General features: G+C 72.1%; 115 protein-coding genes, 1 tRNA gene, 1 other RNA gene and 3 pseudogenes (1 of these 120 only partly in view). 71 read left to right on the plus strand and 49 right to left on the minus strand.

Annotated elements, in window-relative coordinates; translation table 11 throughout:
• Nucleotides 1–371 (minus strand): annotated as a pseudogene (locus ACLF3M_RS20820) (hypothetical protein); the annotation flags it as partial.
• 17 nt (nt 372–388) lie between these two features.
• On the opposite strand from ACLF3M_RS20820, the gene ACLF3M_RS20825 reads away from it, so the two are divergent.
• Nucleotides 389–1093: a YggS family pyridoxal phosphate-dependent enzyme gene (locus tag ACLF3M_RS20825; RefSeq protein ID WP_430658899.1), complete on the plus strand. Its 705-nt coding sequence runs from the start codon at nt 389–391 to the stop codon at nt 1091–1093.
• A gap of 184 nt (nt 1094–1277) precedes the next feature.
• Nucleotides 1278–2279: a tryptophan--tRNA ligase gene (gene trpS, locus ACLF3M_RS20830; RefSeq protein WP_430658900.1), complete on the plus strand. Its 1002-nt coding sequence runs from the start codon at nt 1278–1280 to the stop codon at nt 2277–2279.
• A gap of 10 nt (nt 2280–2289) precedes the next feature.
• Here trpS and ACLF3M_RS20835 read toward each other — a convergent pair whose 3' ends face one another.
• The 4 genes from ACLF3M_RS20835 to ACLF3M_RS20850 all read right to left on the minus strand — a co-directional run bounded on the left by ACLF3M_RS20835 (nt 2290) and on the right by ACLF3M_RS20850 (nt 5305).
• Nucleotides 2290–3207, minus strand: a complete 918-nt coding sequence (locus tag ACLF3M_RS20835) for an AEC family transporter (protein ID WP_430658901.1) — start codon at nt 3205–3207, stop codon at nt 2290–2292.
• A 16-nt stretch (nt 3208–3223) separates the two neighbouring features.
• Entirely contained in the window at nt 3224–3745 is a 522-nt protein-coding gene (locus ACLF3M_RS20840) for a hypothetical protein (RefSeq protein ID WP_430658902.1), read from the minus strand.
• A gap of 79 nt (nt 3746–3824) precedes the next feature.
• A complete protein-coding gene (locus ACLF3M_RS20845; protein ID WP_430658903.1) occupies nt 3825–4457 on the minus strand; it encodes a polymer-forming cytoskeletal protein in 633 nt (210 codons plus the stop codon).
• 191 nt (nt 4458–4648) lie between these two features.
• A complete protein-coding gene (locus tag ACLF3M_RS20850) occupies nt 4649–5305 on the minus strand; it encodes an EI24 domain-containing protein (protein ID WP_430658904.1) in 657 nt (218 codons plus the stop codon).
• 79 nt (nt 5306–5384) lie between these two features.
• Here ACLF3M_RS20850 and ACLF3M_RS20855 point away from each other — a divergent pair, with 79 nt between their 5' ends.
• The 10 genes from ACLF3M_RS20855 to ACLF3M_RS20900 all read left to right on the plus strand — a co-directional run bounded on the left by ACLF3M_RS20855 (nt 5385) and on the right by ACLF3M_RS20900 (nt 13292).
• Entirely contained in the window at nt 5385–6359 is a 975-nt protein-coding gene (locus tag ACLF3M_RS20855) for an adenosine kinase (RefSeq protein ID WP_430658905.1), read from the plus strand.
• A 50-nt stretch (nt 6360–6409) separates the two neighbouring features.
• A complete protein-coding gene (locus ACLF3M_RS20860) occupies nt 6410–6967 on the plus strand; it encodes a hypothetical protein (protein ID WP_430658906.1) in 558 nt (185 codons plus the stop codon).
• A gap of 143 nt (nt 6968–7110) precedes the next feature.
• Nucleotides 7111–8940, plus strand: coding sequence for a translational GTPase TypA (typA, locus tag ACLF3M_RS20865; protein ID WP_430658907.1), 1830 nt, complete (start codon nt 7111–7113; stop codon nt 8938–8940).
• Nucleotides 8941–9064: 124 nt separating this feature from the next.
• The gene (locus ACLF3M_RS20870; RefSeq protein WP_430658908.1) at nt 9065–9361 is read left to right on the plus strand and encodes an AbrB/MazE/SpoVT family DNA-binding domain-containing protein; all 297 of its coding nucleotides are present in this window, start codon (nt 9065–9067) and stop codon (nt 9359–9361) included.
• Complete coding sequence (locus ACLF3M_RS20875; protein ID WP_430658909.1) at nt 9358–9759, plus strand: type II toxin-antitoxin system VapC family toxin; 402 nt, start codon at nt 9358–9360, stop codon at nt 9757–9759. Before ACLF3M_RS20870 ends, ACLF3M_RS20875 begins: the two co-directional genes overlap by 4 nt.
• On the plus strand, nt 9759–10169 hold the full coding sequence (locus ACLF3M_RS20880) for a cytidine deaminase (RefSeq protein ID WP_430658910.1): 411 nt from the start codon (nt 9759–9761) through the stop codon (nt 10167–10169). The genes ACLF3M_RS20875 and ACLF3M_RS20880 overlap by 1 nt, the downstream gene beginning before the upstream one ends.
• Nucleotides 10170–10204: 35 nt before the next feature.
• Complete coding sequence (locus tag ACLF3M_RS20885; protein WP_430658911.1) at nt 10205–10579, plus strand: hypothetical protein; 375 nt, start codon at nt 10205–10207, stop codon at nt 10577–10579.
• Nucleotides 10580–10612: 33 nt separating this feature from the next.
• On the plus strand, nt 10613–11575 hold the full coding sequence (locus ACLF3M_RS20890; protein ID WP_430658912.1) for a patatin-like phospholipase family protein: 963 nt from the start codon (nt 10613–10615) through the stop codon (nt 11573–11575).
• A 59-nt stretch (nt 11576–11634) separates the two neighbouring features.
• Nucleotides 11635–12891, plus strand: a complete 1257-nt coding sequence (locus ACLF3M_RS20895; protein WP_430658913.1) for an AmpG family muropeptide MFS transporter — start codon at nt 11635–11637, stop codon at nt 12889–12891.
• A 56-nt stretch (nt 12892–12947) separates the two neighbouring features.
• Entirely contained in the window at nt 12948–13292 is a 345-nt protein-coding gene (locus ACLF3M_RS20900; RefSeq protein WP_430658914.1) for a DMT family protein, read from the plus strand.
• Here ACLF3M_RS20900 and ACLF3M_RS20905 read toward each other — a convergent pair whose 3' ends face one another.
• A complete protein-coding gene (locus ACLF3M_RS20905) occupies nt 13293–13733 on the minus strand; it encodes a cupredoxin domain-containing protein (RefSeq protein WP_430658915.1) in 441 nt (146 codons plus the stop codon).
• A 68-nt stretch (nt 13734–13801) separates the two neighbouring features.
• Here ACLF3M_RS20905 and ACLF3M_RS20910 point away from each other — a divergent pair, with 68 nt between their 5' ends.
• Nucleotides 13802–14050: a GlsB/YeaQ/YmgE family stress response membrane protein gene (locus tag ACLF3M_RS20910; RefSeq protein WP_430658916.1), complete on the plus strand. Its 249-nt coding sequence runs from the start codon at nt 13802–13804 to the stop codon at nt 14048–14050.
• A gap of 22 nt (nt 14051–14072) precedes the next feature.
• On the opposite strand, the gene ACLF3M_RS20915 is transcribed toward ACLF3M_RS20910, so the two are convergent.
• Nucleotides 14073–14885 carry a cyclase family protein gene (locus ACLF3M_RS20915; RefSeq protein WP_430658917.1) on the minus strand — a complete coding sequence of 271 codons (813 nt, stop codon included), beginning with the start codon at nt 14883–14885 and terminating at the stop codon, nt 14073–14075.
• A gap of 93 nt (nt 14886–14978) precedes the next feature.
• On the opposite strand from ACLF3M_RS20915, the gene ald reads away from it, so the two are divergent.
• Both ald and ACLF3M_RS20925 read left to right on the plus strand, forming a co-directional pair.
• The gene (ald, locus tag ACLF3M_RS20920) at nt 14979–16097 is read left to right on the plus strand and encodes an alanine dehydrogenase (RefSeq protein ID WP_430658918.1); all 1119 of its coding nucleotides are present in this window, start codon (nt 14979–14981) and stop codon (nt 16095–16097) included.
• 73 nt (nt 16098–16170) lie between these two features.
• Nucleotides 16171–16428, plus strand: a complete 258-nt coding sequence (locus ACLF3M_RS20925) for a GlsB/YeaQ/YmgE family stress response membrane protein (RefSeq protein WP_430658919.1) — start codon at nt 16171–16173, stop codon at nt 16426–16428.
• Nucleotides 16429–16657: 229 nt separating this feature from the next.
• Here ACLF3M_RS20925 and gshB read toward each other — a convergent pair whose 3' ends face one another.
• The gene (gene gshB, locus ACLF3M_RS20930; protein WP_430658920.1) at nt 16658–17602 is read right to left on the minus strand and encodes a glutathione synthase; all 945 of its coding nucleotides are present in this window, start codon (nt 17600–17602) and stop codon (nt 16658–16660) included.
• Between the two features lie 101 nt (nt 17603–17703).
• Here gshB and ACLF3M_RS20935 point away from each other — a divergent pair, with 101 nt between their 5' ends.
• The 11 genes from ACLF3M_RS20935 to ACLF3M_RS20985 all read left to right on the plus strand — a co-directional run bounded on the left by ACLF3M_RS20935 (nt 17704) and on the right by ACLF3M_RS20985 (nt 26471).
• Nucleotides 17704–18585, plus strand: a complete 882-nt coding sequence (locus ACLF3M_RS20935; RefSeq protein WP_430658921.1) for a shikimate dehydrogenase — start codon at nt 17704–17706, stop codon at nt 18583–18585.
• A gap of 19 nt (nt 18586–18604) precedes the next feature.
• Nucleotides 18605–19204 (plus strand): dephospho-CoA kinase, encoded by a 600-nt coding sequence (gene coaE, locus ACLF3M_RS20940; protein WP_430658922.1) that lies wholly within the window; start codon nt 18605–18607, stop codon nt 19202–19204.
• A complete protein-coding gene (gene dnaQ / locus ACLF3M_RS20945) occupies nt 19205–19921 on the plus strand; it encodes a DNA polymerase III subunit epsilon (RefSeq protein WP_430658923.1) in 717 nt (238 codons plus the stop codon).
• 158 nt (nt 19922–20079) lie between these two features.
• Nucleotides 20080–20850: a (Fe-S)-binding protein gene (locus ACLF3M_RS20950; RefSeq protein WP_430658924.1), complete on the plus strand. Its 771-nt coding sequence runs from the start codon at nt 20080–20082 to the stop codon at nt 20848–20850.
• A 4-nt stretch (nt 20851–20854) separates the two neighbouring features.
• Nucleotides 20855–22276: a LutB/LldF family L-lactate oxidation iron-sulfur protein gene (locus tag ACLF3M_RS20955; protein ID WP_430658925.1), complete on the plus strand. Its 1422-nt coding sequence runs from the start codon at nt 20855–20857 to the stop codon at nt 22274–22276.
• The gene (locus ACLF3M_RS20960) at nt 22273–23037 is read left to right on the plus strand and encodes a LutC/YkgG family protein (RefSeq protein ID WP_430658926.1); all 765 of its coding nucleotides are present in this window, start codon (nt 22273–22275) and stop codon (nt 23035–23037) included. The genes ACLF3M_RS20955 and ACLF3M_RS20960 overlap by 4 nt, the downstream gene beginning before the upstream one ends.
• Nucleotides 23038–23050: 13 nt before the next feature.
• Complete coding sequence (locus ACLF3M_RS20965; protein ID WP_430658927.1) at nt 23051–23593, plus strand: Smr/MutS family protein; 543 nt, start codon at nt 23051–23053, stop codon at nt 23591–23593.
• A 121-nt stretch (nt 23594–23714) separates the two neighbouring features.
• Nucleotides 23715–24110, plus strand: a complete 396-nt coding sequence (locus tag ACLF3M_RS20970) for a helix-turn-helix domain-containing protein (RefSeq protein WP_430658928.1) — start codon at nt 23715–23717, stop codon at nt 24108–24110.
• A 146-nt stretch (nt 24111–24256) separates the two neighbouring features.
• A complete protein-coding gene (locus tag ACLF3M_RS20975) occupies nt 24257–25093 on the plus strand; it encodes an EamA family transporter (RefSeq protein ID WP_430658929.1) in 837 nt (278 codons plus the stop codon).
• An 11-nt stretch (nt 25094–25104) separates the two neighbouring features.
• On the plus strand, nt 25105–26166 hold the full coding sequence (locus ACLF3M_RS20980; protein ID WP_430658930.1) for an NAD/NADP octopine/nopaline dehydrogenase family protein: 1062 nt from the start codon (nt 25105–25107) through the stop codon (nt 26164–26166).
• An 11-nt stretch (nt 26167–26177) separates the two neighbouring features.
• A complete protein-coding gene (locus ACLF3M_RS20985) occupies nt 26178–26471 on the plus strand; it encodes a hypothetical protein (RefSeq protein ID WP_430658931.1) in 294 nt (97 codons plus the stop codon).
• Nucleotides 26472–26695: 224 nt separating this feature from the next.
• On the opposite strand, the gene ACLF3M_RS20990 is transcribed toward ACLF3M_RS20985, so the two are convergent.
• Entirely contained in the window at nt 26696–27676 is a 981-nt protein-coding gene (locus tag ACLF3M_RS20990; RefSeq protein ID WP_430658932.1) for a Bug family tripartite tricarboxylate transporter substrate binding protein, read from the minus strand.
• A 128-nt stretch (nt 27677–27804) separates the two neighbouring features.
• Between ACLF3M_RS20990 and ACLF3M_RS20995 the strand changes: the two genes are divergently transcribed.
• From ACLF3M_RS20995 to ACLF3M_RS21015, 5 genes are all read left to right on the plus strand, one after another.
• Nucleotides 27805–28767, plus strand: coding sequence for a lysophospholipid acyltransferase family protein (locus ACLF3M_RS20995; protein ID WP_430658933.1), 963 nt, complete (start codon nt 27805–27807; stop codon nt 28765–28767).
• Nucleotides 28768–28920: 153 nt separating this feature from the next.
• Nucleotides 28921–30318: a tRNA (N6-isopentenyl adenosine(37)-C2)-methylthiotransferase MiaB gene (gene miaB / locus ACLF3M_RS21000; RefSeq protein WP_430658934.1), complete on the plus strand. Its 1398-nt coding sequence runs from the start codon at nt 28921–28923 to the stop codon at nt 30316–30318.
• Nucleotides 30315–31400: a PhoH family protein gene (locus ACLF3M_RS21005; protein WP_430658935.1), complete on the plus strand. Its 1086-nt coding sequence runs from the start codon at nt 30315–30317 to the stop codon at nt 31398–31400. Before miaB ends, ACLF3M_RS21005 begins: the two co-directional genes overlap by 4 nt.
• A 94-nt stretch (nt 31401–31494) precedes the next feature.
• Nucleotides 31495–31896: an rRNA maturation RNase YbeY gene (gene ybeY / locus ACLF3M_RS21010; protein WP_430658936.1), complete on the plus strand. Its 402-nt coding sequence runs from the start codon at nt 31495–31497 to the stop codon at nt 31894–31896.
• Between the two features lie 112 nt (nt 31897–32008).
• Nucleotides 32009–32938 (plus strand): hemolysin family protein, encoded by a 930-nt coding sequence (locus tag ACLF3M_RS21015; RefSeq protein WP_430658937.1) that lies wholly within the window; start codon nt 32009–32011, stop codon nt 32936–32938.
• Nucleotides 32939–32966: 28 nt separating this feature from the next.
• Here ACLF3M_RS21015 and ACLF3M_RS21020 read toward each other — a convergent pair whose 3' ends face one another.
• A complete protein-coding gene (locus tag ACLF3M_RS21020) occupies nt 32967–34139 on the minus strand; it encodes a hypothetical protein (RefSeq protein WP_430658938.1) in 1173 nt (390 codons plus the stop codon).
• A 245-nt stretch (nt 34140–34384) separates the two neighbouring features.
• Here ACLF3M_RS21020 and ACLF3M_RS21025 point away from each other — a divergent pair, with 245 nt between their 5' ends.
• Nucleotides 34385–34708, plus strand: a complete 324-nt coding sequence (locus tag ACLF3M_RS21025; protein WP_430658939.1) for a WYL domain-containing protein — start codon at nt 34385–34387, stop codon at nt 34706–34708.
• Nucleotides 34709–34711: 3 nt separating this feature from the next.
• Here the strand turns inward: ACLF3M_RS21025 and ACLF3M_RS21030 are convergent, their stop codons facing one another.
• Together ACLF3M_RS21030 and ACLF3M_RS21035 are read right to left on the minus strand one after the other, a co-directional pair.
• Nucleotides 34712–36130 (minus strand): ATP-binding protein, encoded by a 1419-nt coding sequence (locus ACLF3M_RS21030; protein ID WP_430658940.1) that lies wholly within the window; start codon nt 36128–36130, stop codon nt 34712–34714.
• A 7-nt stretch (nt 36131–36137) separates the two neighbouring features.
• The gene (locus ACLF3M_RS21035; RefSeq protein WP_430658941.1) at nt 36138–37292 is read right to left on the minus strand and encodes a penicillin-binding protein activator; all 1155 of its coding nucleotides are present in this window, start codon (nt 37290–37292) and stop codon (nt 36138–36140) included.
• A gap of 77 nt (nt 37293–37369) precedes the next feature.
• Between ACLF3M_RS21035 and rsmI the strand changes: the two genes are divergently transcribed.
• Nucleotides 37370–38194: a 16S rRNA (cytidine(1402)-2'-O)-methyltransferase gene (gene rsmI / locus ACLF3M_RS21040; RefSeq protein ID WP_430658942.1), complete on the plus strand. Its 825-nt coding sequence runs from the start codon at nt 37370–37372 to the stop codon at nt 38192–38194.
• Between the two features lie 33 nt (nt 38195–38227).
• Entirely contained in the window at nt 38228–39658 is a 1431-nt protein-coding gene (locus ACLF3M_RS21045) for a GNAT family N-acetyltransferase (RefSeq protein ID WP_430658943.1), read from the plus strand.
• Nucleotides 39659–39991: 333 nt separating this feature from the next.
• On the opposite strand, the gene ACLF3M_RS21050 is transcribed toward ACLF3M_RS21045, so the two are convergent.
• The 3 genes from ACLF3M_RS21050 to hemW all read right to left on the minus strand — a co-directional run bounded on the left by ACLF3M_RS21050 (nt 39992) and on the right by hemW (nt 43137).
• Nucleotides 39992–40927 carry a hypothetical protein gene (locus ACLF3M_RS21050; protein ID WP_430658944.1) on the minus strand — a complete coding sequence of 312 codons (936 nt, stop codon included), beginning with the start codon at nt 40925–40927 and terminating at the stop codon, nt 39992–39994.
• On the minus strand, nt 40924–41898 hold the full coding sequence (locus tag ACLF3M_RS21055) for a hypothetical protein (protein WP_430658945.1): 975 nt from the start codon (nt 41896–41898) through the stop codon (nt 40924–40926). Before ACLF3M_RS21055 ends, ACLF3M_RS21050 begins: the two co-directional genes overlap by 4 nt.
• A gap of 78 nt (nt 41899–41976) precedes the next feature.
• Nucleotides 41977–43137, minus strand: a complete 1161-nt coding sequence (gene hemW, locus ACLF3M_RS21060) for a radical SAM family heme chaperone HemW (protein WP_430658946.1) — start codon at nt 43135–43137, stop codon at nt 41977–41979.
• Nucleotides 43138–43154: 17 nt separating this feature from the next.
• On the opposite strand from hemW, the gene ACLF3M_RS21065 reads away from it, so the two are divergent.
• The 3 genes from ACLF3M_RS21065 (at nt 43155) to ACLF3M_RS21075 (ending at nt 45080) form a co-directional block, all read left to right on the plus strand.
• The gene (locus ACLF3M_RS21065; RefSeq protein WP_430658947.1) at nt 43155–43628 is read left to right on the plus strand and encodes a YbaK/EbsC family protein; all 474 of its coding nucleotides are present in this window, start codon (nt 43155–43157) and stop codon (nt 43626–43628) included.
• Nucleotides 43628–44017 carry an MAPEG family protein gene (locus ACLF3M_RS21070; RefSeq protein WP_430658948.1) on the plus strand — a complete coding sequence of 130 codons (390 nt, stop codon included), beginning with the start codon at nt 43628–43630 and terminating at the stop codon, nt 44015–44017. Before ACLF3M_RS21065 ends, ACLF3M_RS21070 begins: the two co-directional genes overlap by 1 nt.
• 79 nt (nt 44018–44096) lie before the next feature.
• The gene (locus ACLF3M_RS21075; RefSeq protein ID WP_430658949.1) at nt 44097–45080 is read left to right on the plus strand and encodes a Bug family tripartite tricarboxylate transporter substrate binding protein; all 984 of its coding nucleotides are present in this window, start codon (nt 44097–44099) and stop codon (nt 45078–45080) included.
• Between the two features lie 167 nt (nt 45081–45247).
• Here ACLF3M_RS21075 and ACLF3M_RS21080 read toward each other — a convergent pair whose 3' ends face one another.
• From ACLF3M_RS21080 to ACLF3M_RS21115, 8 genes are all read right to left on the minus strand, one after another.
• Nucleotides 45248–46789 carry a D-aminopeptidase gene (locus ACLF3M_RS21080; protein ID WP_430658950.1) on the minus strand — a complete coding sequence of 514 codons (1542 nt, stop codon included), beginning with the start codon at nt 46787–46789 and terminating at the stop codon, nt 45248–45250.
• Between the two features lie 65 nt (nt 46790–46854).
• The gene (locus tag ACLF3M_RS21085) at nt 46855–47565 is read right to left on the minus strand and encodes a ribonuclease activity regulator RraA (protein WP_430658951.1); all 711 of its coding nucleotides are present in this window, start codon (nt 47563–47565) and stop codon (nt 46855–46857) included.
• Complete coding sequence (locus ACLF3M_RS21090; protein ID WP_430658952.1) at nt 47562–48386, minus strand: NAD-dependent epimerase/dehydratase family protein; 825 nt, start codon at nt 48384–48386, stop codon at nt 47562–47564. The genes ACLF3M_RS21085 and ACLF3M_RS21090 overlap by 4 nt, the downstream gene beginning before the upstream one ends.
• Nucleotides 48383–49582, minus strand: coding sequence for a mandelate racemase/muconate lactonizing enzyme family protein (locus ACLF3M_RS21095; RefSeq protein ID WP_430658953.1), 1200 nt, complete (start codon nt 49580–49582; stop codon nt 48383–48385). The genes ACLF3M_RS21090 and ACLF3M_RS21095 overlap by 4 nt, the downstream gene beginning before the upstream one ends.
• Entirely contained in the window at nt 49579–50556 is a 978-nt protein-coding gene (locus tag ACLF3M_RS21100; protein ID WP_430658954.1) for a Bug family tripartite tricarboxylate transporter substrate binding protein, read from the minus strand. The genes ACLF3M_RS21095 and ACLF3M_RS21100 overlap by 4 nt, the downstream gene beginning before the upstream one ends.
• Entirely contained in the window at nt 50556–50696 is a 141-nt protein-coding gene (locus ACLF3M_RS21105) for a hypothetical protein (protein WP_430658955.1), read from the minus strand. Before ACLF3M_RS21105 ends, ACLF3M_RS21100 begins: the two co-directional genes overlap by 1 nt.
• The gene (locus ACLF3M_RS21110) at nt 50693–51676 is read right to left on the minus strand and encodes a Bug family tripartite tricarboxylate transporter substrate binding protein (RefSeq protein ID WP_430658956.1); all 984 of its coding nucleotides are present in this window, start codon (nt 51674–51676) and stop codon (nt 50693–50695) included. Before ACLF3M_RS21110 ends, ACLF3M_RS21105 begins: the two co-directional genes overlap by 4 nt.
• A 20-nt stretch (nt 51677–51696) precedes the next feature.
• Entirely contained in the window at nt 51697–52344 is a 648-nt protein-coding gene (locus ACLF3M_RS21115; RefSeq protein WP_430658957.1) for a GntR family transcriptional regulator, read from the minus strand.
• Nucleotides 52345–52473: 129 nt separating this feature from the next.
• Here ACLF3M_RS21115 and ACLF3M_RS21120 point away from each other — a divergent pair, with 129 nt between their 5' ends.
• Complete coding sequence (locus ACLF3M_RS21120; protein WP_430658958.1) at nt 52474–53433, plus strand: Bug family tripartite tricarboxylate transporter substrate binding protein; 960 nt, start codon at nt 52474–52476, stop codon at nt 53431–53433.
• On the opposite strand, the gene ACLF3M_RS21125 is transcribed toward ACLF3M_RS21120, so the two are convergent.
• On the minus strand, nt 53430–54554 hold the full coding sequence (locus tag ACLF3M_RS21125; RefSeq protein WP_430658959.1) for a LacI family DNA-binding transcriptional regulator: 1125 nt from the start codon (nt 54552–54554) through the stop codon (nt 53430–53432). The genes ACLF3M_RS21120 and ACLF3M_RS21125 overlap by 4 nt on opposite strands.
• An 89-nt stretch (nt 54555–54643) precedes the next feature.
• Here ACLF3M_RS21125 and ACLF3M_RS21130 point away from each other — a divergent pair, with 89 nt between their 5' ends.
• Genes ACLF3M_RS21130 through ACLF3M_RS21145 form a run of 4 tightly spaced genes read left to right on the plus strand, consistent with a single transcriptional unit; the run spans nt 54644 to nt 58855 of the window.
• Nucleotides 54644–55702, plus strand: a complete 1059-nt coding sequence (locus ACLF3M_RS21130; RefSeq protein WP_430658960.1) for an ADP-ribosylglycohydrolase family protein — start codon at nt 54644–54646, stop codon at nt 55700–55702.
• Nucleotides 55703–55731: 29 nt separating this feature from the next.
• Nucleotides 55732–57099 carry an ABC transporter substrate-binding protein gene (locus ACLF3M_RS21135; protein WP_430658961.1) on the plus strand — a complete coding sequence of 456 codons (1368 nt, stop codon included), beginning with the start codon at nt 55732–55734 and terminating at the stop codon, nt 57097–57099.
• Nucleotides 57096–58022, plus strand: coding sequence for a carbohydrate ABC transporter permease (locus ACLF3M_RS21140; RefSeq protein ID WP_430658962.1), 927 nt, complete (start codon nt 57096–57098; stop codon nt 58020–58022). Before ACLF3M_RS21135 ends, ACLF3M_RS21140 begins: the two co-directional genes overlap by 4 nt.
• Entirely contained in the window at nt 58022–58855 is an 834-nt protein-coding gene (locus ACLF3M_RS21145) for a carbohydrate ABC transporter permease (protein ID WP_430658963.1), read from the plus strand. The genes ACLF3M_RS21140 and ACLF3M_RS21145 overlap by 1 nt, the downstream gene beginning before the upstream one ends.
• A gap of 59 nt (nt 58856–58914) precedes the next feature.
• On the opposite strand, the pseudogene ACLF3M_RS21150 reads toward ACLF3M_RS21145, so the two are convergent.
• Nucleotides 58915–59061: pseudogene (locus ACLF3M_RS21150) on the minus strand (hypothetical protein); the annotation flags it as partial.
• A gap of 129 nt (nt 59062–59190) precedes the next feature.
• Here ACLF3M_RS21150 and ACLF3M_RS21155 point away from each other — a divergent pair.
• On the plus strand, nt 59191–59799 hold the full coding sequence (locus tag ACLF3M_RS21155; protein ID WP_430658964.1) for a class I SAM-dependent methyltransferase: 609 nt from the start codon (nt 59191–59193) through the stop codon (nt 59797–59799).
• Nucleotides 59800–59812: 13 nt separating this feature from the next.
• On the opposite strand, the gene hpxZ is transcribed toward ACLF3M_RS21155, so the two are convergent.
• The 5 genes from hpxZ to ACLF3M_RS21180 all read right to left on the minus strand — a co-directional run bounded on the left by hpxZ (nt 59813) and on the right by ACLF3M_RS21180 (nt 63235).
• Nucleotides 59813–60199 carry an oxalurate catabolism protein HpxZ gene (gene hpxZ, locus ACLF3M_RS21160; protein WP_430658965.1) on the minus strand — a complete coding sequence of 129 codons (387 nt, stop codon included), beginning with the start codon at nt 60197–60199 and terminating at the stop codon, nt 59813–59815.
• A gap of 5 nt (nt 60200–60204) precedes the next feature.
• The gene (locus tag ACLF3M_RS21165) at nt 60205–61602 is read right to left on the minus strand and encodes an AtzE family amidohydrolase (protein ID WP_430658966.1); all 1398 of its coding nucleotides are present in this window, start codon (nt 61600–61602) and stop codon (nt 60205–60207) included.
• Entirely contained in the window at nt 61599–61802 is a 204-nt protein-coding gene (locus tag ACLF3M_RS21170; RefSeq protein WP_430658967.1) for a DUF4089 domain-containing protein, read from the minus strand. The genes ACLF3M_RS21165 and ACLF3M_RS21170 overlap by 4 nt, the downstream gene beginning before the upstream one ends.
• On the minus strand, nt 61799–62137 hold the full coding sequence (locus tag ACLF3M_RS21175) for an oligopeptide/dipeptide ABC transporter ATP-binding protein (RefSeq protein ID WP_430659041.1): 339 nt from the start codon (nt 62135–62137) through the stop codon (nt 61799–61801). Before ACLF3M_RS21175 ends, ACLF3M_RS21170 begins: the two co-directional genes overlap by 4 nt.
• A 219-nt stretch (nt 62138–62356) precedes the next feature.
• On the minus strand, nt 62357–63235 hold the full coding sequence (locus tag ACLF3M_RS21180; RefSeq protein WP_430658968.1) for a diacylglycerol/lipid kinase family protein: 879 nt from the start codon (nt 63233–63235) through the stop codon (nt 62357–62359).
• Between the two features lie 209 nt (nt 63236–63444).
• Between ACLF3M_RS21180 and ACLF3M_RS21185 the strand changes: the two genes are divergently transcribed.
• The 14 genes from ACLF3M_RS21185 to ACLF3M_RS21250 all read left to right on the plus strand — a co-directional run bounded on the left by ACLF3M_RS21185 (nt 63445) and on the right by ACLF3M_RS21250 (nt 74882).
• Nucleotides 63445–64260: a UDP-2,3-diacylglucosamine diphosphatase gene (locus ACLF3M_RS21185; protein WP_430658969.1), complete on the plus strand. Its 816-nt coding sequence runs from the start codon at nt 63445–63447 to the stop codon at nt 64258–64260.
• Between the two features lie 4 nt (nt 64261–64264).
• Nucleotides 64265–65302 carry a glycosyltransferase family 4 protein gene (locus tag ACLF3M_RS21190; RefSeq protein ID WP_430658970.1) on the plus strand — a complete coding sequence of 346 codons (1038 nt, stop codon included), beginning with the start codon at nt 64265–64267 and terminating at the stop codon, nt 65300–65302.
• A 138-nt stretch (nt 65303–65440) separates the two neighbouring features.
• Nucleotides 65441–66505 (plus strand): phosphate ABC transporter substrate-binding protein PstS, encoded by a 1065-nt coding sequence (pstS, locus tag ACLF3M_RS21195; protein WP_430658971.1) that lies wholly within the window; start codon nt 65441–65443, stop codon nt 66503–66505.
• Nucleotides 66506–66564: 59 nt separating this feature from the next.
• Nucleotides 66565–67551 (plus strand): phosphate ABC transporter permease subunit PstC, encoded by a 987-nt coding sequence (gene pstC / locus ACLF3M_RS21200; RefSeq protein WP_430658972.1) that lies wholly within the window; start codon nt 66565–66567, stop codon nt 67549–67551.
• Nucleotides 67552–67556: 5 nt separating this feature from the next.
• Complete coding sequence (gene pstA, locus ACLF3M_RS21205; protein WP_430658973.1) at nt 67557–68468, plus strand: phosphate ABC transporter permease PstA; 912 nt, start codon at nt 67557–67559, stop codon at nt 68466–68468.
• A gap of 71 nt (nt 68469–68539) precedes the next feature.
• The gene (gene pstB / locus ACLF3M_RS21210) at nt 68540–69325 is read left to right on the plus strand and encodes a phosphate ABC transporter ATP-binding protein PstB (protein WP_430659042.1); all 786 of its coding nucleotides are present in this window, start codon (nt 68540–68542) and stop codon (nt 69323–69325) included.
• 12 nt (nt 69326–69337) lie between these two features.
• Nucleotides 69338–70063, plus strand: a complete 726-nt coding sequence (gene phoU, locus ACLF3M_RS21215) for a phosphate signaling complex protein PhoU (protein ID WP_430658974.1) — start codon at nt 69338–69340, stop codon at nt 70061–70063.
• 6 nt (nt 70064–70069) lie between these two features.
• Nucleotides 70070–70780, plus strand: coding sequence for a phosphate regulon transcriptional regulator PhoB (gene phoB, locus ACLF3M_RS21220; protein ID WP_430658975.1), 711 nt, complete (start codon nt 70070–70072; stop codon nt 70778–70780).
• A gap of 22 nt (nt 70781–70802) precedes the next feature.
• Nucleotides 70803–71669 carry a hypothetical protein gene (locus tag ACLF3M_RS21225; RefSeq protein ID WP_430658976.1) on the plus strand — a complete coding sequence of 289 codons (867 nt, stop codon included), beginning with the start codon at nt 70803–70805 and terminating at the stop codon, nt 71667–71669.
• 29 nt (nt 71670–71698) lie between these two features.
• Nucleotides 71699–72040, plus strand: coding sequence for an STAS domain-containing protein (locus ACLF3M_RS21230; RefSeq protein WP_430658977.1), 342 nt, complete (start codon nt 71699–71701; stop codon nt 72038–72040).
• Nucleotides 72030–72470, plus strand: a complete 441-nt coding sequence (locus ACLF3M_RS21235; RefSeq protein ID WP_430658978.1) for an ATP-binding protein — start codon at nt 72030–72032, stop codon at nt 72468–72470. Before ACLF3M_RS21230 ends, ACLF3M_RS21235 begins: the two co-directional genes overlap by 11 nt.
• A gap of 319 nt (nt 72471–72789) precedes the next feature.
• The gene (locus tag ACLF3M_RS21240; RefSeq protein WP_430658979.1) at nt 72790–73260 is read left to right on the plus strand and encodes a hypothetical protein; all 471 of its coding nucleotides are present in this window, start codon (nt 72790–72792) and stop codon (nt 73258–73260) included.
• 24 nt (nt 73261–73284) lie between these two features.
• A complete protein-coding gene (locus tag ACLF3M_RS21245; RefSeq protein ID WP_430658980.1) occupies nt 73285–73647 on the plus strand; it encodes a YciI family protein in 363 nt (120 codons plus the stop codon).
• Nucleotides 73644–74882 (plus strand): RNA polymerase sigma factor, encoded by a 1239-nt coding sequence (locus ACLF3M_RS21250; protein WP_430658981.1) that lies wholly within the window; start codon nt 73644–73646, stop codon nt 74880–74882. The genes ACLF3M_RS21245 and ACLF3M_RS21250 overlap by 4 nt, the downstream gene beginning before the upstream one ends.
• Before the next feature lie 76 nt (nt 74883–74958).
• Here ACLF3M_RS21250 and ACLF3M_RS21255 read toward each other — a convergent pair whose 3' ends face one another.
• Genes ACLF3M_RS21255 through ACLF3M_RS21265 form a run of 3 tightly spaced genes read right to left on the minus strand, consistent with a single transcriptional unit; the run spans nt 74959 to nt 76788 of the window.
• On the minus strand, nt 74959–75213 hold the full coding sequence (locus ACLF3M_RS21255) for a hypothetical protein (RefSeq protein WP_430658982.1): 255 nt from the start codon (nt 75211–75213) through the stop codon (nt 74959–74961).
• On the minus strand, nt 75213–75878 hold the full coding sequence (locus tag ACLF3M_RS21260) for an SOS response-associated peptidase family protein (protein ID WP_430658983.1): 666 nt from the start codon (nt 75876–75878) through the stop codon (nt 75213–75215). Before ACLF3M_RS21260 ends, ACLF3M_RS21255 begins: the two co-directional genes overlap by 1 nt.
• Entirely contained in the window at nt 75853–76788 is a 936-nt protein-coding gene (locus tag ACLF3M_RS21265) for a Ku protein (protein WP_430658984.1), read from the minus strand. Before ACLF3M_RS21265 ends, ACLF3M_RS21260 begins: the two co-directional genes overlap by 26 nt.
• A 297-nt stretch (nt 76789–77085) precedes the next feature.
• Between ACLF3M_RS21265 and ACLF3M_RS21270 the strand changes: the two genes are divergently transcribed.
• Together ACLF3M_RS21270 and ligD are read left to right on the plus strand one after the other, a co-directional pair.
• Nucleotides 77086–77493, plus strand: a complete 408-nt coding sequence (locus ACLF3M_RS21270; RefSeq protein WP_430658985.1) for a hypothetical protein — start codon at nt 77086–77088, stop codon at nt 77491–77493.
• Between the two features lie 53 nt (nt 77494–77546).
• A complete protein-coding gene (ligD, locus tag ACLF3M_RS21275) occupies nt 77547–80066 on the plus strand; it encodes a DNA ligase D (RefSeq protein ID WP_430658986.1) in 2520 nt (839 codons plus the stop codon).
• 502 nt (nt 80067–80568) lie between these two features.
• Here ligD and ACLF3M_RS21280 read toward each other — a convergent pair.
• Nucleotides 80569–80835, minus strand: a pseudogene (locus ACLF3M_RS21280) (hypothetical protein).
• A 49-nt stretch (nt 80836–80884) separates the two neighbouring features.
• Nucleotides 80885–80961: transfer RNA gene (locus ACLF3M_RS21285), tRNA-Arg, on the minus strand.
• A 103-nt stretch (nt 80962–81064) separates the two neighbouring features.
• On the opposite strand from ACLF3M_RS21285, the gene ACLF3M_RS21290 reads away from it, so the two are divergent.
• Entirely contained in the window at nt 81065–81574 is a 510-nt protein-coding gene (locus ACLF3M_RS21290) for a ferritin-like domain-containing protein (protein ID WP_430658987.1), read from the plus strand.
• A gap of 80 nt (nt 81575–81654) precedes the next feature.
• On the opposite strand, the gene recR is transcribed toward ACLF3M_RS21290, so the two are convergent.
• From recR to ffs, 4 genes are all read right to left on the minus strand, one after another.
• Nucleotides 81655–82260, minus strand: coding sequence for a recombination mediator RecR (recR, locus tag ACLF3M_RS21295; RefSeq protein ID WP_430658988.1), 606 nt, complete (start codon nt 82258–82260; stop codon nt 81655–81657).
• A 109-nt stretch (nt 82261–82369) separates the two neighbouring features.
• The gene (locus tag ACLF3M_RS21300; protein WP_430658989.1) at nt 82370–82702 is read right to left on the minus strand and encodes a YbaB/EbfC family nucleoid-associated protein; all 333 of its coding nucleotides are present in this window, start codon (nt 82700–82702) and stop codon (nt 82370–82372) included.
• Between the two features lie 5 nt (nt 82703–82707).
• Nucleotides 82708–84648, minus strand: a complete 1941-nt coding sequence (locus ACLF3M_RS21305) for a DNA polymerase III subunit gamma/tau (RefSeq protein ID WP_430658990.1) — start codon at nt 84646–84648, stop codon at nt 82708–82710.
• Nucleotides 84649–84708: 60 nt separating this feature from the next.
• Nucleotides 84709–84807: signal recognition particle sRNA small type (gene ffs / locus ACLF3M_RS21310), an RNA gene on the minus strand.
• 150 nt (nt 84808–84957) lie between these two features.
• On the opposite strand from ffs, the gene ACLF3M_RS21315 reads away from it, so the two are divergent.
• The 3 genes from ACLF3M_RS21315 (at nt 84958) to ACLF3M_RS21325 (ending at nt 87402) form a co-directional block, all read left to right on the plus strand.
• On the plus strand, nt 84958–86037 hold the full coding sequence (locus ACLF3M_RS21315) for a calcium:proton antiporter (protein ID WP_430658991.1): 1080 nt from the start codon (nt 84958–84960) through the stop codon (nt 86035–86037).
• 133 nt (nt 86038–86170) lie between these two features.
• Nucleotides 86171–87097, plus strand: a complete 927-nt coding sequence (nudC, locus tag ACLF3M_RS21320; protein WP_430658992.1) for an NAD(+) diphosphatase — start codon at nt 86171–86173, stop codon at nt 87095–87097.
• On the plus strand, nt 87097–87402 hold the full coding sequence (locus ACLF3M_RS21325; RefSeq protein ID WP_430658993.1) for a hypothetical protein: 306 nt from the start codon (nt 87097–87099) through the stop codon (nt 87400–87402). Before nudC ends, ACLF3M_RS21325 begins: the two co-directional genes overlap by 1 nt.
• Before the next feature lie 15 nt (nt 87403–87417).
• Here the strand turns inward: ACLF3M_RS21325 and ACLF3M_RS21330 are convergent, their stop codons facing one another.
• The 6 genes from ACLF3M_RS21330 to ACLF3M_RS21355 form a co-directional block, all read right to left on the minus strand.
• Nucleotides 87418–88467, minus strand: a complete 1050-nt coding sequence (locus ACLF3M_RS21330) for a rhamnan synthesis F family protein (RefSeq protein WP_430658994.1) — start codon at nt 88465–88467, stop codon at nt 87418–87420.
• The gene (locus ACLF3M_RS21335; protein WP_430659043.1) at nt 88464–90188 is read right to left on the minus strand and encodes a class I SAM-dependent methyltransferase; all 1725 of its coding nucleotides are present in this window, start codon (nt 90186–90188) and stop codon (nt 88464–88466) included. The genes ACLF3M_RS21330 and ACLF3M_RS21335 overlap by 4 nt, the downstream gene beginning before the upstream one ends.
• Nucleotides 90189–90298: 110 nt before the next feature.
• Nucleotides 90299–91486, minus strand: coding sequence for a trypsin-like peptidase domain-containing protein (locus tag ACLF3M_RS21340; protein ID WP_430658995.1), 1188 nt, complete (start codon nt 91484–91486; stop codon nt 90299–90301).
• A 109-nt stretch (nt 91487–91595) separates the two neighbouring features.
• On the minus strand, nt 91596–92822 hold the full coding sequence (locus tag ACLF3M_RS21345) for a calcium-binding protein (protein ID WP_430658996.1): 1227 nt from the start codon (nt 92820–92822) through the stop codon (nt 91596–91598).
• A 323-nt stretch (nt 92823–93145) separates the two neighbouring features.
• The gene (locus ACLF3M_RS21350; RefSeq protein WP_430658997.1) at nt 93146–94375 is read right to left on the minus strand and encodes a calcium-binding protein; all 1230 of its coding nucleotides are present in this window, start codon (nt 94373–94375) and stop codon (nt 93146–93148) included.
• Between the two features lie 238 nt (nt 94376–94613).
• Nucleotides 94614–95480 carry a prephenate dehydratase gene (locus ACLF3M_RS21355; protein ID WP_430658998.1) on the minus strand — a complete coding sequence of 289 codons (867 nt, stop codon included), beginning with the start codon at nt 95478–95480 and terminating at the stop codon, nt 94614–94616.
• Nucleotides 95481–95649: 169 nt separating this feature from the next.
• On the opposite strand from ACLF3M_RS21355, the gene ACLF3M_RS21360 reads away from it, so the two are divergent.
• The 8 genes from ACLF3M_RS21360 (at nt 95650) to ACLF3M_RS21395 (ending at nt 104524) form a co-directional block, all read left to right on the plus strand.
• The gene (locus ACLF3M_RS21360) at nt 95650–96186 is read left to right on the plus strand and encodes a c-type cytochrome (protein WP_430658999.1); all 537 of its coding nucleotides are present in this window, start codon (nt 95650–95652) and stop codon (nt 96184–96186) included.
• Between the two features lie 164 nt (nt 96187–96350).
• Nucleotides 96351–97136 carry a histidinol-phosphatase gene (gene hisN, locus ACLF3M_RS21365; RefSeq protein ID WP_430659000.1) on the plus strand — a complete coding sequence of 262 codons (786 nt, stop codon included), beginning with the start codon at nt 96351–96353 and terminating at the stop codon, nt 97134–97136.
• Between the two features lie 43 nt (nt 97137–97179).
• Nucleotides 97180–99036 carry an extracellular solute-binding protein gene (locus ACLF3M_RS21370; protein WP_430659001.1) on the plus strand — a complete coding sequence of 619 codons (1857 nt, stop codon included), beginning with the start codon at nt 97180–97182 and terminating at the stop codon, nt 99034–99036.
• A 175-nt stretch (nt 99037–99211) separates the two neighbouring features.
• Nucleotides 99212–100333: a microcin C ABC transporter permease YejB gene (locus ACLF3M_RS21375; protein WP_430659002.1), complete on the plus strand. Its 1122-nt coding sequence runs from the start codon at nt 99212–99214 to the stop codon at nt 100331–100333.
• 151 nt (nt 100334–100484) lie between these two features.
• Nucleotides 100485–101519 carry an ABC transporter permease gene (locus tag ACLF3M_RS21380; RefSeq protein WP_430659003.1) on the plus strand — a complete coding sequence of 345 codons (1035 nt, stop codon included), beginning with the start codon at nt 100485–100487 and terminating at the stop codon, nt 101517–101519.
• On the plus strand, nt 101516–103129 hold the full coding sequence (locus tag ACLF3M_RS21385) for an ABC transporter ATP-binding protein (RefSeq protein WP_430659004.1): 1614 nt from the start codon (nt 101516–101518) through the stop codon (nt 103127–103129). Before ACLF3M_RS21380 ends, ACLF3M_RS21385 begins: the two co-directional genes overlap by 4 nt.
• Nucleotides 103126–103590, plus strand: coding sequence for a hypothetical protein (locus ACLF3M_RS21390; RefSeq protein ID WP_430659005.1), 465 nt, complete (start codon nt 103126–103128; stop codon nt 103588–103590). The genes ACLF3M_RS21385 and ACLF3M_RS21390 overlap by 4 nt, the downstream gene beginning before the upstream one ends.
• 1 nt (nt 103591) lies before the next feature.
• Complete coding sequence (locus ACLF3M_RS21395) at nt 103592–104524, plus strand: 2-hydroxyacid dehydrogenase (protein WP_430659006.1); 933 nt, start codon at nt 103592–103594, stop codon at nt 104522–104524.
• 48 nt (nt 104525–104572) lie between these two features.
• Here ACLF3M_RS21395 and ACLF3M_RS21400 read toward each other — a convergent pair whose 3' ends face one another.
• The 4 genes from ACLF3M_RS21400 to ACLF3M_RS21415 all read right to left on the minus strand — a co-directional run.
• Nucleotides 104573–104971 carry a MarR family transcriptional regulator gene (locus tag ACLF3M_RS21400; protein ID WP_430659007.1) on the minus strand — a complete coding sequence of 133 codons (399 nt, stop codon included), beginning with the start codon at nt 104969–104971 and terminating at the stop codon, nt 104573–104575.
• Nucleotides 104972–105143: 172 nt separating this feature from the next.
• Entirely contained in the window at nt 105144–106538 is a 1395-nt protein-coding gene (locus ACLF3M_RS21405) for a leucyl aminopeptidase family protein (protein WP_430659008.1), read from the minus strand.
• Between the two features lie 166 nt (nt 106539–106704).
• Nucleotides 106705–107631, minus strand: coding sequence for a methyltransferase domain-containing protein (locus tag ACLF3M_RS21410; protein WP_430659009.1), 927 nt, complete (start codon nt 107629–107631; stop codon nt 106705–106707).
• Nucleotides 107631–108276: the 3' portion of an ABC transporter ATP-binding protein gene (locus ACLF3M_RS21415; RefSeq protein WP_430659010.1), read on the minus strand. It continues 83 nt past the right edge of the window; only the last 646 of its 729 coding nucleotides appear in the window; the start codon falls outside the window, past its right edge; its stop codon occupies nt 107631–107633. Before ACLF3M_RS21415 ends, ACLF3M_RS21410 begins: the two co-directional genes overlap by 1 nt.

Raw genomic sequence — 108276 nt, forward strand, 5'->3', positions numbered from 1 at the left:
CCCGCCCGGCCATGCGCCGCCGCCGACAGCAGCGCGCCGGGGCGCCGGGCGCGCAGGAAGGCCGGCAGCCCCCGCGTCGCCGCCCGGTCCGGCACATGCAGCCCGGCGCCGAGGCGCAGCGCCGCCCGCCCATCTCCCGCCACCAGCAGCACCAGGCCGCGCCGCCGGCAGAGCCGCGCCAAATCCGCCAGCACCGCCGGCGCCGCGCCGCGCGCCAGCACCGCCGCACCGCGCGGCAGGCGCGACGCGGCCGCGCGGGGATCCGCCAGGCGCACGGGATCGGATAGCAGCCAGAGCCGCGGCAGGGGCCGTCCCCGCCCGCGCGCGGGCTTGAGGCGGCGGGACCAGGCCTCTAGCGTCCGCCCCCCCATCCCCTTGCGATACCCCCGTGACCGAACCCGATCATCCTAATGCGCCTACAGCCATCGCGGCCAACATCGCCGCCGTGAAGGCCCGCATGGCCGCCGCCTGCGCCCGCGCCGGGCGAGACCCGGCTTCTGTCGGGCTCGTCGCGGTGTCCAAGACGCATCCCCCCGAGGCGGTCGCCGCCGCGCTGGCCGCCGGCCAGCTGCTGTTCGGCGAGAACCGCGTGCAGGAGGCGGAGCGCAAGTTCCCCGCGCTGCGCGCGGCGCATCCCGGGCTGCGGCTGCACCTGATTGGCGCGCTGCAGACCAACAAGGCGCGGGATGCCGTGCGCGTCGCCGACGTCATCGAGAGCCTGGATCGCCCGAAGCTCGCCTCCGCGATCGCGGAGGCCATGCAGAAGGAAGGCCGGCGGCCCGGCCTGCTGGTCCAGGTCAACACCGGCGACGAGCCTCAGAAGGCGGGCTGCCCGCGCGAGGAGGCCGACGGCTTCATCCGCCTCTGCCGCGACGAGCTCGGCCTGCCGGTGGAGGGGCTGATGTGCATCCCCCCGGTGGACACCGACCCGCGGCCGCATTTCGCCTGGCTCGCGGCGCTGGCCGCCCGGCACGGGCTGGCGACGCTGAGCATGGGCATGAGCGGCGACTACGAGATCGCGATCGAGGAGGGTGCCACGCTGGTGCGGGTGGGCACGGCGATCTTCGGGAAGCGGGACTATCCGGCGGGCTGAGCGTCGCTCCCGCGCCTGCTCTCTTTTTCTCTCCCCCGCAGTTGCGGGGGAGGGCGGGGAGGGGGCAAGAACCGCGCTGCCCTGCGTCGCCGACGCCCCCTCCCCACCCCTCCCCTGCAACTGCGGGGGAGGGAGAAGAAGGGAAGGGCGGCGAGGCGAGCAGGTCAGAGATCAGGAACCACCGATGTCCCGCGTCTTCTCCGGCATCCAGCCCTCGGGCGTGCCCACCCTCGGCAACTATCTTGGCGCCATCCGCAACTGGGTGCCGCTGCAGGACACGCAGGAGGCGATCTATTGCGTGGTGGACCTGCACGCCATCACGCAGTGGCAGGACCCCGCTGATCTCCGGCGCCAGACGCGGGAGATGGCGGCGACGCTGATCGCCTGCGGACTCGATCCCCGGCGCTGCATCCTCTTCGTGCAGTCGCATGTCCGCGCCCATGCCGAGCTCGCCTGGATCTTCAACTGCGTCGCCAGGCTCGGCTGGCTGAACCGGATGACCCAGTTCAAGGACAAGGCGGGGAAGAACCAGGAAGCCTCGTCGGCGGGGCTCTATGTCTATCCGAACCTGATGGCGGCCGACATCCTGGCCTATCACGCGACCAAGGTGCCGGTCGGCGAGGACCAGAAGCAGCACCTCGAGCTCGCCAACGACATCGCCCAGAAGTTCAACCACGACTACGGCGTGGACTTCTTTCCGACGATCGAGCCGCTGATCCAGGGCGTCGCCGCGCGCGTGATGTCGCTGCGCGACGGCACGAAGAAGATGTCGAAGTCGGACCCGTCGGACCAGTCGCGCATCAACCTCAACGACGACGCCGACGCGATCGCGCAGAAGATCAAGCGGGCGAAGACCGACCCCGAGCCGCTGCCGGACCACCTGGCGGGCCTCGAAGGCCGGCCGGAGGCGCGCAACCTCGTCGGCATCCTCGCGGCCATCACCGGCACGCTGCCGGAGAACGTGCTGCGCGAGCATGGCGGGCAGGGTTTCGGCGCGTTCAAGAACACGCTGACTGAGGCGCTGGTCGCGCATCTCGCGCCGATCCAGGGCGAACTGAAGCGACTGCTCGAGGATCCGGCGGCGCTGGACGCGGCGCTCGGTCTCGGCGCGCAGCGGGCGGAGGCGGTGGCCGAGCCGATCGTGGCGAAGGCCCGCGATATCGTGGGGTTCCTGCCGCGGGTCTGAGGTCGCGCGGTCACGCCGCCAGCAGCCACACCCAGGCCGGCAGCGTCACCACCGAGAGCAGGTGCTCGGTGGTGGTGATCGCCGCCATGAGCGGCGCGTCGCCGCCCATCGCGCGCGCCATGACATAGCTCGTCGCCGCCGTCGGCAGCGCCATGAAGATCACCGCGATCGCCGTCGGCAGCGGCGCCAGGCCCAGCGCGGCGCAAAGCGCCCAGGTCATCGCCGGCATCGCGACCAGCTTCAGCGCCGCGGTCGCGGCCTGCGTCGCCGGCCGCTGCCCGAGGCCGCGCACCGTCAGCGCCGCGCCGACGCAGAGCAGGCCGAGCGCGACCGAGGCCTGGCCGAGTCCGCGCACGGCCGGCTGCAGCCCCGGCGGCAGCCCGCCGACCAGCCCGATCGCGAAGCCCGCCAGGCAGCCCAGGATCAGCGGGTTGAGCAGCACCTGGCGCGCCAGTGCACCCGCCCGCACCCGCCGTCCGCCGCCCAGCGCGAAGGCCAGCGTCGCCGCGGTCTGCACGAAGGGCACGATCAGCCCGACCGCGACCGCGGCATAGGCGACGCCGGGCGCCCCCCACAGCGCGCCGGCGATGGCGAAGCCCATGAGGTTGTTGAAGCGGATGCCGCCCTGCAGGACCGAGGTCATGGCGGCATGGCCCTCGCCCAGCGCCCGCGCGATCAGGATGGCGGCGAGGCTGCCCGCCGCCAGCGCCGCCCAGAGCGCGCCGGCCATGCCGAGGATCGGGACTTCGGCGAAGCGCACGGTCGAGAGCGCGCTCGCGATCAGGCAGGGCAGCAGCACCCAGAAGATAAGCCGCTCGATCCCCGCCCAGACCGTGTCGTCCGGCAGCAGCCTCCGCTTCAGGATCGCGCCGAGGGCGAGCAGCCCGAAGACCGGGACGAAGGCGTCCGCCCAGGGCGCGAGGCTCATCGGGCGGGAGGAAGGGTCAGGCGCCCATCCCGACGCCGATGGCCGGCACGCGGTCGGGCCCGATGACCGGCGCGGCGCCGCGCGCGATGTCACGCAGGCAGGCGGCTTCCGCACGCCGGGCCGCGCCTTCCGCCCGCGCCGCGGCGTAGCCGACGCGCAGGCCGGACCGCGCGCCCTCGGCGGGGTAGAGGATGACGTCGAGATGGCATTGCGGCGCCTGGTAGTGCCAGATCTCCGCGCTGCCTTCCTCCCGCCGCAGCCGCGGCTGGCCGAGCAGCTGCATCAGGATCTCCGGCGTGGCGCCGACGAGCTGGCTGGCCAGCGCGACTTCGCCCGAGCCGGTGCGGCGCGCGGCGAGTCCGCCCGGCGGCTGGGAGACAGGGAGGGCGGCCGGCGGCGTCGCGGCGGGCGGCGGCGCCGCCTCGGCGCTGGCCTGGTTGGCCTGCATCACCTCCTCCAGCAACTGCGCCGCGTCGGAATGCACCTCCGCACAGGCGGCGGGCAGCAGCAGCAGGACGGGGAGGAGCAGGCGCTTCATCCGCGGAGGCAACCCGGCGAGAGGAACGCGACGGGGGAAGCAAGCGCCGCGCCGGTCGCCCCGGCGCGGCGGCGATCGGTCAGCCCTCGGCGGGCACCGGGCGCGGCGCGGGGCCGGCCTGGACGGGCGCGTCGCCCAGCATCTCCATCTTGCCGGAGACCTGGCCGCCTTCCTCCACCGACAGGCGGCGGCAGCGCGCGACGCCGATCACGCGGCCGGTCGAGCGGATCACCAGCGCCCCACGCGCGGTCAGCGTGCCGTCGAAGGTGCCTGCGATCTCGGCATCCTCCACCTGGACCTCGCCACGGAAGACGCCGGCCTCGCTGATGGACAGCTCGGTCGCCTGGATCATCTGGCTCTCGACCGTGCCTTCCACGACCAGGCGCTCGGCCTCGCTGACCGTGCCCTGCAGGCTGATCCCCCGCCCGACGACCAGGGTGCGGCGGTCGCCGGTGGCCGGGCGCGGCGCGGGACCGGTGGCCGGGGTCGCGGCCATCGGCCGGGGCGGGATGGCGGTGCCGGAGGGCGGCGTCGGACCCACCGGGATGGCGGTCGGGCCGGTCGGCTTGGGCGCGAGGCTCATGGTCTGCTTGTCCCTGCTGTCGAAACGAGGCGGCACGCCCAGATCGGGATCGCGGGCGGTCGGTACGGTGGCGGGCTGCGGTTCGGAGCGCCCGGCCTTCTCGTCGCGGCGGCGGCTGAAGACGTTCATCGCGAGGCTCCCCCGTGTTGCGCGCAAGGCCGGCGACGGCCGTGATCCGACCCCCCGGCCGGCCCCGCCGCGGGCCATCGGGCTAACACGCGGACGCGAGCGGAGACAACGGCCGCGCCCGGGTTTTGCGACACTTCTCCACAGGGAAAAGATGACGTTGAAAACCCGTTCCGAAACGGTGTTCCGCGGCTTCAGGCGGGTTGGCGATGGAACAGGTGGACCATTGCCGCGGTGCCCAGCACGGGCACCAGGAGATTGAGCGGCGCGACGAAGCCGAGCAGCGCCAGCACCCCGCCCATGGACCAGATCTCGGTGCGGCGGCGGCGGCGCAGCGCCTCGGATTCCGCCACCGGCATGCGGCGCTGCGCGACGGCGAGGAACAGGCCCTCGCCGAGCCCGATCGCCGCCACGCCATAGAGCGCGATCGCGCCCACCATTGGCAGCAGCAGCGACAGCGGCAGCAGGATCAGGGTCAGCCCCGCCATCTTCGCGGCCAGCACCAGCCCCGACCAGGCCTGCGCCGCGACATGCGCGCCCGAGGCCGCGGGCAGCCCGGGATACCATCGCGCCTCCACCGCCGCGGCGACGCCTTCGGTGAAGAGGCTCGCGATCGCGAGCAGGATTGGCACGAAGAGCCAGAAGACGGCGAAGAGGGTCAGCACGCCCCCGGCTGCCGCGGCGGCGTGGGCGAACCAGCCCTGCCCGCCGGCGAGCACATCCACGCCCCAGCCCACCAGCCAGGCAAGGGCGAGGCCGCCGCCGAGCGCGAGCAGCGCGCCGAGAAGCAGTGGCCGGCGGAAGGCGGGATCGCCGATCTGGACGACGGCACGGTAGAGGTCGCGGAGCATCCCCGGGGACTAGCGGTGCGTGGGCGCTTCCGGCAACTAGCCGCCTTCGCAATCCCGACAGCCGAGGCCTGACATTCCCATGACCACCGCGCTCGATATCCTGGGCATCGGCAATGCCATCGTGGACGTGCTCGCCCGCGCCGACGACGCCTTCATCGCGGCCCAGGGCATGGCCAAGGGCAGCATGACGCTGATCGACGCTGCGGCGGCGGAGCGGATCTACGCGGCGATGGGCCCCGGGGTGGAAAGCAGCGGCGGGTCGGCCGGCAACACCTGCGCGGTCGCCGCCGCGCTCGGCGCGCGCGTCGGCTATCTCGGCAAGGTCGCCGATGACGGGCTCGGCAAGGTCTTCGCGCACGACATCCGCGCGGCCGGGGTGCGCTTCCCGTCATCCCCGCTCCTCGGCGGCGCGCCGACCGCGCGCTGCCTGATCCTGGTGACCCCCGATGCGCAGCGCACCATGAACACCTTCCTCGGCGCCTGCGTGGAATTCGGCCCGGCCGACGTGGAGGAGGCCGAGGTCGCCTCGGCCGGCGTCACCTACATGGAGGGCTACCTCTTCGACCCGCCGCAGGCCCAGGAGGCCTTCCGCAAGGCCGCGGGGATCGCGCATGCCAACGGGCGCAAGGTCTCGCTGACGCTGTCGGACCCCTTCTGCGTCGGCCGCCACCGCGCCGCCTTCCGAGACCTCGTGAAGCACGAGGTCGACATCCTCTTCGCCAACGAGGCCGAGTTGCTGTCGCTGTATGAAACCGATGATTTCGCGACGGCGCTGGATGCCGTGCGTCGGGACGTCGCGATCGCGGCGGTGACCCGCAGCGAGAAGGGCTCGGTCGTCGCCGCCGGCGCCGAGACCGCCGAGGTGAAGGCCGTGCCGACCCACGTGGTGGACACCACCGGCGCCGGGGACGCCTATGCCGCGGGTTTCCTGGCGGCGCATGCGAAGGGCCTGGCGCTGGCGGAATGCGGGCGCTGGGGCTCAGTCGCGGCGGCGGAGGCGATCAGCCATTTCGGCGCGCGGCCGCAGGCGGACCTCAAAGCCTTGGTGGGTTGAGGCAACTCCCGGCAGCGTAACGGGGTTTCGGGCGCAGGAGGATCCTGCGCATGCCGGTCCGTTTCGCCCTTCTGCTGCTGCCAGCCCTGGCCCTGCCCGCCGCGGCGCAGGACCGCGTCCCGCCGCGCAGCGCGCCGCCCCCGCTGGCCGACAGCGTGGATGACGCGCCGACCCTGATGCGCCTGGCCGCCAGCGCGCTGGCGGCCGGGCGCGCTGCGCAGGCGCAGGAGCTGCTGGAACGCGCCGAGGCTCGGCTGCTCACCCGCTCGGAACTCGCCACCGAGGCCGGGCGGCCCGCCGCGGGCGGGCTCCAGGCCGAGCTCGCCGCGGCGCGCGACGCGATCGGCCGGCGCGACCTGGCCTCGGCGCAGCGCCTGGTGGCCGATGCGCTGCGCCGCTGGGACCGGGGCGAGCCCGCGGCCTCCGCGACCGGCACGGGCATCCCGCCGGGGGCCAGCGCCGGCGGCGGGGCAGTCACGCCGGAAGGTGCGGTCGGCGGCACGGCGTCCCCACCGGTTCCGGTGGGGCCTGGCGGCGAGATCCTTAAGGGGCCGCCCCAGCCCGGCTTCGCCCCGGTGCCCTCGGTCAAGCCCCCAGCCCTGCCCTGATCGCAGCAAGCGCTCGCATTTTCGGGCGGACGCGCCTATGTGTGCGCCGCATCAACCAACATCCGCCTGCCCGCCGTTCATCGGGGTGACATGATCGTCACCGCCGGACAGGTGGGGCCGGGCCTTCTGACCGGACCCATCCCATGGACATCCGCAACGTCGCGATCATCGCGCATGTCGACCACGGCAAGACGACGCTCGTGGACAACCTGCTGAAGCAGGCCGGCGCCTTCCGCGCCAACCAGCACGTCGCGGAGCGCGCGCTGGACCGCAACGATCTCGAGCGCGAGCGCGGCATTACCATCCTCGCCAAGTCCACCGCGGTCGAGTGGAAGGGCGTGAAGATCAATATCGTGGACACGCCCGGCCACGCCGATTTCGGCGGCGAGGTCGAGCGCATCCTGTCCATGGTGGACGGCGCGATCGTGCTGTGCGACGCGGCCGAGGGCCCGCTGCCGCAGACCAAGTTCGTGCTGACCAAGGCGCTGGCGCGCGGCCTGAAGCCGATCGTCGTCATCAACAAGGTGGACCGCCAGGACGCCCGCCCGGACGAGGTGCACAACGAGGTCTTCGACCTGTTTGCCGCGCTCGGCGCGACGGACGAGCAGCTGGATTTCCACACCCTCTTCGCCTCCGGCCGCCAGGGCTGGGCCGACCTGACGCTTGACGGTGCGCGCAAGGACCTGGCGCCGATGTTCGACCTCATTCTCTCCCACGTTCCGCCGCCGAAGGTCGAACTGGAGAAGCCGTTCGCGATGAACGCGTCGATCCTGGAGGCCGACAACTTCCTCGGCCGCATCCTGACCGGCCGCGTCGAGCAGGGCACGGCGCGCATCAACATGCCCGTGCGCGTGCTGCGCCAGGACGGGACGGTCGTCGAAAGCGGCCGCCTGACCAAGCTCATGACCTTCTCGGGCCTGGATCGCGTGCCGGTCGAGGAGGTGCAGGCCGGCGACATCATCGCCATCGCGGGCCTGTCGGACGCGACCATCCCCGACACCATCGCGGCGCCCGAGGTGACGGAGCCGCTGCATGCCATCCCCGTCGATCCGCCGACGCTCGCCATGACCTTCCGCATCAACGACGGCCCGCTCGGTGGCCGCGAGGGCAAGAAGGTCACGTCGCGCCAGATCCGCGAGCGGCTCTACAAGGAGACCGAGGGCAACGTCGCGATCCGCGTCAGCGACAGCCAGGAAGCCGACAGTTTCGAGGTTGCCGGCCGCGGCGAGCTGCAGCTCGGCGTGCTGATCGAGCAGATGCGCCGCGAGGGCTTCGAGCTAACGATCGGCCGGCCCCGTGTTCTCACCCGGGACAATCCCGAGACCGGCGAGAAGGAAGAGCCCTACGAGGAAGTCCTGGTGGACGTGGACGAGGGCTATTCCGGCGTCGTCGTGGAGAAGCTCTCCGTCCGCAAGGGCCAGATGCAGGACATGCGGCCCTCGGGCGGCGGCAAGGTGCGGCTGACCTTCCTGATCCCGTCGCGCGGGCTGATCGGCTACCACGGCGAGTTCATGACGGACACGCGCGGCACCGGCATGATGAACCGGCTCTTCCACGGCTACGGCCCCTGGGCCGGCACCATCGAGGGCCGCCGCAACGGCAGCCTGATCAGCAACTCCGACGGCGAGGCCGTGCAGTACGCGCTGTTCTACCTGCAGGAGCGCGGGACGCTGTTCGTGGACCCCGGCGTGAAAGTCTATGTCGGGATGATCCTCGGCGAGCACTCCCGCGACAACGACCTCGAGGTGAACCCGATCAAGGAGAAGAAGCTCACCAACATCCGTGCTGCCGGCAAGGACGAGGCGCTTTTGCTGACGCCGCCTCGGCGGATGACCCTGGAGCAGGCGATCTCCTACATCGAGGACGATGAGCTCGTTGAGGTGACGCCCGGCGCGATCCGCCTGCGCAAGCGGCACCTCGACCCGCATGAGCGCAAGAAGCACGCCCGCCGCGCCGAGAGCGAGGCGGCGTAAGGCCTCATTCTTCGCGGCCGCACGCCGCGGGCGTGCCTTTGCTTGACTCGGTACGAGCATGAGCATGGCAGAGCCTGGGGATTTTCCATTGTCCCGGCATCTGCCATTACCATATCTTCCCGCCATGAGCGCCCCATCTGCCACAGAGGCCCTGATCGTCCGCGTTGATCAGTCCGGCCGGGTCGTCATCCCGCGCGCGCTTCGCGAAGCGCTCGGGATACCCGAGGGCGGCGTACTGACGCTGTCCGTGGTGGATGGCGAATTGCGCGGAATGAGCCGCCTGGTCGCACTACATCGCATCCAGGACGAGCTTGCCAGGCTGCCACCCCGGGAGGGCTCCCCGGCTTCGGCCGTGGAGGAGCTGTTCGCCTTGCGCCGCGCCGAAGCCTTGCGTGAGTTGCAGGACGATCCCGGCCCTTGAGCGACAGCAAGGGGATCGTCCTCGACAGCTCGGTCCTGCTCGCTGCGGTGCTGAAGGAGCGGGGTGGCGAAGCGCTGGAACGGCTGTTGGCCGAGGATGCGCAGCTCGTCATGTCGAGCGTCAACTTCGCGGAGACCATCGCCGTCCTCGTCCGACGACACGGGATCAGCGCGCGCAAGGCGCGTGAAGACCTGCTCAGCCTCACGGTCAGTGTTCTTCCCTTCGGTGTCGAGGACGCAGAGCCGACTGCCCTGCTCCATGCCGCCCATCGCGGTGTCCTGTCGCTCGGCGACGCAGCCTGCCTCGCAACAGCGATGCGCGAGGGCCTGCCCGTGCTGACGGCCGACCGTCCCTGGACGACGCTCGGCCTCGATCTCGACATCCGCCTGATCCGGTGATGCCCATGCATGACGCCGCCCTCCTCGCCGAAGCCGATGCCGCCAGGCTGCTCGCCTATGCGCCGTATTCGCGCTTCCAGGTCGGCGCGGCGCTGCTGGCCGAGGACGGCAGCGTGCAGCACGGCTGCAACGTCGAGAATGCCTCCTACCCCGCCGGCCTCTGCGCCGAACGCGGCGCCGTCGCCGCGGCGGTGTCGCGCGGGCAGCGGCGCTTCCTCGCCATCGCCGTCGCCGGCCCCTCCGGCGTCGCGGTGACGCCTTGCGGCATCTGCCGCCAGGTTCTGCGGGAGTTCTCGCCGGACCGGTTGCTGCGCATCGTCACGCGCGACGCTGCCGGTGCGACGGTCGCGCGCACCATCGAGGACCTGCTGCCCGATAGCTTCGGCCCGGAGGCGCTGGGGCCGCGATGACGGAACCGCGCGCCGCCGCGCCCTGTTTGCATCGCATGCGTCGCCTTCTGGTCCTGCTGCCGCTTGCCGCCTGCGCCGCGCCGCCGCCGGCGCCGGATCCCAATGCCTGGATCGGCCGGCAGGAGGGCGACCTGGTCGCGACCCTCGGCGTGCCGTCCCGCGTCTACGAGGCCGAGGGGCGCCGCTTCCTGGCCTATGACGTGGCGGGCGCGCCGGCGCCTTTCCTGATGCCCTCGATCGGCATCGGCGGCTTCCGGTCCTCCGGTGGCTGGGGCAGCGCGAGCGGCATCGGCACCGGGCTCGGCCTGTCCTTCGGCAGCTTCGGCGGGGCCAGCGGGCCCTGCACCACGACCTTCGAGGTTCGGCAGGGCATCGTCGCAACCGCGGGGCGCGCCGGCGCCTGCGGTTGAAGCGGCGCGACGCGGGGCGATAGCCTCGCTTCCATGGCACAACCTCCCCTCGTCGCCATCGCCTGCCAGGGCGGCGGCAGCCACGCCGCCTTCACTGCCGGCGTGCTGGCGGAACTGCTCTCCCCCGCGCATCGCCACCGCTACCGGCTGCTCGGCCTGTCCGGCACCTCGGGCGGGGCGGTCTGCGCGACGCTGGCCTGGTCGGGCCTGTTCGCCGCCGGCCCGGACGAGGCGATCCGGCGGCTGCGCGGCTTCTGGCACGACCTGGCGGCGAGCACCCCGATCGAGGCCTGGCTCAACGCCTGGACGCAGATCGTGCTGAGCCTGCCGATCAGCGTGCAGGCCAGCCCCTACGCCTATTCCCCCGCTGCCGAGCCGCGGCTGCGCGAGCTGCTGGAGCGCTACGTCACGGGCCTTCCGGTCTCGCGCATGAACGCGCCCTGGCTGCGGCTCGGTGTCGCCGACGTGCTGCGTGGCGGCGGCGCGTCGCTGGATGGCGAGAGCGACGAGTTCTCGATCAGCGACGTCGTGGCGTCCGCCGCCGTGCCGCCGCTGTTCCGCGCGGTGGCGACGCGCGGCGGCCTCTGGTGGGACGGGCTCTACGCGCACAACCCGCCGATCGGCGCGCTGCTCGACCTGCCGGACAAGCCGGACGAGCTCTGGATCGTCCGGCTGAACCCGAAGGCGCGGAAGGAGGAGCCGAAGACCGCCGAGGCCATCGAGGACCGCCGCAACGAGATGGCGGGCAACCTGCCGCTCGACCAGGAGCTCGACACCATCGACCGCATTAACCGCATCCTGGAGATGGCGCCCGGGCTCGCTCCGATGATGGACAAGCGGAAGCTGACGGTGCGGGTGGTGGAGATGCCGGACCTCGACCTGCCCTACTACACCAAGCTCGACCGCTCGCTCTCCTTCATCGAGGCGCTGCAGCGCGCGGGCGAAGCCGCCGCGACCGGCTTCTTCCACGACGGCTCGATCTGGCGGGGGCGCTGACACTTCCGCGTCATCCTTCGCGCCGCTAGACCATCCCCGGGCCAGCCAGGGGACCATGCGTGGCCGAATTGTTCCGCGACCGCCGGTTGCTGGTCATGCTCGCGCTGGGCTTCGCGGCCGGCGTGCCGCTGCCGCTGGTGGCGGGCCAGGTGCTGCGCCAGTGGTTCGTCGAAAGCGGCATGTCGCTGGCCGATCTCGGCCTGACCGCGCTGATCGGGCTCGCCTATGCCAACAAGTTCCTGTGGTCGCCGGTGCTGGACGGCGTGCGGCCGCCCTTCCTCGGGCGCCGGCGCGGCTGGCTGCTGCCGATCCAGCTCGGCCTGATCATCGGCATCGGCGCGATGGCGCTGACCGATCCGCGCGGCGACGCGACCGCGACCGTCGCGCTCGCGGTCCTCGTCGCCTTCCTGTCGGCCAGCCAGGACATCGTGGTGGATGCCTGGCGCATCGAGATGCTGGGCGAGGACGAGGAACGCCAGGCCTGGGGCCTCGCGGCCTATGTCTGGGGCTATCGCGGCGCGCTGCTGGCTTCCGGCGCCGGGACGCTCTTCATGGTCGGGCATGTCGGCTGGCACGGCGCCTATGCCTATGCCGCGGCGCTGATGCTGGTCGGCGTCGTCGCGACGCTGGCGGGCAAGGAACCGCCGCCGCCGGCCTATGTCCCGGTCGGCTGGGCGGCGCGGATGCGCAATTCCGTCGTGATGCCATTCCTCGATTTCACGCAGCGCCCCTACTGGCTGGCCATCCTGCTCTTTGTCGCGCTGTTCAAGCTGGGCGAGGCGCTGGCCGGCATCATGACGACGCCCTTCTACCGGGCCGAGGGCTTCACGCGCGACGACGTCGCCGCCGTCGCGACGGTCTTCGGCCTGTTTGCGACTCTGTCCGGCGCAGTGGCGGGAAGCTGGCTGGTGGGGCGGATCGGCGTCGGCCGCGCGCTGATCGTGACCGGGCTCGGCCAGATGCTGTCGAACCTGATGTATGTCGCCCTCGTCGGCGGCGGGCGCGACATCCCGATGCTGTTCCTGCAGGTCGGCATCGAGAACTTCACCGACGGCCTGGCCGACGCCGCCTTCCTGACCTACCTCTCGGGCCTGGTGAACCGCAGCTTCAGCGCGACGCAATACGCGCTGCTCTCCTCGCTGGCGGCGGTGCCGCTGCGGACGCTCGGTGCGTCGGCGGGCGTGCTGGCGCAGTCGCTGGGCTGGTCGTGGTTCTTCGTGCTGACCACCGCCGCGGCGCTGCCGGCGATGGGGATCATGCTGTTCCTGCTGAAGCGCCTGCCGCCAAGGGAGGCCACACGACCCGTGGCGGCATGAGTGGCGCGGCGCGCGGGGCCCCGCCAGACTGCGCGCGCCATCACCGGGATCACGCGATGACGCCCTATCTGATCACGCCGCTGCTGCTCGTCGGCTCCAACGTGCTGATGACCTTCGCCTGGTACGGGCACCTCAAGGCGCCGTCCTGGCCGATGTGGCTGGCGATCGTGATCTCCTGGGGGATCGCCTTCTTCGAATACTGCCTGGCGGTGCCTGCCAACCGGCTGGGCTACGGCACCTTCACGGGACAGCAGCTGAAGGTGATGCAGGAAGTCATCACCCTGGCCGTCTTCGCGGTGTTCAGCGTCGCCTTCCTCGGCGAGACGCTGCGCTGGAATTTCCTTGCGGCCGGCGCCTGCCTGGTCGCCGCCGTCGTCTTCATCTTCCTGCCGGTGGAGTAGCTATTCCACCGTGACTCGGCCCCGCATGCCGAGGCTGGCATGCAGCGGCTTCTCGCAGTCATAGAGGTAGAAGCCCGGCGTCAGCGGCAGCAGGTAGACCTCCCGCATCTGGCCGGCCGGCACCTCCACCGATCCGCCGGCCGCCAGCACCGCGGCGGCGTCCTGCGGTCGTAGCGCAACGGCGGTGAAGAGATCGGGCGAGGTGAAGTCGTGCGCGCGCGCCCCGGTGTTCACCAGGCGCAGCCGCACCGGCACCCCTGCGCGCAGCGTGAACTGCGCGGGCGTGAACTCGAATTCGTCGAGCGTCAGGGTGAAGTCGGTCGCGCGCGACCAGTCCGCGGCCGCGGCGCGCTCGGCCGCGCCGGGCGGAGCCTGGACCGCCGGCGCCGCGGCGCATGACGCGAGCAACAGGGACAGCAGCAGGCCGGCAAGGCGCGGCATCGGCACTCTCCTGCCAGGCAGGGCGGAGGTGTTATGATTCGGGCTGCCGCAGCTTGGGTGCAACGCGCATGACGTCGATTCTCTGGACCGTGATCATCGGCTTCCTGGCCGGCGCGATCGCGAAGACGCTCACGCCGGGGCGCGGGCCCGCCGGCTTCTTCGTCACGGTCTGCCTCGGCATCGTCGGCGCGGTGGTCGGCACCTACCTCGGCCAGGCGCTGGGCTGGTACGGACCGGGGGAGACGGCGGGGCTGTTCGGCGGCGTGGTCGGCGCGGTGATCGTGCTGGTGGTGTTCCGGGCGATCGCGATGCGGTAGGGCGCAACCGCCTGGCCAGGCGCTACGCCAGCGCGATCACGCGCCCGTGCCCGCCCGTCGCGCCTGCGATCTTCGGCGCGCCGGCGACCAGCGTCGCGCCCACCGGCGGCAGCGCGCCGAGATTGGCGACGCACTCGATCCCCCAATGCCCGCTGCCCAGCCAGCCCGTGTGGAAGCCGAAGGTGGAGGAGGGCCCGTGGTCCAGCGACAGCGTGTCCACCGCGACGCCCGCGACGTTGCGCTCCGTCAGCACCGGCACGGTGTCGGGGCGGAAACCGGGGAAGCGCATGACGTTGCCGTCGAGGTTGCGGAAGCCCGCGCCGCTCGCCCGCGCATCCCAGCCCGAATTCATCGCCACGCAGGCGCCGGCCGGGATACGGCCGTGGCTCGCCTCGTGCCGCGCGATGTCCTCCGGCGTCAGCTGGTAGTCGGCGGCGTTCGCGGCCTGCTGGCGCACGTCGATCACGACCAGCGGGCAGACCAGGCTTTCCACGGGAATGCGGTCCACCGTCGCGCCGTTGGCGGAGAAATGGAAGGGCGAATCGAAATGCGTGCCCGCATGCTCGAAATAGGTGAACTTGTTCACGTTGTAGCCGTCGCGGGCGAAGGCCATCGCCTGCTCCATCTGGAAGGCGGGCGCGCCGTCAAAGGTCGGGAAATCCACGCGCAGCGTGTGGGTGAGGTCCACGACCCGGCTGATGGGCGTGGCGCGGATCTGCGCCCCGGCCGGGCGTGACGCCAGGCCGAGCAGCGTCGCGCCGGCGGCCGCGGCCGCGAAGACGCCGCGCCGGCCGAGCGTCGTCGCCACGCGGTTCATGGTGCAGGCATCGCACATGATGTGATCCCTCCGGGGAAGGTTGCGCTGCGAGAGTGCCGCATGGACCCCGTCCGGCGCCAGGGGCGGGCTGTCCGCACGGAGGAAGCCAGCATGCGCGTCGGCGTGCCCAGGGAGATCAAGGTCCATGAATACCGCGTCGGCCTGACGCCGGCCTCCGTCCGGGAACTCGTCGCGCACGGCCATGGCGTGCTGGTGCAGGCCGGCGCCGGCGCCGCGATCGGCTTCGCGGACGCGGCATATGAGGCTGCGGGAGCCACCATCGCCGCCGACGCGGCGGAGGTCTTCGCGACCGCCGGCCTGATCGTGAAGGTGAAGGAGCCGCAGCCCGCGGAATGGGCCATGCTGCGCCCGGGCCAGGTGCTGTTCACCTATCTGCATCTCGCCCCCGACCCGGCGCAGGCGAAGGGGCTGATGGCGTCGGGCGCCAGCGCGATCGCCTATGAGACCGTGACCGAGGCCGAGGGCGGCCTGCCGCTGCTGCGCCCGATGAGCGAGGTGGCGGGCCGCATGGCGCCGCAGGTCGGCGCGCATTGCCTGGAGAAGGAAGCGGGCGGCGCCGGCATTCTCCTCGGCGGCGTGCCTGGCGTGCCGCCGGCGCGCGTCGCGGTGCTGGGCGGCGGCGTGGTCGGTGCGAACGCCGCGCGGATCGCGCGCGGGATGCGGGCCGAGGTCACGGTGCTGGATCGAAGCACGCGGGTGCTGGCCGCGCTGGATGTCGAGTTCGGCGGCGCGGTCGCGACCCGCTTCGCCTCCCGCGCCGCGATCGAGGAAGCGGTGATCGAGGCCGACCTGGTGATCGGCGCCGTGCTGGTGCCGGGTGCGGCAGCACCGAAGCTCGTCACCCGCGCCATGCTGGCCGCGATGCGGCCGGGCTCCGTCGTGGTCGATGTCGCCATCGACCAGGGCGGGTGCTTCGAGACGTCGCGCCCGACCACCCATGCCAATCCCACCTATGTCGAGGAGGGCGTCGTGCATTACTGCGTGACCAACATGCCGGGCGCGGTGGCACGGACCAGCGCGGTCGCGCTGAACAACGCGACGCTGCCCTTCGTGCTGCAGATCGCCGACAAGGGGTTGGCCGAGGCCTGCGCGGAGAACCCGCATCTCGCCCAGGGGCTGAACGTCCATGCCGGAGGGATCACGCACGGTGCGGTGGCGGATGCGCTCGGGATGGACCACCTGCCGGTGGAGCGCGCCTTCCTTCGTTGATCCCCGCATTGATCCCTGGGGAACCGGCGGGCCGCGCGCGTCTTACCGCCTGCGCAAGGCAGGAGCGGGCGCCATGGGTTTCCTCTGGACCATCATCATCGGCTTCGTCGCGGGGCTGATCGCGAAATTCCTGATGCCGGGCCGCGACCCCGGCGGCTTCATCATCACCACGCTGCTCGGCATCGTCGGCGCCCTGGTCGCGACCTGGCTGGGCCAGGCGGTCGGCTGGTACCGCGCGGGCGAAGGCGCGGGCCTGATTGGCGCGGTTGTCGGCGCGGTAGTCGTGCTGGTGATCTACCGCTTCGTCGCGGACCGCCGGACGACGGTGTAGCGGGCTTTCCACGCTTTTCCTCCCCCCTTTCCAGTGACTCCCTCCCCCGCTAGCGGGGGAGGGCTGGGGTGGGGGTGCGGAAGACGAGGGCGCGCTGGACGACGCACCCCCCACCCTGACCAGCCTTCATGTCGCCGGCTTAAGCCGGCGACTCCGGCCTCGCGGCAGTGCCGCGAGCCCCCGGGGAGGAAGTCACGGGCGGCGGAGGAAGGCCCTCCCCCCAGACGTCCTACCGCTTCCCCTCGATCGCGTCCCAGATCGCCTTCTCCAGTTGCACCCCGTCGAAGCGCGCGATCTCCTGCAGGCCGGTCGGGGACGTCACGTTGATCTCGGTGAGATACCCGCCGATCACGTCGATCCCGACGAAGATCATGCCGCGCTTCTTCAGCTCCGGCCCGATCGCGGCGCAGATCTCCTTCTCCCGCTCCGTCAGCTTCGTGGGCTCCGGCTGGCCGCCGACATGCATGTTGGACCGCGCCTCGCCCTGCGCCGGGACGCGGTTGATCGCGCCCATCGCCTCGCCATCCACGAGGATGATGCGCTTGTCGCCCTTCCGCACGTCGGGGACGTAGCGCTGCACCACCAGCGGCTCGCGCGAGCGCTCGGTGAACATTTCGAGCAGCGAGTTCAGGTTCGGGTCGTCCGGCCGCACATGGAAGACGCCCGCACCGCCATTGCCGAAGAGCGGCTTGAGGATGATGTCGCCGTGCTTGTCGCGGAACTTCCGGATCTGGCGGATATCGGCTGAGATCAGCGTCTCCGGCATCAGGTCCGGGAAGTGGGTGACGAAGAGCTTCTCCGGCGCGTTGCGCACGGCGGCCGGGTCGTTCACCACCAGGGTCTTCGGGTGGATGTGCTCCAGGATATGGGTGGCCGTGATGTAGGCCATGTCGAAGGGCGGGTCCTGGCGCATCAGCACGACGTCCACCTCGGACAGGTCCAGTTCCTCCGCCGCGCCGAGCGTGAAGTGGTCGCCCTTCGCGCGCCGCACCGTCACGGGCTGCGCATGCGCGACGACGCGGCCGCCCTGCAGCGCGAGGTCGCGGACGTGGTAGTGCCACATGACGTGGCCGCGCGACTGCGCTTCCAGCATCAGGGCGAAGGTGCTGTCGGCGTCGATGTTGATCGAGCCGATCGGGTCCATCTGGACCGCGACGCGGAGGCTCTTGGTCATGGTCGGGTCTCCTCGCCCTTCCTGTCGCACCGCCGGCGGGCGGTGGAAAGGGGTGGCCCCCGGCCTTGACCCGCGGGCGCGGCAGGGTTCACGTCGGCGTCATGCGCACCCTCTCAGGAAAGTCCCGGCTGGCGGGCATCCTCGGCTGGCCCGTCTCGCATTCCCGCTCACCGAGGCTGCACGGCTTCTGGCTGGCGCGCCACGGGGTGGACGGGGCCTATGTGCCGCTGCCGGTGCGGCCCGAGCGCTTCGATGTGGCGGTGCGGGGGCTGGTGGACCTTGGCTTCGCCGGCGCGAACGTGACGATCCCGCACAAGGAAGCGGCTTATGCGCTCTGCGACGAGCTGTCGGCGGTCGCGCGGCGCGCGGGGTCGGTGAACACGCTGGTCTTCCGCGACGGGCGCATCCACGGCACCAGCACCGACGGCTTCGGCTTCCTGGAGGCCGTGCGCGAACAGGCACCGGGCTGGCGCGCGTCGGATGGCCCTGCCGTGGTGCTAGGCGCCGGCGGCGCGGTGCGGGCGGTGGCGGCGGCGCTGCTGGATGCGGGCTGCCCGCATCTAACGCTCGTCAACCGCACCACCGCGCGGGCCGAGGCGATTGCGCGCGATCTCGGCGGGCCGGTCCACGTCACTGCCGAGCCGGCGCTGCGCGACGCCGCGCTGCTGGTGAACGGCACCTCGCTCGGCATGGCGGGCGAGCCCGCGCTGGAGATCGATCTCTCGCCCCTGCCGCCGCAGGCCGTCGTCGCCGACATGGTCTACGTCCCGCTGGAGACGCCACTTCTGGCCCAGGCCCGCGCGCGCGGGCTCAGGGCGATCGACGGGCTCGGGATGCTGCTGCACCAGGCCCGCCCGGGCTTCGAGGCCTGGTTCGGCGTGGCGCCGCAGGTGGATGCGGAACTGCGGGACTACGTGATGGCCGATCTCGCGCCGGATCGCGAAGCACCGCAGGCCGTTCAACGGCCGAGGAGCGAAGCGTGAATCCGGTGTGCAACCCAGCATGAAGGTGCTGGGCCTGACGGGCAGCATCGGCATGGGGAAGTCCACCGCGGCCAACACCTTCCGCCGCCTGCGCGTGCCGGTCTTCGACGCCGATGCCGCGGTGCACCGGCTGCAGGGCAGGGGCGGCGGCGCCGTCCGCCCGATCGAGGCCGCCTTTCCCGGCACGACCAGGGACGGTCCAAGGGGACGATACGTGGACCGCGAGGCGCTGCGCGACCGCGTCCTGACCGATCCCGCCGCGCTGACCCGGCTGGAGCGCATCGTCCACCCGCTCGTCCGAAAGGCGGAGATGGATTTCCTGAAGGCCGCGCGCCGGCGGGGCGAGCCGGTCGTCGTCCTCGACATCCCGCTGCTGCTGGAAACCGGCGGCCGGAAGCATGTGGACGAGGTCATTGTCGTCAGCGCCCCGTCGGCCGTGCAGCGCACCCGCGTCCTGGCGCGGAGAGGCATGACGCCGGAGCGGTTCGCGGCGATCCTGGCGCGCCAGATGCCGGACGCGGAAAAGCGCCGCAAGGCCGACCACATCGTGCATACCAGCTTGTCCCGGCACGCCGCGCAGAGGCATATCCGGGCCATCGTGAGGAGGCTTCACGCCTAGATGCGCCAGATCGTGCTCGACACCGAGACCACCGGCCTCGACCCCGCCTCCGGCGACCGCGTGATCGAGGTCGCGGCGATCGAGCTCTACAACTTCATGCCGACCGGCCAGCAGTTCCACGTCCTCATCGACCCCGAGCGCGACATCCCGGAAGAGGCAACCCGCGTCCACGGCTTCACCGCGGAGATGCTGCGGGGCAAGCCGATCTTCGCGGGCATCGCGCATGAGATGATGGCCTTCCTCAGGGATTCCGAGATCATCGCGCACAACGCGCCCTTCGATTTCGGCTTCCTGGACGCGGAGCTGGTCCGCTGCGGGATGCCGAAGCTGGATCGCGCGCGGATGGTGGACAGCCTGGATATCGCCAAGCGCCGCTATCCCGGCCTGCCCAACAGCCTGGACGCGCTGTGCCGGCGGCTCGGCGTGGACAACTCCATGCGCACCTCGCACAACGCGCTGCTCGACGTGAAGCTGCTGGCGGAGGTGTTCCTCCAGCTCATGGGCGGCAAGCAGCCCGGCCTGGAGCTGAACGCGGCCAACCGCCGCTCAGGCCCGGTGCTGGAGGCCGACGAGGCCCCGGTGATCCGCACCCCTCGCCCGATCGTGCCGTCGGAGGCCGAGATCGCCGTCCATGCCGAGTTCGTGGCGAAGAAGGTGAAGGACGCGCTGTGGCTCCAGCCCCCCTTCGCCGAGCCCCGGGCCGAAACGCCGGGCTGACCGCGTTCCCGAAGCGGGCCGGAAGGCCCCTCTCCCGCTTGCGGGGGAGCGAGGGGCCTGCGCGAAGCGCGGGAGGGTGGGGGTGAGCCAACCTGGCGCGCTGATGGCCGTCAGGGCGGCCCCTCCCCGAACCCGCCCGAACCCCCTACCTTGACCTGATGCTGCAGTCCCGTCCGCGCGTCGCCCTGTTCGTCACCTGCCTGGTGGACCTCTACCGGCCGACCGTCGGCTTCGCCGCCATCAGGCTGCTGGAGCAGGCGGGCTGCCAGGTCGAGGTGCCGGAGGCCCAGACCTGCTGCGGCCAGCCCGCCTACAACACCGGCGACCGCGCGACGGCGCGCGACCTCGCGCGGAACGTGATCGACGCCTTCCTGCCCTATGACTTCGTGGTCGCCCCGTCCGGGTCCTGCGGCGGGATGATCGCGCACCACTATCCCGGCCTGTTCGACGACGACCCGGAATACCGCGCCCGCGCCGAACGGCTGGGCGCGAAGACGCATGAGCTCGTGTCCTTCCTGACCGACGTGATGGGCTTGGACAACGTCACCGCGCGCTGCGACGCGATCGTCACGTACCATGATTCCTGCTCGGGCCTGCGCGAGCTCGGCGTCAAGGAACAGCCGCGCAGGCTGCTGAACAGCGTCGCCGGCGTCACGCTCAGCGAACTGCCGGACGCCGAGGTCTGCTGCGGCTTCGGCGGCACCTTCTGCGTGAAGTATCCCGACATCTCGGTCCGCATGGTCTCCGACAAGGTCGCGAACATCGCGCAGACCGGCGCCGACCTGCTGCTGGCCGGCGACCTGGGCTGCCTGCTCAACATGGCCGGCCGCCTGAAGCGCGAGGGCTCGTCCGTGCAGGTGCGCCACGTCGCGGAGGTGCTGGCCGGCATGACGGAAGAAGCGGCGCCGATCGGCGAGGCGAAGGCGTAGCGCGATGGTCCAGGTCACCTCCCCCGCCTTCAAGCGCAACGCCGCGCAGGCGCTGGCCGATCCCGGGCTGCAGAAGGCGCTCGGCAAGGCGAAGGGCGCCTTCCTGCAGCGCCGCGCAATCGCCGTGCAGGCGCTGCCGGAATTCGAGCGCCTGCGCGACATCGGCCGCGACATCAAGAACCACACGCTCGCCAACCTCGACCATTACCTCGAGGTCTATGCCGCGAACGTCGAGAAGGCCGGCGGCAAGGTGCATTGGTGCAGCACCGCGGAAGAGGCGCGCGCGGCCGTGCTGCGGATCTGCCGCGACGCCGGTGCGAAGACCGTGACCAAGGGCAAGTCCATGATCTCCGAGGAGATCGGGGTCAACGACCACCTGGCCGCGCACGGCATCACGCCGGTCGAGACCGACCTCGGGGAGTACATCATCCAGCTGCGGGAGGAACACCCGAGCCACATCATCGCGCCCGCCTTCCACCTGAACCGCGAGGACTGGGAAGCGGATTTCCGCCGCGCACACACCGACCTCGATCCCAACCGCGTCTTCCACGAACGCCGCGACATCCTGACCGAGGCGCGCACCAGGCTGCGCCAGAAGTTCCTCGCCGCCGATGTCGGCATCACCGGCGCGAACTTCCTGATCGCGGAGACGGGCTCCTCGGTGATCGTCACCAACGAGGGCAACGGCGACCTCACCCAGACGCTGCCGCGCGTGCACATCGCGCTCGCAAGCATCGAGAAGATGGTGCCGACGCTCGAGGACGCGACGAGCCTGCTGCGCCTGCTCGCGCGCAGCGCGACGGGGCAGGATTTCTCGGTCTACACGACCTTCTCGACCGGCGTGCGGCGCGAAGGCGACCTCGACGGGCCCGAGGAATACCACGTCGTCCTGATCGACAATGGCCGGTCCAACATGATCGGAACCGAGTTCCAGGAGATGCTGCGCTGCATCCGCTGCGCGGCCTGCATGAACCACTGCCCGGTCTATGGCGCGGTGGGCGGGCATGCCTATGGCTGGGTTTATCCCGGCCCGATGGGCAGCGTGCTGACACCCTCGCTCGTCGGCGTCGAGAAGACCGGGCACCTGCCGAACGCGTCCACCTTCTGCGGGAAGTGCGAGAGCGTCTGCCCCGTGAAGATCCCGCTGCCCAAGCTGATGCGGCACTGGCGCGAGCGCGAGTTCGAGCGGCATCTCACGCCGGCGGCGATCCGCAGCAACCTCGCGCTCTGGGCGTGGTTCGCGAAGCGGCCGGCGCTGTATCGCGCGGCGACGCGGATGGGCGTCGGCGCGCTGTCGCTGCTGGCGCGCGGGCGCGGCGCGTTCCGCTCGATGCCTTTTGCGGGAGGCTGGACCCAGGGCCGCGACCTGCCGGCGCCCGAGCCCGGCGGCACCTTCATGGCGCGCTACAAGGCGCAGAAGCGATGAGCAGGGACGCCATCCTCGGCGGCATCCGCCGCGGCCTGAAGCGCGGGCCGCTCCCGGCCGACCAGGCGGCGATGCTGGACGGACGGCTCGCCACCCATCCGCGCCACCTGATCCCCGCGCGGTCGCGCGTGCCGCGGCCGGAGCAGATCGCGCTCTTCATCCGCAACGTCGAGAAGGAATTCGGCACCGTCCACCGCATCCCTGACATCGGGTCGGTGCCGGAGGCGGTGGCGGAATACCTGGCCGCGCAGAACCTGCCCGCGCGCCTGGTTGTCGCGCCGCATCCCGAATTCGACGCCATCGACTGGTCGCAGCGCCCGATGATCGAGCGCGAGGCAAGGCGCGCGCGCGACGGCGACCAGGTGTCGCTGCAGCATGCCTGGGCGGGCGTCGCGGAAACGGGGACGCTCTTCTTCCCCTCCGACCCCGTGCGCCCGGCGACGCTGAACCTGCTGCCGGACACCGAGATCGTGGTGCTGCGCGCCAGCGCGATCGTCGGCGCCTATGAGGAAGCCTGGGACCGGCTGCGGGTGGAGCGGCGCGACCCGCTGACCGGCGGATGGATGCCGCGCAACCTCATGCTGGTCACGGGCCCGTCGCGTTCGGCCGACATCGAGCAGACGCTGGAACTCGGCGCGCATGGCCCGCGGCGCCTGCATGTCCTGCTGGTCGAGGACGAGCCCGCGCCCCGCGAGAGCACACCCGCCGAGGCGCGGGCCGAGGCCGTCGCCCGCCCGGGCGAGACCGCCACGGGCGAGTGAGACACGGCTTGCGATGCCACCGCGACGGAAGGCGCTGACGCGCGCGGATCTCTCGCTGTGGCACGCCTTCACGGCGGATATCGTGCCCCTGTTCGGCCGTTCCCGGCCCGAGGCGCCGCCGGGCGATCCCGCGCCAGAGGCGATCGCGCCGACGCCGCTGCCGAAGGCCGCGCCCACCGCGCCGCAGCGCGCCGTCTCGCCCGAGCTCCGCATCGGCGAGCAGCCCGGCGGGCTCGACCGCAAGCGCTGGAAGGCGCTGCGCAAGGGCGACGCGGCGGGCGAGCGGACGCTCGACCTGCACGGACGGCGGGTGAACGACGCGCATGCGGCGCTGCGCGCTTTCCTGCATGATGCGGCGCTGGACGGGGTCCGCACCGTCACGGTCGTCACCGGCAAGGGCCCGCAGCCCGAGGGAGGGATCCTGAAGCGAGAGCTGCCGCACTGGCTGAACGCGCCGGATCTGCGCCCGCTGGTGCTGGGTGCGGCCCATCCGCATCCCACCAACACGGGCGCGGTGAACATCCTGCTGCGCAAGCGCGGCAGAGGTCGGCCATGAAGCGGAGCTGGCCGCCGAAGGCGGCCCGCGCACGGCGCGCGACGACGACCAGCGCGACAGCGCGTCGGCGCGAAAGGCAAGGCCGCGGATGCGGCCGCCCGCCGCTCGAGGGCATCGAACGATGACGCCCTTCGGCGCCCGCTTGCGCGCGCTGCGACGCGCGCGTGGCGTGACGCTGAAGGAAATGGCGACGCATCTGCAGGTGTCGTCGGCCTATCTGTCGGCGCTGGAGCACGGGCATCGCGGCCGGCCCTCGGCAGGACTGGTCCACCAGGTCAACGAATTCTTCGGGCTGATCTGGGACGAAGCGGAGGAGCTCGCGGAGCTCGCTCGGCTGTCGCATCCGCGGATTAGCGTGGATACCGCGGGGCTGACGCCGGAAGCAACCGCGCTGGCGAACCGCCTCGCGGATTCCATCCGCAAGCTCAGCCCGCAGACGGTCGCCGCGATGCACGCGCTGCTGGACCGGGAGGCACCGACGGAGAAGCCGCGGTTGCGGCGCGCCGCGGGGCGGTAGCGCGATCGGTACCCCCACCCCGACCCTCCCCCGCTTGCGGGGGAGGGTGCCGAGCGGAGCGAGGCGGGTGGGGGTTCGTGCTGTCTCCACCTTCGCAACACCCCCGCATTGCGCTTCCATGACACTTTCGTGTCAGGGATTCCCTTGTGTCCGCCCAGGTCATGCTGCTCGTCCTGCTCGGCGCGGCGCTGCACGCGACGTGGAACGCGCTGGTCAAGTCGGGCGCGGACAAGCTGCTGGACACCGGGCTGGTCGTCGCGGGATCGGCGCTCATCGCCGCGGTCGCGCTGCCCTTCCTGCCGCAGCCGGCGCCCGCGAGCTGGCCCTTCATCCTGGCCTCGGGCGTCATCCACCTCGGCTACTTCTCGCTCGTCGCGGCCGCCTATCGCGCAGGGGACCTGAGCCTGGCCTATCCCCTGATGCGCGGCACGCCGCCGCTGGTCGTCGCACTCGTCGCCGCGGCGCTGCTGGACGAGGCGCTGCGGCCGCTCGGCTGGGTCGGCGTCGCGCTGGTGTCCTCGGGCATCCTGGCCATGGCGGTCCGCCGCGGCGCGCGGGCGCATGCCGCACCCATCGCCTTCGCGCTGACCAACGCCGTGGTGATCGCGACCTACACGCTGGTGGACGGGATCGGCGCGCGACGATCGGACGCGCCCGTCGCCTACACGCTCTGGGCCTTCGTCGCGACGGCGGCGTTCTTCCTGCCCTTCGTCGCCTGGCGTCGGCCGCGCGCGCTGGCGCCGCACCTGGTCAGGCGCTGGCGCATCGGTCTCGGTGCCGGCGGCTGCACGCTGGGGTCCTATGCGCTCGCGCTCTGGGCCATGACGCAGGCGCCGATCGCGGCCGTCGCGGCGCTGCGCGAGACCTCCATCCTGTTCGGCGTCGCGATCGCCGCGGCTATCCTGCGCGAACGCCCGACGCCCGCGCGCCTTGCCGGCGCGGCGCTGATCGGCGCGGGCGCGATCGCGCTGCGCCTGGCCTGAGGAGAACCACGATGCGGCTCGCGGTGCTGGGGGCGGGGGCGATCGGCCCGGCGGCGGCGGTGCTGGCGGTCTCGCGCGGGCATTCCGCGATACTGTGGTCGCCCTCCGGCGCCGGCATCGCGGGCCTGAACGGGACGCTGCGCGCCGAGGGCGTGATCGCCGGCGACTTCCACCTGGACGCAACCACCGACCTGGCCGAGGCCTTCGACGGTGCCGATGCCGCGCTGCTCGCCGTGCCGGCCTATGCCTATGCGGCCGTTCTCCCGCGCATCGCCGCGGCGCTGCCGCCCGACCTTCCCGTCCTGGTCGCGCCGGCAGCCTCCCTCGCACCCGTCGTGCTGGACGCGCTCGTCGCGCGCCGCGGCATGCCCGACCGCGCGCCGGTCGGCGCTCTCGCGACCACGCCCGGCGGGGCGCGGCGCCTCGGCCCCGATCGCGTGCGGGTCGCGATGCTGCGCAAGGCCGTCGAGGTCGCTTCCGTGCCCGCCTCCGCCGCGCCGCGCCTTGCCGCGCTCGCGACCGACCTCTTCGGCTTCGACGCGCCGCTCTCGCCGGACGCGCTGCATGTCTCGCTGCTGAACGCGAACCCGATCGCGCATGCCGTGCTCGTGCTGACCAACGTCACGCGCATCGAACGCGCCGAGGAGTGGGCGCAATACGCCGCCATGACACCCTTCGCCTGCAACCTGATGCTGGCGCTGGAGAAGGAACGCGACGCACTCGCCGCCGCCTATGGCCACAAGCTCGAAAGCATCGCGATCGTGCTCGCGCGCGCCAATCCCGTGGCACCGGGCCCGCTCGCGGCCATGACCGCCGCGATCGCGGCGAAGCGGCCGGAAGTGCTGGGCCCCAGGACCACCGACACGCGCTACGTGACGGAGGACGTGCCCTTCGGCCTCGCCTACTACCTCGCCATCGCGGCGGCCAAGGGTATCGCGATGCCGGCCACGGATGGCATGGTGCGGATGCTCGAACTGCTCTGGGGCCGCGACCTCCGCGCCAACCCGATGCTCGACGAGATCGACCTGGCCGACCTGCCGCGCCTGCTGCGCGACGGCGTGGGCCGCCGGTGAAGGACGCGACGATGACCCTGCCCGCACGACGGACGCTGATCGGCGCGGCGCTGCTGCTGGCGGCCTGCCAGAGCCAGCCTGCGCGCCTGCCGACCGGCACCGCCCTGCCGCCGCCGCGCGACGCCGCCGCGTTCGAGCCCGCGCCCACGCCGAACTCGCAGGTCGAGACCACGCCCGAGCGCCGCGCCCGCGCCCTGCAGACACAGCCCACCCCGGGGCCAGGCCGCTTCCCGGGCTTCGGCACGCCATCCTCGATCGGCTCCGACCAGGAACTGGCGCCGATCCCCGCCAACAGGATGAGGTAGGCGCTGATCGACTTCGGGAGGGACGCTGTCCCTCCCGAACCCTCCCTGCCAGGGGCCGATGGGCCCCTGGACCGCAATCAATTTTTCAACGCCGAAGGCGGGAGGGGGCCGAAGTGCCCCCTCCCGCCTTCGGCGTTAAACTCATGGGTTCAAAGGGCCCGCTGGCCCTTTGCGGGTGGGGTACGGGGCGGGCAGCGCCCTCCCCGGGCAGCCAGCGCCAACCCTCACTCCAGTTGGATGTTCAGCGGCGCCGCGACGCGGGTCCAGCGGTCGAGGTCCTCGCGCAGCAGCGTGCCGAAGGCCTCGGCGCCGGCGCCATTGGCGGTGGAGCCGAGCGCGGGCAGGCGCGAGGTGACGAGCTCGCTCTGCAGGGCTCTGGCGAATTCCGCGTTCCAGCGCGCGACGATCGGTGCCGGCAGGCCCTTGGGCCCGGCCAGGCCGGTCCAGATCGAGGCTTCGAAGCCGGGCAGCCCGCCTTCGATCATCGTGGGCACGTCGGGGGTGGGCGGGAAGCGCTCGCGCGACGTCACGCCGATCACCTTCATCTGTGCGCCCGACACCGCCATGACGGAGGCGACGGAGATGAACATCAGCCCGATCCGCCCCGCCGCCAGGTCGTTGAAGGCGGCCGCGGCGCCGCGATAGGGAACGTGCTCCACCTTCAGCCGCTCGCGCGCTTTCAGCTCCTCCATGATGAGGTGGGTGTTGGTGCCGATGCCGGTGGAGCCGTAGGGGATCGGGTCCCGCGCGTCGCGGCAGTAGGCCAACAGTTCCTGCAGGTCCCGCGGCGGCAGGGACGGCGCGGTGACCAGCGCCACCGGGCTGTCGCTGAGGTGGATGATGGGCGTGAAGTCGGCGACGGGGTCATAGGTCAGGCGTCGCCCGATCGCCTTCGCGATGGTGGTCTGCCCCGCGGTCGTCAGCAGCAGTGTCAGCCCGTCCGGCGTGGCACGGGCGACCTCCTGTGCTCCGATGATGCCGCCGGCGCCGGCGCGGTTCTCGACCACGACATTCTGCCCGACCTGCTGGGAGACCTGCTGGGCGAACAGGCGCCCCAGCACGTCCTGGCTGCCGCCCGGCGCGAAGGGGACGATCAGGCGGACGGGGCGGTCGGGTGCCCAGGGCCCCTGGGCTCGGGCACCGCGGGGCATGACCGCGGGCGCGGCCAGCGTGGCCGCCAGCAGGGTCCGGCGGGGCAGGGTCATGGCGAAGCTCTTCCTCGTTCCCGGCCAGCCTGCCCCGTCCCGCCGCCCCGCCGCAACGCGCGCCGCGGCGAGGCTGCCCTGCAACGCTCCCGCGACTTTCACCGGACCGTCGCTTCCCCTTCATTGCCATGACGCGATGGCAGGCGCACATGGCGCGCATGGAAGCCGCCCGCCTGACGACCCCGGAGGCGCTGCGCCCGCCGCGGCGGCGCCGCAAGGTCATCAGCTTCTCGCAATCCGACCCGGACACGATCTGGGGCGACGTGCTGGGCTTCCGGCCGCTCGGCGGGCGCATCCGCGCGGCGCGGCGGATCGCGACGATCGCGGCCTGGACGCTTATCGCCCTGCCGGTCCAGGCGCTGCTCGTCGTGCTGCCGGGCAAGGCGCATGTGGCTTTCGGCAAGTTCTACTGGCGGGCCGCGGCCTGGCTCATGGGGCTGCGCATCCAGGTCGTGGGCGCGCCGGCGGCGGGGCGGTCCGTGCTCTTCGTGTCCAACCATTCCTCCTGGCTCGACATCGTGGCGCTGGGCGCGGCGCTCGACGCCTGCTTCGTCGCCAAGCGCGAGGTCGGGGAATGGCCGGTCGTCAGCTGGATCGCCAGGCTCGGCCGCACCGTCTTCGTCAGCCGCAGCCGCACCCGGACGAAGGGCGAGGCGGGGCTGATCCGCGAACGCCTCGGCCAGGGCGACAGCATCGTCCTGTTCCCCGAAGGCACGACCAGCGACGGCAGCCGCGTCATGGCCTTCCGCAGCGCCTTCCTCTCGGTCGCCGACCATGCGCGGGTGGTGCAGCCGGTCTCGCTGGTGTTCGACCGGCTGGGCGGGTTGCCGGCCTGCCGGCGCGACCGGCCGCTCTTCGCCTGGTATGGCGACATGGAGCTCGGCAGCCATTTCTGGCGCCTGGCGCGGCGACACAAGACGCGGGCGACGATCGTGCTGCACGCCCCGCTCGACCCCGCGGCGTGGCAGGACCGCAAGGCGCTGACCGCCGCCTGCTTCGAGGTGGTGAACGAGGGCTGCGCGACCCTTCGGCAGAACCGGCCTCCCCAGCCCCTGTCGCCGTCGCGCCACACTGTTGCGGATCACGCTTGACCCGGCGCGGCGCGGCGTCCCACCTTCGAACCGTGCCGATTCGCATCGTGCCGATGCGCCCCGGGCGCGGCGCTTGACCGCGGCGCAGGGCCTGCGCATCTCCCCGCCTTCACCCCGCCGGACCGCCGGCGGGGCGGCGGAGCCCTGATCCCGATGACCGATAATGCTGCGCCCAAGCGTCTCTTCGTGAAGACCTGGGGCTGCCAGATGAACGTGTACGACAGCGCCCGGATGGCCGATGTCCTGGCGCCGCTGGGCTATGCGCCGACGCAGACTCCCGAGGACGCCGACATGGTGATCCTCAACACCTGCCATATCCGGGAAAAGGCGAGCGAGAAGCTGTTCTCCGAGCTCGGCCGCCTGCGCGCCGCGAAGGAGGCGACGGGCGGGCGCATGGTGCTGGCCGTCGCGGGCTGCGTGGCCCAGGCCGAGGGCGCGGAGATCACCGCGCGGGCGCCCTACGTGGACATCGTCCTCGGCCCGCAGAGCTACCACCGCCTGCCCGAGATGGTGGCGCGCGCGACGCGCGCCGCCGGCCAGGTCATCGAGACCGACTTCCCCGCCGAGGACAAGTTCGACCACCTGCCGGAGGTCAGCGCCCCGCAGGGCCCGATCGCCTTCCTGACCATCCAGGAGGGCTGCGACAAGTTCTGTTCCTTCTGCGTGGTCCCGTATACGCGGGGCTCCGAATACTCCCGCCCCGCCGCGGCGGTGATCGCGGAGGCCGGGCGCCTGGTCGCGCAGGGTGCGCGCGAGATCGCGCTGCTCGGGCAGAACGTGAACGCGTATCACGGGGAAGGCCCGGACGGCGCGAGCTGGGGCCTCGGCCGCCTGCTGCGCGAGATCGCGGGCATCGAGGGCCTGGCGCGGCTGCGCTACACGACCTCCCACCCCCGCGACATGGATGACGACCTCATCGCCGCGCATGGCGAGATCCCGGCGCTCATGCCGTTCCTGCACCTGCCCGTGCAGTCCGGTTCGGACCGCGTGCTGAAGGCGATGAACCGCGGCCACACCGCTTCCGACTTCCTGCGGATCGTGGAACGCCTGCGCGGCGTGCGCCCCGACCTCGCGCTGTCCTCCGACTTCATCGCCGGCCACCCCGGCGAGACCGAGGACGACCACCAGGCGACCCTGCACCTCATCGAGCGCGTCGGCTTCGCCCAGGCCTTCTCGTTCAAGTACTCGCCACGTCCTGGAACCCCTGCCGCCGGCGCCCCACTTCAGGTGACGGAGGCCGAGAAGGACCGGCGCCTGCAGGAGATCCAGGAACTGCTCCGCCAGCAGCAGCACGCGTTCAACCGCTCGCGCCTCGGGCTTCGCTTCGACGTTCTGTTCACCGGGCCCGGCCGGCATCCCGGCCAGGCCGCCGGGCGTTCGCCCTGGTTGCAGCCGGTGCACGCCGCGACAGGGACGCAAAGTCCCGCTGCCCTCGCCGGTCAGGTCCTGGCCTGCGAGGTCGTTTCCGCCCACCCCAACTCCCTCGCCGTCCGCATCCTCGATGGCAAGCGTTCCGGAGATCCACCCGAACAGGAGAAAGCCGCGGCTTGAGCACCACCGCCCTCGCGTTTCGCCAAGGCGAGGCCCGCGCCCCGCGCGTGCCCGCCGATCTTCCGGCCAGCCGGTCCGTCACGCTGAACTTCGACGACAACCAGCTGCTGCCGCTCCTCTACGGGGAGCATGACCGGAACCTCGCCCGCATCGAGATGCGGCTCGGGGTCAGGATCTCCAGCCGGGGCAACCGGCTGACGATCACCGGGGCGCCGGAACGGACCGAGGTGGCGGAGGCCGCGCTGGCAGACCTCTGGCGGCGATTGCAGAAGGGCGAACACGTGGGCACCGCCGAGGTCGAGGCCGCGATGCGCATGGCGGAGGGCGTGCAGGAAGCCGACCCCCGCCTGCCGCTGCAGGACATCCCCGCGATCCGCACCCGCAAGGGCGCGATCGCGCCGCGCAGCCCCGCCCAGGCCGCCTACATCGAGATGCTGGCGCGCGCCGAGATGGTCTTCGGCGTCGGCCCGGCCGGCACCGGCAAGACCTACCTGGCGGTCGCGCAGGGCGTGGCGCTGCTGCAGGCCGGAAGAGTGGACCGGATCGTGCTGTCGCGCCCGGCGGTGGAGGCCGGGGAGCGGCTTGGCTTCCTGCCCGGCGACATGAAGGAGAAGGTGGATCCCTATCTCCGGCCGCTCTACGACGCCCTGCACGACATGATGCCGGCCGAGCAGGTCAAGCGCCGGATGGAGGCCGGCGAGATCGAGGTCGCCCCGCTGGCGTTCATGCGCGGCCGGACGCTGGCGCATTGCTACGCCATCCTGGACGAGGCGCAGAACACCACGCCGGCCCAGATGAAGATGTTCCTGACCCGCATGGGCGAGGGCTCGCGCATGGTCGTCACCGGCGACCCTACCCAGGTTGACCTGCCCCCCGGCCAGGCCTCCGGCCTGCATGAGGCGCTGGCGATCCTGGACGGCGTGGACGGCATCGCGGTCGCGAGATTTGCCGAACGCGATGTGGTAAGGCATCCGCTGGTCGCGAAGATCGTCTCGGCCTATGGACGCGCCGACGCCGCCTCCCGCCCGCGGGAAGGCGGGCGCGGGCGCGCTGGCGTGGAGAAGGATGGAACCGGGAAGTAGACGGCCTGGCCCCAGGGGAACGAACCCTTCGGCCGGGAACCGATCGGGGAACGGGGTCACCGTCCTCCTGGCGAGCAGGGGATGGCGCGCGGCCGTGCCGCGGCCCGAGGCCCTGGTCCGCCGCGCGGCCGCCGCCGCGCTGGAAGAGACCGGCGCGCGGGGCGCCATCACGGTGCTGCTCGCCGACGACGCCGCGGTGAAGCGCCTGAACGGCCGCCACCGCGCCAAGGCCAAGCCGACCAACGTCCTTTCCTTCCCGGCGGAGGCGCCGGGCTACCTGGGCGACGTCGCCGTGGCCCTGGGTGTCGTCCGCCGCGAGGCGCGCGGCGCGGGGCGTCGCACCGCCGATCACCTGGCGCATCTCGTCGCCCATGGCGCGCTGCATCTCGCGGGCTACGATCACCTGGCCGCGGGCGAGGCGCGGCGGATGGAACGCGCGGAGGCGCGGATCATGCGCCGGCTTGGACGCCCCAATCCGTGGCGGGGGGCGACGTGAAGCCGACGGGGTTCTCGGTGCCCGCGCCTCCCTCACCCAACCCTCTCCCCCCTGCGGGTGGAGAGGGCTCGAGCGGCGTTCGCCCTCTCCCCACGCGCGCCGTCATCACGCCATGAGCGGTAACGGCCACAACGGCACCGACCGCGACCGCCGCAACACCTTCTTCTGGCGGCTGCAATCCCTGCTGCGCCGGCGCGAAGCCGAGAGCGTGCGCGACCGCGTCGAGGAACTCCTCGAAGGCCGTCCCGACAACGACGACCCCGCCCGCGGCGAGGCGGACGACACCGGCCTCGACAAGCACGAACGCATCCTGCTCGGCAACGTGCTGCGCCTGCGCGACAAGACGGCCTACGACGTCATGCTGCCGCGCGCCGACATCGTCGCCATGCCGGAGGACCTGACGCTGGAACAGGCCATCCAGCTCATCCAGAAGGAAGGCCACAGCCGCTTCCCCGTCTATCGCGGCAACCTCGACGAGATCGTGGGGATGGTCCACATCAAGGATGTCTTCGCCGCGGTCGGGCGCGACCCCGCCGCCTTCTCGATGAAGGCGATCCTGCGCAAGCCTCTGCTGGTGGTGCCCACCATCCCGGTGCTCGACCTGCTGCTGCAGATGCGCGCGCAGCGCATCCACATGGCGCTGGTCGTCGACGAATACGGCGGCATCGACGGCCTGGTCACCATCGAGGACCTCGTCGAGACCATCGTCGGCGACATCAGCGACGAGCACGACGAGGTCGCGACGCCGACCATCACCGAACGCCCGGATGGGTCGCTCGACCTCGATGCGCGCACGACGGTGGAGGCCTTCGAGCAGCGCCTCGGCACCGTCCTGACGGAGGAGGAACGCGCCGCCGATATCGACACCGTGGGCGGCCTGGTCTTCACGCTGGCAGGCCGCGTGCCGGCGCGCGGGGAGCTCATCAGCCACCCCTCGGGTCTCGAGTTCCGCGTGCTCGACGCCGATCCCCGCCGCATCCGCCGCCTGCGCGTGCGCCGCCCCGGCGCCGCCGGCGAGGCTCCGCGCCAGGCCGCGGAGTAGGGGAGGGCGCCGTCCCTCCCCCGTCCTTCTATTCCGCCGCCTCGCTCGGCACCGCGCCCGCCGTCCGCATGGCGTCGAACTGCGCGTTCAGCCGCGCGACCTCCTCCGCGAGCGGCCGGTAGACCTCGCGCCGGCCGTTCCTCGACGGCATCTCGAACAGGCCGTTCGGGCAGTAGCGGTCGTCGTCCCAGCCGGGATGGCTCAGCACGGGATAGAGACACACCCCCTGGACCGGCGTGCCCGCCGCGATTGCTGCCATCACCTCCTCCGCGACGTAGCGCAGCCAGAGCGGACGCCGGTCGCCCTCGATGCTGGTCTCGCCGAGGAAGACCGGGCGCTGGTAGCGGTCATGCACGCGCTTCAGCAGGTCGCGCAGCGGGATCCAGCGCTCGTCGAAGACGGACATCGGCGCGGCGTCGTGGCCCTCATGCAGCCACCACTGGTTGTTCCAGTAGAAATTGATCCCGATGGCGTCGAGCATGTCCTCCGCGCCGCCGAGCTCCGGCGCGTTGCGGCCGAGGATCATGTCCCAGGCTTCCCAGACGCCGGCGTTGCGGCGGATGGCGGGCTCGATGTCGGCATCAACGTTGGGGCGCCCATGGGTGTGGACCAGCGGCTCCACCGCGAAGACCCGCGTGCCCGGCACGGCGGCCCGCGCGGCGCGCGTGGCCGCCAGCGTCGCGCGCACCGCCTGGCGCTTCACCTCCGGCCCGCGGCCGTTGGTGCAGGGGTTGAAGTGGCCGGTCTCCCCGCCCGCCCAGGCAAGGAAGGAGATCTCGTTCAGCGGGCAGAGGATCGGCGGCTCGCCTGTCTCCTCGAAGGCGAGCTTCGCGAAGGCCGCGGCATAGTCGGCGAAGCGGGTGACGAACTCGTCGGAGAAGAAATCCAGCCAGTCCGGCCAGCCGTAGTGGCAGAGATCCCACACGACCTGCGTGCCGGTCCGCTGCGCGGCGCGCAGCATCGGCAGGACGGGGCTCCAGTCGTAGCGGCCCGGCCCCTCCGCCTCGACGAGGTGCCAGCGCACGCCGTCGCGCGCCGCCCGGATCCCGTGCTCGCCGAGCTGGCGGTAATCCTGCTCGGCAAGCAGGTCATGGTGGGTCGAGGCGATGAGATCGAGCCGGCGGCCATCGCGCCGACGATGCGTCGAGCATTCGAACCCGCCTAGGAAGAAGGAGCGGAACAAGGGCTGGTGCGGGGCCACGCGCAACTCCGGGCTGGTGGACGGAAGAACCGGGTCGCAAACGCCCCGGCGACGGAAGGCTTCCCTCGTCGCGATCACGCACGCGTGAGGGTTGAGCCAGTGATGGCCTACGGTATACAATCAAGGCAAGGGGCGGCGACAGCCCGTGACAAACGCCGCCTTGCTGCACCCTGGGTTGCTGCCCCGCGCGCCGAGCGCGTGCGGTTGCACTTGAAGTTACGGGCATAAATTCCCACATCGAAGCCATGCCGATCCCATGTCCGCCTCCGCTGCGTCCTGGCGCGGCAGTGGCGCTGCTCGCCGCGGCGCTGCGCGCACGCCGCGCGCTCGATCTCCGCTATGCCGGTGCCTGGCGCCGGGTGCATCCGCATGCCGTCGGCCGTTCCGCCCGCGGGCGGCTGGCGCTGCTCGCCTGGCAGATCGCCGACGAGCGCGGCGACCGCGCCCCGGGCTGGCGCCTGTTCGACATGGCACGCCTGGAGGCGCTCGAGCCCCGGCGCGAGCGCTTCCGCCCGCGCGGCGGGGTCGGCCCGCAATCGCCGATCGCCCACCCGATCGCGGCGGCCTGAGCCCTACTTCGCCGCCCGCTCCGCCGGTAGCCACACCCTGAAGGTCGCGCCCGCCCCCTCCTCGCTCTCGATCAGCAGGTGGCCGCGGTGGCGGTTCACGATGTGCTTGACGATGGCGAGCCCGAGCCCCGTCCCGCCCGAGCTGCGCGACCGCCCGCGGTCGACGCGGTAGAAGCGCTCGGTCAGGCGCGGCAGGTGGTGGCGCGCGATGCCCGGCCCGTCATCGGAGACCGCCAGCATCGCGCCAGGCCGCGCCGGAAGCCGGGGATCGGGCGCGGCGGGGGCGACGGAGAGCCGCACCGTCCCGCCTTCCTTCCCGTGCCGGACCGCGTTCTCCAGCAGGTTGCGCAGCACCTGTCCCAGCTGTTCCGCATCGGCGGGCGCGGCGACGGTGCCGGGCTCCAGCGCGGTCTCCAGCCTGGCGCCGCGCGCGGCCAGGATCGGCGCCAGCGCCGCCGCCTCGGCCGCCGCCAGCGAGGCAAGGTCCACCTCGCCCTCCGGCGGCTGGTGTTCCGTCGTCTCGATGCGCGACAGGCCCAGCAGGTCGTCGATCAGCCGCCGCATCCGCTCCGACTGCTCTGCCATGATGCCGAGGAAGCGGTCGCGCGCCTCGGCATCGTCGCGCGCCGGGCCGCGCAGCGTCTCGATGAAGCCTATGACGGAGGCGAGCGGCGTGCGCAGCTCGTGGCTCGCATTGGCCACGAAATCCGCGCGCATCCGCTCCACCGCGCGGTCGCGCGTGCGGTCCGACAGCACGAGCACCTGCCGCCCGCCATCGGCCAGAGGCGGCTCCATCGGGATGACATGCACCTTCAGCTCGCGCGCCACCGGCACGGGCAGCGCGACGTCCACGGCCGCCGGCGCGCCGGCGCGCGCCGCGTCCAGCGCCTCGGCCAGGGCGGGATGGCGCAGCAGCGCCGCGAGATCCCCGATTCCGCCCGCGGCGAGCCCGCCGACCCCACCCGCTCCGCCGAACAGCGCGCGCGCCGCGGCATTGGCCCGCAGCGCCGCGCCGTTCGCATCGAGCACCACCAGCGGGTCGGGCAGGCGCTCCACCACCGCCTCGTCGGCGCGGCGCAGCCGCAGCACCAGGTCCGACCGCTCGTTCACGCTGCGCGCGAGCCGGCGCATGTCGTCGGCGATCGCGGCGACGGAGGGCAGCAGGATGCCGCCGCTTTCCTCCCGCGGGTCGGCCTCGCCTGCCGCCGCGCGCCGCAGCGCGTCGCCGAGGCGGCGCAGGTTCCCCAGCCAGATCCGCGCCAGCACGAAGGCCGTCGCGATGCAGGCGAGCAGCGCGACGGCGCCCGGCAGCGGTTCCACCCAGCCGAAGCCGAGCAGCGCCAGCAGCGCCACGGCCGGCACCCCGCCGATCAGCCCCGCGGCGGCGAGCAGCCGCCCGGCCGGCGGACCGGCCACCGGCATCGCCGCCCTAGAAGCCCGTGCCTGCCGGCTCGGTCGCCGGCTCCACCGCCACCGCCTCACCGCCCGGCGACAGCGCGTAGATCGCGAGCCCCCGCGCGGTCTGCCCGCCCGGCAGCAGCCGCACCGGCCCGTCCGCGCCTTGGAAGCTGCGCGACGCCGTCAGGCTGTCCAGCGGCGCCCGTGCGCGCAGCGCCCGCGCGGCCAGCGCCCCCGCATCGTAGGCCGAGGCCGCGATGCGCGGCGGCGCGTCGCCGAAAGCGTCGCGGAAGCGCTGCTCGAACCGCGCGCGGGAGGTCGGGTCGGGCCCCGGGAACCAGGCGCCGGCCAGCGGCCCCTCCACCCGCAGCGACGGGTCGTTGAGCCACAGCGCGGTGCCGAGCAGCCGCGGCCGCTGCAACGGGTCCATCCCCTCGGCCCAGGCCAGGGCGAAGCGCGTTGCGCGGTCCCCGCCCTCGCCGAGCAGCACCGCGTCGGCCTGCGGCGCGGCGGCGCGTGCGGCGGCGGCCGCGCTGCCCATGTCGGCGCCCACGGGGTGCAGCGACACCGCGGCCGTCACGCCGAGATCGGCCGCCGCGCCCCGCGTCGCCGCGGCCAGCGCGCGCCCGAAATCGTTGTTCGGCGCGGCCAGGACAAAGCGCTGCGCCCCGTCCCGCGCGGCGGAGGCCACAACCCGGCGGACCTGCTGCGCCGGCGTCATGCCCATCACCCAGACGCCGGGCCCGGCGCGCTGCGCATCGTTGGTGAAGGCCAGCAGCGGGACCTGCGCGGCCTGCGCGACCGGCGCGACGGCGGCGGCCTCGGCGCTCGTCAGCGGTCCCACCAGGACGCGGGCGCCGTCGCCGATCGCCGCCCGCGCCGCCGCGGCGGCGCCGCCGGCGGTGCCCCCGGTGTCGCGCGGCACGAACTCCACCCCGGTCGGCGCCTCGTCGAACATGCCCATCACGGCGGCGTTCATCAGGGTCTGGCCGAGCGGCGCCTGCGCGCCCGACAGCGGCAGCAGCAGCCCCGCCCGCGCCACCTGGCCCTGGCCCGGCGCGCCGAAGGGCGCCGCGGTGCCCGGCCGGCTCGGGGCGGAGGGTTGCGCGGCGCAGCCCGCCAGGCCGAGAAGGACGGCGGCGAACAGGCCCGCGCGGCGGGTCCAGGCGCGAGGCGAGGCTGACAATGGCAAGTGACGATCCTCCCCAGCGGGCGGAGCCGGGCGCGGCCCCCCCGGGATGGGCTCCCGGAGGGCTCTGCCTCGTGGCAACGCCGATCGGCAACCTAGGCGACCTGTCCCCCCGCGCGCTCGCCGCGCTCGGCGCCGCCGACGCGGTGCTCTGCGAGGATACGAGGGTGACCGGCCAATTGCTGGCCCGTCATGGCATGTCCGCGCCTCTCCTGCCACTGCACGACCATAACGAAACCGCTGTCGTCCCGCAGGTGCTGGAAAGGCTTCGTGGGGGGCAACGCCTGACGCTGGCCTCGGATGCCGGGACGCCGCTGGTCTCCGACCCCGGCTACCGCCTGGTCCGCGCGGTGATCGAGGCCGGGCTGCCGCTGACCGCCATTCCCGGCCCCAACGCCGCGGTAATGGCGCTGACCCTGTCGGGGTTGCCGCCGCACCCCTTCCTCTTCCAGGGCTTCCTGCCGCCGAAGGGCGGCGCGCGCGCCGCGGCCATCGCGGGGCTGCGCGCGGCCGAGCGCGCCGGGCTTTCCGCCAGCATCGTGCTCTACGAGGCGCCGCACCGCATCGCCGAGACGCTCGCCGCCCTGGCCGAGGGGCTGGGCCCCGACCGGCCCGCCGCGGTCGCGCGCGAGCTGACCAAGCGCTTCGAGGAGGTGCGCCGCGGCAGCCTGTCGGCGCTCGCCGCCCATTACGCCGCGCATGACGCGCTGGGCGAGATCTGCGTCGTCATCGGCCCCGCGCCGGCCGAGACGACAGACGAGGTGGACCTCGACGCCCGGCTTCGCGCGGCGATGCGGAACGCCAGCCTCCGCGACGCCGCCGCGATGGTTGCCGCCGCCACCGGGCTGCCGCGCAAGCAGGTCTATGCCCGCGCCCTGGACCTGTCCCGCCAGGACTGACGCCGGAACGGCGCCTCGGCTACCCTGCACCGCGTGACCTCCGCGGACCGCCTGCTCACGCGCATCACCGTCGCGGCCGACGAGAAGCTCGTCGTCCCGGTGCGCGACTTCTGTTCCCGCGTGCTGGCGCATGCCGGCATCCCGGAAGCCGACCTGCCGGGCTTCGACCTGCTGGTCGAGGAAGCCTGCCTGCACGTCGTGCGCAACGCCTTCGACCCCGGCGCGCCCGGGGCGTTCGACATCGCGGTGATCGCGCGCCCGGACCAGGTCGCCATCGTCGTGGAGGACCAGGGCCTGCCGGAGGATCCCCACCTCGCCGCGCGGCGCGATCCCGGGCAGGTCGGCATCGTGCTGATGCGCGCCTTCGCGCATGAGGTCGTCTTCCGCAACCTCGGCCGCGGCGGCAAGCGGCTGGAGCTGATCCGCCGGCTCGGCCCCGGCCTGCTCGACCCGCCGGAGCCCGCTTCCGCCCCCGATCCGCCCGTCGCGCTGGACCGGGTCGCGATCCGGCCGATGACCGAGGAGGACGCGCCGGGCCTGGCGCGCTGCCTGTGGCGTGCGCATGGCTACGACTACGCGAACGAGCAGGTCTATTTCCCCGACCGCGTCGCGCAGCTGCTGCGCGCGAGGCTGCTGGTCTCCTCCGTCGCGGCGAACGAGGCCGGGGAGGTCGTCGGCCATGCCGGGCTGATGTTCGAGGAACCCGGCGCGCGCGTCGCGGAATGCGCCGTCGCGGTGGTGGATCCGCGCTATCGCGGCCATGGCCTGTTTGCGCAGCTGCAGTCGCACATCCTGGGGCGCGCAAGGACGCAGGGGCTGCACGGCGTCGCCTGCACCGTGAACGCCGCGGCGGAGGACGCGCAGCGCCGCCTGCTGGACCAGGGCGCGGTGGAAACCGCGCTGCTGCCAGGACCCGCGCCCGCTGCCGGCGCGGCGCCGCGCGGCAACCTGCTGCGCTTCCAGCTCGGCGGCGGCGGGCCGGTGCGAGGGGTGCACGCGCCGGCGCGCCACGCCGCGATGCTGCGTGCGATCCTCGACCGCGCCGGGCTGCACCGCGCCTGGCAGGACGGCGCGGCGGAGGCTGAGCCCGCGGCGGCGACGCGGCTGGTGCTGCGCGCCCTGCCCGAGCAGGGCCGCGCCGAGATCCGCATCGGCGCCTATGGGCTCGACGCGCTCGATGCCGTGCGCGCCCATGTGAAGGAGCTGGAGCGGCGCGGCATCGCCTGCACCCTGCTCGGCCTGCCGCTCGGCGATGCGCTGACCGAGGAGCTCAGCACGGAGTTCGAGCGCATGGGCTTCGGCTTCGCGGGCATCGGCATCGAGGCCGCGGATGGCGACGTGCTGTCGCTCGTGCGCCTGCAGGGCGCCTGCGAGCCAACCGTCGCGACGGCCTCCGACCACGGCCGCGCCCTGGCGGACTACGTGCTCGCGATGCGCGCGGAGGCCGCGAAGCGGCGGGAGTGATCGTCGGCACCGCCGCTTCCGTTCTCGCTTTCGGGCAGGGCGATCGCGTTTGGCGGCCGGTTCCCCTTTGATTTCCCTCTCCCCCTGGAAGGGGGAGAGGTAAGGTGAGGGGGTCGCGAAGCTGGTCAGTGCGGCGGTACCAGCGCTTCGCGCTCCACCCCCACCTTGACCGGCCTGCGCGTCCTCGGCTGAAGCCGGCCGCTTCTGCGCCGAGGCAGTGCGTCGGCCCCCGCCCAGGCGGGAGAGGGAAACTCCTGGGCCTCCGACGTAGCGCCAAATCGAGATGCGATGGCCCTCCGCTCGCAAGGAAGGGTCGGGGTGGCAGCCAGTGCATCACCCCGGCGCCGGATGCACCAGCGCCGACCCCGGCGGCAATTCATTCGCCAGCGTCGCAAGGCACGACACGATCCGCCGGTCCGCGCCCAGCGCCACCCCGATCACCGGCACGCCCGCCGCCACCGCATAGGCCGCGACAAGGTCGCGGTTCGTCACCACCAGCGCGCAGCGCGCGACCAGCGCCTTCAGTCGCGCGGGCCCGAGCAGCCGGCGCCAGGCCTCGGGATCCTCGAGCTCCGGCAGCAGCGGCGCCGCGCCGGGCAGCGCGGCCGACAGGATCGCGCGCGTCGCCGGCCCGTCCTCGTCGCCGGTTCCGGGCAGGCGGGTCGGCAGCGGCAGCGCGTGCCAGCCCCGCGCGCGCGCCAGCAGCCGCGTGATGGCCGGCAGGCGCGGCTGCCAGGATTTCCGCATCTCCTCCCCGCCGCGGAAGGCGATGCCGAGCACCGGGCCGTCCGGCAGGCCTCGCGCCAGGAAGGGATCGGGCGCGACATGCCGCTCGGGGTAGCCGAGGATGCGCATCGGCGCCGCGACACGCCACAGCGTGAGCACGTTGGCGGTGCGGTGGTCGCGCAGCAGCAGCGGCTCCGCGCCGTCCATCACCGACACGCCCGCCGGCGGTTCGATCCGCGCCGCCCCGTCCTCGAGCCCGAGATTGTGCACCAGCAGCCGCGCGCCGGCGGCGACCGCCTCCGCCGCGGTCGCCAGCGCGCGTTCCAGCCGGTGCCGCACCAGGAAGGGCCCGGCGAGCACCACCTGCTCCACCCCGTCCGGCACGGTGTCGGGCGGCATCGGCGCGAAGCCCGGCGGCACCCGTTCGGCCGGCGTCGCCAGCAGCATCGGCCCCTCGTGCGGGACGGACTCGCGCGCCTGCAACGTGCAGGCGCGGTAGGTGAGGTCGCGGAACGGCGCCTCGGTGACGAGCAGCGTCCTCACGGCGCGGCCAGTCCGACGCAGCGCGAGCCCGGCGGCAGGCGGTGCGACAGCGCGACGAAGGTGCGGCGCAGGCTGTCGTCCTCGATCGGGTGCAGGCCGATCACGCGCACCCCCGCGCCGATCGCGTGGATGGCGTTGTGCTTGCGCTGCGACAGCAGCGTGCGACAGCGCGCGACAAGCCCTTTCAGCGTCGCGGGCGTCAGCCTGTCGTAGCGGAAGCCGTGGTCGAGCAGCGCGGGCGCCGCGATCGCCGCACCGGGGAGGAAGTCGCGCAGGAAATCCACGATGCCGGCGATGTCGTCCTCCTCCGCGGCGTCGCGATGCACGGTGCTCGGCACCGGCAGCACGGCGTGGTCGTCGAATTCGCGCAGCAGCGCGCGCACGCGATCCGCGTCATGCGCCAGCGCCGCGCGCATGCCCGGCGTCGGGATGATCGAGACGCCGAGCAGCGTCCCGCCGCCGGCCAGCAGCTCCTCCGCCAGCGACGGGTCGGCGGGGATGTCGGCCTCCGGGTGGAAGGTGATGCGCGGCATGCGGCCGAGCCCGGCTTCGGCGGCCATCTCGACGCTGACGTAGTCGCGCACGGTGAAGGACGCCGCGCGCGCGAAGACCTCGCGCGCCGCCCCATCCAGCCAGTCGAGGTCGAATTTCAGCCGCGCCAGGCCGAGGTTGTGGAAGTGGATCTCGGCCCCTTCCTCCTGCGCCTGCGCCAGCGCCGGCATCCAGCGCCGGAAGGCCGCGCCGACGCCGAACATGCCGCCGCCGAAGACGATGCGCGACGGCGCGAGCGCCAGCATTTCCTCGGGTTCCGTGAAGCAGGCGGCGAGCCCGGGCACGCAGCGCAGCGTCCAAGCGGCATCGGGCGAGAGCGCATGGGCGTCGTCGGTCGGGAAGGCGCGCAGCGCCTCCATTAGGCAGAGCTCGTCACCGAGATTGCCGAAGCCATAGGCGCCGAGGAAGGCGGTCGTCATCGCGAATGCATAGCACGAGCCTGCGATTCACGCGCCCGCGCACCCGCCTGCGGCGGGCGCACCTGGCACGATCGCAGGCTATTGCACCAGCAAGGGCAGCATCGCGTCCAGCCGCAGCAGCCCGTCATCCGTCGCGACGAGGCGCCCGTCGCGCCACGCCAGCAATCCTTCCTCGACGAGCGCATCCAGCATGCTGCCGTCGACGCATTCGGCGAAGGGCAATGACGACCGCGCCTCGATCCGCCGGGGATCCACGCCCTCCGCCAGCCGAAGCCCCATCAGCAGCGCCTCCCGCGCACGGTCGCGGGGCGACAGCGCCTCCTCCTCCGTCACGGCGTGGCCGTCGCGCCGCACGCGCGCGAGCCATTCCTCCGGCGCGCGATGCCGCCGCGCCGCCAGGATCGCGCCGTCGAGCGTGATGCGCTGATGCGCGCCGGCGCCGATGCCGACATAGTCGCCATAGCGCCAGTACGCCAGGTTGTGCCGGCTTTCCGCGCCGGGCTTCGCGTAGTTGCTGACCTCGTAGCGGTGCAGGCCGAAGCGCGCGGCTTCCTCGGCGGTGGCATTGTAGAGAAGCGCGGCCTCCTCGCCTTCGGGCAGCGAAAATTCGCCGCGGCCGTGCAAGGTCGCGAATTGCGTCCCCGGCTCGATCGTCAGCTGATACAGCGAGAGGTGATCGGCCGCGAGCGCCAGAGCCCGGCGCAGCTCCGCCCGCCAGGCCGCTTCGGCCTGGCCGGGCCGGGCATAGATCAGGTCGAAGGAGAGCCGCGGGAAGGTCTCGCGCGCATGCTCCAGCGCCGCGATGGCCTGCGCCGCGTCGTGCTGCCGCCCGAGGAAATCCAGCGCCGCCTGGTCCAGCGCCTGCACGCCGAGCGAGGCGCGGTTCACCCCCGCCGCGCGGAAGTCGCGGAGCTTCCCGCGCTCCACGCTGGTCGGATTGGCCTCCAGCGTGATCTCGATGCCGGGCAGCGGGTCGAAGAGCCGCGCCGCGTCCTCGATCAGCAGGGCGGCGGTCGCGGGGTCCATCAGGCTCGGCGTGCCGCCGCCGAAGAAAATCGAGGCCAGCGGCCGGCGCCCCTGGCTCCCATTGGCACGCGCCGCCTCCCGCGCCAGCTCGGCCCGCAGCGCGGCAGCGAAGGCGCCCTGGTCCACGCGGTCCCGCACATGGCTGTTGAAATCGCAGTAGGGGCACTTGGCGAGGCAGAAGGGCCAGTGGATGTAGAGGGCCAGGGGTTCCATTGCCTGGGGAGATAGGGATGTCGGGGGGTTCTGTCGAACGCGTCAGGGCGGCGCTGCTGGCGGCCGGCCATGCCGACACGGTCCAGGCCTTCCCCGAGGGCACCCGCAGCGCCGCCGAGGCCGCGGCCGCGGTGGGCTGCGAGGTCGCGCAGATCGCCAAGTCGATCGTGTTCCGCGGGGGCGAGCGGGTCGTGCTGGTCATCGCCTCCGGCGCGAACCGCGTGGACATCGCCAAGGTCGCAGCCGCGACGGGCCTGGTCATCAAGCGCGCCGACGGCAACTGGGTGCGCGACGTCACGGGCTTCGCGATCGGCGGCGTCGCGCCGCTCGGCCACCTCACGGCGCCGGTGGTGCTGGTGGACCAGGATCTCCTCGCCTACGACCGCGTCTGGGCGGCGGCGGGGTCGCCGATGCATGTCTTCGCCACCACCGCCGCCGACCTGCTGCGGCTGTCCGGCGGCACCACGGCCGATGTGAAGGAGAGCGCCTGATGCTGCTGGTGACCGCGCTCTATGCGAGCCTGCTCGGGCTCTACTTCGTCTGGCTCTCCGCGCGCGTGACCAGGGCGCGCCGGATCCACAAGGTCCCGCTCGGCACGCCGCACCGCCTGGTGGAGCGCGCGGCGCGCGCGCAGGGCAACTTCGCAGAGTATGTCCCGCTCGCGCTGATCCTGCTCGCCCTCGGCGAGATCAACGGCGTGCCGGACTGGGCACTGCACGTCTTCGGCACGCTGCTGGTGGCGGGGCGCGTGATCCACGCCACCGGCATCTCCAGCGAGCCCGAGGATTTCCGCCTGCGCGTCTTCGGCATCGCGCTGACCTTCACGGTCATCCTGTTCGCCTCGGCCGCGCTGCTCGGGTTCACGCTCCGGGCGCTCTGATCCCAGATTGCGGTCGCCTTCGACCGATGGTCGTTGCTAGCCTGCCGGTCCGGACGCTGTTCGAAGCGGGAGGAACGACATGGCACGGGATCTCGGACGGCGCGCGCTGATCACCGCGGCAGGCGGGGCGCTGGCGCTGCCGCGGGTGGCCGGGGCGCAGGGCGCCTGGCCCTCGCGCCCTGTCACCCTCGTCGTGGGCTTCCCGCCGGGCGGGCAGACCGACTTCGCCGCGCGCGTCCTCCAGCCCGGGCTGCAGGCGGCGCTCGGCCAGCCCGTGGTGATCGACAACCGCGGCGGCGCCGGCGGCAACCTCGGCACCGATGCGGTGCTGCGCGCCCGGCCGGACGGCTACACGCTGCTGGTCGGCAATTCAGCGCCGATGACTATCAACCCGCACACCATGGGGCCGCTGCCCTTCGACCCGCTGCAGGCCACGGCGATCGGGATGATGCTGCAATCCTCGCTGATCCTCTGCGTCCATCCGTCCGTCCCCGCCCGCAACGTGCAGGAGTTCATCGCCTGGGCGCGGCCGCAGAACGGACGCGTGAACTACGGATCGTCCTCCGCCGGCAGCCTGACGCATACCGCGATGGAGCTGCTCCGCCTGCGCGCCGCGCCGCTGCCGGTCGAGCACGTGCCCTACCGCGGCTCCGGCCCCGCGCTGCAGGACTTCATCGCCAACCGCTTCAGCGCGATGTTCGACGCGGCAAGCGTGATGGCGCCCTTCATCCAGGCCGGCCAGCTGCGCGGCATCCTCGCCACCGGACCGACCCGCAGCCCCGCCTTCCCCGACATCCCGACGGCGACGGAAAGCGGCATCCCGGACTACAGCTTCAAGGCCTGGATCGGGCTCTATGGTCCGCCTGGCACGCCGCCCGAGATCGTCGCCCGGGCCAATGCCGCGCTGAACCAGGCGCTCGATCCCGCGACGCGGGAGCGCATCACCGGGCGCGGCGACGAGCCCGGCGGGGGGACCGCGGCGGAGCTCGCGGAGACCACCCGCAAGGACTTCGCGACCTGGGGCGAGGTGGTGCGCATCGCGAACATCAGGGCGGACACCTGACTACAACGCCAAGCAGACCCGCGCCCGCGACCAATGGCACCTCCTCGGCCGCCGGGCGCGCAAGGTCCTCTCCCACACCATCGCCGTCCTCTGCTGTCAGAGCGTCGGCATCTCCCCGCTCGCCTTCGCCAAGCTCGTCCAAACCCGAAACCCGCACACCGGGTTAGCTACGCCCTCTCGTAGCTCAGCCGCCGCGCCAGCCAGCAGCCGATCTCGATGGCGACTGCCTTCCCCTCCTCCCGCCGCACGGCCAGCGTCCAGTCACCGGGTGGCGCATAGTCCAGCGCGCGGGCGCAGGGCAGGGCCCAGAGATCATCGCCGACGGGCTCCAGCATCTCCATGCGCGACATCCCGAGGAAGCCAGCGAAGGCGCCGTAGAGCACGCCGCCGGCCGCCTCGATGTGGAGCTCCGCATCCAGCTCCGCGCAGCGCCAGCTTCCCGCGATGTCGGCCGCCGGCGTGCCCTCGGCGGGTATCAGCGTGGAGGCGACATTCTCCTCCGGGCGCTCCATCCGCAGCCCCGAGGCGTCGCGCAGGAGCCTCGTGCGGCCGTTGGTCGCGCTGCCGTCGGGCATCAGGTCGAGCGTCTCGGGCCGAGGCCCGAAGCGCAGGCGGAGCTGGCCCGGCGCGGCGAGGTCGAGGCACGCGGCAAGCCCCGTCTCCGGCTCCCGATAGGCGCCGAGCCAGTCCGGCGCCGGCAGCGACGCATCGGGCTTCGCGGTCTCGGCGTCCAGCACCGCGCCGAGCAGGTCGAGCGCCGCGCCGGATGCATCGGAGAGGTGGTTGAACAGCACCACGACGGAGATGCGTTCCGACGGCACGTAGAGGCGATGGCTCCGCCACCCCCGGAGCCCGCCGCCATGGCCGAGTATCGCGCGGCCGAACGCCGTCCCGCGCCCGAGCCCCCAGCCATAGGCCGCCGCCGCACCGTCCGCGAAGGCGACGGGCGCGGCGAGGCGCGCGGGCAGCGACTCCGGATCGTCGCGCCCGGCGTCGATGAACTTCTCCCAGGCGACGAGGTCGTCGAGGCTCGCCGCCATCCCGGCATCGCCGGTCCAGATGATGTTGTTGACGGCAGGCCGGAAGCCGCTGGCCTGCGTGCCCTCGTAGCCCTCGGTGCCGTCCGGCATGGCACGGGTGTCGGGGGCCATGAAGGCGGTCTCGATGCCGGCAGGGTCCAAAACGTGCCGCCGCAGCAGCCGCGCGAGATCCTGTCCCGTGCGGTCCTGCAGCGCGTCCGACAGCAGCCGAAAATTCTGGTTCACGTAGGAGAAGCGCGTGCCCGGCGCGAAGTGCAGGGTGCGGGTGCCGGCGATGACGCGCGCCGCTTCCGCCTCTCCGAACGCGGCCTCGGCCGGGGAGCCGTGCAGCATCGCCACCGCCCAGTAGTCGCGCAGGCCGGACTGGTTGTGGCAGAGCAGGCGCGCCGTCGGCACGAGCTCGAGTTCCGGCAGCCGCGCCCCGATTGCGCGGTCGAGCCTGGCGGGATTGCCGCAGGCCGCGAGCACCGTGGCGCAGGTGAACTGCTTGGTGATGGAGCAGATCCGGAACAGCGTGCGCGGCGTGAAGGCGATGCGGCGCTCGGCGTTGGCGTAGCCCCAGGCATGGCGCAGCAGCACCTCGCCGTCCTTCAGCACGGCGATGGCGCCACCGGGGCCGGGGTATCGGCGCGGCAGCGCGGCCGCGACCTGCTCGAGCGTCTGCGTCATGGCGCGCAGCTTCGCGCGGCACGGCGCGGGGGGTCAAACCGGAGGCGCGCTCGGGTCGCGGCGGATCACCGGCGCTCGCGCCGCCAGGCATCGAAGCGGGCAAGCGTGTCGGCATTCGGGGGATAGACGCCGACGATGGACCGCCCGGCCTCGATCTCGGTGATCAGGAAGGCCTCGCGCTCTTCCATCGCCGCACCCTCGGCGGCGACCTCGGCGGCGAGATGCGCGGGCACCACCACCACCGCCTCGGAATCGCCGAAGACGATGTCGCCGGGATAGACGGCGACGCCGCCGCAGGCGATCGGCACGTTCATGTCGGCGGCGTGGTGGCCCGTGTAGTTCGGCGGCGCGGCCGCGCCGCTGCAATAGACCGGCAGGTCGGCGCCGGCGATCGCGCCGGTGTCGCGCACGCCGCCATCCAGCACGATCCCGGCCAGGCCGCGATGGCGCAGCCGCCGCGCCAGGATCGAGCCGATACCGGCGATGTGCGGATCGCCCCGGCAATCCGCGATGAAGACATGGCCCGCGGGCGCGAGCTCGATGGCCTGGCGCTGGATGTTCGCGGGATCGCCGCCGGAGCCATAGGCGTCCATGTCCTCGCGCGCGGGGATGTAGCGCAGGGTGAAGGCCGGCCCCGCCATCGGCGGCAGGCCCGGGTTCACGGGCCGCACGCCGCGCAGGGCGGTGTTCCGCAGCCCGCGCTTCACCAGCAGCGTGGTCAGGGTGGCGGCGGAGCAGCGCGCGAAGTCCGCGCGCATCGCGTCGGTCATCGTCATGGTCCGGCGGTGTCCTCTCCGGTCCGGCTGTAGCCGCGTGATGCGAAGGCGCCGCCCTGGAAGCGCTCCGCGACCGGATCGCCGGAGCGCAGGCCCGCCACCGCGTCGCGCCACGCCTCGGCGCTGTCGCGCGGCGCCCAGCCGATCAGCGCGCGGTCGTCCCCGGCCCAGAAGCTTGCGGCGTTGTCGGAGGCCCCCCAGACCATCGCCCAGCCCGTGCGCGGGGCACGGATGGCGCAGGCGCAGAGGCGCGCCAGATCGCCGGGCGACAGCCAGGTCGCGAGCATGCGCGCATCGGCCGGCGCCGGCGTGCAGGAGCCGATGCGGATGTTGACGCTTTCGACCCCGTGCTTGTCCCTGTAGAGCCGGCCCATCTGCTCGCCATAGACCTTCGACAGGCCATAGAGTCCGTCGGGCCGATAGGGCGATGCGGCGTCGAGCCGCTGGTCGGGCCGCGCCGGCCGGGCGTGGTAGCCCATGGCGTGGTTGGAGGAGGCGAACACCACGCGCGCGCCGGCCAGCCGCGCCGCCTCGTAGACATGGCGCACGCCCGCGAGGTTGGCGGCGGCGATCGCCTCGGGCGGCGCGTCGTCGTTCGGAATGCCGCCGAAATGCAGGATGGCGCGGCAGCCCCGTGCCATGCGCGCCAGCGCATCGGCATCGGCGAGGTCGGCCGGCTCGAACACCGCGCCCGGCGGCACCTCAGACGGAAACGGGCGCAGATCGGTCAGGCGCAGCGCGAAGTTCTCGTCGGCCAGCGCGGTCGCAAGCGCCGAGCCGAGCCGCCCCGATGCACCCGTGATCAGGACGGCCGCGCTCACGTCAGGCCCGTGCGGGGCGTGCGCGGCTGGGTATAGAGCGTGGCGCCCTCGGTCCCGGCGGGCCAGCCGCCGGACGGCAGCCCGACATTGCGGATGGACGGATTGCCGGCGACGAAGGCCTCGTCGATCGCGACGCCGAGGCCCGGTGCGGTCGGCAGCGTCACATGGCCGTCGCGCAACTCGGGGTGGCCGCCCTTGATGGTCTCGCCGCGCCCGGGCCAGTCCGGGTCCATGCGTTCCAGGATCAGCGCGTTCGGGATGGCGGCGAGCAGGTGGATCGCGGCGAATTCCGCGACCGGGCCGAGCGAGCCGGAATGCGGCGCCACGGTCGCGAAGCGCGCCTCGGCCAGGGTCGCGATCTTGCGCAGGCCGGTCAGCCCGCCGGCGCGGCCGCTGTCCGGCTGGATCACGTCCACCAGGTTCTCCAGCAGCAGCGGCGCGCAGCCGTGCAGGCCGCCATGCCGCTCGCCGCCCGCCAGCGGCGCCTTGGTCGCGCGGCGCAGCGCGCGGTAGCCCTCGATGTTCTCCGGCGCCACCGGCTCCTCGACGAAGAGCGGCCGCAGCTCGGCCAGCGCGTCGCAGATGACGATGGCGTCGGGCAGGCTGAGCCACGGCGGGCCATGCAGGTCGATCATCAGGTCGGCGTCGGGCCCGATCGCGTCGCGGATGGCGCGTGCCTTGGCCACGGGGTCGGCGACGCCGCCGGTCTTGATCGCGGTGTAGCCCTTGGCCAGGGCCGCCTTCGCCTGCTCCGGCGTGCTGGCATGGGTGTAGCAGCGGATGCGATCGCGCACCGCGCCGCCCAGCAGCTGCCACACCGGCACGCCGAGCGCCTTGCCCTTGATGTCCCACAGCGCCATGTCCAGCGCGGCGATCGCGCCCTGGCCGACCGCGCCGCTCATGCCGTGACCCATCATCGCGACGCTCATGCGCTGGGTCAGACGCTCGATCGCGAAGGCGTCCTGGCCGACCAGCACGGGGGCGATGTCGTTCACCGCCGTCTCGACCACGCGCGGCCAGCCGCTGCCCTCGCCGAGGCCGGTGATGCCGGCATCGGTCTCGACGGTGACGAACAGCCAGTTTCGCGTGCCTGACGTGATGGAGTTCTTCACGTCCGCCGCCCAGCCGGAAACGCCTAGCGGCCCGGCCTGCATGAGGTGCGTGCGGATCGCGGTGATGCGGGGATTGCTGGTCATTGCGCGGTGATTCCTGCGTCCCGAATGACGGTTGTCCATCGCGTGGTCTCGGCCGCGACGAAGTCGGTGAAGGCAGCCGGCGAGGCGCTGAGCCGCGGCTCGATCCCCGACCGCGCCATGCCGTCCTGCAGGGCGGGCGTGCGCACCGCCTCCTGCACGGCGTCGAACCAGCGGGCCATGATCGCGGGCGGCGTCCCCGCGCGCAGCATCACGCCATGCCACGAACTGATGAAGACGTCCGGCCCGAATCCCGCCTCGGCGATCGCGGGGGTGTTCGGCGCGGCGGCGATGCGCTCGGCCTGCATCACCGCCAGGCCACGGATGCGCGCGGCAGCGATGTTTCCGGGTATGGCGGCCTCGGCGACGGTGAAGGAGCAATCGACCTCGCCTGCCAGCAGGGACTGCATCGAGGGCGCGCCGCCGCGGAACGGCACATGCGTGAAGCGGAAGCCGGCGCGGCGGGAGAACAGCTCCGCCGCGAGGTGCGAGGAGGTGCCGACGCCGCCCGAGGCGAAGGTCAGCTCGCCGCCCCGGGCCCGCCCGGCCGCCACGACCGCGGCCGCATCATCCAGGCCGGAGCGGATGCTGGCGAGGAAGTAAACCGGCACATGCCCGGTCTGCGTGAGCATCGCGAGGTCGCGCGCGGGATCGTAGCCGAGCGGCATGAGCGCGGGGTTGGCCGCGAGGTGGATGGCGGCGAAGCCGATGGTGTGACCGTCCGCCGGGGCGCGCACCATCGCCTGCGTCGCCAGGTTGCCCGAGGCGCCGGTGCGGTTCTCCACCACCACGTTCTGGCCGAGGATCGGCACCAGTTCGCGCGCCAGGAGCCGGGCGACGTAGTCGATGACGCCGCCGGCGGGAAAGCCGACCTGGAAGGCGATGGTCCGGTCGGGACTCCAGCCCTGCTGGCCGAGCGCCGGCAGGGGCAGCGACGCGCCGGCGGCGAGCAGCGCGCGGCGCGCCAGGTCCGGCATCAGAAACAGCCTCCCTTGGCACCGGTCTCGGCGACGGAATCGCCGGCCTCGATCCAGGCGAAGCGCTCCGCCACCAGCCAGTCCAGCTTCATCGCGCCGACCTCGGCGCGCAACCTTGCGGCGGGGTCGCTCGCGGTCATTGCGCGGTGATCCCGGCTTCGCGGATCAGCGACGTCCAGCGCCCGAGCTCCTCGAGGTAGAAGGCCTGGAAGGCAGCGGGGTCGGGGCTGGCCGTGGGCTCGACGCCGAGGCCCGACATCCGCTGCACGAAGTCCGGCGCGCGCGTCGTCGCGACGGTCGCGGCGTGCAGGGCGGCGATCGCGCCGGGCGGCGTCCCGGCGCGGACGCAGATGCCCTGCCACGACCGCATCATCGCAGCGGTCGGCAGGCCGAGCTCGCCGAAGGACGGCACGTCCGGCAGGCCGGGCGTGCGGGTCTGCTGCATCACGCCGAGCATCCGCACGCGCCCCTCGGCGACGGCCGGCGCCTGGTAGGAGGCGACGAGGTCGAACATCATCTCGACATCGCCCGTCATCAGTGCCTGGAAGGCCGGCGCGCCGCCGCGGTACTGCACCGCCTCGAACCGGCCGCCCACCGCCCGGAACAGCAGCTCTCCCCCGAGATGGGAGGAGGTGCCGGTGCCGGCCGAGGCGATGCGGATGATGTCGTCGCCGGGCCGGCGGGAACGCTCGATCGCCTCCGCCATCGTCGTGATGCGCGATGCCGCGCTGGCCATCACCACCACCGGCAGCGCCGTGAGCTGGCCGGCCATGGCGAGATCCGTCCGCGGGTTGTAGCCGAGATGCGCGATGAGCCCGGGATTGGTCACGAGCTGCAGCCCGGCGAGCGCCAGCGTGTACCCATCCGCCGGCGCCCCCACCACCGCCTGGGTGGCGAGATTGCCGGAGGCGCCGGAGCGGTTCTCCACGACGACGTTCTGCCCGAGCGCGCGGCCCATCTCGGCCGCGGCGAGGCGGGCCACCGCATCGGCGGTGCCGCCCGGCGCGAAGCCGACGACGAGCCGCAGCGGCCGCTCGAACCGGAAAGCGGGCTGGGCATGGACAAGGGTGGGCAATGCAAGGCCGGCGGCGATGAGGCCGCGCCGCGAAATCGCGGTCATTGGTGTCTTCTCCTTGGACGTCAAAGGCGCTGCAGCAGATCCTTCTTCGCGCTCATCGAGTGGTCGAACGCCGCGACGGCGGCGCCCTCGGCATCGCGGGCGCGGATGGCGGAGAGGATGGCGCGGTGCTGCGCCGCGGCCTCGGCCATGCGGCCCGGACCGAAGCCGAGCCGCAGCCGCGCCGCGTTCACGAAGGCGCTGCGGGACTTGTAGAGCGCGGTCGCCTGCGGGTTGTCGGCGGCGGCTTCGAGCGCGTCGTGGAAGGCCTCGTTGGCGTCGAGCGCGGCCATCGCGTCGCCGCGCCCGGCGGCCTCTGCATAGGCGCGCTCGTGGCGTTCCATCGCCGCGACCTCGGCCTCGGTCGCACGCTCCGCGGCGCGGCGGGCGAGCAGCGACTGCAGCGCTCCCCGGAGGTCGTAGAGATTGTCGAACAGCTTGGCGTCGAGCACGGGCACCACGGCGCCGCGGTGCTCGCGCATCTGCAGCAGGCCCTCGCCGGCGAGCGACAGCAGGGCCTCGCGCACCGGGCTGATGGAGACGCCGTGCGCGCCTGCGATGGCGCCGAGGGTGCGATGGGTGCCGGGCGCCCAGTCGCCCGACAGGATCTCGCCACGCAGGCGGTCCCGGAGGATGACATAGGCTGGCGTCGAGGCGGCAGGCAGGGCCATGTGTTCTTATAGACAATGCATTTTATAAAATGCAAGATGTCATTCGGACCGGCCTTCACCTTGGCCGTTCAGGGATGACGGGCGCGCACGCGGGAAGGCGGTGGCGTCACGAGGGAGGAGACAGACCCCATGCACCGACGATCGCTGCTGTCCGCCGGCGCGCTTGCAGCCCTTCCGCGGGTAGCCCGCGCCCAGGCCTTTCCGGCCCGTGCCATCCGGTTCCTCGTCCCCTTCGGTGCCGGCACCGCCACCGACAACACCGCACGCTTCATCGGTGCCCGGATCACCGAGGCGACGGGCCAGCCTGTCGTGGTGGACAACCGACCCGGCGGAAACGGCGTGATCGGCGTCATGGCGGCCAAGGCGGCGCCGGCCGACGGCTACACCGTGATGATCACCGGGATGACCACGCAGATCGGCAATCCCGAGCTGATCCCGAACCTCCCCTACGATCCCGTCGCGGATTTCGCGCCGCTGACGACGCTGGGCCGCGGCGCGATGGTGCTCCTGGTCAGGCCGGCCGGCCCGCATGGCAGCGTGGCCGACCTCGTCGCGGCAGGGCGGCAGGCCCCGGGGCGCCTCACCTTCGCGTCCGCCAGCCTCACCAGCCGCGGTGCCGCGGAGGTCCTGAACGCCGAGACGGGGATTGCCGCCGTCAACGTCTCCTACCGCGCCTCGCCCGCGGCGCTGACGGACCTGATCGGGGGGCAGGTGGACTTCGCCTTCACCGAGACCCTGACCGCAATGCCCCTGGTCCGCAGCGGGACCTTGCGCGCGCTCGGCGTCTCGCAGCCGCAGCGTGTCGCTGGCCTCGGCGACGTGCCGACCTTCGACGAAGCCGGCATTCCCGGCCTGCGGCTCGCGGTGTGGAACGCGGCCTATGCGCCGGCCGCCACGCCGCCGGCGATCCTCGATCGGCTGAACGCCCTTCTGACCGATGCGCTTCGCCGGCCCGAGACCGAAGCCTTCTTCGCGCGCGACGGCTTCCAGCCGATGCCGCTCGACAGCGCCGCCTTCGCCCGCTTCCAGGCGGAGGAGCACGTCCAGTGGGCCGCCATCATTCGACGTGCCGGCATCACGCTCGACTAGGACCAGGTCTGGGATGCCAGCGGCGGCGGTGCCGTGCTGTCGCGCACCACCAGGCGGACGGCAACCTCGTTGACGGCCGGGGTCACCCGCCCCGCCATGAGGTCGAGCAGCAGCTCGCCGGCGCGCTGGCCGATCTCGCCGGCCGGCACCTGCACCGTGGTCAGGGGAGGCGACAGGAAGGCCGCGAAGTCGAGATCGTTGAAGCCGGCGACCGACACGTCCCGCGGCACCTGGCGCCCCTGCGCGCTGGCCTCGATCAGCGCGCCGAAGGCGAGCTGGTCGTTGCCGCAGATGACCGCGGTCGGACGAGGCCTGGCGCCGAGCAGCGCGCGCATCGCGATCCGGCCTTCCTCGATCCGATAGGGCCGCTCGATCAGCCGTTCCGCCCGCAGCGTGAGGCCGGCCGTGGCAAGCGCGGCGCGCACCCCTTCGACGCGCGCCGCGGCGCGGTCGTTGTCCGCGATGCGCCCGGCGATCACGCCGAACTCGCGATGGCCGAGATCGAGGAGGTAGCGCGTCAGCGTCGCCGCGGCCGCCCGGTTGTCGAACCCGACGCAAGGGGCATCAGGCATCAGCGTCCAGGTGCAGACGACCGGCACCCCCGCCGCGTCCAGGGCAGCGACCGTCGGCGCGGCGTGCTGCGCGCCGACGAGCACGATCCCGTCGATGCCGCGCGCCAGGAGTTCCAGCACCTCGCGGCGCTCGGCATCCGGATCGTAGCCCGAGCTGGCCAGCAGCAGCGTGTAGCCCGCCTTGTCCACGACATGCTGCAGGGCTTCCACGGCGATGGCGAAGCCCGCATTGGCAAGGCTCGGCACGACGGCCGCGATCGTGCGGCTGTGCCGCGTGGACAGCGCGCGCGCCGCGCCGTGCGGGAGGTAGCCGAGATTCGCGGCGGCGGCCTGCACGCGCTCCCGCAGCACGGGACCGACCGCGCGGCCGGAGGTCAGCACGCGTGATGCGGTGGCGAGGGAGACGCCGGCCTGCCTTGCGACGTCCTGAAGGCGAGGGCGCCGACCGTTCTGGAAAACTTTTTCCATACGCCTTGTCATGCCAGCATTCCGGCCGCTGCTCAATGCTGAATGAATCAGTATTTGACAGGGGCGGAGGGACGGTGACATCGTCGGGGCAGGTTGGAAAGCGCTTTCCAGAACAGCGCCTCCATCCGTTCAAGAGCGCCCGGCAGCGCCTGCCGGCGGAAACCAGATGCGTGCCGCCGCACGGCGCGCCGGAGGACGACGTGGACGTCACGCAGCGCAGCACAGCCAATCGTCCCGACCGCCTCACCGGCCATGCCGAGGCCTGCCTGGTCTTCGGCATCGTCGGCGACGCGATGGGCACGCCATCCGAGAACCTGACCGCCGACACCATCGCCGCGCGGTTCGGCCGCATCGAGACCTTCACCGGCACCGGCACCGACGACACGATCATGCGCGACCTCCTGGCCGATGCGCTGATCGCCACCGAGGGCCGCGCGACCGCCGACGACTGGGCCCGGCAATGGCTCGACCAGGCGCGGGAGATCTTCGGCGTGAAGGTCGGCAAGTTCTTTCCTTCGGTCCTGCATGCCGCGCGCAAGCTGAGCTACGACTACCTGCCGCGGCTCGTGCATCTCGGGAACATGCCGAGCTCGAGCTCGGCCATGGCGATCAGCCCGGTCGGCATCGTCAACGCGGCGAACCCGACGGCCGCCGCATCCCAGGCCTTCGACATCGCCGGCCTGATCCATGGCGGCGAGGTGGGGTTCTGCCAGGATGCCGCCGCGTCGCTCGCGGCCGCCATCGCGGCCGCCCTGGCCCCCGGCGCGACGCTCGACGACGCCATGCGTGCGGCGGAGGACGCGATCAGGCCCTGGAGCGGCGGCGAGATGCGGGGCCTCGTGCGCGACGCGATCGCGCTCGCGCGCGACAGCGGCAGCGAGGCCGCTTTCCGCGCGGCCTACCAGGCCCGCTTCAGCCGCGTCATCGCCTGCGATTCGCGCGAGACCGTGCCGGCGGCGCTCGGGATCTCGATCCTCGCGGCAGGCGATCCGTGGCTCGCCTGCGTCATCGGCGCGAATTTCGGGCGCGACGCCGACACCATCGCCTGCATGGCCGGCGGACTTTGCGGGGCGCTCGGCGGCATGCCCGACGACATCGGCTCGCGGCTCGATCCGCTGCCGCCCGATGCGCGCGCGCTGCAGCGCGACAGGGCCGAGGCCCTGGTCCGGGTCGCGCGCATGAAGGCCGCACGGGAGCTGGCGGCCTGGCAGCGCGCCGCCGCGCTGTGACGTCCGAACCAGAAGGAGGGAGACAGGACATGGACGGGCAGGACAAGCGCGGGACGACCAGGCGGCGCTTCGTCGCGGCAGGCGGGACGCTGCTCGCGGTCGCACCGCGCGCCGGGCGCGCGCAGGCGAGGCGACGCGTCGTCTGGTGGTACGAGGCAGCGACCCCGGCCGACCAGCGCACGCTCGACCGCCTGCTCGTGCAGCCCTTCAACCAGAGCCAGCGCGACTACGAGCTGGTGATGGAATACCGCGGCAACGCGCTGCCGAACCAGCTGCTGGTCGCGGTTTCCGCCGGAGAGGGGCCCGACATCGTCCTCACCTCCGGGCCCGCCTGGACGCAGCGCTTCGTCGCGGGCAACCGCCTGGTCGCGCTCGACCGCTGGGCCGACCAGTTCGGCTGGCGCGACAAGTTCGTGCCCGTCATGCTCAATACCGCCGTGTTCGGCGGCAAGCTCTACGCCCTGCCGAAATCCTACGAGACGCAGGTGCTGTTCTACAACCGCACGCTGTTCGAGCAGCGGCAATGGAGGGCGCCGCGGACCGGCGCGGAGCTGGAGGCCGTCGCCGCGGCCATGATCGCGGCGAACATCACGCCGATCGCCGGCGGCAGCTCCGGCCAGCGCTTCGTCAACCGGCAGTATCTCGGCGTCGTGTTCAACACGCAGGCCGGTCCCGAGAATGTCTACCGCGCGCTGCGCGGCGAGATGCCCTGGAACGCGCCGCCTTTCGTGGACTCCGTGGCGACGCTGAAGTCCTGGTGGGACAAGGGCTGGTTCGGTGGCCAGCGCTACTTCTCCACGACCAACCAGCAGGCCTTCTCGCTGATGGCGGCGGGGCGCGCGGGGATGGCGATGCAGGGGTCATGGGCGTTCCAGTGGGTGCCGGACAGCTTCGCGAGGACCGGACAGCAGCTGGACTGGGTACCGCTGCCCCGTCTGGCCGACAGCGCGCCGTATCCGGTCTTCCCGCTCGGCATCGGCGCCAATCTCGCGATCAACGCGGCGTCCCGCGCGCAGGAGGGTGCCGCCCTGGTCCTTGACCGCATCACGGACGAGGCCTTCATCCGCGCGATTTCCCCGTTGTGGGAGGGCGAGTGGAACCTGCCTCTGCGCGCGCTGATCCCGTCCGGTCCGGCGCCGGAGGACAATGGCAGCCGCAGCATCGACGCGATGGCCGCGCGACTGCGGGCCGAGACCGCGCGTGCCGCGACGACGGGCGCCTATGGCTACACGCCCTGGACCTTCTGGCCGACCCGCACCGATGAATTCATGAAGGCCTCGATGGAGGAGGTTTGGCTCGGCCGCATGACGCCGCGCCAGTTCTGCGACCAGCTCGACGCCACCTTCCGCCAGGATATGTCGGAGGGTCTCGCCAACATGCCGCCGCCCCGCGCGTGAGCGAGGCGGTCCGGGCGAGGCCGGCGCTGGCCCCGCCGCGCCCGGCGGTGGCGGCGCGGCGGCGGAAGCGGCGCGACCATGGCTGGCTCTTCGTGCTGCCGGCGCTCCTGGTCAGCGCGTCGGTCGTGCTGGTGCCGGCCGCGGCGACCATCGCGCTGGCCTTCACGGACTGGGACGGGATCAGGGCACCGGCCTTCGTGGGCCTTGCGAACTTCCTCGACCTGGTTGCGGACCGGCGGTTCTGGACGGCGCTCTCCAACAACCTGATCTACACCGCGGCCTTCACCACCCTGCCCTTCGCGATCGCGCTGCTGGTGGCGACGCTGCTGATGACGATCCGGCGCGGGCGGACCGCCTTCCAGGTCGTCTTCTTCCTGCCCGCGACGATCGCGACAGTCATCCTGGCCCGCGTCTGGCAGGGCATGATCTTCAGCCCCGTGACCGGTCTCTTCGCCGCGCTGCAGCAGCACGGGATCGCGGTTGCCGACCCGCTGGCCGATCCCGCGACGGCGCTCTACGGCGTGATGCTCGTGGACATGTGGCACTGGTGGGGGTTCCTCACCGTGATCTTCTTCGCCGCCCTCCGCCAGGTGAACCGGGACCTCATCGACGCGGCGGTGGTGGATGGCGCGGGACGCCTGCAGATGTTCCGCCACGTGCTCCTGCCCTCGATCCTGCCGACGCTGATGTTCATGCTGCTGATGACGGTGATCTGGTCGTTCAAGGTCTTCGACTGGGTGTTCGTGCTCACCGAAGGCGGTCCCGGCTATTCGAGCGAGGTGCTGGCGACGATGGCCTATTCCGATGCCTTCCAGTCCTTCCAGGTCGGCCGCGCCTCGGCGGGATCGGTGGCGATGAGCCTGGTGGGCCTCGCCGCCATCGTGACCTATCTGCGTCTCCAGGCCCGGTCGGAGCGTCTCTGATGGAGCGCGGACAGGGCCGGCTCGCGCTGCTGCTGACCTATGGGTTCCTGTGCGCCGCGGCCTTCTCCATCCTGCTGCCGCTCGCCCTGATGCTGCTGAACAGCCTGCGCAGCAACTTCGAGATCTACATGGACCCGATCGGTCTTCCCGACCCGCCGGACTGGGGCGTCTATGCCCGCGCGTGGGAGGATGGCGGACTGGGCCAGGCCTTCCTCAACAGCCTCCGCATTTCCGGGCTGACCATCCTGGCGGTCTGCACGACAGCGTCGATGGCGGCCTGGGCGCTGGCGCGGCGCAGCGTGCCGGGCTGGATGACGATCAGCCTGTACTTCCTCGCCACGACGACGATCCCGATCCAGCTCTTCCTGTTCCCGCTGTTCTTCCTGTTCGCCAAGCTCGGGCTGATCAACCACTGGTCCGCGGTGGTGCTGGTCTACACCGCGATCTACACGCCGTTCTCGCTGTTCCTGCTGCGCACCTATGTCCTCGCCATTCCGGTGGAGCTCGAGGAAGCGGCCCGCATCGACGGGGCCGGGGAATGGGCGGTGTTCCGGCGCGTGGTGTTGCCGATGCTGACCCCGGGTCTGCTGACCGTCGCGCTGATCGTCGGGCTGAACAGCTGGAACGAGTTCATCATCGGCATCACCTTCCTGCAGCATGCCGAGGCCGCGACGGTGGTGGCGCGCTTCTACCAGCTCAGCGGGCGCTACCAGAACGACTGGCCGCAGATGATGGCCGCGGCGACCCTGATCGCGCTCCCGGTCGTGGTGTTCTTCATCCTGCTGCAGCGCCGCTTCATCGAAGGCATCTCGTCCGGTGCCGTGAAGGGGTGACGGGCGCGGGGTGAGCCGATCCCGGCCCCGCCCCCCCCCGGCGTCACGCCACCGCCCTGCAGCACGTCGTCGCCGGTGCCGCCCTTCAGCAGATCGGCGCCGAGGTTGCCGGTCAGCACGTCATTCCCGGACGCGCCTTCGCCGGCGCGGCGATCCTTGAGCAAAACGTGCCGGCCCGCGCATCCAGCGGCGGACGCACGCGACATGCCGATGTCACGCCGTCATCACCGGCCCGTCATCAGGCCGCGCTAAAGCGGCGCCGACCGGAGACAGCATGGCCGCGGCCGACCACCCGTCGGCACCACGGCAATCGAGGCCAAGATCAGGAGCGCGACTTGTCCGACCAGACCATCGCCAGCGCCCAGGACCGCCGCGGCCAGGGCGGCGTGTCCCTTTTCCTTCGCCGGTGGCTCGCGAACCCGCTCCAGATGGGGTCGGTCGTCCCGTCCTCGCGCGCGCTCGGGCGGCACGTGGCGCGGCTCGTCGAGCGCCGCGACGACGAGGTCGTGGTCGAGATCGGCGCCGGCACCGGCGCGATCTCCCGCGCGCTGCTCGCGGCCGGCGTGCCGGTGGACCGACTCGTCCTCGTCGAGATCGTGCCGGAGATGGCCGAGCACCTCGCCGCCAGCCTGCCCGGTGTCCACGTCGTCACCGGCGATGCCTTCGACCTCGTGGCGTCGCTCCCGCGCCGGATGCATGGCCGGATCGGCACGGCGATCTGCGGCATCCCCCTCGTGCTGCTGCCGCTCGAACGCCAGCGCCGCTTCGTGGACCAGGTGGAGGCGGTGGCGCCGGGCCGGGGCTTTCTGCTGTACACCTATTGCATCACCTCGCCCCTGCCCTGGGATGCGCTGGGGCTCAGCGCCCGCCGCCAGGCCTGGACGCCAATGAACTTTCCGCCTGCCAGCGTGTGGCGGTATCGCCCGCAGCCATCGCAGCCCTGAGCAGCCCCTGCCGTCAGGATGGCGCCGGCAGCAGGCTCACGTGGGCGGCGACCACCCTCCAGCCGATGCCGGGCACGCGCACCCAGGTCTGGCTCTGCCGCCCGGTCCTGTCGCTGCCCTCGCGCTGGAAGGTCGTGTTGGCGGTCGCGAAGTCGCGGCCATAGGTGGTGATCACCGTCCGCAGCAGCGTCCGGTTCAGCCCGGCCGCGGAGCGCCCGGCGCGGAACGCCTTGATCTCGGCATAGCCGTGCAGGTTCTCCGTCACGCCGTAGCGCAGCGTGTGCGGGCTGTCCCAGAACAGCTCGTCCAGCACCTCCACGTCGTTGGAGGTGAGCGCCTTTTCGTAGCGCATGAAGGCCTCGGTGACCTCGGCCACCACGTCGGGGTTGTTGATCTCCACGGGACCTACCTCGGGATCGGGGGAGACGCGGCGACGCCCGCGCGCTCCAGCGCGGCGGCGACGCGGAACAGGGTCTGCTCCTTCCAGGGTGCCGCGACCAGCTGGACCCCGATGGGCAGGCCGCCCGGCGCGCCCGCGGCGCGCGGATCGGCCAGCGGCACCACCAGCGCCGGCAGGCCGATGCAGGAGATGGGCTGGGTGAAGACGCCGAGGTTGGGGCGCACCGGAATCCTCTCCCCATCCACCTCGATCATCTCCTGCCCGATGGGCGGGGCGACATAGGGGGTGGCCGGCGTGAGGATCACGTCCACCTCGTCGAACAGCTGCAGCGCGGCGGCGCGGTAGGCCGCGCGCACGCGCTGCGCCTGCATCAGCCAATGGGCAGGCAGCAGCGCGCCGGCCAGGAAGCGGTCGCGCGTCATCGGGTCGAAGTCGTCGGGCCGGGTGCGGAGGTCGGGCATGTGCAGGTTGCCGCCCTCCGCCATGGTGATGAGGAAGGCCGCGGCGCGGCCGCGCGCGGCTTCCGGGATCTCGACGCGGCGCGTGGCGTCCAGCGCGCGGGCCGCCGCCTCCACGGCGGCGAAGGCCTCGGCATGGCCGTTGCGCGCGAAATGCCCGCCCGCCACCGCGATGCGCAGCCCCGCCGTGCCCTTGCCGAGCAGGCCGGAGACGGGCTCCGCGGGACGCCATTGCTGCGCATGATCCTCGGGGTCCGCGCCCTGCAGCGCGTCGTAGGCGAGCGCCAGGTCGGCCACGTCGCGCGCGAAGGGACCGAGATGGTCGAAGCTGCCGGCGAAGAGGTAGGACCCGGTGCGCGAGAGCCGGCCATAGGTCGGCTTCAGCCCGAAGATTCCGCAGAGCGAGGAGGGCACGCGGATCGAGCCGTTGGTGTCGGAGCCGAGCGACAGCGGCACCATCCCCGCCGCCACCGCCGCCGCCGAGCCGCCGGAGGAACCGCCCGCCATCCGCGTCGTGTCGTGCGGGTTGCGCGACGGGCCGTAATGGCTGTTCTCCGTCGTGAAGCCGTAGGCGTATTCGTCCATGTTGAGCGCACCGAGGCAGACCGCGCCCGCCGCCTTGAACCGCCGCACCAGGTAGCCGTCGCGCGCGGCGGCAGGCCGGCCCCTCTCGATGACCGACCCCGCGAGGGTAGTGATCCCCTCGAGGTCGAAGAGGTTCTTCACGGCATAGGGCACGCCGGCGAGCGGGCCGGGGTCGCGGCCCTCGGCGATGGCGGCGTCCACCGCCGCGGCCTCGGCGCGGGCGCGGGCGGCGGTTACCTCGGTGAAGGCGTTGCAGGTGGCGTCGCGCGCGGCGGTATCGGCCAGCGCCTGCTCCGCCAGGTCAACGGCCTTCGCCTTGCCGGCGCGGATGGCGGCCGCGGTTCTTGCGGCGGAGATCACTTCGGCGGCTCCCGCCCCGCGACGAAGACGGGCGCGGCCTCCTCGGCCGGGGTGATCGCCATGCCCTCGACGAGCGCCGCCATGCGGGCGGCGAGCTTCAGGTTGAAGGCGACGCCCGGCAGGTGGCGCGGATCGAGCGGCAGGCCGCAGGCGGCGGCGGCGGCCTTGGCATAGGCCTCGGCATCGAGATCGGTCGTCATGCGGCGGCAAGCGCTCCGGTGGTCAAGGGGAAGTGGCAGGCGACGCGGCGCCCGCCGGGCAGCGCGTGCACGGGCGGCGCCGCGTGGGCGCAGAGATCCTGCCCGATCGGGCAGCGGCCATGGAAGCGGCAGGCATTCGGGTCGGGGTCGATCGGGCTGCGCGGCTCACCGGTGAGGCGCACGCGATCCTCCCCCCTGCGGCGGCCGGGTACGGAGACGGCGCCGACCAGGGCGCGGTGTAGGGATGCGCCGGCGCGGCGAAGAGCGTCTCGGCCGGCCCCTCCTCCACCACCCGGCCGAGATACATGACCAGCACCCGGTCGCAGGTCGGCCAGCCCGCGGCCCGGCTGGGGTTCAGCGCGCTGCGACGGTCAATGCTCATGGGCGAGAGTCCTCGGACCCGATCGGACGGGCACGGGTTACCGAAAACAACAATTGTGCCACGCACCTGCGCCTGCGACGGAGGTCAGGGGGCTCGTCGGGCGCAGCCCATCTGCCGCTTCCTGGGGCGCGGTGCTGCGCCGGTGGGCGGGACGTCGCGCCCGGGTAGGCGCTCAGGGCACGACGATCCGGATCGTCGTCGGCGACGGGGCGATTTCCACCGGCAGGATCCCCGCCGCGTCGCCATCGGCCTGCAACGGGCCGCCGGCGCCTTCGATGCGGACATGGCGGGCGGCGAACACCCGGATCTCCCGCAGCCCGGGCAGCAGGCCGAGCGGCAGCGCGGCCGCATGCCGCAGCGCGTCGAGCCGGACGCACTGGCGCAGCGCGACGACCCGGAACTCGTCACCACGGGCATCGGCATCGGGCGCGATGACGAAGCGGCCGGCATAGAGCCTGCCCTTGGTCACCACCACCGACGTCGCGGAGCGTTCCACGCCGTCCGCCACCACCTTTAACGCGGCGAAGCCGTTGCGGCCGATCTCGCGCAAGGTCTGCAAGACGTAGGCGCCCTTCCCGAGCATCCGCTTCAGCCGGGGTGGCAGATCGCGCACCACCGCCGCGTCGAGACCCGCACCCACCATCTGCACGAAGGGCCGCTCCGCCGCGCCATCCCGGCGGGCGATGCCGGGCCGGAACCGGATCGTCCGCCCCATCGCGAGCACGACCGCGGCTTCCTTTGGCGCCAGGGGAATCCCGAGTTCGAGCGCGAAGACATTCGCCGTGCCGAGGGGCAGGACGCCCAGCGCCGCGTCCGAGCCGCGGATGCCGGCGGCGACTTCCGCGATCGTCCCGTCGCCGCCGGCGGCAACGATCGTGCCGCCATGACCGGCGGATTCCCCGGCGAGCAACATGGCATCGCCGGGTCGCGCGGTCTCCAGCACCTCGGGCCGGAGGCCGACGCCCCGCAGGAGGTCGAGCGCGGCATCGAGGCGGCGGCGACGCCGCGTCCCGGCCGCCGGATTGAAGATGATCACGATGCGCGACGGCATTGAGTCCGCCTTCCTGCCAGTAACGCATGTCGGTTCGGGGGCTGGAGCGCGAATGATTGGTGACGATTCTCATGAAGTCCCATGAGGGCGCACAAGTCATGCAAGCTTCACTCGCCGCGATGCGGCGCCGCTGTATCGCAACGTCCGAACGCAACACCGATCGAGTCGCGCTGTTCGACCCACGGCCGGCCCGATGGAGAGCATCCCGGATGCAGAACCCCGGACAGCGTCGGCGATACCGCAGCATCTTCATTTCCGACCTCCATCTCGGAACACGCGGCTGCCGGAGTGACTTCCTCGTCTCCTTCCTGCGCCAGGTGGAATGCGAGCGTCTCTACCTCGTCGGCGACGTCATCGACGGCTGGCGGCTCCGGAAGTCCTGGTACTGGGACTGCCACCACGACGAGGCGATCCGTCTCGTCCTGCGCATGGCGCGGCACGGCACCGAGGTGACCTACATCCCCGGCAACCACGACGAGCGTTTCCGCGACTGGCTGGGGCTCGAGGTGGCGGGCGTGAAGCTGATGCGCGAAGCCCTGCACATCGCCGCCGACGGCCGCCGCTTCCTGGTGATCCACGGCGACGAGTTCGACGGCGTGATCCGCTACGCCAAGGTCCTCGCCCATCTCGGCGACTGGGCCTACGACTGGGCGCTGGTGATGAACCGCTGGTTCAACGCGGCGCGGCGACGCCTCGGCTACCCCTACTGGTCGCTCTCCCAATGGCTGAAGCGCCAGGTGAAGGAAGCCGTCAAGACGGTGGACCGCTTCGAGACGGCGCTCGCGACCGAGGCCAGGCGCCGCGGCATGGATGGCGTGATCTGCGGCCACATCCACCACGCCGAGATGCGCATGGTGCAGGACGTGCTCTACATGAACGACGGTGACTGGGTGGAAAGCTGCACCGCCCTTGTCGAGCACCAGGACGGCCGCTTCGAGCTGCTGGACTGGGCACGCGAGAACCGGCTTTCCTTCGCGCAGCCGCCACGCCGCACCGCCGTGCCACAGGCTGTCCCGGCCGCCTGACGACATGCGCATCCTCATCGTCTCGGACGCCTGGTTTCCCCAGGTGAACGGGGTCGTCCGCACCCTGTCGGTCGTGGCCAAGCTGCTGCGGGAAGGCGGCGACACCGTGGAGCTGATCGGCCCCGACCGGTTCCGCGGCCTGCCGATGCCGGGCTACCGGGAGATCCGGCTTGCCGTCGCGCCGGGCCGCAGGCTTCGTGCGATGGTGGACGAGTTCGCGCCGGAAGCCGTCCACATCGCCACGGAGGGGCCGCTCGGCTGGGCCATGCGCGCGCTGTGCCGGCGCCGAGGCTGGCCCTTCACCACCGCCTACCACACGCGCTTCCCCGAATACCTGGAAGGCCGCACGCGCATCCCGGCCGCCTGGTCCTGGCGCATCATGCGCCACTTCCACGAGGCGGGTGACGGCACCTTCGCCGCCACCGCCTCGCTGCGCGAGGAACTCGCCGCGCGCGGCTTCACCAAGGTCAGGCCCTGGACGCGCGGCGTGGACCTCGCCCGCTTCCGTCCCGGCGAGCGCGACCTCTGGGACGGGCTGCAGCGCCCGGTCTTCCTCTATGCCGGCCGCGTCGCCGTCGAGAAGAACATCGACGCCTTCCTCGCCCTCGACCTGCCCGGCAGCAAGGTGGTCGTGGGCGACGGACCAGCCCTTGGCGGCCTCAGGCGCCGCTTTCCCGGCATCACCTACACCGGCTACCGCGACAACGGCGCGCTGGTCAGGTCCTATGCCGGCGCCGACGTCTTCGTCTTCCCCTCGCGGACCGATACCTTCGGGCTGGTGCTGCTCGAGGCGCTGGCGGCCGGCACGCCGGTGGCCGCCTTCCCCGTCACGGGCCCGAAGGACGTCGTGACGGATCCGCGCATCGGCGCGCTCGACGAGGACCTCCGTGCGGCCTGCCTGCGCGCGCTCCATTGCGACCGGGAGGCCTGCCGCCGGCACGCAGAGGCCTGGTCCTGGGAAGCCTGCGCGTCGCAGTTCCGCACGGCGCTCGTGCCGCTGCCCCGCGCAGCCCTGGCGGAAGGGCTTCCAGCCAGCGCCTGAGGCGGTACCTCGCACGCCGCTGCCGACACGAAACCTTCATGCGCCTGAAACACGCGCGTCGCCTTCCGCGAATAGAAGCGCCCGGCCGCCAGCGGGCCCGCACAGGGCCGGCGCGGCCGTGATACGGAGAGATGCACAGTGAACAGGCGGACGCTTCTGCTCGGCACCAGCGCAGTTCTGGGAGCGGGCCTGGTCCTACCGACACGCCACGCCCTGGCGCAGGCCGCGGCCGTCACCGGCGCCGGGGCGTCCTTCCCGCGGCCCGTCTATGAACGCTGGGGCCAGGCGGCACGCGAGCCGCTCGGCATCACGCTGAACTACCAGTCCATCGGCTCGGGCGGCGGCATCAACCAGATCACCAACCGCACCGTGGATTTCGGCGCGACCGACGCCCCGCTGACCGAGGCGCAGCTGCGCGAGCGCAGCCTGCTGCAGTTCCCGACCCTGATGGGCTCCGTCGTGTTCATCGTGAACCTGCCCGGCGTCGCTGACAACGCGCTGAAGCTGACGCCCGAGGTCGTGGTGGACATGTTCCTCGGCAGGATCACCCGCTGGAACGACAGCCGAATCGCCGAGCTCAATCGCGAGCTGCGCATCCCGAACCTGCCGGTCAGTCCCGCCTATCGCGCCGACGCGTCGGGCACGACCTTCGTGCTGACGAGCTACCTCTCCCGCGTCTCCGATGCCTGGAAGAACGGCCCCGGAGCGTCGCAGAGCGTCCAGTGGCCGGTCGGCCAGGGCGCGCGCGGGAACGAGGGCGTGTCCAACACCGTCCGCAACACGCCCGGCGCCATCGGCTACACCGAGAACGCCTACGCCACGGTGAACCGCCTCGTCACGACGCAGCTGCGCAACAAGGCCGGCAACTTCGTGAAGCCGGAGATCCCGAACTTCGCCGCAGCGGCGGAACAGGCGAACTGGAACGTGCCGGGCTTCGCGGCGGACCTGATCGATCTCGGCGGCGCCACCACCTGGCCGATCGTCTCCCCCACCTTCATCCTGCTGCCGACCAACCCGCCCGCGGACAAGGTCGAGGGCAGCCGCAACGCCATGCGGCTCTTCGACTGGGCCTTCCGCAACGGCGGTGATGCCGCGCGGCGGCTTGAATACATCCCGCTGCCCGGCGCGGTGCACGAGCAGATCCGCGCGGCCTGGTCGCAGGTGAAGAGCCCCGCCGGCCAGTCGCTCTGGCCGATCGGCTGACCCGCATGGGGCCGGGCATCGTCCCGGCCCCTTCCCTGACGGTATCCCGGGAGCCCTAGGTGCAGAACAGCGCGGCGGCCGCCTTCGCCCCCAGCCAGATCCCTGGCTCCCGCCGGCGTTCCGGCAGCGTCGGGGACATCGTCTTCGAATGGCTCTGCCGCGGCGCCGGCCTGCTGCTGCTGGCGATCCTCGGCGCGATCATCCTCTCGCTCCTGATCGGCGGGTTGCCGGCCTTCCAGGCCTTCGGGCTGCAGTTCATCTGGAGCACTGCCTGGAACCCCGTCGAGGGGCGCGAGCAGTTCGGCGCCGCGGTGCCGCTGACCGGCACGCTGGTCACCTCCATCCTCGCCATCGTGCTCGCCGTGCCGCTGGCCTTTGGCGTCGCCTTCTTCCTGACGGAGTTGTCGCCGCCCTGGCTGAAGCGCCCGGTCGGCACGGCGATCGAGCTCCTGGCCGCGGTGCCGTCCATCATCTACGGCATGTGGGGCCTCTTCGTGCTGGTCCCCTTCGTCCAGAACAGCATCCAGATCCCCTTCGGCGACACGCTGGGCGAGATCCCGCTGATCGGCTGGCTCTTCGCCTCCAACAACTTCGCCGGGACCTCGATCTTCTCCGCCTCCGCCGTGCTGGCGATCATGATCCTGCCCTTCATCGCCGCGACCATGCGCGACGTCTTCGAGCAGGTGCCGCCGGTCTACAAGGAAAGCGCCTACGGCGTCGGCGCGACGCGGTGGGAGGTGATGCGGGGCGTCGTCCTGCCCTATACCCGCATCTCGGTCGTCGGCGGCGTCATGCTCGGCCTGGGCCGCGCGCTCGGCGAGACGATGGCGGTGACCTTCGTCATCGGCAACGCGAACCGCATGCCGACCTCGCTTTTCGACCCGTCCAACACCATCGCTTCCGTCGTCGCGCTGGAGTTCCCGGAAAGCCTGATGGGCAGCTTCAAGCAGTCGGCGCTGCTGGCGCTGGGCTTCCTGCTGTTCGTCATCTCCTTCCTGGTGCTGGCGGCCTCGCGCTGGCTGCTCCGTTCGCGGCTGAAAGCCTGATCCGCATGAGCGCGACGATCCTCTCCGGCCCCGCCCAGCGCTCGATGCGCGATCCCGCGGTGGCCGCGGCGCTCGGGCGGCGGCGCCGGCTTCTCGACGGGGCCGTGCGCTGGTTCTGCATCGGCGCCACGCTGGTCGGGCTGTTCTTCCTGGCCTCCATCCTGTTCACCCTCGTCTGGCGCGGCATCGAGGCGATGGACGTCGCCATCTTCACCAGGTCCTTCGAGCCGACGCGCTACGGCGACGACAGCCTGCCGGAAGGCGGGTTGCTGAACGCCATCGTGGGGTCGCTGCTGCAGGTCGCGGCCGCCACCGCGGTCGGCACGCCGATCGGGCTGCTCGTCGGCACCTACCTCGCGGAATACGCGCGGAACTCGCCGCTCGGCAACGTCGTGCGCTTCGTCTCCGACGTGCTGCTCTCCGCGCCGTCGGTGCTGATCGGCCTCTTCATCTACCAGCTCGTGGTGCTGCCGATGGGCGGCTTCTCCGGCCTGGCCGGCGCGCTGGCGCTTGCGATCATCGTCATCCCCGTCGTCGTCCGTACGACGGAGGACATGCTGCAGCTGATCCCCGTTGCGCTGCGCGAGGCGGTGATCGCGCTCGGCGCGCCGAAATGGAAGATGATCGTGCTCGTCTGCTACCGCGCCGCGCTGTCCGGCATCGTCACGGGCGGGCTGCTCGCGGTGGCGCGCATCACCGGGGAGACGGCGCCGCTGCTGCTGACGTCCTTCGGCAACAACCAGACCAGCTTCGACCTGTCCAGGGCGATGGCAAGCCTGCCGGTGTCCATCTACCAGCAGGCCAATTCCGGCTTCCCCGACCTCGTTGCCATCGCCTGGGCGGGCGCGCTGATCACGACGCTCGCCGTGCTCGCCATCAACATCGCCGCGCGGCTCCTGCTGCGCACCAGGCACTGAGCCGAGGACCGCCGCCCATGAGCTCCACCACCGAGCGCTCGGGCGCGAGCGGGAACGCCTCCTTCGGCGGGATGCAGGCGCGTTCCTCCGCGGCGATCAACGCGAATTCGCGGATTTCCGTGCGCGACCTCGATTTCTTCTACGGCGCCAACAAGGCCCTGAAGGCCATCAACTTCGAGGTGCCGGACCGCCAGGTCACGGGAATGATCGGGCCCTCGGGCTGCGGCAAGTCCACGCTGCTGCGCGTGCTGAACCGGATGTACAGCCTCTATGCCGGCCAGCGCGCCGAGGGCGAGGTGATGATGGATGGACGCAACATCCTCGAGCCCTCGGTCGACCTGAACGAGCTCCGGTCGAAGGTCGGGATGGTGTTCCAGAAACCCACCCCCTTCCCCATGACGATCCACGAGAACATCGCCTTCGGCGTGAAGCTGCATGAGAGGCTGTCGAAGGCCGAGATGGACGAGCGCGTGGAATGGGCGCTGTCGCGCGCGGCCATCTGGGACGAGGTGAAGGACAGGCTGAACGCCTCGGCGCTCGGCCTCTCCGGTGGGCAGCAGCAGCGGCTCTGCATCGCGCGCACGATCGCGGTGCGGCCGGAGGTGATCCTGTTCGACGAGCCGACCAGCGCGCTCGATCCCATCAGCACGCTGAAGATCGAGGAGCTGATCGACGAGCTGAAGCGCGACTTCACCATCGCGATTGTCACCCACAACATGCAGCAGGCCGCACGCTGCGCCGACCAGGTGGCGTTCTTCTACCTCGGCGAGCTCGTCGAGGTCGCGCCGGCCGCGCAGATGTTCACCGCGCCGAAGGAACGGCGCACCCAGGAATACATCACCGGCCGGTTCGGCTGAGGAGACCCCGCCATGCCGAACGAACAGCAGACCGAGCACATCGTCCGATCCTACGAGGAGCAGCTGCGCAAGCTCCGCGACATGGTCGCCCGCATGGGCGGCCTCGCGGAGCGCCAGGTCAATGATTCGACGCTCGCACTCGTGCGCCGGGACGCCACGCTGGCCTCGGAAGTCGTCAGCCGCGACGCCGCGCTGGACCAGCTCGAGCGGGAGATCGAGGCGTTCTGCATCCGCCTGCTCGCCCTGCGGCAGCCCATGGCCAGCGACCTCCGCTTCATCGTGGCCGCGATGAAGCTCAGCCACGACCTGGAGCGGATCGGCGACTACGCCCGCAACGGGGCCAAGCGCAGCGTGGTGCTGGCCCAGCAGCCCAGCATCGGCAGCCTCAACGGCTTCCAGCGCATGTCGGTGCTGGTGCAGGAGAACCTCAAGCTCGCCATCGACGCGCTGGTTAACGAGGATGCGGAGGCCGCGGAGCGCGTCTGGGCCTCCGACGAGCCGATCGACAGCATCTACAACGGCATCTTCCGCGAGATGCTGACCCACATGATGGAGGATCCCCGCAACATCACGGCCGCGATCCACCTCCTCTTCATCGCCAAGAACCTCGAACGCATCGGCGACCACGCCACCAACATCGCCGAAACCGTGCACTACGCCGTGCGCGGGAACAGCCTCCCGGAGGATCGGCCGAAGGGCGATGCCTCCGCCTATGCCGTGGTCCGACCCCCGGAGTAAGCCGCCATGCCCGACGCCAATGGCTTCGCGAAGCCGACCATCCTGGTCGTGGAGGACGAGGCGCCGCTGCTGACGCTGCTGCGCTACAACCTGGAGAAGCAGGGCTTCCGGGTCGAGGAAGCCGCCGACGGCCAGGAAGCGCTGCTTCGCGTTTCCGAAAGGACACCCGACCTGGTCCTGCTGGACTGGATGCTTCCGACCCTGTCGGGGATCGAGGTCTGCCGCCAGATCCGCCGCAAGCCCGCCACGCGGGAATTGCCGATCATCATGGTGACCGCGCGCACCGAGGATCAGGATGCGGTGCGCGCGCTCGACACCGGAGCGGACGACTACATCGCCAAGCCCTTTGCGATGGAGGCCCTGCTCGCGCGCATCAGGGCGCTCCTCCGGCGCTCGGGCAGCCTTCCCGTGAAGGGCCGCCTTTCCTGGCAGGACATCGTGATGGACCAGGACGCGCATCGCGTGACGCGGGGCGGGCGGTCGCTGCATCTCGGTCCCACGGAATACCGGCTGCTGGAGTTCTTCCTGCAGCATCCCGGGCGCGTCTTCTCGCGCGAACAGCTGCTGGACGGCGTCTGGGGCCGCGACATCCATGTCGAGCCGCGGACGGTGGACGTGCATATCCGCCGGCTGCGCAAGGCCGTCAACGGGGATGGCGAGATCGACGTGATCCGCACCGTGCGCTCCGCGGGCTATGCGCTGGACGTCGAGAGCTAGGCCGAGCCATCGGAGCGCGGAGATGGCGGGCGACAGCATGCCCCCAGCCGCCGCGCATGCAGGCGAGGCCGGCTTGGCGGTGGCTCATACCTCGGCGCCCTGGCTGCTGCTGTCGCTGGACGATTGCAGCCTCTCCGCCGCGACGGGGGTTGGGCAGCTGCGCCGGACCAGCGCGGCGATCCTGGCCACGCTCGCCGGACGGCGCCGCGAGCCCATCGGGGCCCGAGAGCTGGCAGAGTTGCTGGCCATCAGGACGGGCGTCGACCCCATCAGCGCCGCCCGCGCCGCGGTGACGCTGCTGCGCTCCGAGTTGCGGGTGCTCGGCCTCGCGGATCTCGTGCGGTCGCGACGCGGCCTCGGCTACTGGATCGCCGAGCGCTACGAGCTTCGTGTCGTCGGGACTTTCCCACATGACGGTCCTGGCCGGGGCCCCGCCCGGGTCGCCGGGCCACGTGCCCTGCCGTCGTTGCTGGATGCCGTCGATAGCCTTGCCGATCCCGCGGTGGAGCGCATCGGCCCGACGGCCATGCTGCCATTCGGCATCCTCGACATCGAGGACCGCAGCCTGTGCGTCGCAGGGCACCGCGTTGGCTTCGAGAGCGAACGCGACTTCAACCTTTTCGCCGCGACGGCGCTGGCCGGCGGACGACCGGTCGGGGAGACGCTGCTGATGCGGCTCTGCGGCTTCAGCGCCGGGCCTTTCGGCGCCGAGATCCTGAGGCGCACCGTGCGCCGGCTTAACCTGGCCCTGGGCCGAAAGGGCCTCGCGGTCGCCGTCGAGCCGCTCGGCAAGGCCTACGGCTCGCCCTACCGCCTGGCTGACGGCCAGCGCCCGAACGCCACGAAACCGCAATCAAACCGTCACGCAGCTGGCACGCCGCCCCTGTAGAGCCGGATCGGTTCCGCGGGAGACAGACCGTGAAGTATGAAGTCATCGAACTCGGCCCTGCGGCAAACAAGGTCCGTCTGACGGGCCGGCTCGACTCCGACACCGTCGGCGCGGTCGAGATACCCTTCACGGCCACCATCGCGTCCAGCGGCCGCAGCGTCCTTCTCGACCTGACGGAGCTGGAGTTCATGTCGTCGCTCGGCATCCGGCTGCTGCTCTCCACCTCCCGCGTGGTGAGGCGACGCGGCGGGCATTTCGTGATGTACGGCGCGCGGCCCGCCGTGATGGACGTGCTGGAGAACCTGGCCCTGGACGCGGTGCTGCCGCATGTCGCGACGGAGGAGGAAGCCCTTGCCGTGCTTGGCGCCTGAACCCGTGCGGATCGAGCGGGAGGTGCCGCTGGCGACGGCCTCCGTTGCCGCCCTGCAGGACGAGATCGCGTCCGCCCTGCAGACCGAGGGCGTGGAGGAGATCCCGACCTCCCGCGTGAGGCTGGTGATCGAGGAGCTCTCGGCGAACCTCATCATGCACGGCCGCTTCGAAAGCGAGCCGGCGCTTCTCCGCATCGCCGTGACGGCGACCGCCTCGGAGCTTGTCGTCACGCTGGACGACGCGGCGGCGCCCTTCGACCCGCGCGAAACCACGGAGCCGGCGGCCCCCGGCCTCGACGACGACAAGGTCGGCGGTCTCGGCCTGGCGCTCATCCGGCGGATCTCGACGATCCGCGACTACCGCCGCCTGCCCTCGGGATGGAACCGCACGGAAATCGCGATCCCGCGCGCGCCGAAAGGCCGAGCCTGACGGATCGGCGGGTGTCGAAAAGCGCCGACGCGGCACGCATCATTCGCTCCGGGTTCTTCGTGCCGCGCGCTGTAGCGCCCCGGCGTTGCAGCGGCGCGACGCCGCGATGACCGCTGCGCGTCTCAGCGGGCACGCCGCCGCCCTGCGTGGGTCGCGCGGTCCACCAGGGCAGTGATCGCCGCGATCGCGCCACGAAACCGGGCGAGTGCAGAAATTTCCGCGGCGCTGTCGAAATCGCCCCGGCCCGCGTGTCACGGCGTCGGGCAGCCACCTTCCGCGCCGCGGCAGGCCGCCGCCCGACCGCCGGAGCAACCGCACCGTGACATCCTCGATCCCGCCCCGCTTCGTCATCCCCGCCGCCGCCATCGGCCTCGCCTGGAACCTGTTCGGCGCAACGCGCTTCGTCGCCACCGAACTCGCGACCGAGGCCGCGCTCGTGGCCGGCGGCATGACCCCCGCCCAGGCCGCGCTGTATGCCGGCCTGCCGGGCTGGATGGCCTTGGCCTTCGCGCTCGGCGTCTTCGGCGGCGTCGCGGGCTGCGTCCTGATGCTGCTGCGCCGCCGCGCCGCGGTGCCGGTCCTTGCGGCGTCGCTCGCCGGCTATCTCGTGCTCTTTGCAGGCGACGTGACGCAGGGCGTCTTCGCGGCCTTCGGGCTGGGCCAGGTCGCGATCCTGCTGCTGGTCCTGGCAGTCGCCGCCGGGCTGCTCGCCCTGGCGTGGCGCGGCCTCGGCATGCCGGGCAAGGCCGTGCTTTCCGCTCGCCTTTCCGCCGCGCCGGCCCGATCCTGACCGCAACCGAAAGGACCGACTGCCATGCAGTTCATGCTCATCCTGAACGAGACCGAGGCCGAGTTCGCCAGGCGCTCCGGCCACCCCGACACCGCGACCTACTGGGCCGGCTGGAACGCTTTCATCGGCGCCATGGCGCAGGCCGGCATCATCGTGAAGGGCGACGCCCTCCAGGGCCCGCACAGCGCGACCACCGTGCGCGTGAAGGACGGCCGCACGATGGTGCAGGACGGCCCCTTCGCCGACACCAAGGAACAGCTCGGCGGCTACTTCGTCATCGAGGTCCCGGACCTCGACGCGGCCATCGCCTGGGCCGCGCGCGCGCCGTCCGCGGCCTATGCCTCCGTCGAGGTGCGGCCGGTGCTGCCCATGGCGCCGCGGGCGTGACGGAGGAGGTCGCGCGCCGCGCCGCCGAGGCCGCGGCGCGCGCCTCCTACGGCCGGCTCCTCGCGCTGCTCGCGGCGCGCACGCGCGACATCGCCGCGGCCGAGGACGCGCTTGCCGAGGCCTTCGCGGCGGCGCTGGTCGCCTGGCCGAGGAACGGCGTGCCGGCGAACCCCGATGCCTGGCTGATGACGGTCGCGCGCAACCGCCTGCTGAACGAGCACCGCCACGGGCGCGTCCGCGACGCCGCGTCGGCGGAACTGCTGCGCCGGCAGGAGCAAGCGGGCGATCGAGACGACGCGCTGCCGGACGAACGGCTCGGCCTGCTCTTCGCCTGCGCCCATCCCGCGATCGATGCGGCGATCCGCACGCCGCTGATGCTGCAGGCCGTGCTCGGCCTGGACGCCGCGCGGATCGCCGGCGCCTTCCTGGTCCCGCCCGCGACGATGGGGCAGCGGCTGGTGCGGGCCAAGGCGCGCATCCGCGATGCCGGCATCCGCTTCGTGGTGCCGGGGCCGGAGGTGATGCCGGAACGGCTCGCCCATGTCCTCGACGCGGTCTATGCGGCCTATGGCGTGGCCTGGGACACCGTCGGTGCGGCGGGCCCCGAGCCCGGGCGCGGCGGCCTGGCGGAGGAGGCGATCTTCCTCGGCCGCCTTCTCGTCGCGCTGCTGCCCGGCGCGCCGGAGGCGAAGGGCCTGCTCGCGCTGATGCTCTACTGCGAGGCGCGGCGCGCGGCGCGACGGGGACCGGACGGCGCCTTCGTCCCGCTCGCCGCGCAGGATCCGCGGCTGTGGGACGCCGCGATGATCCGCGAAGCCGAGGCGCTGCTGGTCGAGGCATCGCGCGCCGGCGTCTTCGGCCGCTTCCTCTGCGAGGCGGCGGTCCAGTCGGTGCATGTCGGCCGTGCCGTGCGCGGCTTCACCGACCACGCCGCGCTTCGCGTGCTGTACGACCTGCTCGTCGCGCATGTCCCGACGTTGGGCGCCCGGGTCGCGCGCGCGGCGGCGCTGCTCGAGGCCGGCGACGTCGCCGCCGCGTCCGATGCGCTCGACGAGGCAGCAGGCCTGGCCGGCGGGCCTGGCGCCGTCGCGACCTACCAGCCGTATTGGGCGACGAGGGCCCGCGTACTGGCGAGGCTCGGCGACGAGCCCGGCGGCAAGGCGGCCCTGGCAACCGCGATCGGGCTGACGAGCGACGACGCCGTGCGACGCTTCCTTCAGCGTTGCGTCCGATAGTCCATCGGATGCGGCCACGACGCCGCCGGAGCACGGGATCGCGGGCGATGCGGTCTGATCGGCAGGCCTCCGGCCGTCACCCCGCCAGGCGTCGCATCGCGAGGTAGTGGCTGCGGACGCGGGCGTAGGCCTCGGTCAGCGACCGGCCCTGGCTGAGAACGGCGGGGGAGCCCGCGCGCGTCACCACCCAGCGTCCGGCGTTGCGGTGGAAGAAGACGCGGTATCCCTCGTCGAGGTCCAGCCAGTAGCACCGCGCATGCCCGGTGAAGACAACGTCACGACCCTGGACACGCCGGACGATATCGAGCGTGGCGCCGCGCCGCCTTCCCATCAGGCCGCGTCCGCCGATGTCGCGGCGCGCCGGCCGCGCGGCCCGAACCGCAGCACCGGCTCGCGCAGCGGCAGGCTGCCCGGCGCCCATTCCTCGACCTGGCGCGCGACCGACAGGGACGGCTCCCCCAGCCTGCCTTTCCGCTGCTCGATCCGCAGCCAGGCCGCCGGGACGGGGCGCGCCACGGCAGCCAGGGCGGCGCCCGTCAGCGGCCCGTCGGCCAGCCACCGCGGCCAGGCTGCCGGCGCCAGAAGCACCGGCGTGCGCACCAGCATCGGATGCAGATCGTCGCCCGCTTCCGCCGTGATGATCGCGAAGGCCGGCCCGCCGGCGTCCTGCGTCCAGACTGCCGCGGCGGCGAGGCTCGTCGGGGTCGTCAGCGTGACGTCGATGCAGGTCCGCCGCGGTCCCAGCCGGGCGAAGCCCGACACCGGCACGATGCACCGCGCCATGCCGGCAAGGCGGCGGCCGGCGAGCTGGTCCGCACGGAACTGGAGCCGCCGCTGCGATCCGTCCGCCACGTCCAGGCCCCAGCGCAGGAAGGTCGGCATCGCATCGCCGGTCTCCGGCTGCCGGGCGACGACGAAGCAGTGCTCACCGGGCTCGCGCCGATAGGGCGGTGCGCCGAGGAACGACAACTCACCCAGCAGCACGCCGCGGGGCATGGGTGCCTCCTCTGCGGGCGGAGGTGCGGCGTTCCGCACGGCCGGCTGCCGGCGCGGCACCCCTCTTGCCGCCCGCCTCGCGCGACGCGCCGGCGCCGCGCGGCTTTTCCTCGGGCTCGGGCTTCGCGCCGGGCGGCGCCTTCAGCGAACGCCGCAACGCCTCCATGAGGTCGACGACGTTGCTCTCCGATGGCGCCGCCGACGGGCGGTGGACGGCCGCCTCGCCGCCCGACAGGCTCTCGACGAGGGCGCGCACGGCTTCCTTGTAGCGGTCGTTGAACTCGGCGGGATCGAAGGGCCCCTTGGCCTGGGCGATGATCTGCTTCGCGATCTCGACCATCCGCTTGTCGATCTTGACCTCGGCAATGGTCGCGAAGGCGTCTTCGTCGCTGCGCACCTCGTCCTGGCTGTGCAGGGTGGACAGCAGCATGCCCTTGCCGCGCGTCTCGACGGCGACGATCCGCTCCCGGCTGGACATGACGAGGCGGCCGAGCGCGACCTGGTGCTCGTCGCGCATCGCCTCGCGGATGACGGCATAGGCGTCCTGCGCCGGCTTGCCGTCGGGCACGAGGTAGTAGGGCTCGTCCCAGTAGAGACGGTCGATCTCCCGCCCATCCACGAAGCGCTCGATGTCGATGACCCTGGTGCTCTCGAGCTTCAGCTTCTTCAAGTCGTCGTCCTCGACGACGACGTAGCGGTCGCGCTCCACCTGGTAGCCGCGGACGAGGTCCTTGCGGTCGACGAAGCCGTCCTCCGGGTCTTTCCAGGCCTGCCTGACGCGGTTGAGCGTCTCGCGATGCAGCAGGTTGAAGTGGACCTGGTCGCCCTCCCCGACCGCCTTGAAGAGCCGGACGGGGCAGGTAACGAGCGACAGTCGGAGGTGCCCCTCCCATGTCGGTCGTGCTGCCATGCGCGTGGTCTCGCCTTTGGTTGGTGCGGGATATCTGGCAAACGGACGCACGGATTGACGGGTTGCCCTCCGCAGCGCGGTCGCCACGGCGCGTCGGAGTTCGCGTCTGCGATGCGAGTCGGAGGGCAGATGCCTGGATTCGCGCCCATCCGAAAAGCACCGCTCGAAGCGGCATCATTGCGGCGCAAGAACTGTGGATATGTGGATCGCGTCCGGATACGCAGGGAAAACGGCCGTCTTCGCTGCGGCACCCGCTGTGCAGACCGGCGTTGCGGCCTTGCGCACCGGAAGACGCCGATGATCCGACTCGCGAACCTCACATCTGCGGCACTGCTCGATCATGTGCAGGCCCTGCTGGTCCGGACGGCGCGCGGCCGGCGCGACCTGCCGGCACGCGCGTTTCTCGCGGACGAGGAGGGGCGTGTGACGCTGGTCGAGCTTCCCGCCCTCGCCGGCGCCGCCGACCACCGGGCGGCCGGTGCGATCCTCGGCGCGCTCGCGCGCGACCGCGCGGCCAGCCACGCGGTTGTCCAGTTGCCGCACCGGGCGGGCCCGGCCGAGGCCGTGGCGCTTCTGGCCATCGCCGCGGATGGCAGCGACCTCGGCCAGCGCCTGCTGACGGTGGAGCGGCGCCGGGATGGCCGCGTCGCGCGTCTCCTTCGCCCAGCGGGGCGCGCCACTGGCGCGGTGCCCTCCGCGGCCTGACCCGGCACGGAACCCGCGTCAGAACGGATCCGCAAGGGGCGCGTTTCCGCGGCATGGCCGCTCGCTCCTCCTCCACCCGCCCCCGCAAGCCCGATCCCCTCGATGCCTATCGGGGAAAGCGCGACTTCGCCCGCACGCCGGAGCCCCGTGGTGCCGTCGCGCCGGCGCGCGGCTCCGGGCTGCGCTTCGTGGTGCAGAAGCATGCGGCGACGCGGCTGCATTTCGACTTCCGGCTCGAACTCGGCGGCGTGCTGAAATCCTGGGCCGTGACGCGCGGACCGTCCCTCGATCCCGCGGACAAGCGCCTGGCCGTCGAGACCGAGGACCATCCGATGGACTACGTCGCCTTCGAAGGCGCCATCGAGGAGGGCTACGGCGCCGGGACGGTGATGGTCTGGGACCAGGGCAGCTGGGAGCCGGCGGCGGAGATCGCCGACCCCGCCGAAGCGCTCGCCAAGGGCAACCTGAAATTCGTGCTGCATGGGGAGCGGCTGCGCGGCGGCTGGGACCTCGTGCGCATGAAGCCGCGGCCGAAGGAGCGCGCGCCCCAATGGCTGCTGTTCAAGCGCCGTGACGAGGAGGCGCGTCCCGGCGAGGGCGGCGCGCTGGCCGAGGAAGCCACGACCTCCGTCGTCTCGGGCCGGACGATGGAGGCGATCGCCGCCGGCAAGCCCGCCATCGCGACGGCCAGGACGCCGGCCGACCCGCCGAAGCCGCGCGGCCGCGCCGCGCGGCCGGCGCGCGCGCCGACGCTCGCCTTCGTGCCGCCGCAGCTCTGCAGGCTGGTGGATCGCGCGCCGGCCGGCGCCGGCTGGCTGCACGAGATCAAGCTCGACGGCTACCGCATCGAGGCCGTGGTCGCCGGCGGCAAGGCCACGCTCTGGACCCGTAACGCCAAGGACTGGACCGCGCGCTTCCCCGAGACCGCGGCCGCGCTGGCGGCGCTGGGCGACGGCGTCGTGGATGGCGAACTCTGCGCGCTGGACGAGGAGGGGCGGCCCGATTTTGCGCTGCTGGGCTCCGCGATGGAGCGCAAGGCCACGGCTGGCCTGGTCTACTTCGCCTTCGACCTGCTCGCGGCCGGGAACGAGGACCTGCGCGGGATGCCGCTGACGGCGCGCAAGGCGCGGCTGCGGGAGTGGCTCGGCAAGACGCCCGCGACGCTGCGCTACGTCGAGCCCTTCGCCGAGGCCGGCGACGCGGTGCTGCGCAGCGCCTGCCGCATCGGCCTGGAAGGCGTCGTGTCGAAGCGTGCCGACGCGCCCTACCGGCCCGGCGACCGCGGGGGTGAGTGGGTGAAGTCGAAGTGCCGCGGCAACGACGAGTTCATCGTCATCGGCCATGGCGAGGGCGCGAAGGGCGCGCTGACGCTGCTGCTGGGCGCGCGGCGCGACGGCCGGCTGGTCTATCTCGGGCGGGTCGGCAGCGGCATCGGCGCTGGCCAGGCGACGAAGCTGTTGCGTCTGCTCGGGCCGCTGCGGCGCGCCACGCCGCCGGCAGACAACGTGCCGCCGAAGGAGCGCCGTGCGACGACCTGGGTGGAGCCGCGGCTCGTCGCGGAGATCGACTACACCGGCTGGACCGGCGACGGCCTGATCCGCCAGGCCAGCTACAAGGGGATCCGGGAGGACAAGCCTGCAGGCGAGGTCGTCGTGCCGCGGGTCGAAGCGCCGGGCCGGGCCGCCGCGCCGGCACGCCGCGCGACCGCAAAGGCCGGGGCAGGCGGCGTGTCGCTGTCGAACCCCGACAAGCTACTCTGGCCGGAGGACGGCGTGACGAAGCGCGACCTCGCGGCCTACTACGCCGCGGTCGCCGGGCCGCTGCTCGACTACGCGGGGGGGCGGCCTCTCTCGCTCGTCCGCGCGCCCGACGGCATCCACGGCCAGCGCTTCTTCCAGCGCCACCAGATGCCCGGCACGTCGCAGCTGATCCGACTCGTCGAGGTCGCCGGCGAGACGAAGCCGCTGCTCGCGATCGACAGGCCGGAGGCGCTGCAGGCCCTCGCCCAGGCCGGCGTGCTGGAGATCCATCCCTGGGGCTCGCGCATCAGCGACGAGGACCGGCCCGATCGCCTGGTCTTCGACTTCGATCCCGACGAGGGGCTGCCCTTCGCGCGCGTGGTGGAGGCGGCGAAGGAGATGCGCCAGCGCCTGGAGACGCTGGGCCTCGCTGCCTTCTGCAAGACCACCGGCGGAAAGGGCCTGCATGTCGTGGTGCCCCTGAAGCCCCGCGTGGACTGGGCGGAGGCCAAGGCGTTCTGCCGGGCGATGGTGGAACTGATGGCGGCCGACAGCCGTGACCGCTTCACGACCAGCATCGCGAAGCGGACGCGGACGGGCCGGATCTTCCTCGACTACCTCAGGAACGACCGCGGCTCGACGGCGGTCGCGGCGTGGTCGCCGCGGGCGCGGCCCGGCGCGACGGTATCGATGCCGCTGTCCTGGGCGGAGGTCGGACCGAAGCTCGATCCAGCCGCCTTCACCATCCACACGGCCCGAGCGCGGATCAAGGGGCGGACCGGCCCTTGGGACGGCTACGACGGGGCCGGCCGCGTGCTCCCCAAGCTGCGCTGAGACGGCCGACGCGCGGATCCCCCCGCATCGGCACGCGACGCAGGCGGGCATGCTGCGCAACGCCGGCTTGTCCGGCCAGGGATAGATCCGGTAGCCGGTGAGGGCGTCGTCCGGGCGAAGCTCGCCCTCCATCACCCGCGGCGGCATCCCGAGCCCGCGTGCGCAGGCCGGCGGCGCCACCGCCCACTCCGCCAGCACGGCGCAGCCTGCGCGGCGGCTCTTCAGCGTCGGGCGGCGCCCGCGATGGAGCAGCCGGATGCTGCGCGCGCCGAGCGCGGCGTAGGCGGCCTCGCCCAATTCGAGCAGCCAGGCCGCGAGCGGGTCCTCGACGTTGCGTCGAGAAGTGCGCCAGGTTCACCCAGTCCGCGTCGAGCAGCGGATGCCGGTCGGCGGCCACGCGGGCATGACACTCATTGATCGAGTGCGTCCAGTCCGTTCGGCCTGCGCAAGCGGCGCGTCGCGGCATCCGGGATGAAATGCATCTCGACGCGGTCCACCAGCATCACCGGACACCGAGCGGTCGGTCCTCCGGCCAGGCGGCGCGCACCGCCGCGAAGACCTCGAGCGGAAAGCGCATCCGGTTCTCGAGGCTGCCGCCATACGCGTCCTCCCGTCAGTTCGCGATGGGCGAGAGGAAGCTGCTGACGAGGTAGCCAAGCGAGCCGTGGATCTCGAGAAGGTCGATGCCGAGCCGTGCGCATCGCCGCGTGGCGCCGGTAAAGGCGGCAATAACCCCGTCCATGCCGGCGCGGGTCATCTCGCGTGGCACCGGCCATCCTTCGGCCCAGGGGACCGGCGACCGCAAGCGACGGATCAGATGGCGTTCCCGGCGGGATTCGAACCCACGACCCCCAGATTAGGAATCTGGTGCTCTATCCGGCTGAGCTACGGGAACCCAGACGCGTCTTAGCATATCCGGCCGTCGCCGCGCGAGGGCCCGGAACCGCGCGCGGGGCTGGGCCGTTGCCGCGGCTGACCCACACACGGAGGAACACGCCTTGGCCAGCAGCATCCGCGACATCTACATCGCCGGTCTCAGCAACGCCCATGCGCTGGAGGCCCAGGCCATCCAGCTCTGCAACCGCCAGGTCGAGCGGCTGGAGAACTATCCCGAGATGCGCGAACGCCTGCGCGAGCACGCCGAGGAATCCCGCCGCCAGCAGGAGAGGATCGACCAGCTCCTGCAGGCGCTCGGCACCTCGCCCTCCACGCTGAAGGACATCGGCACCTCCATCATGGGCAACCTGGCCGCGATGGGGCATGCGTTGGCGCAGGACGAGGTGATCAAGAACACCTTCGCCAACTACGCCTTCGAGCATTTCGAGATCGCGAGCTACCGTGCGCTGATCGAGATGGCGCAGGCCGCCGGCGACAGCGCCGCCCCGAAGCTCCTCGAGCAGAGCCTGAACGAGGAGATCCGCATGGCGCAGTGGATCGAGCAGCACCTCAGCCCGACGGTCCGCCGCTACATGCAGCTCGAGGCCAGCGGGCAGAAGTCCGGGGTGTAAGGCGACCCACAGGACCGCGGAAGCGGCCCCGCGCTCAGCGCAAGCCAAGCGGCCGGAGGCCGCGCCGGCGATTGAGGCATTTAAACAGGCCGCCGCGCGCGCAACGCGGCGGCCAGCGTACCTTCGTCCAGCACGTCCAGCGCCCCGCCGACGGGAACCCCCTGGGCGAGCCGCGTCACGGCGACCCCCGTCGGCTTAAGACGGTCGGTCAGGTAATGCGCGGTCGCCGTGCCATCTACGGTCGCCGGTAGGGCTATGATGATCTCCTCGACCCCGCCGCCGTCGTCACGCTGGCCGATGCGTCCGATCAGCGGCTGGATCGAAAGCTCCTCCGGCCCGACACCGCCCAGCGGCGACAGTACCCCGCCCAGCACGTGATAGAGCCCGCGATGGGCATGCGCGCGTTCCAGCGCCCAGAGATCGGCCACGCCTTCCACCACGCAGACGAGGTGGCGGTCGCGCTGGGGGTCGCGGCAGATGCCGCACGGACTCTGCGCATCGAGGTTGCCGCAGACCTCGCAGGGCTTCACGGCCTGCGCCGCCTCGATCAGCGCCTCGGCCAGCGGCAGCATCGTCTCCTGCGGGCGCATCAGCATGCGCAGCACCGCCCGTCGCGCGCTGCGCCGCCCCAAGCCGGGGGTCTTCGCCAGCAGCGCGATCAGCCGCTCGATGGGGTCGTCTTGCATATGCCCTCAAGCGCCGGGCGCGCGCTTGGCTTGCGCGCCTACGCGCTGCTGCGCCCGGCCGGATGGTTGCGCTGCGCGCGGGGTCGCATCCGCGGCCAGGATCGCGCGCTCAGAACGGCAGCTTCAGCCCGCCGAGCCCGCCCGGGATGTTCAGACCCGCCGTCGCCTTCTGCATCTCCTCGGCCATCGTCGCCTCGACCTTCTGCTTGGCGTCGGCATGGGCCGCGACCAGAAGATCCTCGAGCACTTCCTTCTCGTCGGCCGTCATCAGGGACGGATCGATAGCGACGCGCCGCAGGTCGCCCTTGCCGGACAGCAGCACCTTCACCATGCCGGCGCCCGACTGGCCCTCGACCTCCATCGCCTCGAGCCTGGCCTGCATCTCGGCCATCTTGCTCTGCATCTGCTGCGCCTGCTTGAGCATGTTGCCCAGGTTCTTCATCGCGCTCAGTCCTCCTCGGGAGATTCATCGTCGAAGCCGGCGGGCTCGGCGACCGGCGGCGCGAAATCGCGCCCGGGCTCCAACTCCGCGAAGTCGCGGCCGTCATCCATCGCGTCGGCCGAAGGCGGCGGGAGGCCGTAGGCGTCGAGCGAGCCGTCGCGCACCGCCTCGATCACCGCGCCGGGGAAGGCCTGCAGGACGGCCTGCACCAGGGGGTGAACGCGCGCGATCGCCAGCCGATCCTGCTCCGCCGCGCGGCCCTGCTCGGCCAGCGTCGGCTCGCCGCCGTTGCCGACCAGCGACACGGTCCACCGCGTCCCCGTCGCCTGCTGCAGCAGCCCGACGATCTGCTGCGCGAGATCGCGCGGCGCATCGGGGCGCGGGCGGATCTCGATCCGGCCGGGCGCGACATGCACGGGATGGACGGAATGCACGAGATGCGCGTGCAGCAGCGGCTGCCGCCCGGAGGCGAGCGCCACGACCTCGCGCCAGGAACTGATCTGCGGCGCGGCCGGCGCGACGGGCTGGGGTGCAGCCGCGGCCACGGCCCCGCCACCCGCGATCGCGCGCAGCGCACCGCCACCGCCGCCGCCGCCGCCCGAAGGCGTCGGCGCTCCGCCGCCCTGCGCGCCCATCTCCTGCAGCCGCCTCACCAGGTCGCCCGGCGTCGGCAGGTCGGCGACGTGGGCGACGCGGATCAGCACCATCTCCGCGGCCGCGCGGCGGTCGACGCCGTCCTGCGCAACCTCCTGCGCGCCCTTCAGCAGCATCTGCCAGGTCCGCGCCAGCACCGGGATCGCCAGCCTGTCCGCCAGCGCCGATCCGCGCACGCGCTCGTCCTCGGTCAGCGCGGGATCGTTGCGCAGCGCGGGGATGGTCTTCAGGCGCGAGAGCAGATGCGTCAGGCCCAGCAGGTCCGCCAGCATCACGCCGGGATCGACGCCGCGGTCATGCGCCTGGCCGGACAGCTCCAGCGCGCGCGCGACCTCGCCGGCCATGAGCGCCTCGATCAGCGAGATCGCGAGCGCCCGGTCCGCCAGGCCGAGCATCTCCCGCACCGCCTCGGCCGTCACGGCCCCGCCGCCCGCCAGGGCGATCGCCTGGTCGAGGATGGAGAGCCCGTCGCGGACCGACCCGTCGGCCGCGCGCGCGACCATGGCCAGCGCCTCCTCCTCGGCCGCGACGCCCTCCCTGCCGCAGATCGTCGCGAAATGCGCGCGCAACACCTCCTGCGGGACACGCCGCAGGTGGAAGGTCTGGCAGCGCGACAGGATCGTCGCCGGCACCTTGCGCAGCTCCGTCGTCGCCAGCATGAACTTCACGTCCGGCGGCGGCTCCTCCAGCGTCTTGAGCAGCGCGTTGAAGGCGGCGGACGAGAGCATGTGCACCTCGTCCAGGATGATGACCTTGAAGCGGCCCTGGGCGGGGCGGAAGCGCAGGCGCTCGCGCAGCTCCCGCACGTCGTCCACGCCGTTGTTGGATGCGGCGTCGAGCTCCTGCACGTCGGGGTGCCGGTCGGCCAGGATCGCGCGGCATTCCGGACAGACGCCGCAGGGATCGGGCGTCGGCCCGCCCTTGCCGTCGGGGCCGATGCAGTTCAGGGCGCGGGCGATGATCCGCGCGGTGGTGGTCTTCCCGACCCCGCGGACGCCGGTCAGCATGAAGGCGTGGTGCACGCGCCCCTGGGCGAAAGCGTTGCGCAGCGTGCGGACCAGGGCTTCCTGCCCGATCAGGTCGGCGAAGGATTGCGGGCGGTATTTGCGCGCGAGGACGCGGTAGGGCGTGGCGGGCTGGTCAGGCACCGCGGCCGGCGCGGGCGCGGGTTCGGGCGCCGCGGCGGGCTTCGGCGGCGCGGGGTCGCCGAACAGGCCGGGGCCGTCCGGCGCGGGTGGCTCCGGCAGGTCTTCGTCTTCGGGAAGCGGGTTGCCGAGAAGGTCGCTGGCCATGGGGTCCGGGATCGCTCGGGGCCCGGTCGGGCCAGTTCTGAAGCCCTCGGGGATGAGGGAGGTGGAAGGCCGGCGGGCGACCCGCGCGAGAACTCGTTACGGCTGCTTCCTTCCGGACCTGACCGGGTTGGCGAGGGGCACGTCCGTCGCCGACCTTCCGCCCCCTATATCGGGCTTCGCGGGGCGCGGAGCAATGGGAGGGCGGGCGGCCTGGGCCGAATCGACGGAACGTCAGGCCTCCTCGGGCTTGCCGGTTCGACCCGGCCGCGCATTCTTGCTGCGGCCGTGCCGGCGGGCGAGACTGCGCCGATGACGAGCGCCCCGATCGACCGCATCCCGCTCCATACGGTCGTCCTGCCGGCGCTTGGCATCGTGGCCTGGCTCCTGGCCGGCAAGGCGGGCCCGGGAGCCCTGGCGGTCGTGCTGGCGGCGGTGCTGCTGGGCAACGTGGTGGCCGCTGTGCACCACGCCGAAGTGGTGGCGCTCCGGGTAGGCGAGCCCTTCGGGACGCTGGTGCTGGCCCTTGCCGTCACCGTCATCGAGGTCGGGCTGATTATCTCCATGATGCTGGGCGTGGAGCCGAACCCGGCGCTGCTGCGGGATTCCGTGCATGCCGTCGTCATGCTCGTGCTGCATGGGCTTGCCGGCCTCTGCATCGTGGTCGGGGCCATCCGCCAGCGCGAGACCGAATTCCGGGTGGAGGGCGCCAATGCCTTCCTCGCCGTGCTGATCCCGATGGCGGTGATGGTGCTGGTGCTGCCGAACGTCCTGGTTTCGGTGCCCGGCCCCTTCTACTCGCCCCTCCAGCTTGGCTTCGTCTCGGCCGCCTGCCTCGGGCTCTATGTCGCCTTCCTCTTCATCCAGACGAACTGGCACCGCGCCTACTTCCTGCCGGTGGGAGAGGACGAGGCGGCGGACCATGCGGGGCCGAGCGGGCGCCTGGCGCTCGCCTCGCTCGGCCTGCTAGCCGTGGCGCTGCTGTCCGTCGTGCTGCTGGCGAAGAGCCTGGCGCCGGCGCTCGAGGCCGCGGTGGCGGCGGCCGGTGCGCCCTTCGCGGTCGTCGGCGTCGTCATTGCCGCCATCGTGCTGCTGCCCGAAACGGCCGCGGCGGTGCGGGCGGCGGCGCGCAACCGGCTGCAGGCCAGCATCAACCTAGCCCTCGGCAGCGCGGTGGCCTCGATCGGCTTGGCCGTGCCCTCGATCGCGCTCGTGGCGTCCTGGATGGGGCTGCCGCTGGAACTCGGCATCTCCGCGGGCGCCAGCGTGCTCATGTCGCTCGGCTTCGTCGTGGCCATCATCACCTACGGCACCGGGCGGACGAACCTGCTGTCGGGCATCGTCCATCTCGTGCTGCTGGCGGCCTACGTGTTCACCGTCTTCGCGCCCTGAGGGGGGCCGCGCGACCGCCGCGGCTCACCCTGTCAGGCATGGGGTCTCCGAAACCGAGGATAGCGCAGGCCCGAACCGTCCCGCCACGCCCGCGGTTGCCCCCCGCCCCCCCGCATGGCACATCACGGGCCGCATGCTCTCCATCCCCGCCAGCAGGCCCAACGCCTATACCGGCAGCCCGCTCGACCGCGCCGGCCACCTGCGCGAGGACGCGGACTGGATCCACCAGGCGCTGGCGGACCCCGAGACGCTCTTCGCGCCGGTCTGGCGCGCGCGATCGCTGATGAAGGGCGTCGAGGCCGGCCAGCCCGAGGCCGTGCTGCTGACCGCCGCGGCGGCCGAGGCGGTGCGGATGCAGGACGGTCCCTGGGCCTTCCTCGGCCTCTGGGACGGGCGGCCGGTCTTCACGGTGGACTGCTCCGCGGCCGAGGACCCGCTCCCGCTGCTGCCCGACGGCATGGGTGCCTTCACCGACCTGCGCCAGGTCGCGGGGCTGCTGCCGCCGGGCGAGGCGAGCGTGCTCGCCCATGCCCGGGGGCTGATGCACTGGCGCACGCGGCACCGCTTCTGCGGCGCCTGCGGCGCGCCCTGCACGCCGCGCAGCGCCGGCAACGTCATGGTCTGCACCGCCTGCAACGCCCAGCATTTCCCGCGCACGGACCCCGCGGTCATCATGCTGGTGGTGCGCGGCGACCGATGCCTGCTCGGCCATTCCCAGCGCTTCCCGAACACGACGATGTACTCGACGCTGGCCGGCTTCGTGGAACCCGGCGAGAGCTTCGAGGAAGCGGTCAGGCGGGAAGTGAAGGAAGAGGCCGGCGTCGAGGTCGGCGACGTCTTCTACCACTCGTCCCAGCCCTGGCCCTTCCCGTCCTCCATCATGATCGGCTTCCACGCCGAGGGGCTGAGCGAGGCCATCACCATCGACCCCGAGGAACTGCGCGACGCCCGCTGGTTCACCAAGGACGAGGTGCGCAACCACCAGGCGCACGGCTTCGGCCTGCCGCGCGTCGATTCGATCGCCCGCCGGCTGATCGAGGATTGGCTGGAGGCAGGCTGATGCGTGCGTTACTCGCGGTGGGTCTGGCCGCGCTGCTGGCCGCCTGCGGGCGCGGCGGGCCGGAGCCCGCGCCGATGCTGACCGACGACCCCGCGGCGATGCAGGAATGCCGGGCGGAGGCGCGGAACAGCCAGCAGGTCCGGGACGTGCAGCGCACGGCCTGGAACGAGAACCTCTACCGGACGGACATCGTCAACCGGAACCTGCGCGAGGCCGAGGCGAATGCGGAGCTCGACTGCCTGCGCCGGCGCGGCGTCGTGCGCGGCGGCGGGGTGGAACAGGTGAGGCCGCCCGCGCTGTTCTGAACGGACGCGTCGCCGTCACGGCGCGCGGTTGCGCAGCGACCGCTCGAGGTCGCGCAGGATCACCTCGGGATCGCCATGCCCGGCTTGCGCAAGCACGTCGCGCCAGGCCGCCACGTCCTGCACCCCGCCCGGATTGTCCCGCAGCAATTCGCGCTTCAGGAACGGGCAGCCCTGCTCCAGCAGCGCCCGCCACAGGTCGGCGGTGGGATTGAGCGGCACGCGCCGCGCCGCCGCGCGCAGCACGCGCTCGCGGTTCCGTTCGCTGGCCTCCGTCATCGGGTCCGGCGGCGGCGCCTCCCTCTCCTCGGCTGCGACCTCGGCCGATCGGCGGAGGTGGTCCAGCACGTCGGTATAGGGCCAGAGCGCCCTGCAGCGCAGGCCGGCCGCCATCATTGCCCGCGTCAGCCCGATCTCGGAGTCCAGCACCACGCCTCGCTTCAGGCGTCGGTTGGGAACGCCCGACCAGAAGGCCCCGAAGGCCGGATCGCGCAGCACGCGCCGCCCGAACACGACGAGGTAGGTCTGCAGGTGCCAGCGGTGCTGCCAGCTATCGGTGACACCCCAGACATCGGCCTCGCCGAAATCCATCCGGTCCACCAGCCGGGCCACCGGAGCGAAGGGGCCATAGACGCTGTCATTGGCAATGGCGAGCAGCGCGGTGTCTGCACGCGGCAGGCCGCAGGCCGCGATGCCGTCCCGCCAGGCCCCGAAATCGTAGCCGACATTCTCTCGCTCGATCACGCGCCAGGCGCGCGCCAGGATCCAGGCGCGATCCTCCGGCGCGATCGGCGCGCCGTTGCTGACGAAGACCACGGCGAAGCCGGCCTCGCGCAGTGAGTCCAGGTAGTCGCGCGTGTGACGCCAGATCCGGCCTCTCCTGTCGTAGTGGCAGAACACCACCACGCGGGCCCCTGGCGTCTCCCCCGCGCCGCTGCCGGCCGTCTCGGCGCGGATGCGCGGGCGCGTGTCGAAGCGGACCACCGCGCCTTCAAGCTTGGCCGCGCCATCGATCGCCGTCTGCCGGGACCGCCGCCAGACCGCCATCGCAAAGCGCCGCAAGCTCATGATGGGTCGGGCTCGCGCTCGAGCCGGACGGCCTCCTCGTGCCGGCCGAGCCGGCGAAGCGCCAGGACCGTCGCCTTGCGCCCCGGCCCTGCCAGCGTCATCGCCGAGCCGCCGGTGCGCCCGCCCGCGCGCGCGCGCGCCGCCTCGTCCCGCAGCCGCCCGAGCCGTTCCAGCGCGCGCTCCGCCGAGCCGCCCGCGACCTGCAACTCCCGCACGCCCGCGCAGTACAGCAGGTCCAGCGCATCGTCGCCGCCCGCTTCGCCCGCGGGCAGCGCCATCGCCTCCGCCACCACGGCCTCCATCTGGCCGGCCAGGTCGAAGCGCGCCGCGTTGACCAGCCCGACATAGGCCCGCCGCCGGATGGACCGCGCCCGCGCACCGGCGGGATCGGCCGGCGCCGGCCCCAGCGCGTCGAGCCGTGCCACCAGATCCGGCGCGCCGCGCTCCGCCGCGCAGAGGATCGCCTCGGCCCGCGCCACCCAGGCGATGTCCTCGGCGTCGCCGTCATCCGTCCCGATGCGCCCGAGCGCGGCGCGCAGCCGTCCGGCCGCGGCGGCGGCCGCCTCGAACAGCGGCTCCACCGTGGCACGGGGCTCGCCGCGCAGCAGGCGGTGGAAGGCGCGGTGCAGCAGCAGCGGCCCGAGGCAGATCGGCTCCTGTTGCGCGAGGTGCTCCAGCGACGGTCCCGCCGGGCCCTTCATCTCCTCGGGGCGGGCGCGGTAGCGCGCCTCGCAGGCCGCGACGATGTCGAGCCAGAGGCTGTCCGCCGTCTCGACATCGGCCGCGTTCACCGCGGCGCGATAGGCCCGCACCATCAGCCCGATCCAGAGGTCGCCGCCCCGCTCAACCGCGGCCGCCGCCTCGCTAAGCCAGCGGCGGAACAGGGCGTCGAAGGCCGGCTCCTCCATCGGCGCCGCCGCCGCATGCGTCCCGAGCTGCGCCTCGCCCACCAGCGAGGCGCCGCCCGACCGGCGAACATGGACCTGCTCGAGGCCCGCGTTCCGCAGCAGCAGGTCGAGGCTGCGCGCGCTCTGCAGCACCAAGTGGTAGCCCAGCGAGAGCAGCGGCACGGCGAGGCCCGGCGGCGTGTCGGGCGTCAGCGCCTCGACATCCGGCGTGGTCAGCACCAGCCGCCCGCCCGGGCGCAGCGCGCCGGCCAGGGTGCGGACGAAGCCCGGCGGCGCGGCGATGTGCTCCACCACCTCGGACGCCATGACCACGTCGTACTGCCCCGCCGCCGCGGCATCGTCGCGTTCGAGGTAGCGATTCTCGATCGGCAGCCCCAGCATGTCGCGCCCGGCTGCCGCGAAGGGCGAGGGATCCAGCCCCAGCACCGTCCAGCCCAGCGCGCGGCGCGCGAAATCCAGCCCGAAGCCGAAGCCGCAGCCGACCTCGAGGAAGCGCGTGCCGGCAGGCGGGCCGAGCCGCGCCAGGTTGAAGGCGATGCCCCGGACGTTGGCGCCCTGCTGGAGGTAGAAGGCCAGCGCCGCCGCGCCACCCTGCGGCTGAGCGGCGTAGTCCGGCACATGGGCGGGGTGGACGAAGCCGCAGCCGCACGCGCCGCAGCGCAGCAGGCGCACGGCCTTCCCGGCCGGTGCCTCCGGCCAGGGCAGCAGCAGGACCGGACGCTTCGGCGCGACGTCCCCGCAATTCGGGCAGGCCGCCTCGACCGGCGGCGCATCCGGCGGTAGCCAGGTCAGGCCCTGCTCGCCGTTCCACACGTTCAACGGGATCGTCTCCGCTTCATCACAGCCAGCCGCAGGCATAGAGCAGATCGTGGCAGGCCGAAATCGGCTTCGGCCGTGGAGGCGGGCCCGGAGAGCCCCCGGCCTTACTTGACCCAAAGGAGGTTGTCGAATTCCAGCGGCGCGGGCAGGCCCGCACCCATGCCGCTCCAGGTCACCGAGGTCTCGACCAGCCCGTCGCCGTTCAGGTCGCAATGCAGGGTCCGGCCCTGGAAGCCGGCCGCACCGGCGTTGTCCACCCACACGGTGCGGCTGACGCCCGGGCGGAAGCCCCACAGCGAGAGTTCCTCGCCGGATTGCCAGTCGGTGATGGTGCTCCAGGTCGAGCCGCCGCTGCGGCCGTCCAGGAAGAACACGTCGCGTCCGGCGCCGCCGGTCAGGAAGTTCGATCCCAGCCCGCCATCCACCACGTCGTCGCCGCCGCCCGCATTGACCGCGTCGCGACCGCCCAGCGCATTGATGAAGTCGTTGCGCGCGGTGCCTCCGATCGCCTCGTCCGACCCGCTGCCGATGTATTGGTAGAGCAGGTTCTGCACGGGCCCGTTGTACGAGATCGGATCGAGCGTGAAGCTCTTGTTCGTCGCGGTGTAGGTGACGCTGAACTGGAGCTGCGCGACGAACCCCGGGACCAGCAGTTGGTCGTTCTCCGCCATGAAGGCGGTCAGCGTATCCACCTCGCCGTCCAGCCGGTTCGCCCAGCCGCTGGTGGATACGACGCCGACGACCTGGTTGTTGGCGTTGATGATCGGCCCGCCGCTCATTCCCGGAGAGGCGAACACCGAACGGAGGTCGTAGAGGGCCTCGTCGCCGAAGCCGATCTGGCCCATGAAGCCGGTGTCCCGTACCAGCTGGTCGCCCAGCGAGGCCGGATAGCCCGAGATCGCGTAGGACCCTCCGCCGGCATAGGACGCCCAGCCCAGCCATCCCGTGCTGTCGCCGAGCGGCGTCGCCAGCCCGATGATCGCCATGTCCCAGGCAGCTTCGCCGGCGGTGTTGAAGCCGTAGTCGTAGTCGACGTCGAATTTGAAGTACCGCCATTCCATGAAGCCGTCGTAGTAGCCCCAGGGACCGGGGGCGCCGTCGAAGGCCGGGTAGATCGCGACGTTCTCGACCTGCTTCGTGGCGCTGTAGATGACATGCGCGGCGGTCAGCACGTCGTTCCGGCCGATGATGGCGCCGGACCCGCGCGTGAAGCTGCCGTCCGACCATTCTACCTCGATGTAGACGACGAAGTTGTTGGGCCAGACATCCTGGTCGGGATAGGTCAGCGGCATCGGCGACTCCAGTAAGCGACCGGAACGAACCGCCGACGATGTAGTGTTGGCTAAGTGCCCGCAATCCCTCTCGCGATCGAGCCGCTCCGCCGTATTTGTCCTCGCCCCCTCACAGGAACCAGAGCAGCCCGTCGAACTCCACGGGCTTCGGCAGCCCGGCCTGACTGCGTCCCGTCCAGGTCACCGAGGTCTCGATCACCCCGTCACCGTTGAGGTCGCCATGCATCGTCAAGCCGCGATACCCGGCGGCGCCGGCGTCGGCCGCCCATTCCGCCCGGCTCACCCCCGGCCGCCAGCCCCAGACGGACAATTGCTCGCCAACCTCCCAGTCCGTGATGGTGGACCAGGTCGTGCTGCCGCCGCGGCCGTCGAGGAAGAACACATCGCGGTCCGCCCCGCCGGTCAGGAAGTTCGATCCCGTGCCGCCATCCAGGACATCCGAGCCCGCGCCGGCATCGACCGCGTCGTCGCCGCCCATGGTGTTGATGAAGTCGGCGAAGCCGGTGCCGTGCACCGCCTCGCCGCCGGCCGATCCGATGAAGGTCAGCACGAGGTAGTCCACCGGCCCCGCATAGCCCGCGGCCGCCGGCGTGTCGGCAAGGCCGTTGCCGAGGTCGGTCCGCGCGAAGGTCGGCGCTAAGCCGCCAACGGCACCGCCCATCGCCGGGACTGTCATCACGGGACCGGCGCCGAAGCGCACCGTCTCGATACCGCTCAGCGCGTCCACGCCACCGGGATGCGAGACCAGCGTCCAGTTGCCCACGCCGGAGACCGTGGCCTCGGACGCCGTGCCGGCCAGCACGGCAAGGTCGGTGCCGTCGCCGCCGATCAGCACGTTGCTGCCGGCCCCCCCATCCAGCGTGTCGGCGCCGGCATCGCCTTTCAGTACGTCGCCGCCGCCACCGCCGCGCAGCAGGTCGTTGCCCGCCCCGCCACGCAGCACGTCGGCGAAGGCGTTGCCGGTGACGGTGTCCGCCCCGGTCAGGAAATCCATGGTCAGGAAGGGGAAGGTGCGGATGTCGTCGTTGTTGACGCGGTAATTCAGGCCTTCGATCGCCACCAGCGGCTGCACGCTGGCGTCCTGGCTGCGGAAGTTGGCGATGGTAAAGGCGTTGTTGGCGCCGCTGATAAAGAAGGTCAGCCAGGCCACCGGCGGGGCGTTCACCCCGATCGTCGCGGCCGCGTAGCTGAAATCCATCATGATGGGGAAAGGGATGTTGTAGTCATGCGTCGGCGGCGGCGGCGACGCCGGGCCGTCGAGCAGCCAGGATGCGAGGCCGAGGGACGTCATGTCCACGCCGCGGCCGAAGCGGTCATAGGCGGTGACGAGGGGCACGCGGAGCCTCCGGCCTGCCCGGGGAAGCGCCGCGCCATCCCCAATGCGGCGCGCCGACCCGGTCCTGTGAGGCCCGGCCGCGGGACGATGCATGGCGGCCCAACCCATGCACCCCGCCGACGATCGCGAGCGCCCTACTGTCCCGCTGCGCGCGCGCGCGCGCAAGACGAATCCGCACGCTGCGGCCGAGGCCCGCATCTCGCCTCTACAGGGTCGCAGTGCGTGCCGTGTGCCGCGCGTCGCCGGGCCGGCCCGTGCCCGAATTCCCTGACCGCTCGCTCAGCCGATCCGCCGCTGCAGCACGCCGCCGCGCGGCCGTCCCGTCACAGAAACCAGAGCAGCCCGTCGAACTCCAGCGGCTTCGGCAGCACCGCCCGGCTCTGCCCCGTCCAGGTGACAGAGGTCTCGATCAGCCCGTCCCCGTTCAGGTCGCCATGCATCGTCACGCCCTGGAACCCCGTCGCCCCGGCCTGGTCCACCCAGCTTGCCGTGCTCACCCCGGGCTTCCATCCCCAGACTGACAGCTGCTCGCCCACCTCCCAGTCCGTGATGGTGGACCAGGTCGTCGTCCCGCCCCGGCCATCGAGAAAGAACACGTCGCGGTCCGCCCCGCCGGTGATGAAGTTCGACCCGGTGCCGCCATCCACCACGTCGGTGCCCGCCCCCGTGCTCACCGCGTCGTCGCCGCCCAGGCCGTTGATGAAGTCGGCGAAGCGCGTGCCGCCCACCGCCTCTCCGCCGGCGGTGCCAAGGAAGGCCAGCGCCAGGTAGTCCACCGGCCCGATGTAGTCGAGCGCCCCGACGGTCGTGGCCGTTCCCGTCGCGAGGTCGGTGCGCGCGAAGGTCGGGCTGAACGATCCCCCGTCCCCCACCGCGAGGGTGAGGGAGGCGACGGCGCCGCCGCCGAAGCGCACACTTTCCACGCCGGCCAGCGCATGGGCGCTGCCATCCGCGGCGATCACCAGCGTGAAGGTCCCACCCAAGAAGAAGGAGGCGCCGGCCGCCGTGCCCGGCAGCAGCGCGACGTCGGTGCCCGCGCCGCCGATCAGCACGTTCGACCCCGCCTCGCCGCTCAGCGTGTCGGCGCCGCCGTCGCCCTTCAGGATGTCGCCGCCGTCTCCGCCAACCAGCGAATCCTGGCCCGCCGATCCGCGCAGCACGTCGGAGAAGCGGTTGCCCGTGACGGTATCGGAGCCGGTGAGGAAGTCCGTCCCCAGGAAGGTCATGTCGCGCAGGTCGGCGCTGGTCACGCTCAGGCTGAGCCCGCCGATCGTCACGAGTGGGTTGCCCGCCGCGTCCTGGCTCTGGAACCCTGTGACGGCATAGACCCCGCCAAGGCCTGACACGCTTATCAAGAACCCGGCGATCGGTGCCGAATCCACGTTCATCAGCGACGTCGCGACGCCGTAATTCCAACTGGCGAAGCTACCCTGCAGCACGGGGCTGAAGAAGCGCGTTGGCGTGGCCGGCCCGTCGAGAAGCCAGCTCGCCAGGCCGACATCCGTCATGTTCACGCCACGCCCGAACTCGTCCAAAGCGACGACGACCGCCATTCAACGCCCCATGTCCCTGAACAACCCGTAACGGCAAAGCAATGGGCGGCGGGGCCGTCAAGCCGGGCATGCCTAAATTTCGTTTGCAGGCTTAAATGTTCGCGTTATGATCCCACCGTCACGGGCAAGCTGCGTCCGGATGGCCTCGCTGGCGGCGCAGCGCCTTTGCCCCGGGCCGCCACCGGACCGTCCTAAAGGCTAAAACGCCAAAATCCCAAAACCCTAAAACCCGCCGCCGTCAGTTCCCCTCGCGCTGCGCGAGGCGATAGGGATGCGCGCGGTAGGTGCCGAGCACGCGCAGGTCCGCCGAGAAGAAGGCCAGCTCCTCCAGCGCCCGCTTCACCCCGGGCTCCTCGGGATGGCCGTCCACGTCGGACAGGAACTGCGTCGCGGTGAAGGCACCGCCCACCATGTAGCTCTCGAGCTTCGTCATGTTCACGCCGTTGGTCGCGAAGCCGCCCAGCGCCTTGTAGAGCGCGGCGGGGATGTTGCGGACGCGGAAGACGAAGCTCGTCACCCAGTTGCCGGCGTCATAGGGGCCGGGCAGCGGCGTGCGGGACATCACGTAGAAGCGGGTCGTGTTGTGGGCCTCGTCCTCGACGTTGCGGCGCAGGATCTCGAGCCCGTAGATCTCGGCGGCGAGTTCGCTCGCGATCGCGGCGTCCTCCACCCCGCCGCGCTCGGCGATCAGATGGGCGGCGCCGGCGGTGTCGGCCTCGATCACGGCCTGCAGGTCGAGCTCCTTCAGGATGCGCAGCACCTGGCCGAGCGCGACGGGATGGCTGTGGGCGCGCTTCAGCGTGGCGATGGAGGCGCCCTTCGGCGCCAGCAGGCAGTGCTCGACGCGCTCGAAATGCTCGCCCACGACATGCAGGCCGGAATCCGGCAGCAGGCGGTGGATGTCGGGGACGCGCCCGGCCAGCGAATTCTCGCACGGCAGCATGGCGAGGCCCGCGCGGCCGCCGCGGACCGCCTCCATCGCTGCCTCAAAAGAAGGGCAGGGCAGCGTGGTCCAGCCGGGATGGGCGTGGCGGCAGGCCAGGTCGGAATAGGCGCCGGGCAGGCCCTGGAAGGCGATGGTCCGGGCGGCGGCGTCGCTGCTCATGGGTGTCCTGGGGTGAAGATTTGGCGCGGAAAGCGCTGCGGTGCGGCGGGTTGTCGAGTCCTGGCACCGCCTCTATGTTCCGCGCGGTTTTACGGCACGGCGACAGGGGCGCAAGCCCGGTGGCGCGGCCGCGCGGCGGACGCCGCATTCGGGAAGGGTGCAGACCGGGATGAGCCTCGAATTCAACAAGATCGCCGCCGCGGTCCTGACGGCCGGCGTCAGCTTCTCGGTCTTCGGCCTTGTGGGCCAATTCCTGGTTTCTCCGCACAAGCTGCATGAGGCCGCAATCGCGACCCCTGCAGCCGCCGCCGCGCCGGCCGCAGCCGCCTCCGCGGCCCCGGCGATCGAGCCGATCGCGCCGCTGCTGGCCGCGGCGAATGCCGACAACGGCCGCGCGCTGGCAGGCCGGCTCTGCGCCTCCTGCCACAACTTCGCGCAGGGCGGGCCGAACGGCGTGGGCCCGAACCTCTATGGCGTGGTTGGCGGACCGCACGCCCATGCTCAGGGCTTCAACTACTCCGCCGGCATGCGCGCGCTGCACGACAAGACCTGGGACTACGAGGCGCTGAACGCCTTCCTGCTGAAGCCCGCCCAGGCCGTCAGCGGTACGCGCATGGCCTTCGCCGGCATCAACAGCGCCGCGCAGCGCGCCGACGTCATCGCGTATCTCCGCAGCCTCGACACCAACCCGAAGCCGCTGCCCTAAATCCCCACGACGTCGCCTTCGGCGCCGCCGCGGGGGCCCCGGATTGGCGCCTCGTCCTGTCCGATTAGCTTCCGCCTCCCGCAGCAAAGCCGTGGGAGGGCACCGGGGGGCCGATAGGGGCCCAAGGCACGGCCCAACGCAGGAGGCGGCTGCGGCCGGCAGGCATGATGGCTCAACCCGCCGACTTCCTCCCCTTCGCCGAGGCCGCCGCCGATCTCGCGGGACAGGTCATCCGCCCGCTCTTCCGCTCCCCCCTGCTGGTCGAGGCCAAGGGCGACGCCAGCCCGGTCACCGAGGCGGACCGCGCCGCCGAGCGCGCCATCCGCGACCTGCTGGCGGACCGCCTGCCGGCCCATGGCGTGATCGGCGAGGAATACGGCAACAGCCGCGAGGACGCCGAATGGGTCTGGGTGCTGGACCCCATCGACGGCACGCGAGCCTTCGTCACGGGCCGCCCGCTCTTCGGCACGCTGATCGGGCTGCTGCACCGCGGCGTCCCGGTGCTGGGCATCATCGACCAGCCCGTGACCAGCGAGCGCTGGATCGGCGTGGCGGGGCGGCCGACGACGCTCCGCTCCCCGATCGGCGGCGCCGCGGGCTGCCGGCCCTGCGCGACGCTCGACCGGGCCGAGTTGTCCTGCACCTCGCCCGACATGTTCGACGACGCGACCGCGCCCCGCTTCGCCGCGGTGAAGGCGGCGGCGCGGCGGACCACCTGGGGCGGCGACTGCATCGCCTATGGCCTGCTCGCGATCGGGCTGGTGGACATCGTCGTGGACGCCACGATGAAGCCCTGGGACTGGGCCGCGCTGGTCCCGGTGATCGAGGGCGCGGGCGGGCGCTGCACGGACTGGGCCGGGCGGCCGCTCCGCCTGGACGGCGACGGGTCGGTGCTGGCGGTCGGCGACCCCGCCTTGTTGCCGGTCGTATCAAAGTTGCTCGCGGGTTAACGGCAGGTTGCCCCGGCTGGGCGGAACGCCCTAAGTGACGGGCATGCGCCGCCGCGACCTGCTGTCCCTCTCCGCCGCCCTCGGGCTGCCCCCCGTTGCCGCCCGCGCCGTGACGCCGGCCGGCGGCTCCGACGCGCCTGGCGAGGCGGTGCGCACCCATGCGCTCTCGCTGCTCGGCCAGCCCGAGTTGCCCGCCGGCTTCACCCATTTCCCCTGGGTGAACCCGAATGCGCCGAAAGGGGGCGAGATCGCGCTCACCGCGCTCGGCAGCTACGACAGCTTCAACGGCTTCATCATCCGCGGCACGGCGGCCGTCGGGGTGAACCTGATCTACGACACGCTGCTGAAGGAAAGCGCGGACGAGGCCTCCACCGAATATCCCTACCTCGCGCAATGGATCGAGCTGCCCGCCGACCGCGCCGGCGTCACCTTCGAGCTGAACCCGACGGCGCGCTGGCACGACGGCCGGCCGGTCACCGCCGACGACGTGGTCTGGACCTTCAACGCGCTCCGCCAGCACGGCCGCCCCTTCTACCGCAGCTACTACGGCGACGTGACGGAGGTGCGGGCCGAGGGCGAGAAGCGCGTCGCCTTCAGGTTCCGCAACGACGAGAACCGAGAACTCGCGCTCATCCTCGGCCAGATGGCGGTGCTGCCGAAGCACTGGTGGGAAGCGCGCGACTTCACCCGCCCGATCCTGGAGCCGCCGCTGGGATCCGGCGCCTACCGCATCGAGCGCTTCGAGGCCGGGCGCAGCATCGTCTATCGCCGCGTCGAGGATTGGTGGGGCCGCGACATCCCGACCATGAAGGGCACGCAGAATTTCGGCGCCTATCGCTACGAGTATTTCCGCGACACCACCGTCGCGCTGGAGGCGTTCAAGGCCGGCCAGATCGACTTCCGCACGGAGAACGTCGCGCGGGACTGGGCGACGGCCTACGACTTCCCGGCGCGCCGGCGGGGACTGGTGAAGCTCGACGAGATCCGCCACCAGCTGCCGACGGGCATGCAGGCCTTCGCGGTGAACCTGCGGCGCCCGCTGTTCCAGGACGTGCGCGTCCGCCGCGCACTGGTCGAGCTCTTCGACTTCGAATGGATGAACGCGAACCTGTTCTTCGGCGCCTATGCCCGCACGAACAGCTTCTTCTCCAACTCCGAGCTCGCGTCGTCGGGCCTGCCCACGGGCAAGGAACTGGCGATCCTGGAGCGCTTCCGCGGCCGCATCCCGAATGAGGTCTTCACCACCGAGTTCAAGCTGCCGACCACGGACGGCAGCGGCAACAACCGCGAAGGCCTGCGCCGCGCGCTGGCGCTGCTGCAGGAAGCGGGCTGGCGGGTGCAGGACCGCCGCCTGGTGAACGCGCGCGGCCAGCGCTTCGAGTTCGAGATCCTGCTGCAGGGCCCGACCTTCGAACGCATCGCGCTGCCCTATGTCCAGGCGCTGGAGCGCGTGGGGATGAGCGTGCGCGTGCGCACCGTCGATCCCGCGCAGTACCAGACGCGCGTCGACGCCTTCGACTACGACATGACGGTCGATTCCATGGGCCAGTCACTGTCGCCGGGCAACGAGCAGCGCGACTACTTCACCTGCGCCAAGGCCAACGAGCAGGGCAGCCAGAACGTGCCTGGCATCTGCGATCCCGCGATCGACGAGCTGGTGGAGCTGGTGGTGAACGCGCCGGACCGCGAGGAGCTCGTCGCGCGCACCCGCGCGCTGGACCGCGTGCTGCTCTGGGGTCAGTTCGTGATTCCCCAGTGGCACATCCAGGTCTTCCGCATCGCCTATTGGGACAAGTTCGGCCGGCCGGAGCGCAGCCCGCGATACGCGCTGGGGCTTGATACCTGGTGGATAGACCCGGCGAAGGAACGCGCGCTGGCAGAAGCCAGGCGGACGCTGTAGCGCGGTGGCAGGACGGATGAACGAAGCCCTCTGCCCCGCTTATGGGGGAGAGGGTTGGGTTAGGGGGACGCGCAAGGCTGGCCGCGCGTTCGCCATGCTGCACGCCCCCCTCACCCAACCCCCTCCCCCCTGCGGGTGGAGAGGGCGCAGCGTCGCGGCCGTCTAGGACGACCCCATGGCCGCCTACATCCTCCGTCGCGTCCTCCTCGTCGTGCCGACGCTGCTCGGCATCATCCTCATCAATTTCGCCGTCGTGCAGTTCGCGCCGGGCGGCCCGGTCGAGCAGATGCTGGCCGAGCTTCGCGGCGAAGGTCAGACCCTCGGCCGCCTGACCGGCGAGGGCGGCGGCGAGACGCGACAGCCCGGCGCTGCGACACCAGGCGGGCAGCAGGGCAGTGGCGATGGCGGCCCGGTCGGCAGCTACCGCGGCGCGCGCGGCCTCGACCCCGCCATCGTGCGCGACATCGAGAAGATGTTCGGCTTCGACAAGCCCGCCCATGTCCGCTTCCAGGAGATGATGCTGGGCTACCTGACCTTCGACTTCGGGCGGTCCCTGTTCCGCGACCGGCCCGTCGTGGACCTCATCGTCGAGAAGATGCCGGTCTCCGTCAGCCTCGGCCTGTGGTCCACGCTGATCATCTATCTCGTCTCGATACCGCTCGGCATCCGCAAGGCCGTCAAGGACGGGACGCGCTTCGACCTCTGGACCTCGGGCGTGGTGCTGGTGGGCTATGCGATCCCGGGCTTCCTCTTCGCCATCCTGCTGGTCGTGCTGTTCGCCGGCGGCAGCTTCGTGCAGTGGTTCCCGCTGCGCGGCCTGGTCAGTGCGGGCAGCGAGACCTGGCCGTTCTGGGAACGCGCGCTGGACTACGCCTGGCACATGGCGCTGCCGACGCTGGCCCTCGTCATCGGCGGCTTCGCGGGGCTGACGATGCTGACCAAGAACAGCTTCATGGACGAGATCGGCAAGCAGTACGTCGTCACCGCCCGCGCCAAGGGCAACGACGAGACGCGCGTGCTGTATGGCCACGTCTTCCGCAACGCGATGCTGCTGATCATCGCGGGGTTCCCCGCGGCCTTCATCGGCATCCTCTTCACCGGCGCGCTGCTGGTGGAGATCGTCTTCTCGCTGGACGGCCTCGGCCTGCTGGGCTTCGAGGCCGCGATCCGCCGCGACTACCCCATCATGTTCGCCACCCTCTACATCTTCACGCTGCTCGGCCTGGTGATGCAGATCGTCGGCGACCTCATGTACACCGTGGTCGACCCGCGCATCGACTTCGAGGCGCGGCGGTGAGTCGAGCACATTCGTCGCCGGTGGCGCCGCACCCCCACCCGCCCTCGCTGCGCTCGGGGACCCTCCCCCGCTTCGCGGGAGAGGGATCGTCAGCGCGACCGCTCCCTCTCCCGCGTCAGCGGGGGAGGGCCGGGGTGGGGGTCCCCGCGCCGTGAGTCCGATCAACCAACGGCGCCTTGCGAATTTCCGCGCCAACAGGCGAGGCTATGTCTCCTTCTGGGTCTTCCTCGTCCTCTTTCTCGTGACGCTCTTCGCGGAGTTCATCGCGAACGACCGCCCGCTGGTCGCGCGCGTGGACGACAGGTGGCTGTTTCCCGTGCTGACCAGCTACGCCGAGGAGGACGTGATCCCCGGCGGCCTGCCAATCGAGATGGACTGGCACGACCCGGAATTGCGCAAGGACTTCGCCGATCGCGGTGGATGGGCGATCTGGCCGGCGATCCCCTATTCCTACCAGAGCGTGGTGCGCGACCTCGGCCGTCCCTCGCCGGCGCCGCCATCCCTGCGCAACTGGCTCGGCACGGATGACCAGAGCCGCGACGTGCTGGCGCGCGTGATCTACGGCTTCCGGATCTCGGTCCTGTTCGGCTTCACGCTGACGATCGTCAGTTCCGTCGTCGGCGTCGCCGCCGGCGCGGTGCAGGGCTACTACGGCGGCTGGGTGGACCTGTCCTTCCAGCGCTTCATCGAGGTCTGGTCGGGCATGCCGCAGCTCTACCTGCTGATCATCCTGGCCAGCGTCATCGAGCCCGGCTTCTGGACGCTGCTGGTCTTCCTGCTGCTGTTCTCCTGGATGGGGCTGACTGGCGTGGTGCGCGCGGAGTTCCTGCGCGGCCGCAACTTCGACTATGTGCGCGCGGCGAAGGCGATGGGCGTCGGCGACACCGTGGTGATGTGGCGCCACATCCTGCCCAACGCGATGGTCGCCACGCTGACCTTCCTGCCCTTCATCCTGTCGGGCTCGGTCACCGTGCTGGCCTCGCTCGACTTCCTCGGCTTCGGGCTGCCGCCGGGATCGCCGTCGCTGGGGGAGCTGGTGTCGCAGGGCAAGAACAACATGCAGGCGCCCTGGCTCGGCATCACGGCCTTTTTCGTCCTCGGCGGCGTGCTGACGCTGCTGATCTTCGTCGGCGAGGCCGTGCGCGACGCCTTCGATCCCAGGAAGCTTCCGGGGGGCGGGCGATGACTGACGAGCCCATCCTCGACGTCCACGACCTCTCCGTCGCCTTCCGCGGCAAGCGCGTGGTGGAGGGCGTGTCGTTCGGCGTGAAGCGCGGCCGGACGCTCGCGCTGGTCGGCGAATCCGGCTCGGGCAAGTCGGTCACCGCGCTCTCCTGCCTGCGCCTGTTGCCGGGCTCCGCGACCAACCCCGAAGGCCGCATCCTGCTCGACGGCACCGACGTGCTGAAGGCCGAGGGCGAGGCGCTGCGGCGGCTGCGCGGCGGCGTCGCCGGCATGGTCTTCCAGGAGCCCATGACCTCGCTCAACCCGCTGCACACCGTCGGGCGCCAGGTCGGCGAGGCGGTCACCCTGCACCGCCCGATGAAGGGGGAGGCGCTGCGCGCGCGCATCATCGACCTGCTCCGCCGCGCCGGCTTCCCCGCCGCCGAGGACCGGCTGAACGCCTACCCGCACCAGCTCTCCGGCGGCCAGCGCCAGCGCGTGATGATCGCCGCGGCGCTCGCCAACGATCCCGCCCTGCTGATCGCGGACGAGCCGACGACCGCGCTCGACGTCACGATCCAGGCGCAGATCCTGGAACTGCTGGCGGAGCTGAAGTCGCGGCTCGACATGGCGATGCTGCTGATCACCCACGACCTGCAGATCGTGAAGCGCCATGCCGACGAGGTCGTGGTGATGCGCCACGGCCGTGCGGTGGAGCAGGGCGCGGTCGAGCAGGTCTTCGGCGACCCGCAGCACGACTACACGAAGATGCTGCTCGCGACCGAACCCCGCGGCCGCCCCGCTCCGGTGCGAGCGGACGCACCGGTCGTGATGCGCGGCGAACAGGTGAAGGTGCACTTCCCGATCCGCCGCGGCCTGCTGCGCAAGGTCGTCGGCGTGGTGAAGGCGGTGGACGGCGTCTCCGTCGAGATCCGCGAGGGCGAGACGGTCGGCCTGGTCGGCGAATCCGGCTCCGGCAAGACGACGCTCGGCCTGGCCATGCTCCGCCTCGAACCCAGCGAAGGCGCGATCGCCTTCGAGGGCCGCGACATCCAGGGCCTCGACCGCGGCGCGCTGCGGCCGCTGCGCGCGCGGATGCAGATCGTGTTCCAGGATCCCTACGGCGCGCTCAGCCCGCGCATGACGGTGGGCGAGATCGTGGGCGAGGGCCTCGCCGTGCACGAGAAGCTCTCGCCAGCGGCGCTCGCCGCCCGCGTCGCATCCGCGCTCCAGGAGGTCGGCCTGGCGCCGGAGATGGCGGAGCGCTACCCTCATGAATTCTCCGGCGGCCAGCGCCAGCGCATCGCCATCGCGCGCGCCCTGGTCCTCAAGCCCCGGCTCGTCGTGCTGGATGAGCCGACCAGCGCGCTCGATGTCTCGGTCCAGGCGCAGGTGGTGGAGCTGCTGCGGGAGCTGCAGGCGAAGCACCGCCTCGCCTATCTCTTCATCAGCCACGACCTCCGCGTCGTGCGTGCCATGGCGCACCGGATCGTCGTGCTGAAGGACGGCAAGGTGGTGGAGCAGGGCGAGGCCGAGGCGGTTGTCGCGGCGCCCCGGCAGCCCTACACGCGGGCGCTCATGGCCGCGGCCTTCGACCTCGCGGCCACCCATGGGGGCGCGGTCCGCACATGAGCGACGACGATCCGACGCCGCCGCTGCAGATCCTGAAGGCGCTGCTGGACCGGAAGACCCTGCGGCTCGGCGTGCACATCCGGAAGATGAACTCGCCGGGCAGCCCCGTCTACTTCGCGGCCGAGAACATCTGGCCCGCAGCGGTGATCCTCGTCGGCTCCTTCGCAGCCACCGCGCTGATCCATTTTTATCTCGGCGCGGCGGTGCTCGCGGTTGGCTGCTGGTGGTGGATCATGAAGGTGCAGCCGCGCATCCGCGACGGCGTCTTCGACCGCAGCGCGGGATGGGCCTTGCAATCCGACCAGCATTTCGACGCGCTCTGGGCGAAGGGCGTGCTGACGCTCTACGCCGAGATGCCCGACGGGCGGAAATTCGCCGCCACCAGGCGCGACGACTGGCGCGGCTTCGTGCGCCTCGTGCTGCGCGAAAGCACCACCCCCCCTGCCCAGGAAGCCGCCTGAGATGGCCGTGCTGCTCTCCACCAAGGCCACCACCATGCAGGCTTGGCGCGACGCGCTGCTCGCGGTGGATCCGTCGCTCGAGATCCGGCTCTTTCCCGATGCCGGCGATCCCGCCGACATCGAGGCCGCGGTGGTCTGGACCTCGCACGACATGGCGGAGCTCAGGCGCTATCCGAAGCTACGGCTGATCGTCTCGATGGGCGCGGGCGTGGACCACCTGCTGCGCCCGCCGGGGCCGCCGCCGGGCATCCCGGTCGCGCGGCTCGTGGATCGGATGTTGACCACGCAGATGGGCGAGTGGGTGCTGCTGAACGTGCTGCGCTTCCACCGACAGGATCCGGACTACCGTGCCCAGCAGCGCGACAAGGTCTGGCTCGAGCTCGACGCGCCGGTCACGGCGCAACGCCGCATCGGCATCATGGGCTTCGGCGAGCTCGGCACGCACGCCGCGGGGCCGCTGCGGACGCTCGGCTTCCCCGTGATGGGCTGGACCCGCCGCCCGCGCGATGTCCCGGGCGTCGAGACCTTCCACGGCGAGGACGGCCTGCACGCCATGGCCGCGCGCAGCGACATCCTGGTCTGCCTGCTACCGCTGACCTCGGCGACGCGGGGCATCGTCAGCGCGTCGCTGCTGGCACGCCTGCCGGGCGGTGCCTTCCTCATCAACGGCGCCCGGGGCGGTCACGTCGTCGATGCCGACCTGCTGGCCGCGCTCGACTCGGGCCATGTTGCCGGCGCCGCGCTCGACGTGTTCGAGCCCGAGCCGCTGCCGGCCGATCATCGTTACTGGTCGCATCCGAAGGTCGTGATGACGCCGCACGCCGCGAGCATCACCATCCCATCCAGCGCCGCGCCACAGGTCGTCGAGAACCTCCAGCGCGCCCGCGCCAGCCGCCCGCTCCTCAACCTCGTGGATTTCTCCGCGGGCTACTGAAGCGGCATGGCCGGCTCCCGGCAGTACCGGGAGCCGACAATGCGCCGCTCAGCCGGCCCTGCGGGACGGGTCGGCGTTGTCAGCGGACTGGGGCGGGTTCTCGCGGGCCTGCTGCTCGGCCTGGCCCATGATGCTGCGCATGTCGCGCAGGAAGGCCGCGCCTTTCAGCGTCCGCTGCACCAGCACGCTGCGCCGGTCCATCGGATCCACCTTGCGCCGGGCGAGGTCGAGCTCGCCCAGCCTGTCGAGCGCCCGGGTGATCGCGGGCTTCGACACGTTCAGTTCTGCCGCCAGGCCGCGCACCGTGTGCGGCCCGTCGGTCAGGTAGACGGTCAGGAAGACACCCAATTGCCGGGCGGAGAGGTCCGGTCCGTCGCGACGGACGAGGGCCACCACCGTATCCCGCAGGATGCCGACCAGCACGTCAGGGTTGGTCTGCGTCGCCATGGTCTCAAATCCTTCCTGGGCGCCCTCCCGGCCTCCAGATGCCGCCGCGGCTTTGGCTCCGGAACGTCCCTTAGCGCGCCTCTGCGATGTGCCGTTACGTGAATGGTACTCGCGCGAAGCACTCTTTGGAGAGCGGCTCGAACCCGAAAGTTCCCGTTTCATCTTGGCTTTGTTACCGTCCTGCGTGTTCGGAAGCGGAGGCGAGCGTCGCCACGGCGCGCGCTATGCCGCGCGCAGCCTGAATCTCGCCTCCTTCCGGCCGCCCTGGCCGGCCTTGGTCGTTCCATGCGTAGAGGTCGAGATGCGCCCAACGTATCCCGGCCGGCACGAAACGGCTCAGGAACAAGGCCGCGACGATCGCGCCGGCCATCGGCTTCGAGGACACGTTGTTCATGTCGGCAACGGGGGAGTCCAGCCAGGAATCGTAAGTACCCTGTAACGGGAGCCGCCAAACAGGATCGTTCCTCTGCGATCCCGCCCGGAGCAGGGCTTCCGCGATGCCATCGTCGTTGGAGAACAACGCCGGCAGGTCCGGCCCGAGCGCGACCCGCGCGGCGCCGGTCAGCGTCGCGCAATCCAGCAACAGCTCCGGCTGCGACTCCGCCGCGAGGGCCAGCAGATCCGCGAGCACCAGGCGGCCTTCCGCGTCGGTGTTGCCGATCTCCACCGTCAGCCCCTTGCGGGTGCGGATGACGTCCATCGGGCGGAAGGCGGTGGCGGAAACCGCGTTCTCCACCGCGCCGACGAGCAGCATCAGCCGGATCGGCGCGCCGGCGGCCATGAGCATCTCGGCGATCGCCATCGTCGTCGCGGCGCCGCCCATGTCCTTCTTCATGCGCAGCATCGCCGCGGAGGGCTTCAGGTCGAGCCCGCCGGTGTCGAAGCACACGCCCTTGCCGCACAGCGCGACGAGCGGCCCGTCCGCCTTACCCGTCCAGCGCAGCACCGCCACGCGCGGCGGCCGCGCCGCGCCGCAGCCCACCGCCTGCACCGCGGGAAAGCCCTGCTCCAGCGCCGCGCCCTCGATCACCTCGACGGTCGCGCCGTATTGCGCGCCGAGCGCGACGACGGCCCCCGCCAGCTCGGCGGGACCGAGCAGGTTTGCCGGCGTGTTGATGAGGTCGCGGCCGCGGATGATCGCGGCGGCTTCGCGCTGCGCGGCCTCGGTTCCCGCCGGCGGCACCAGGCATGCGGGCGCGCGGCCTGGCTGGGATCTCAGCGTGCGGTAGCGATAGGCGCCGAGGCACCAGCCCAGCACCGCGGCTTCCAGGTCGGGCGCGCCCTCGATCCGCCAGGCCGTGCCCTCCGGCAGCGCATGCGGCATGGCGCCGAAGGCCCAGGGGCTCGCGGCTTCTGCCGCCTCGGCGCCGAGGCCGAGCACCGCCCCGGCCAGGCCGCCCTGATTCGGCAGCAGCGCCAGTTCCTGCGCCTTCGCCGTGAACCCCGTGGCATCGAGCCAGGCGGCCTGCGGCGGCGTCAGCCGCGCGCGGAGCGCCGCCAGGTCGTCGGGGCCGACGGCATGCAGCGGAAGGGCGGAGGTCGTGCTGTGTGCTAGGCCGTCGAGCATGATCCCGCGCGAACCAAGGGGAAGATTGCCAAGGGCGGGAGGCTAGGTCCGGAACCCGACGGAGTGAAACCCCCGGAGATCACCCAAGCGAAAAGAAATCTCTCTTGCCCAACAAATCGCGATAGTTACATTCCATGCAAACGATCGCAGCGTTCGCGTCCCGGCATCACCCCGGGCGGCACTCCACCACGGCGGCGCAGGTCAGGTCGTCCTGCGGCGCGCGGCGCAGGGACGGATGCGCGCCGCCCGGCGGCAGCGGTGCGGCCGGCCAGAGCAGCCGGCTGCGAACCGCTGTCGCGAAGCCGGCCTCGTGCATCATCGCGACCATCTCGCTCAGTCCCAGCCGATTGCAGTAGAGCGCCGCGCGCGCCACCGCCGGCCCTTCCCAGAAGGCCGGCGAGAAGGCGAGGTGGCGCAGCCCGCCGCCGAGATGGTCGTGCAGGTCGATCGCGTGGATGGACAGCCCGTCCGGCGCGGCGACGCGCCGCAGCGCGCGGAACAGCGGCGCCATCGCATCGCGCCGCACATGCTCCAGCACGGCGACGGAGACGACGAGGTCGGCGGCGCCGTCCCCGATCTCCTCCAGCCGCTCCGTCCCGCCGATCAGCAGCCGCGCGCCGCAGGCCGCGAGCACGTCCTGGTGCGTCCGGCAGGACGACAGGTCGGGTGGCGCGAGCCCCGCTGCCCGGGCCGCCTCCGCCGCGGCGAGATAGGGGCCGAGGTCGCGCGGCGCGTCGTCCTCGACATCGAGGTACCAGATCGGCCCGAAGCCCAGCGCCGCGGCGACGGGTGCGCGACGCACCATCGCGCCGGGGCCGAGTTCCAGCATGCCGCGCGGTGCGCGCCCCGCCACGTCGCGAAACCGGCTTGCCCAGTCGCGCAGCGGCGCGACCGTCACGGCGGGGTTGTCCGCGTCGAAGGAATGCCGCCGCAGCCCGATCGCGCGCCAGGCCCGCGCCGGCACCGGCAGCGATCCCATGACGAGCTTCACGCCGAGCTTCACCCACCACGGCACCGGCGCGCCGGCCGCATAGCCCGGCGGGACCGGACGGTCCTCGCCCGGCGGCACGGGCACATCGTGGGGGGGCTGCACTACTCCCCCAGGACCTCGCCGACCGGCCCGTCGGCCTCGATCCGGCCGCCGTTCAGGCGGATGGCGCGGTTGCACCATTTGCGCACGATGGACATGTCGTGCGTCGCCAGCACCAGGATGTCGGCGCCGGTGACCAGGCTCTCCAGCCGCTCGCTCGCGCGCGCCATGAAGTCGGCGTCGCCGGCGAGGAACCACTCGTCCATCAGCAGGATCTCGGGCGACATCAGCGTCGCCGCCGCGAAGGACAGCCGCACGCTCATGCCCGCGGAATAGGTGCGGACGGGGACGTCGAGGAACTCGCCAAGGCCGCTGAAGCGGCCGGCTTCATCGGCCATCGCCTCGCACTCCGCCTCGTCCATGCCGAGAAAGAGGCCGCGCAGCACGATATTCTCGCGCCCCGTGGATTCAGGGTCCATGCCGGCCGCCGGGTCGATCAGCGTGCCGATGCGGCCCGCGACCTCGAGCCGCCCTCCCACGGGTTCATAGATGCCTGCCAGCGTCCGCAGCAGCGTCGTCTTGCCCGCCCCGTTGCTGCCGATCAGCGCCACGCGCTCCCCGGGCTCGATGCGGAAGGACAGCTCGCGCAGCGCGGCGACGACGATCCGATGGTTCGCATCCTCCTTCAGCCGGATGTTCGCACGCGCC

Origin of the sequence: Falsiroseomonas sp. HW251 (assembly GCF_050563545.1) — a bacterium.
Lineage (GTDB): Bacteria > Pseudomonadota > Alphaproteobacteria > Acetobacterales > Acetobacteraceae > Falsiroseomonas.

Excerpts from the sequence above, each read along its gene's own strand:
- trpS (WP_430658900.1), top strand. The coding sequence starts at position 1,278 with ATGTCCCGCGTCTTCTCCGGCATCCAGCCCTCGGGCGTGCCCACCCTC.
- ACLF3M_RS20835 (WP_430658901.1), bottom strand. The coding sequence starts at position 3,207 with ATGAGCCTCGCGCCCTGGGCGGACGCCTTCGTCCCGGTCTTCGGGCTG.
- ACLF3M_RS20840 (WP_430658902.1), bottom strand. The coding sequence starts at position 3,745 with ATGAAGCGCCTGCTCCTCCCCGTCCTGCTGCTGCTGCCCGCCGCCTGT.
- ACLF3M_RS20845 (WP_430658903.1), bottom strand. The coding sequence starts at position 4,457 with ATGAACGTCTTCAGCCGCCGCCGCGACGAGAAGGCCGGGCGCTCCGAA.
- ACLF3M_RS20850 (WP_430658904.1), bottom strand. The coding sequence starts at position 5,305 with ATGCTCCGCGACCTCTACCGTGCCGTCGTCCAGATCGGCGATCCCGCC.
- ACLF3M_RS20855 (WP_430658905.1), top strand. The coding sequence starts at position 5,385 with ATGACCACCGCGCTCGATATCCTGGGCATCGGCAATGCCATCGTGGAC.
- ACLF3M_RS20860 (WP_430658906.1), top strand. The coding sequence starts at position 6,410 with ATGCCGGTCCGTTTCGCCCTTCTGCTGCTGCCAGCCCTGGCCCTGCCC.
- typA (WP_430658907.1), top strand. The coding sequence starts at position 7,111 with ATGGACATCCGCAACGTCGCGATCATCGCGCATGTCGACCACGGCAAG.
- ACLF3M_RS20870 (WP_430658908.1), top strand. The coding sequence starts at position 9,065 with ATGAGCGCCCCATCTGCCACAGAGGCCCTGATCGTCCGCGTTGATCAG.
- ACLF3M_RS20880 (WP_430658910.1), top strand. The coding sequence starts at position 9,759 with ATGCCCATGCATGACGCCGCCCTCCTCGCCGAAGCCGATGCCGCCAGG.
- ACLF3M_RS20885 (WP_430658911.1), top strand. The coding sequence starts at position 10,205 with ATGCGTCGCCTTCTGGTCCTGCTGCCGCTTGCCGCCTGCGCCGCGCCG.
- ACLF3M_RS20890 (WP_430658912.1), top strand. The coding sequence starts at position 10,613 with ATGGCACAACCTCCCCTCGTCGCCATCGCCTGCCAGGGCGGCGGCAGC.
- ACLF3M_RS20900 (WP_430658914.1), top strand. The coding sequence starts at position 12,948 with ATGACGCCCTATCTGATCACGCCGCTGCTGCTCGTCGGCTCCAACGTG.
- ACLF3M_RS20905 (WP_430658915.1), bottom strand. The coding sequence starts at position 13,733 with ATGCCGCGCCTTGCCGGCCTGCTGCTGTCCCTGTTGCTCGCGTCATGC.
- ACLF3M_RS20910 (WP_430658916.1), top strand. The coding sequence starts at position 13,802 with ATGACGTCGATTCTCTGGACCGTGATCATCGGCTTCCTGGCCGGCGCG.
- ACLF3M_RS20915 (WP_430658917.1), bottom strand. The coding sequence starts at position 14,885 with ATGTGCGATGCCTGCACCATGAACCGCGTGGCGACGACGCTCGGCCGG.
- ald (WP_430658918.1), top strand. The coding sequence starts at position 14,979 with ATGCGCGTCGGCGTGCCCAGGGAGATCAAGGTCCATGAATACCGCGTC.
- ACLF3M_RS20925 (WP_430658919.1), top strand. The coding sequence starts at position 16,171 with ATGGGTTTCCTCTGGACCATCATCATCGGCTTCGTCGCGGGGCTGATC.
- gshB (WP_430658920.1), bottom strand. The coding sequence starts at position 17,602 with ATGACCAAGAGCCTCCGCGTCGCGGTCCAGATGGACCCGATCGGCTCG.
- ACLF3M_RS20935 (WP_430658921.1), top strand. The coding sequence starts at position 17,704 with ATGCGCACCCTCTCAGGAAAGTCCCGGCTGGCGGGCATCCTCGGCTGG.
- coaE (WP_430658922.1), top strand. The coding sequence starts at position 18,605 with ATGAAGGTGCTGGGCCTGACGGGCAGCATCGGCATGGGGAAGTCCACC.
- dnaQ (WP_430658923.1), top strand. The coding sequence starts at position 19,205 with ATGCGCCAGATCGTGCTCGACACCGAGACCACCGGCCTCGACCCCGCC.
- ACLF3M_RS20950 (WP_430658924.1), top strand. The coding sequence starts at position 20,080 with ATGCTGCAGTCCCGTCCGCGCGTCGCCCTGTTCGTCACCTGCCTGGTG.
- ACLF3M_RS20955 (WP_430658925.1), top strand. The coding sequence starts at position 20,855 with ATGGTCCAGGTCACCTCCCCCGCCTTCAAGCGCAACGCCGCGCAGGCG.
- ACLF3M_RS20960 (WP_430658926.1), top strand. The coding sequence starts at position 22,273 with ATGAGCAGGGACGCCATCCTCGGCGGCATCCGCCGCGGCCTGAAGCGC.
- ACLF3M_RS20965 (WP_430658927.1), top strand. The coding sequence starts at position 23,051 with ATGCCACCGCGACGGAAGGCGCTGACGCGCGCGGATCTCTCGCTGTGG.
- ACLF3M_RS20970 (WP_430658928.1), top strand. The coding sequence starts at position 23,715 with ATGACGCCCTTCGGCGCCCGCTTGCGCGCGCTGCGACGCGCGCGTGGC.
- ACLF3M_RS20980 (WP_430658930.1), top strand. The coding sequence starts at position 25,105 with ATGCGGCTCGCGGTGCTGGGGGCGGGGGCGATCGGCCCGGCGGCGGCG.
- ACLF3M_RS20985 (WP_430658931.1), top strand. The coding sequence starts at position 26,178 with ATGACCCTGCCCGCACGACGGACGCTGATCGGCGCGGCGCTGCTGCTG.
- ACLF3M_RS20990 (WP_430658932.1), bottom strand. The coding sequence starts at position 27,676 with ATGACCCTGCCCCGCCGGACCCTGCTGGCGGCCACGCTGGCCGCGCCC.
- ACLF3M_RS20995 (WP_430658933.1), top strand. The coding sequence starts at position 27,805 with ATGACGCGATGGCAGGCGCACATGGCGCGCATGGAAGCCGCCCGCCTG.
- miaB (WP_430658934.1), top strand. The coding sequence starts at position 28,921 with ATGACCGATAATGCTGCGCCCAAGCGTCTCTTCGTGAAGACCTGGGGC.
- ACLF3M_RS21015 (WP_430658937.1), top strand. The coding sequence starts at position 32,009 with ATGAGCGGTAACGGCCACAACGGCACCGACCGCGACCGCCGCAACACC.
- ACLF3M_RS21025 (WP_430658939.1), top strand. The coding sequence starts at position 34,385 with ATGCCGATCCCATGTCCGCCTCCGCTGCGTCCTGGCGCGGCAGTGGCG.
- ACLF3M_RS21030 (WP_430658940.1), bottom strand. The coding sequence starts at position 36,130 with ATGCCGGTGGCCGGTCCGCCGGCCGGGCGGCTGCTCGCCGCCGCGGGG.
- ACLF3M_RS21055 (WP_430658945.1), bottom strand. The coding sequence starts at position 41,898 with ATGACGACCGCCTTCCTCGGCGCCTATGGCTTCGGCAATCTCGGTGAC.
- hemW (WP_430658946.1), bottom strand. The coding sequence starts at position 43,137 with ATGGAACCCCTGGCCCTCTACATCCACTGGCCCTTCTGCCTCGCCAAG.
- ACLF3M_RS21065 (WP_430658947.1), top strand. The coding sequence starts at position 43,155 with ATGTCGGGGGGTTCTGTCGAACGCGTCAGGGCGGCGCTGCTGGCGGCC.
- ACLF3M_RS21070 (WP_430658948.1), top strand. The coding sequence starts at position 43,628 with ATGCTGCTGGTGACCGCGCTCTATGCGAGCCTGCTCGGGCTCTACTTC.
- ACLF3M_RS21075 (WP_430658949.1), top strand. The coding sequence starts at position 44,097 with ATGGCACGGGATCTCGGACGGCGCGCGCTGATCACCGCGGCAGGCGGG.
- ACLF3M_RS21080 (WP_430658950.1), bottom strand. The coding sequence starts at position 46,789 with ATGACGCAGACGCTCGAGCAGGTCGCGGCCGCGCTGCCGCGCCGATAC.
- ACLF3M_RS21085 (WP_430658951.1), bottom strand. The coding sequence starts at position 47,565 with ATGACGATGACCGACGCGATGCGCGCGGACTTCGCGCGCTGCTCCGCC.
- ACLF3M_RS21095 (WP_430658953.1), bottom strand. The coding sequence starts at position 49,582 with ATGACCAGCAATCCCCGCATCACCGCGATCCGCACGCACCTCATGCAG.
- ACLF3M_RS21100 (WP_430658954.1), bottom strand. The coding sequence starts at position 50,556 with ATGCCGGACCTGGCGCGCCGCGCGCTGCTCGCCGCCGGCGCGTCGCTG.
- ACLF3M_RS21105 (WP_430658955.1), bottom strand. The coding sequence starts at position 50,696 with ATGACCGCGAGCGACCCCGCCGCAAGGTTGCGCGCCGAGGTCGGCGCG.
- ACLF3M_RS21110 (WP_430658956.1), bottom strand. The coding sequence starts at position 51,676 with ATGACCGCGATTTCGCGGCGCGGCCTCATCGCCGCCGGCCTTGCATTG.
- ACLF3M_RS21115 (WP_430658957.1), bottom strand. The coding sequence starts at position 52,344 with ATGGCCCTGCCTGCCGCCTCGACGCCAGCCTATGTCATCCTCCGGGAC.
- ACLF3M_RS21120 (WP_430658958.1), top strand. The coding sequence starts at position 52,474 with ATGCACCGACGATCGCTGCTGTCCGCCGGCGCGCTTGCAGCCCTTCCG.
- ACLF3M_RS21125 (WP_430658959.1), bottom strand. The coding sequence starts at position 54,554 with ATGTCACCGTCCCTCCGCCCCTGTCAAATACTGATTCATTCAGCATTG.
- ACLF3M_RS21135 (WP_430658961.1), top strand. The coding sequence starts at position 55,732 with ATGGACGGGCAGGACAAGCGCGGGACGACCAGGCGGCGCTTCGTCGCG.
- ACLF3M_RS21145 (WP_430658963.1), top strand. The coding sequence starts at position 58,022 with ATGGAGCGCGGACAGGGCCGGCTCGCGCTGCTGCTGACCTATGGGTTC.
- ACLF3M_RS21170 (WP_430658967.1), bottom strand. The coding sequence starts at position 61,802 with ATGACGACCGATCTCGATGCCGAGGCCTATGCCAAGGCCGCCGCCGCC.
- ACLF3M_RS21180 (WP_430658968.1), bottom strand. The coding sequence starts at position 63,235 with ATGCCGTCGCGCATCGTGATCATCTTCAATCCGGCGGCCGGGACGCGG.
- ACLF3M_RS21185 (WP_430658969.1), top strand. The coding sequence starts at position 63,445 with ATGCAGAACCCCGGACAGCGTCGGCGATACCGCAGCATCTTCATTTCC.
- ACLF3M_RS21190 (WP_430658970.1), top strand. The coding sequence starts at position 64,265 with ATGCGCATCCTCATCGTCTCGGACGCCTGGTTTCCCCAGGTGAACGGG.
- pstA (WP_430658973.1), top strand. The coding sequence starts at position 67,557 with ATGAGCGCGACGATCCTCTCCGGCCCCGCCCAGCGCTCGATGCGCGAT.
- pstB (WP_430659042.1), top strand. The coding sequence starts at position 68,540 with ATGCAGGCGCGTTCCTCCGCGGCGATCAACGCGAATTCGCGGATTTCC.
- phoU (WP_430658974.1), top strand. The coding sequence starts at position 69,338 with ATGCCGAACGAACAGCAGACCGAGCACATCGTCCGATCCTACGAGGAG.
- phoB (WP_430658975.1), top strand. The coding sequence starts at position 70,070 with ATGCCCGACGCCAATGGCTTCGCGAAGCCGACCATCCTGGTCGTGGAG.
- ACLF3M_RS21225 (WP_430658976.1), top strand. The coding sequence starts at position 70,803 with ATGGCGGGCGACAGCATGCCCCCAGCCGCCGCGCATGCAGGCGAGGCC.
- ACLF3M_RS21245 (WP_430658980.1), top strand. The coding sequence starts at position 73,285 with ATGCAGTTCATGCTCATCCTGAACGAGACCGAGGCCGAGTTCGCCAGG.
- ACLF3M_RS21255 (WP_430658982.1), bottom strand. The coding sequence starts at position 75,213 with ATGGGAAGGCGGCGCGGCGCCACGCTCGATATCGTCCGGCGTGTCCAG.
- ACLF3M_RS21260 (WP_430658983.1), bottom strand. The coding sequence starts at position 75,878 with ATGCCCCGCGGCGTGCTGCTGGGTGAGTTGTCGTTCCTCGGCGCACCG.
- ACLF3M_RS21265 (WP_430658984.1), bottom strand. The coding sequence starts at position 76,788 with ATGGCAGCACGACCGACATGGGAGGGGCACCTCCGACTGTCGCTCGTT.
- ACLF3M_RS21270 (WP_430658985.1), top strand. The coding sequence starts at position 77,086 with ATGATCCGACTCGCGAACCTCACATCTGCGGCACTGCTCGATCATGTG.
- ligD (WP_430658986.1), top strand. The coding sequence starts at position 77,547 with ATGGCCGCTCGCTCCTCCTCCACCCGCCCCCGCAAGCCCGATCCCCTC.
- recR (WP_430658988.1), bottom strand. The coding sequence starts at position 82,260 with ATGCAAGACGACCCCATCGAGCGGCTGATCGCGCTGCTGGCGAAGACC.
- ACLF3M_RS21300 (WP_430658989.1), bottom strand. The coding sequence starts at position 82,702 with ATGAAGAACCTGGGCAACATGCTCAAGCAGGCGCAGCAGATGCAGAGC.
- ACLF3M_RS21305 (WP_430658990.1), bottom strand. The coding sequence starts at position 84,648 with ATGGCCAGCGACCTTCTCGGCAACCCGCTTCCCGAAGACGAAGACCTG.
- ACLF3M_RS21315 (WP_430658991.1), top strand. The coding sequence starts at position 84,958 with ATGACGAGCGCCCCGATCGACCGCATCCCGCTCCATACGGTCGTCCTG.
- nudC (WP_430658992.1), top strand. The coding sequence starts at position 86,171 with ATGCTCTCCATCCCCGCCAGCAGGCCCAACGCCTATACCGGCAGCCCG.
- ACLF3M_RS21325 (WP_430658993.1), top strand. The coding sequence starts at position 87,097 with ATGCGTGCGTTACTCGCGGTGGGTCTGGCCGCGCTGCTGGCCGCCTGC.
- ACLF3M_RS21330 (WP_430658994.1), bottom strand. The coding sequence starts at position 88,467 with ATGAGCTTGCGGCGCTTTGCGATGGCGGTCTGGCGGCGGTCCCGGCAG.
- ACLF3M_RS21340 (WP_430658995.1), bottom strand. The coding sequence starts at position 91,486 with ATGCCGCTGACCTATCCCGACCAGGATGTCTGGCCCAACAACTTCGTC.
- ACLF3M_RS21350 (WP_430658997.1), bottom strand. The coding sequence starts at position 94,375 with ATGGCGGTCGTCGTCGCTTTGGACGAGTTCGGGCGTGGCGTGAACATG.
- ACLF3M_RS21355 (WP_430658998.1), bottom strand. The coding sequence starts at position 95,480 with ATGAGCAGCGACGCCGCCGCCCGGACCATCGCCTTCCAGGGCCTGCCC.
- ACLF3M_RS21360 (WP_430658999.1), top strand. The coding sequence starts at position 95,650 with ATGAGCCTCGAATTCAACAAGATCGCCGCCGCGGTCCTGACGGCCGGC.
- hisN (WP_430659000.1), top strand. The coding sequence starts at position 96,351 with ATGATGGCTCAACCCGCCGACTTCCTCCCCTTCGCCGAGGCCGCCGCC.
- ACLF3M_RS21370 (WP_430659001.1), top strand. The coding sequence starts at position 97,180 with ATGCGCCGCCGCGACCTGCTGTCCCTCTCCGCCGCCCTCGGGCTGCCC.
- ACLF3M_RS21375 (WP_430659002.1), top strand. The coding sequence starts at position 99,212 with ATGGCCGCCTACATCCTCCGTCGCGTCCTCCTCGTCGTGCCGACGCTG.
- ACLF3M_RS21385 (WP_430659004.1), top strand. The coding sequence starts at position 101,516 with ATGACTGACGAGCCCATCCTCGACGTCCACGACCTCTCCGTCGCCTTC.
- ACLF3M_RS21390 (WP_430659005.1), top strand. The coding sequence starts at position 103,126 with ATGAGCGACGACGATCCGACGCCGCCGCTGCAGATCCTGAAGGCGCTG.
- ACLF3M_RS21395 (WP_430659006.1), top strand. The coding sequence starts at position 103,592 with ATGGCCGTGCTGCTCTCCACCAAGGCCACCACCATGCAGGCTTGGCGC.
- ACLF3M_RS21400 (WP_430659007.1), bottom strand. The coding sequence starts at position 104,971 with ATGGCGACGCAGACCAACCCTGACGTGCTGGTCGGCATCCTGCGGGAT.
- ACLF3M_RS21405 (WP_430659008.1), bottom strand. The coding sequence starts at position 106,538 with ATGCTCGACGGCCTAGCACACAGCACGACCTCCGCCCTTCCGCTGCAT.